The organism is Methylocella sp. (assembly GCF_041905455.1).
Taxonomy (GTDB): Bacteria; Pseudomonadota; Alphaproteobacteria; order Rhizobiales; family Beijerinckiaceae; genus Methylocapsa.
In genome coordinates this window covers 110,309-199,229 of sequence record NZ_JAYRLA010000002.1, presented here as the reverse complement: position 1 = coordinate 199,229, position 88,921 = coordinate 110,309, and the positions used below count along the sequence as shown (strand labels likewise).

Below are 88,921 nucleotides of genomic sequence, written 5' to 3'. Positions count from 1 at the left end.
TGATTTCCGGCGCTTGGGGGGGGGCGCCCCCCGCGCCGGGTGGCGTGCGGCCCCCCCCCCCCCCCCCCCCCCCCCCCCCCCCCCCCCCCCCCCCCCGACAAGATGGCGGCGACTGTCGCGTTCCGACATGTCGCCGCGATGACTTTCAGGATATGCGCCCGCCCTCCGTCAGGCGGCGAGCAGGGCCGCCTCGACCGGCGCGAAGGCGCCGGTCGGGCGCACGAGGCCGCGCGCCCCGGCGAGCGCGCCGCCGACGAGCTCGAGGCCGAGGAAACGCTCGTCCTCCACAGGTCCCGGCATCTGAAGGCCGAGCGTCGCGCGGCGCGAGAAGCCGAAGGGCGCATAGAAGGGCGCGTCGCCGACGAGGATCACCGCGCCATGGCCGAGCTCGCGCGCGCGCTCGAGCGCCTCGGCCATCAGCCGCGCGCCGAGCCCCTGCGAGCGCCAGGCGCGGTCGACGGCGAGCGGCCCGAGCATCAGCGCGGGAACGCCGCCGGCCTCGACATGCCACAGGCGCACGGTGCCGACCAGCCGGCCTCCGTCCTTCATGGCGAGCGCGAGGCCGTCGGCCGGCAGGCGCCCCTCGCGCAGCCGCTCGCAGGTCTTGAGGAAGCGCGCCGGACCGAAGGCCGCGTCGAGCAGGGCTTCGCGCGCGTCCTCGTCCGCCAAGGTCTCCTCGAAGACGGCGGGTCCGGACTGGGCGGCGAAGGCGGAAAGGGCCGAGGCGGGCGCGTGAAACATCGAAACCAAGGTCATCAGGCCCTCCGAAGGCGCTATGTCGGATGCGCGACAACCCTCGCGCCGCGCCGGCCCCCGCGAGGCCGGCCGGCCGTACGGGACAAAAGCAGGGGGGAGCGTCGTCCGGCGCCCGCGGACGCGGGCGCCGGTCAGGTTTCAGCCGTTCGCCGTCAGATCACGTAGGACTTCAGCGGCGGGAAGCCGTTGAAGCCGACGCAGGAATAGGTCGTCGTATAGGCGCCCGTTCCCTCGATCAGCACCTTGGCTCCGATCTCGAGGCTCACGGGAAGGGCGTAGAGCTCCTTCTCGTAGAGCACGTCGACCGAATCGCACGACGGTCCGGCGAGCACGCATGGCTCGGTCTCGTCGCCGTCGAACGGCGTGCGGATCGGATAGCGGATCATTTCGTCCATGGTCTCGGCGAGCCCGTTGAACTTGCCGATGTCGAGATAGACCCACTTCACCTTGTCGTCGTCCGACTTCTTCGAGATGAGCACGACCTCCGCCTCGATGACGCCGGCGTTGCCGACCATGCCGCGGCCCGGCTCGATGATCGTCTCCGGGATCTTGTTGCCGAAGTGCGAGCGCAGGCTGTCCATGATCGTCTGGGCGTAGGCGCGCACCCCCGGCACCGCCTTGAGGTAGCGGGTCGGGAAGCCGCCGCCGAGATTGACCATCTGCAGGACGATTCCGCGCTCGGCGAGGTCCCTGAAGATGGTCGAGGCGGCCTTCAGCGCGCCGTCCCACATCTTCGGATCGCGCTGCTGCGAGCCGACATGGAAGGACAGCCCGTAGGCGACGAGGCCGAGGCGATGGGCGTGCTCGAGCACGCGCGGCGCCATTTCGGGGTCGCAGCCGAACTTGCGCGACAGCGGCCATTCGGCGCCCGAGCCGTCGCAGAGCAGGCGGCAGAACACCCTGGAGCCGGGCGCGGCGCGCGCGACCTTCTCCACCTCGGCCTCGCAGTCGACCGCATAGAGGCGCACGCCAAGCTCGTAGGCGCGGCGGATGTCGCGCTCCTTCTTGATCGTGTTGCCGAAGCTGATGCGGTCGGCGGTCGCGCCGGCGGCGAGCGCCTGCTGGATCTCGACGACGGAGGCCGTGTCGAAGCAGGAGCCGAGGCCGGCGAGCAGCTCGAGGACCGCCGGGTCGGGATTGGCCTTGACGGCGTAGAACACGCGCGTGTCGGGCATCGCCCTGGCGAAGGCGAGGTAATTGTCGCGCACCACCTCGAGGTCGACCACGAGGCACGGCCCGTCTTCGCGACGGTTGCGGAGGAACTCAAGGATACGATCGGTCATCGCGGCATCCCTTCGAAGGGCGCGCCTTCGCGCGCCAGAACGAACAAGCTTCGGGGTGATGGCGATGCTGAGGGTTCCGCGACGCTGTGGAGACGCCGGGGAGTTCAGTTGACCCGCCAATCGCGAGCGACCACGTTTCCACGAAGCGGAAGCTTCGTGGAGCGGAGCGCTCTGATGCTGCGCCGTAGGCTGTTCGCGCCGCAAGACGAGCGCAAGCGCGCGCGTCAGCGACGAGAAAAGCCATCGATTGGAGGGGAAAGACCTCTCCGCACGCCCGGCAAGAAAGACAAGCCTCTTCGGTAAGTCAGCTGTGGAGGCTGACAGAGACCAAAAAAGCCCGGTCCGTCGTTGCTTTAAGTCGCGTCCCCCGTTTGGGCGGGGTTCGCCGGTTCGCCTCCGGCTGTCGGTCCTAATGGCGGTTGACCGGCCTCTTGTCCGGATCCCCGCCAACCGACACGCGACCACAGGCACGTGCGATTTGGGCAAAGTGAGAAATAGGCGCTTCCCTGCCGATTGCAAGAGCTTTTTGATGAATTTTCGCGCGTGCCGGCGCCGTCATGGCGGCTGTCGCGTCAAAGCCACAGCGACGCCTCCGGAACGAGAGAAAATCCGAATGGCGCGCCGCCGCGGCCTTGCGGCGCCCGAAAATCGCCGGTAACCGAAGCTGCGCCGGCCGCGATTTCGCTTGAATATCCACGCAGGCTCGCCTTCCCCTCGTCCTCTCCCGCAGGCCATGATGACGTTAACCCGCCGCACCCTCGTTCATGGTCTGCTCGTCGGCGGGGCGCTCGCGCCGCGCCTCGCCCGGGCGGAGGCGCCCGCCGCGGCCGCGCCGCCCGCCCAGTTCGATTTCGACGACGTCGTGCGCCGCGCGCGCGACCTCGCCTCCGCCCCCTTCGACGCCGCCGTCCCGACGCTGCCGGACGCCTTCGCCAAGCTCGATTTCGACGCCTGGCGGGACATCCGCTTCAAGCCCGACAAGGCTTTCCTGAACCAGCCGGGCAGCCAGTTCCGCCTGCAGCTCTTCCACCTCGGCCATCTCTACAAGCGCCCGGTGACGATCAACCTGCTGCGCGACGGCGTGCCAACGCCGATTCCCTTCACGACGGGGCTGTTCGACTACGGCCGCGCGAAGCCGGACAAGCCGGCGCCGGTCAACCTCGGCTTCGCGGGCTTCCGCCTGCACTATCCGCTCAATTCGCCGAAGGTCTTCGACGAGGTCGTCGCCTTCCTCGGCGCGAGCTATTTCCGCTTCCTCGGACGCGGCCAGCATTACGGGCTCTCGGCGCGCGCCCTCGCCGTCGGCTCGGGGACAGACGACGAGGAGTTTCCCTTCTTCCGCGAATTCTGGATCGAGACGCCGGCGGACGGGGCGAGCCGCATCGCCATCTTCGGCCTGCTCGACAGCCCCTCGACGACCGGCGCCTATCGCTTCGATCTCTATCCCGGCGTCGAATCGGCGATGGAGATCTCGACGACGCTGTTTCCGCGCAAGGCCGGCGTCCGCTTCGGCCTCGCCCCGCTCACCTCGATGTTCTTCCTCGGCGAGAACGACCATCGCTTCAACGAGGACTTCCGGCCCGAGCTCCATGATTCGGACGGGCTGCTCATCCACGCGGCGACCGGCGAATGGATGTGGCGCCCGCTGCGCAACCCGACGCGGCCGTCGACCTCATCCTTCCTCGCCAACGACGTCAAGGGCTTCGGCCTGATGCAGCGCGACCGCGCGTTCGACCACTACCAGGACCTCGACCTCAACTACGAGCGCCGCCCGAGCTATTTCGTCGAGCCGCGCGGCTCCTGGGGCGAGGGCCACGTCGACCTTGTCGAGCTGCCGACCGAACACGAAGCCAACGACAACGTCGTCGCCTTCTTCTCCCCCGCGGCCTCGCTCGAGCCGAACAAGCCGTTCGCCTACGCCTACCGCCTCGGCGCGACCCTTGATCCCGCGCGGCTCTCGCCCAACGGACGCGTCCTCAACACCTATCAGACGACGGCGGCGGCGCTCGGCGCGACGGAGGCGCCGGCGCCCGGCACGCGGCGCTTCATCATCGACTTCGGCGGCGGCGAGCTGCCCTTCTACGCCGACGATCCGCAGCTCGTCGAGGTCGTGCCCTCGACGAGCCAGGGAAAGATCGTGCGCTCTTTCCTCGTGCCCAATTCGCATGTGAACGGCTTCCGCGCGGCGATCGACGTGCAGCTCGATCCCGGCCAGTCGACCGACCTGCGCGCCTTCCTGCGGCGCGGCTCGCAGGCGCTGACCGAGACCTGGACCTATCCCTGGCGGGCGGACTAGCGGCGGGGTCAATGCTCTGCGGCGCCCAGAAGACGCGCCTCGCGCGCGCCGACGACCTTCTCGAGATCGAGCGGATCGAGAACGCCGTTTTCGACGGCGACCGGCTGTCGCGGCGCAGCCTGCGCCGGCTCCTCGTCTCGCCCGCCTCGCTCATGCTGGCGCTGACCGCGCAGGGAAAGGACGGCGAGACGATCGCCGGCTATAGCCTCGTCGGCTTCCGCAAGCGCTCGTCGAAGGCGCGCCTTTATTCCATCGCCCTCGATCCCGTCGCGCAGGCGCGCGGGCTCGGGCGCTTCCTGCTCGGGGCGAGCGAGCGGGCGGCGAGGGCGCGCGGCGCCTCGCTTCTGCGGCTCGAAGTGCGCGCCGACAACGCCCGCGCGATCGCGCTCTACGAGAACGCCGGCTACGTCGCCTTCGGCCGCCACGAAGATTACTACGAGGACGGCGCGAGCGCGATCCGCTTCGAGAAGCCGCTCGCCGACTGAGCGGGCGTCAGTCGAACGGCTCCGGGTCGAGCGGCCCCTTGCGCAGCCGCGCGAGGTCGAAGCCCTCGACGTCCTGCAGGAACTCGACGAACGCGGTCGCGCCATAGTCGGCGCAGGCCTCGCCCTTGCGCGCGGTCGCCTCATCCGCGCGGCCCATCGCCCCGCTTTGCGAAAGATCCTGGCTCATCCAGCCGAAGCCCGTCGGGCGCCCGGCGCGCAGCCAGTTGAACTCGGCCTCGAAAGCGAGGCTCTCGGGCGGGAAATTCTCCGCCTCGTCCATACGCGCGAGGTCAGGCCGAAAGCTCAGCATCAGCGAGGTCTCGACGTCGCCGGCGTGGACGCCATGCAGCTTCTCCTCCTCGTCGAACAGGCCGTCCGGCGCGCCGAAGCGGCTCCACGAGGCCATGGCGACGAACATGCGAAGGCGCGCGCGAAGGTCGTGGGCGATGAGGGTGAGGAGCGCCGAGTTGCCGCCGTGCGAATTGAGCAGGACGAGCTTGCGGCAGCCCGACCGATGCACGCATTCGCCGAGCTCCGTCCAGGCGCGCAGCGCCGCCGGGGCGGAAAGGCTCAGCGCGCCGGGAAAGGACATGTGCTCGACGGAGCAGCCGCACGTCTGCGTCGGCAGGAACAGGACGGGGAGCTCGGGCGGCAGGCGTTGGCGCACGCGCTCGAGATAGCCCTCCATGATAAAGGCGTCGACGCCGACCGGCAGATGCGGCCCGTGCTGCTCGACCGCCGCGAGCGGCAGAACGGCGATGACCTGCGACATGTCGGCGGCCTGAAAGTCGGTCCAGCGCATTTCGGACCAGAGGCGCGTGGGAAGCATGGCGGCGATTCGGTGCTGCGTGGGACGACGCGGCGAGCATAGCTCCGTTCGCGCCGGCCGGCGACAAGCCCGCGACATGGGCGCGCCCATGTTTACTCTCGCGCCGCTTGAGCTAGTTTGGCGCCCTCTTTCCTCCGCTCCCGCAAAAAGATCGACATGACCAAGGACGCCCTCCGCCACGACGTCGTCGGCATCGGCAATGCGATCGTCGACGTGATCGCCCGCGCCGACGACGACTTTCTCCTGAAGCACGGCCTGCGCAAGGGCGGCATGACGCTGATCGACGAGGCGCGCGCCCATGAGCTCTACGCGGCGATGGGGCAGACGACCGTCGTATCGGGCGGCTCGGCGGCCAACACCATCATCGGCCTCGCCGGGCTCGGCGCGCGCGCCGCCTTCATCGGCAAGGTCAGGGCGGACGAGCTCGGCGGCATGTTCGCCCATGACATCCGCGCCGCCGGCGTCGGCTTCGCGACGGCGTCCGCGCCAGACGGAGCGGCCAGCGCGCGCTGCCTCATCGTCGTGACGCCTGACGGGCAGCGCACCATGAGCACGTTTCTGGGCGCCTGCCAGAATCTGACGTCGGACGACGTCGACGAGGAGACCGTCGCCGGCGCCGCCGTGACCTATCTCGAAGGCTATCTGTGGGACCCGCCGGCGGCCAAGGACGCCTTCCGCAAGGCCGCCGCGATCTCGCGCGCCGCCGGGCGCCAGACGGCGCTCTCCCTCTCCGACGCCTTCTGCGTCGACCGCTACCGCGGCGAATTCCTTGAGCTGATCCGTTCAGGCGCCGTCCACATCCTGTTCGCCAACGAGAGCGAGCTGCATTCGCTCTACGAGACGGCGGATTTCGCTACGGCGCTGGCGGCGCTCGAGGCCGAGAACATCCTCAGCGTCGTCACGCGCTCGGAGAAGGGCTGCGTCGTCGTCGGCGGCGGAAACGTCGTCGAAGTTCCGGCCTTTTCGGTCGAAGACGTCGTCGACACGACGGGCGCGGGCGACCTGTTCGCCGCCGGATTTCTGGCCGGCCATGTGCGCGGGCGCCCGGCCGGCGAATGCGCGAAGCTCGGCGCGCTGGCGGCGGCCGAGGTCATCCAGCACCTCGGCGCGCGTCCGCAGACGGACCTGCGCCAGCTTGCGCAGCAGAACGGGATCGCGATCTAAGCGCCGCGGCCGCGCCGCAGGCGGGCGGCGGCTACTCCGCCGCCTTCTTGAAGAACTCCGGGAAGGTGCACTGCGCGTCGGCCGCCGCGCGCTCTTCATAGGCGTAGCCGCCATGCGCGTGAGCGTGCTCCGCATGCTCGGGGCGGCGGAACTCGACGACTTTCGGCGTCTCGACGAAGGGCAGCCCCAGCGTCGACCAGACGTCGACCATCGCCTCGACGAGCTCGGCGACATGGGCGTCCGAATGCATCGGGCTCGGGGTGATGCGCAGACGCTCCGTGCCGCGCGCGACGGTCGGATAGTTGATCGGCTGGATATAGATCGAATGGCGGTCGAGCAGCAGGTCGGTCGCGGCCTTGCACAGCTCGGCGTCGCCGACGAGCACCGGCACGATATGCGAGGGGTTCGGCATCACCGGCAGGCCGGCCGCCGACAGGGCGTGCTTGGTCAGCGTCGACTGGCGCTGATGGCGGGCGCGCAGCTCGACGCCCTCGGCCTGCTTGAGGAGGCTCACCGCCGTGCGCGCGGCGGTCGCCACCGCCGGCGGCAGCGAGGTCGTGAAGATGAAGGCCGGCGCGTAGGAGCGCACGGCGTCGATGAGCGGGGCGTCGCCCGTGATGTAGCCGCCGAGCGTGCCGAAGCCCTTGGCCAGGGTGCCCTCGATGACGTCGATGCGGGCCATCGCGTTCTCGCGCTCGGCGACGCCGCCGCCGCGCGCGCCATAAAGGCCGACGGCGTGCACCTCGTCCATGTAGGTCATGGCGTTGTAGCGCTCGGCGAGGTCGGCGATGGCGTTGATCGGCGCGATGTCGCCGTTCATCGAGTAGAGGCTCTCGAACACGATCAGCTTGGCGCGGGATTCGCCGGCCTCGGCGAGCAGCTGCTCGAGATGGGCGAGGTCGTTGTGCCGGAAAACCTTCCGCTCGGCTTTCGAGCGCCGCACGCCCTCGATCATCGAGTTGTGGTTGAGCTGGTCGGAGAGGATCAGACAGTCGGGCAGAAGGTCGCCGATGGTCGAGATGGCGGCGAGGTTGGAGATCCAGCCCGAGGTGAAGACGAGCCCGGCCTCCTTGCCGTGCAGGTCGGCGAGCTCGGCCTCGAGCTCGACGATCGGATGATTGTTGCCGGAGATGTTGCGCGTGCCGCCGGCGCCGACGCCGTGCGAGGCCGCGGCCTCCCGCATGGCCTCGATCACCCTGGGGTGGCGGCCCATGCACAGATAATCGTTGGAGCACCAGACGGTGACGTCGGTCTGGGGAAGGCCGTCGCGGCGCCACACGGCGCGCGGATAGGTTTCGGCGTCGCGCGCGAGATCGGCGAACACGCGGTAGCGCCGCTCGCCTTTCAACTTCGAGATCGCGTCGTCGAAGAAGCGCCGATACTCCATTGGCTCCGTTCCCTTCTGATCCGGACCTTGGCCCCGAATGTCCGGACGAATCCGCTCGAAGCTCATGATGTCAGACGCCGGTTGCGCCTTTTGTAACCTTTCCAGAGAGCCTACCGCAAGCTGAGGCTTCCTTATTGACGCCGGTCAAACGCCCGTTCGACGGCGCCTGTCGGGAAAAACCTGGCGCGCCCGTCGGAAAGACGGCCAAAAGCTTGGCGATGAAGCGGAAAATATGCGAGTGAGCTTCAGATGGCGTCGCGGGCTGGTTTAGGCCCGTTCCAGTCCACGGTCAATTTCCCGGATTTTCCCAAGTTGTCGCAGATGCGCGTCCTCGTCACCGGCAGCGCCGGATTCATCGGCTTTCACATGTGCTTGAGGCTGCTCGCCGACGGCCATGAGGTCGCGGGGCTCGACGGCTTCACGCCCTATTACGACCCGCAGCTCAAGCGACGGCGCGACGAGATCCTGCGCCGCAATCCGCGCTTCTCGAGCCATCGCCTCCAGCTCGAGGACATGGACGGGCTGAAACGCCTCTATGGCGCGGGCTTCGACGCGGTCTATCATTTCGCCGCGCAGGCCGGCGTGCGCTACAGCCTCGAGAACCCGCGCGCCTATCTCGACGCCAATCTCGCCGGGACCTTCAATCTCCTCGAGGCGATGCGCGCCGCCCCGCCGCGCCACGCGCTGATGGCCTCGACCTCCTCCGTCTATGGCGCGAACGCGAAGATTCCGTTTCACGAGACCGACCGCGCCGACCATCCGCTGACGCTCTACGCCGCGACGAAGAAGGCCAACGAGGAGATGGCCCATTCCTACGCCCATCTCTTCGCAATTCCCGTCACCATGCTGCGCTTCTTCACGGTCTACGGGCCGTGGGGGCGCCCCGACATGGCGCTGTTCAAGTTCGTCGACGCGATGACGCAGGGGCGACCGATCGACGTCTACAACCACGGGAACATGAAGCGCGACTTCACCTATGTCGGCGACCTCGTCGAGGCGATGGCCCGCCTGCTGCCGTGCGTCCCGTCGGCGCCTGACGCGCGTGAGGGCGCCCCGCCGCCGTTCGACAGCCTGTCGCCGGTCGCGCCCTGGCGCGTCGTCAACATCGGCGCCGAGCGGCCGATCGGGCTGCTCGACTTCATCGCCGCGGTCGAGGCCGCGACCGGGCTCAAGGCCGAGCGCAACATGCTCGACATGCAGCAGGGCGACGTGCCGCTGACCTACGCCTCGACGAAGCTGCTGCAGGAGCTGACCGGCTATCGTCCGGCGACGTCCGTCGAGGAGGGCGTGAAAGCCTTCGTCGAATGGCGGCGCGCCTATGCGGTGGGCGCCGCCTGATCGCGGGCGCAGATTTGAGCGCGATCAAGGACCGCGCGCGCCGAGTTCCCCAAGCATCCCCTGCCCCGCCGCGCCGCGCATCTGCGCGACGCTTCGCTCCCTCGCCGCCTCGCCGCGCGTTCGGCCCGCCCGACGCGCGCCATCCGGAGTTCTCCATGCTGCATATCGACCTGCCGACCCGCGCCGAGATCGAGAAGCTCGCCGCCTGGCGCGGCTCGCCGGCCGTCTCGATCTATCTGCGCGCCACGCCGCTGACCCAGGACGCCAAGGCCGACCGGATCGAGCTGAAAAACCTGCTGAAGTCCGCTGTGGCCGAGATGGAGCAGGCGGGGATCGACAAGCGCTCGATCTGGCCGATCGAGGAGAGCGTCGGCGCGCTGATCGAGGACGACGACTTCTGGGCCTATCAGGCGAACAGCCTCGCGATCTTCGTCACTCCCGAGCGCATCCGCACCTTCCGGCTCGCCAACAAGCTCTCGAACGTCGCCGAGGTGGCCGACCGCTTCCTGCTGAAGCCGCTGATCCGCGCCGTGACCTTCCCGCACGACGCCTATGTGCTGGCGATCAGCGTCGGCGCGACGCGCCTCGTCGAGGTCTCCGCCGACCTGCCGCCGCACGAGGCGAAGGTTCCCGGCATGCCGAAGGACGCCGCCGCCGCGATCGGCCGGCGCAGCCACCTTGAGCGCTCGGGCGACATGCGCAGCGGCGAGGGCACGAGCGAGCACGCCCTGCTCACGCGCTATTCGCGCGCCGTCGACGAGGCGCTGCGCCCGGTGCTCGCCGGCCATGAGCGCCCGCTGATCGTCGCGGCCAGCGAGCCGCTCGCCTCGATCTTCCGCAGCGTCTGCTCCTATCCGCACGTCGCCGCCGAGGTCATTCCCGGCAGCGCCGACCATGCGCCCGACCATGAGCTCGCAAGCGCCGCGCGGCCGATCCTCGATCAGGTCTACGCCGGCGAGATCAAGGCGCTCGCCGACCTCTACGCCGAGCGCGCGGCGCATGGACGGGCCACCGGCGACGTCGCGCAGGCGGCGAAGGCGGCGACCTTCGGCGCGATCGACACGCTGATCGTCGACATGGACGCCGTCATTCCCGGAACGGTCGACGAGACGACCGGCGAAGCGAGCTTCGCGCCGGCGGCGGACGCGGTGAACTACGGCGTCGTCGACGAGATCGCCAGGCGCGCGCTGGAGAGCGGCGCGAAGGTGCTCGCCGGACGGCGCGCCGACATTCCGGGCGGCGGCGACCTCGCGGCGATTCTGCGTTACGCTTTCTGACGGACGGACGCCGGGCGCGTCGCCCATGCAGGGAGGATTTCCGTATGGACGACGTCGACCAGGCGCGGAGAAACCTCGGCCGGCTCGCCGCAGGCGGCGCCGTCGCGGCGCTCGCGCTTTCGGCGCAGCCGGCGCGCGCCTGTCAGGGCAATATGGAGCGGGCGATGGGCTCGCTCTACGAGGCGCTCGCCTCGCTACGCGAGGCGACGCCGAACAAGGGCGGCCGCCGCGAGCGGGCGATGGAGCTGATCCGGCAGGCGCCGCCGCAGGTTCAGGCCGGGATCGAATGGGCCGACGAGCACGGCGGCGGGGGGCAGTAGACGTTCTTATCAGGCAGGCTCGTCGCGACGCACATGGCGCAGAGCCGCCATGCTTGCGCGGGCGGTCGAGTCAAAGAATTCTCGCGCGCTGTGCTCTTAAGCGCGGCACGTGTGCGGATTCCTGATCTGCGTCGTGAAGAATTCAAAGAAGTGGCAGGAGACGCGCTCGCCGGCGGTGGCAATAAGGGCGGGTATGAGATCGGCGACGATGGGAGGGAGTTGTTTATGGAGCAGCTTCATCCATTTTGCGCCGCTCAAGCGCATCAAAAACCAATCCGAAAAGTTGATCTACTCGGTCCGTGACACCAAGCGAATAGGGTGGTGTACCGGCCGCCTTTGGAAAATTCGCCGAGTAAAATATTATTGGCGGCATATCGTCGCCAAACTTTTCATAGATGGTCTTCGTCATTGCGCATCCTGCCCCAGCAGGCTGCGGAGCAGCGAAACAAGGATTATTGTTGGTAGGCTCATTAGGGCGGCTGATATCAGAAATTACAGCGTCGTAATGCGCCCGATCCAACCATTTTACGGCTTCGTCTGTTGACGAGGCTAAATCAAATTTGATACCGAAGCTTTCGAGAGCACGCCGTTCCTGTACGTTCTGAGACGGATTATTATCATCAACCCAAAGTACATACGACCCTGTCAATTTTTCTTGAATATTTTTCGCACGATCGGCAATTGGCTTAAACTCGGCTGCAGTTTTCGGAATACCTGCTCCTGCTTTGATGTTCGCTAGCGCCTCTTGGGCTATGTCAACTTCGACGATTCCAACGCCAACCTTGGTAATTCGGCCTTCGTTGAGCAGTCTTAGGGCAGGCTTAGCGAATACAAGCAAAGCAGCGAGCGCCAAACCGAACCATAATAAGGACGGAACCAGCTTGACCATCTCCACCCATGGCGGGGATGCGTCTTTCTTCTCGTTCTGAGCACTAGCCGGCTGACTGCCCACCGCTTCCTCCCAAGCATCAGATAAATTATATTATCAAATATAAAATTAATAATTTTATCTAAGTAGTATATCATACGTGAGCAGCGCATAAAAAATCAATTATCTCAGCGTCTCAATACGCCTCCTCCACCCACTTGTACGGATAGTCGGGCTCCTTGTAGCCCTCCGCCTTCTGGCGCTCGGGCAGCGTCACCTTGCGGCGCTTGACCGGTTCGTAGGGGATGCGGCTCAAGAGGTGGCGAATGATGTTGAGGCGCGCGCGCTTCTTGTCGTCGGAGCGGACGACGAACCAGGGCGCCCAGGGCGTGTCGGTCGCAAGAAACATGTCGTCGCGGGCGCGCGAATAGTCATACCAGCGGCTGTAGGACTTCAGATCCATGTCCGACAGCTTCCAGATCTTGCGGCCGTCGTCGATGCGCTGCTGCAGCCGCCGCGTCTGCTCGTCCGGCGACACTTCGAGCCAGTATTTGAGAAGGATGACGCCCGACTGGACGATCGACTTCTCCATCGCCGGCGCGCCTTCGAGAAACTGCTTCGCCTGATCCTGCGTGCAAAACCCCATCACCCGCTCGACGCCGGCGCGATTGTACCAGCTGCGGTCGAAGATCATCACCTCGCCGGCCGCCGGCAGATGCGGGATATAGCGCTGCAGATACATCTGCGAGCGCTCGCGCTCGGTCGGCGCCGGCAGCGCCACGACCTGAAACACGCGCGGGCTGACGCGCTCGGTGATGGCCTTGATGACGCCGCCCTTGCCGGCGCCGTCGCGGCCCTCGAACACGACGCAGACTTTCCGGCCTTCGCGCCGCACCCATTCCTGCAGCTCGACGAGCTCGACCTGCAGCTTTTCGAGCTCCGGCTCATAGACCTTGCGCTTCATGCGCCCGTCGGACGGCGCGTCGGCTTTCTCCTGCGGCGCCTCGTCCTGCGCCCGCTCGCGCGATTCGTCTTTCGCTTTATGTTCTTTATGTTCTTTATGTTCTTTGCTCATCGGATGCTCTTTGCTTATCGGCGTCCGTCCAGCCGCGCTGGCGGCTCTAAATCCTATTTCCAGGTGGCGAACATGCCGACGCCGCCCGGAACGCCGTTCGGCCACTCGACGATCATCGCCTCGAGCCCGTAGCCGAGCGGCTGCAGATGCTCCTTCCGGCATTCGTAGAGCTGGCGCGGCTGGCCGACGAGCGCGCCGGGCCAGTCCGTCTCGGTCACGTTGACGGCGCGGCCGTGGTCCGGGCACATCTGCGAGAGGAAGCGGATGATGATGAGCTCGTGCTCGCCGCGCATCGCGGCGTCGCGCAGGCGGCTCTTGAACGTCTCGAGCTTCGCGTGGTCGAGCTCGATCGGCTGCGTCAGCCTGTCGATCAGCTCGCGCCGCGCCTTGGCGACCTCCTCCTCGACCTCATGCTCCTGCGCCTCCTTGGCCGCCTCGACCCTCGAGACACAGGCCTTGAGGTCGGCGACCGACATCAGGGATTCGTCGCCGAGGGGGGTCTTGTCGTTGCTCATCCGCGCCTCCGGCCTTCGCCCCGTCCTGGCGACGCGGGCGGATCAATGCGTCTTGCTGGGGTCGTCCGCCGGATTGACGTAATTGAGCCCGAACGGCCCCGTGCCCGTCACCTGCAATTCGACCGGCTCGTCCTCCGTCCACACCGAATGCGGCATGTTCGCCGGCAGGTAGACGAAGCCCCCGGCGCCGACCTTCTCGCCTGCGGCCATATCGAGCTTTTCGCCCATTTCATGCCGCAGCACGCCTGAAAAGATCGTGAGCGTCTCGTCCGCCGAATGGGTGTGCGGGGCGACCACGGTATGTGGCGGGAACTTGATGCGCAGCGCGAAGGGACCGGGTTTCGACGGATCGCCCTGGATCGTGGCGAGCAGCGTGCCCTTCGGCAGGCTCGCCGGCGCCGGAGCGTATTTCGCGGCGGCGCCGTCGGGCAGACGCACCATTTCGACGGCGAGCGCCGGTGACGTGCACAAGGCGCAAAGGGTGACGAAAGCAGCGGCGCGAATCATGGGCGATCCTCCCTGCGGGCGCGCCTTGCCGGGCGCCTCGAGCCGAGGAGACGCGCAGCAGCCGGCGCCTGTCAAGGAGGGCGATCAACCGCCCATCTTCAGCGCGGCGACGAAGGCCTCCTGCGCGATCTTGGCGTTGCCCAACCGGCGCATCGTCTCTTCGTCGCGCCTGCCCTGCTCGAACCGGCGGCCGGAACTATGTTCTTTCTTTGTTCTAGACATGCGCAAGCTTCGCCGCTTATGCTTTTGGCGAATGCCCGCCCCCGATTTCCCAAATGAAAGCAATATCTGTGTCCGCGAATACACAAATAGGCGCAGATCAAGCGATCCAGATTTTCTCCGGTATTTACGGGCAGTTCGTCTGGTTCGTTCGCTGCGAGGCCTTTGGCGTCCTGAGGCTCAATTCGGCGACCCTCATCTACACGTTCAAGCGCCCATGACCAGTCGACGAAAATCTCCAGACGGGTCCGCCTTCATGACGCGCGTGGCGCAGCCGGAGGGACAATGGCGTCTTTTTGTCGAAGGCGGCGATTGGCGCGTTGAAGCCAATGGATATTCCTGCGCCAGGACCGACGAATCGCCGTTGGAGCGGCGGCCTTCTCTTATCTCGACGGGCAGAAGCCGACCTCGGTCGCCTACGCCGGCGCCAGCGGCGAATGGCTGTTCGATTTCGAGTTCGGCGGCCGGCTCCCGATCAAAGCGGCGCCGCCGGACCCCGAGCCCGATCTCCTTTCACAATGGATCCTGTTCTTCGAGGCGGGCGGATGTCTTTATTGCGGCGCGAGCGAGCGGCTGTTTCTCGGCGAGCGAGCGTCACCCGTCCATCTTCAGCGCGGCGATGAACGCCTCCTGCGGGATCTCGACCTTGCCGAACTGGCGCATCTTCTTCTTGCCGGCCTTCTGCTTCTCCAGAAGCTTGCGCTTGCGGGTGGCGTCGCCGCCGTAGCACTTCGCCGTCACGTCCTTGCGCAGCGCGCGCACCGTCTCTCTCGCGATGATCTTGCCGCCGATCGCCGCCTGGATCGGGATCTGGAACATATGCGGCGGGATCAGCTCCTTCAGCTTCTCGACCATCGCCCTGCCGCGCAGGTCGGCGCGGTCGCGATGCACCAGCATGGAGAGCGCGTCGACCGGCTCGGCGTTGACGAGGATCGACATCTTCACGAGGTCGCCGGGGCGATAGTCGGTGATCGCGTAGTCGAAGCTGGCGTAGCCCTTCGAGATCGACTTCAGCCGGTCGTAGAAGTCGAACACCACTTCGTTGAGCGGCAGGTCGTAGACGGCCATGGCGCGTTTGCCGACGTAATTGAGATCGACCTGAATCCCGCGCCGCTCCTGGCAGAGCTTCAGCACCGCGCCGAGATAGTCGTCGGGGGTGAGGATCGTCGCCCGGATCCACGGCTCCTCGATCGTCTCGATCTTCGTCGGGTCCGGCATGTCGGCCGGATTGTGCAGTTCGATCGTCGTCCCGTCACGCTGGACGATGCGGTAGACGACGCTGGGCGCGGTGGCGATGAGGTCGAGGTTGAACTCGCGCTCCAGCCGCTCCTGGATGATCTCGAGGTGCAGAAGGCCGAGGAAGCCGCAGCGGAAGCCGAAGCCGAGCGCGGCCGAGCTCTCCATTTCGTAGCTGAAGCTCGCGTCGTTGAGGCGCAGCTTGCCCATCGCCGCGCGCAGGTCGTCGAAATCGGCGGCGTCGACCGGAAAGAGGCCGCAGAACACCACGGGCTGGGCCGGCTTGAATCCCGGCAGCGGCGCGGCGCAGGGGCGGCGCTCGTCGGTCACCGTGTCGCCTACTCTGGTGTCGGCGACCTGCTTGATCTGCGCGGTGATGAAGCCGACCTCGCCGGGGCCGAGCTGCGCGACGTCCTGCATCTTGGGGCGGAACACGCCCAAGCGGTCGACCTCGTAATGGGCGCCCGTCCCCATCATCTCGATGCGCTGACCCTTGCGCAGCGCGCCGTCGACGACGCGCACCATGACCACGACGCCGAGATAGGGATCGTACCAGGAATCGACGAGCAGCGCCTTGAGCGGCGCCGCCTCGTCGCCCTTTGGCGGCGGCAGGCGCGTGACGATGGCCTCGAGCACGTCGCCGATCCCGAGCCCCGTCTTGGCCGAGATCAGCACAGCGTTCGAGGCGTCGAGGCCGATCACGTCCTCGATCTGCTGCTTGATCCGCTCGGGCTCGGCGGCCGGCAGGTCGATCTTGTTCAGCACCGGCACGATCTCGTGGCCGGCGTCGAGCGCGTGATAGACGTTGGCGAGCGTCTGCGCCTCGACCCCCTGGCTCGCGTCGACGACGAGCAGCGAGCCCTCGCAGGCGGCGAGCGAGCGCGAGACCTCATAGGCGAAGTCGACGTGGCCGGGCGTGTCCATCAGGTTCAGGACATAGGCCTTCCCGTCCTGCGCCCGGTATTCGAGGCGCACCGTCTGCGCCTTGATGGTGATGCCGCGCTCGCGCTCGATGTCCATCGAATCGAGCACCTGCTCGACCATTTCGCGCTCGGCGAGCGTTCCGGTCTCCTGGATCAGGCGGTCGGCGAGGGTCGACTTGCCATGGTCGATATGCGCGACGATGGAGAAGTTGCGGATGTTTGCGATCGGGTGCTCGGCCATCCGCGGCAGATAGCAGGAGGGGCGGGGTTTTGGAAGCGCCGGCCGCCCCTTCCCCCTTAGGTGCTCGGCGATCCGGGGCACACGACGGCGTAGTCCCACGCGGTGCCAGGATCGGTGCCGTAGACGATCACGTCGATCGACTGCGCCTTGCCGTCGTTGGCGAGCGCCGCCGTCAGCGTTCCGCCGCCCGACACCGGGCCGCCGGTCGTCGCGACGCGCTCGCCGCGGTAGAACACGTCCATCGCGTCGGGGATCGAATACATCTGGTACTGGATCGAGACGCTCTTGACGCCGAAGCCGAGCTGGTAGGTCGACTGCTGGCCGCTGGGTCCGGTGTAGCCGCCAGACGCCTGGCCGAGCGAGATCGCCGTCGTCGGCGTCGCCGCCGCCTTCTGCGCCGCCTTGACGCCCTGCACGATCTTCGCCCGCGCGCGCAGGTTGACGAGATAGGAGTCGACGAACAGGTGGCGGTAAAGCGCGTCATAGGGCGCGCCGACGCCGGTCAGCGTCGGCCCCAGAATCCGCGTGCGCAGCGCGCGCGCCGCGTTGACCACCTTGTCGTCGTCGCGCGTCGCGCTGGAGGCGAGGCCGAGCTTGCCGGCGCCCGCGACATGGTCGTCGGTCGAGGCGACGGCGGCGATCCCGACATAGGGCGTCGCGGCGGAGGAAAGCTGCTCCACCGCGTCGTCGGCGAGGATATTGCCCTGCGAATGCGCCACGACCAGCGCGCGGTAGCCCGCCGCGACGTCGGTCGAAAGGATCGAGGCGATGTTGGAGCTCGCCCCGGAGTCGGCGAGGATCGCGCCGCGCGCGTACTGGTCGACGGCGTAGGCGGCGACCGCGGCCGGCAGCTTGGCGACGTCGAGCAGCGCGGCGAAGGCGCGCACCCTGAACTGCGTCACGTCCTCGGCGTCGAGCTTGTAGGTGTTGAGGAGGGCGCTCGACACGCCGCCGATCTTGGTCGGGTTGGGATTGGCGACGGCCTTGACGTTGAGGCTGCCGGACGGCAGGCCGAGCCCCGTCTCGAAGGCCGAGCGCATGGCGTCGACCTGCTGCTTGGCGTCGACCGGCGCCGCGCCGAGGCCCGCCACATAGACATATTCGTCACGCGTGCAGGACTTGTTGGAGCCGAAGGTCGTCAGCGGGACGGTCGCGCCCGGCGCCTGCGCGGCCGGGGCGGCGGCGCGCTGCGCGTCCCTGCTCGCGCGGGCCAGCGCCTGCTCGCCCAAAGCCTGCGCGGGCGTCGCCGTTCTGGCCGCCGTCGCCTTGGCGGCGGTGAAATAGCGTCCGAGCCCCTGAATGAACTGCGAGCACTGGTTGGGGGCGGACGCGCTGACGTCCTGCTCGCCGATCGCCGAGGTGCCGAGCTGGCCGAGCAGATTGAGGAAGACGGCGCCCCTCGACAGGCTGCTGAAGACGACGCGGTCGAGCGCCGCCTCGGCCGGCCCGAACGCGATCGGCGTCAGGTCGCGCACGCATTGATAGGCGACGAGGTCGCGCGTCGTCGCCGCGACGGCGTCGGACTGGGCCGGGCTCGACTTGCCGAGATAGTCGAGATAGGCGGCGGCGCGCTCGCGCAGGGCGCCACGCAGGCGCATCGAGCCCGCGCCGTCGATCGCGGCGATCGCCTTCGCCGTCGCGGCGGGAATGGAATAGGCGCTCCTGTCCGGGACGGGATTGGCGGTCGAGACGTTCTCGAAATCGTCGCGCGCGTAGGCGGCCTTGCCGGCCGCGACGCTCGTCACGGTGATCTTCGTCAGCCCGTCGGTCGTCGCGACGCGGGACTTGGGCAGGATCGCGACGCTTCCCGTCGCGGCCGAGCCGGACGCGAGGGTCAGCACCTTGGTCGAGGCGCCCTGGTTCTCGACGAAGGCGAGGCCGCCCGAAGCGGCGGCGTACCAGCCCGTCTCGGGGCCGGCCGGGTCGATCGGCGCGGCGAGGCCCTGCGAGACGAACTCGTCGCGGACCAGGGCGTAGGTCTTGCCCTTGAAGACGAGCGAGCCGGTCGAGGCGTCCGAGAAGCTGAGCGCGAAGGTCTCGCCGCCGGGCTGCGGGCCGGGCGTCGTGTACGGGGGCTTGCCGTTGAGCGAAAAGCCGTTGCCGGACATGTCGGCGTTGGTCCTGACCGTCGTCGCGACGGAGGCGCCCGAGCCCTGGAGCACCGCGATCCGATAGGTGTTGAACTGGCGCTCGACGGCCACGGCGATCGTCTTGTCGGCGCTCGCCTTCCAGTAGCCGGTGACGTCGAGGACGGCGGCCTGCGCGCCCGCGCTCCATGCGCCGACAAGGCTGGCCAGAGCGAATTTGACTGTCGAACGCATGGTCACATGCCCCTGATGGAAAACGTTTAATTTAAATTGTCATTGCGGCGCCGCGCGAGGCGCGTTCGCGCATGCTGCGCCGCAGGGGAATAGCTCCGCGCCCGCTTGTCAAGGTCCGCTTGGGTCATGACGCAGGGGCGCGCCGGTTTGCGCCCGTTCGCGTCATGTGCGCAGGCGCGCCGCAGTCCGGCGGCGTCCGGCGAGAATGGAGCTGAAGGAGGCGCCCGATGACGACGTTCATCGTGTTCTACGACGTCAACGACGAGGACGTGGCGGCGATGGGCCAGCGCCGCGCGAGGGAGCTCAACGCCCAGGCGATCGGGATCCGGGACGCGCCACACCTCAAGAGCGAGCTCGAACGCCTCAAGAAGGAAGGCGCGAAGGCCGACCGGTTCCTGTTCTACGCCCATGGCGACCCGGGCGGCGTGCATTTCGGGTCGAGCGTCCTGACCGCCGGGCGGATCGCCTCGGAGTTTTCGGGCCAGGGCTTCGAGACCGTGTTCCTGCCGGGCGCGCGCGTTTTCTTTCCGAGCTGCGACCTCGGCGCGGTCAAGGCCGGCTGCGAGAGCGTGGCGCAGGCCTGCTATCTCACCGACAACGGCCTCGTGTTCCTGATCAAGTTCGCCGAGGTGTTCCTTTCGCGCGGCGGGCGCGTCGGCGCGACCGACACGACGGGATTCGGCTTCTTCCCAAGCCTGTTCGGCTCGACGGTCTATCATCTCAACTATGCGAGCGAGACGACCTATGCGCTCGCCTCGCCCGGCGGGCGCGTGCGCCTCGCCTCCGGCGCCGAGATCGACGATATCGGCGGCACGTCATGGAAGGTCGACGTCGGCGCGACGAGCCGGACCTATGAGTTCAGGACGGACGGCTCGGTCGCGCGCTTCGACGAATCCGATTCTTCGGCGTGGAGCTGGGCCCCTCCTTCGCAGGAGGGTCCGGGCGGGCGCTGGCGGCTCGAGCGCGATTCGCTTGAAATCTCATGGCCGGACGGGAGCGCGGAAAGCTGGGAGCGGCCGCTCTATACCGGCTTCCAGACCGGCGCGGCGCGGGCGCGCGGGCAGACGCGCAGCCTCTATGCGTCGAAGCGGCCCGGCGCCGCCGTCTGGTAGCGCTCCGCGCCGTCAGCTCGCGCGCGGATGCGCCGCGCGATAGGCCTCGACAAGGCGCGCGCCGTCGACCGCGGCGTAGATCTGCGTCGTCGACAGCGAGGCGTGGCCGAGCAGCTCCTGGATCGCGCGCAGGTCGCCGCCGCGCGAAAGCAGATGGGTGGCGAAGGAATGACGCAGCGCATGCGGCGTCGCCGACGCCGGCAGGCCGAGCGCGCCGCGCAGCCGCTCGACCGTGAGCTGCAGAATTCGCGGCGACAGCGGTCCGCCGCGCGCGCCGACGAACAACGGCCCGTCGGGCGGGAGCGAATAGGGGCAGAGCGCGAGATAGGCTTCGATCCCGCGCCGCACCGGCGCGATCACCGGCGTCTCGCGCGTCTTGCCGCCCTTGCCGACGACGCGCAGCATGTCGCGCTCGCCGACGGGCGCGTCGGCGCGGCGAACGCCCAGCGCCTCGGAGATGCGCAGCCCGGCGCCGTAGAGAAGGCCGAGCGCGGCGGCGTCGCGCGCGCCGATCCACGGCTCGCGGGCGTCGTCATGCATCTGCGAACGGGTCACGGCGCAGGCGGCGTCCTCCGGCAACGCCCGCGGCAGCGGGCGCGGAGCCTTCGGCGCGCGCACGGCGACGAGCGCCGCGCTTTGCGGAAAGCCGCGCCGCTGCAGGAATTTCGCGAAGGAGCGCAGCCCGGCGAGCTGGCGCAGGAGGCTGCGCCCGCCGGTCCCCGCCTCGCGCCGCGCGGCCATGAAGGCGCGAAGATCGACGGGCGTCAGCGCGCCGAAGGCGGAAAGCCCCGCCGGCTCGCCGAAATGGACGGCGGCGAAGGCGAGGAACTGACGCAGGTCGCGGGCGTAGGCCTCGAGCGTGAGGGGCGCCGCGCGTCGCTCGGCGCGCAGGTGGACGATCCAGTCCTGCGCCTGCCGCGCGAGATCGGGCGCGGCGTGCGCGAAGGCCGGCGCGTCGAGGCGAACGCCGTCAGGGGGAGAAGCGGGCCGCGGGGCGGACATGCGCGCATGCTGCCCCGCCGGCGATTAAGAAGGCGTTGCGACGCCCTGCGCCTCGTCAGCCGCCCGTCTTGAGCGCGGCCACGGCGCGGGCCAGCAGTTCGTCCGCCTTGGCGCGCAGCTGATGGTCCGAGAGCGGCGCGCCGGCCTTCTCGAGATCGGCCTTGACGGCGGCGAGGGCGCGCTCGGGGCCTCCTTCTATCTCGCGCTGCACGACCTCCTCGGCGTAGCGCTCGGCCTCCGCGCCGCTCTTGCCGAGCTTGCCGGCGATCCACAAGCCGAACTCGCGGTTGCGCCGGGCGATCGCCCTGAAGCGAATCTCCTCATCATGCGCGAGCTTCGATTCGAAGCCCTGCTCCCTTTTGTCGAAAGTCGTCATAGCGCTCCGTCCGATGGCGGTCCGTCCCGGATCGCGCGGCTGCGCCGCGCTTCCCCGGCGAATGTAGCAGCCATCGCTCAAAACGCCATCGCGCGCGCCGCCGCCGCACCGGATTTTGTCTGTATCCGACGTGCGATGTCTGCTAGAAAAAAAAGACCGATGGGCTTCGAGGAGGATTCGTCCCCGCGCGTTCGAACTGATCATCTCGGATTTGGCATCGGACCGTGCGCATCGCGCCGGTCGACGGCGGTTGCTTGCCTGACTTGTTTCCGGGAGGCGAAAGCGTGTATGACGCGCTTAGAACGCGGCTTTGCGTTGCGCCTCGTCTCGCCCTGGCGGTTTCGGATGAAACGCGCGCCGCGTCGTTCCCCGAATCGCGGACAGGGACGTTCAAATGGAGCCACGCCGCCAATGGATCCTCTCAAGCCACGGTTAATCCCAATGAATCGCCGCCGGCGCATCTATGAAGGCAAGGCTAAGGTGCTCTATGAAGGGCCGGAGCCGGGCACGCTCATCCAGCATTTCAAGGACGATGCGACCGCCTTCGACGCCCGCAAGAACGAGGTGATCGACGGGAAAGGCGTCCTCAACAACCGGATCTCCGAGTTCCTTTTCCAGAATCTCAACGACATCGGGGTGCCGACGCATTTCATCCGTCGCCTCAACATGCGCGAGCAGCTGATCCGCGAGGTCGAGATCATCCCGCTCGAGATCGTCGTGCGCAACGTCGCCGCCGGCTCGCTCGCCTCCCGCCTCGGCGTCGAGGAAGGCACGCAGCTGCCGCGCTCGATCATCGAGTTCTACTTCAAGAACGACGAGCTGCACGATCCGATGGTCTCGGAGGAGCACATCACCGCCTTCGGCTGGGCGAGCCCGCAGGAGATCGACGACATCATGGCCCTCGCCATCAGGGTCAACGATTTCCTGACCGGCCTCTTCCTCGGCGTCGGCATCCGCCTCGTCGACTTCAAGATGGAGTGCGGCCGCCTCTGGGAAGGCGACATGATGCGCATCGCCGTCGCCGACGAGATCTCCCCCGACTCCTGCCGGCTGTGGGACATCAAGTCGAGCGACAAGCTCGACAAGGACCGCTTCCGCCGCGACCTCAACAGCGTCGTCGAGGCCTATAGCGAGGTCGCCCGTCGCCTCGGCATCCTGCAGGAGAACGAGCAGCCGCGCGCCGGCGCGCCCAAGCTCGTGCGCTGAGGCGTCCGGAGTCTCGCGCTAAAACGCGAAAGCCGCGACGAAGGAGCAAGCCGCCGGCCCGCCGGCGGCGCGACGCGGCGAGGGGGAGGCTTCGGCCTCCGTTTTCTTTTCAACGCCCACGGCGAGCAGCGAGATCTCCATGAAAGCCCGCGTCTTCGTGACCCTGCGCAACGGCGTCCTCGATCCGCAGGGCAAGGCCATCGAAGGCGCGCTCAGGTCGCAGGGCGTTGCGGGAATCGAGAGCGTGCGCCAGGGCAAGCTGTTCGACGTCGAGCTCGCCGCAGGCGACCGCGCGGAGGCCGAGGCGACGCTGAGACGGGCCTGCGAAAAGCTGCTCGCCAATCAGGTCGTCGAGGATTTCTCGATCGAGCTGTCCTGACCGCTCCGCCCCCGCCCGTCCCAGCCAAGGAGCGTCCCGGCCCGTGAAAGCCGCCGTCATCCTGTTCCCCGGCTCGAACCGCGAGAAGGACGCCGTCCGCGCGCTCGCTCCGCACGGCGAGGCGCGCGTCGTCTGGCACGCCGAGACCGAGCTTCCCGCCGGCACCGACCTCGTCGTGCTGCCCGGCGGCTTCTCCTACGGCGACTATCTGCGCTGCGGGGCCATCGCCGCCCATGCGCCGGTCATGGCCGCGGTGCGCGCCCACGCCGAGCGCGGCGGGCTCGTGCTCGGGGTTTGCAACGGCTTCCAGATTCTCGTCGAGTTCGGCTTGCTGCCGGGCGTCCTGATGCGCAACGCCGGGCTGCATTTCATCTGCCGCATGCAGCATCTGCGCGTCGAGCGGACGGACACGCCCTTCGCCGGCGCCTACGCGCCCGGCCAGACGATCGAGGTCGCGATCGCCCATGGCGAGGGCAATTACGAGGCGGACGCGCAAACCCTGCTGCGCCTCGAAGGCGAGGGGCTGGTCGCCTTCCGCTATTGCGACGGCGCCGGGAACGTCGCCGACGAGGCCAACCCCAACGGCTCGGCCAACAACATCGCCGGGATCTATTCCGAGCGCTTCAACGTGCTCGGCATGATGCCGCATCCCGAGAACCTGATCGATCCGCTCGTCGGCGGAACCGACGGGCGCGGCCTGTTTTCGAGCATGGACACATGGTTCAAGGCGGCTTGACCTGTCGACGTCCTTTTTGCCCCTCGTCTCCCACGTCATGGAGCTGAAAAGCCGGTTTTGACGAAAAATTTCAAACCAGGCCGCTGGTTCTGGGCGTTTCTGAAACGATATCTTCTCTTCACCCTCGCCGTCATCGGCGCGACGCGCGCCTATTCCTGGCTTTTCGGCTATGATGCCGAAGTCATGCGCTGGACGGTGACGCACCGGCCGCTCACAGCGGTCATATTGACATGTTCGGCCGTGCTTTACGCCGCTTACGATCTCCTGCAGGAGGAAGACAGATAATGCCGCTTCCTGTCCTTCTGGCGTGCGTCATGCTGCTTGGCTGGCCGCTTCTGAAGCTCGTCGCAACACTCATTAGCCAGCCGCTCTGGCGACGCGCGAAAATTCTGGCGGCGCAGATCAAGGCGGACGAAAGCTATGGCGCGGCCGAGCGCGCGAGGGTCGACCGCACGATGGCGCACGCGAAAGGCGAGCCGCTGCAAATTCTCATGCCCGTGTTCGTGCTGGCCGGCGGCGTCGCTTTCGCGTTCACGCATCCTTTCGACGTCGTCTCGATGTTAAACGGCGGCCAAAGTCTTGCTGCGGAAAATGCGAGGCAAGAACTGCTGTTGCAGCAGGAATATCGAGAATTTGAAGCGAGCTTAGTTGAGCTTGACGCGGAGGCGTCATTTGCGCCCAAGCTTCCGGACGGCTCGCTCCTGTGGAGCGACGATCGATTCGAACGTCTTTGCGATCTCGCGTTCAGCCTCGCTGCGCTGAGATATCCTGTCTCCTCTCTGCTCACGGCGCTCGCGGCGCTCGTCGTGGCTCCGCTCATCTTCGTCGGCGCGGGCCTGCGCGCGTCGGCATGGCTGGTCTTGCGCCGGCTCGTCCTTTCCTCCGCTTACTCCAGCCGGATTTTCGCCCGGTCGGTCGGGGTCATTTCGTGACAAGCACTGTTGAAAACCGCGATGCGCATGCGACCGCCGAACCCGAAGTCACTCCCGAACTCGCCGTCGCGCATGGGCTGAAGCCGGACGAATACGAGCGCATCCTCGCCCTCATCGGCCGCGTCCCGAGCTTCACCGAGCTCGGGATCTTCTCGGCGATGTGGAACGAGCACTGCTCGTACAAATCCTCGCGTCTGCACCTGCGCAAGCTGCCGACCAAGGCGCCCTGGGTGATTCAAGGCCCGGGCGAGAACGCCGGCGTCATCGACGTCGGCGACGGCGAGGCCTGCGTCTTCAAGATGGAGAGCCACAACCATCCCTCCTACATCGAGCCCTTCCAGGGCGCGGCGACGGGGGTCGGCGGCATATTGCGCGACGTGTTCACCATGGGCGCGCGGCCCGTGGCGTGCCTCAATCTCCTGCGCTTCGGCGCGCCGGAGCATCCGAAGACGCGCCATCTCGTCTCGGGCGTCGTCGCCGGCATAGGCTCCTACGGCAACAGCTTCGGCGTGCCGACCGTCGGCGGCTCGACCTGCTTCGATCCGGGCTATGACGGCAACATCCTCGTCAACGCCATGGCGGTCGGCGTGGCGCGGGCCGACGAGATCTTCTACGCCAAGGCGACGGGCGTCGGAAATCCGATCGTCTATCTCGGCTCGAAGACCGGGCGCGACGGCATCCATGGCGCGACCATGGCCTCGGCGTCCTTCGAGGCCGACGCAGAGGAGAAGCGCCCGACCGTGCAGGTCGGCGATCCTTTCACTGAAAAACTGCTGCTCGAAGCCTGCCTCGAGCTGATGGCGACGGGCGCGGTCATCGCCATCCAGGACATGGGCGCGGCCGGCCTCACCTCCTCGGCCGTCGAGATGGGCGCCAAGGGCGACCTCGGGATCGAGCTCGACCTCGACGCCACGCCCTGCCGCGAACCCGGCATGAGCGCCTATGAGATGCTGCTCTCGGAAAGCCAGGAGCGCATGCTGATGGTGCTCGACCCCGGCAAGGCGGAGGCCGCCAAGGCCGCCTTCGTCAAATGGGGGCTCGACTTCGCGGTGATCGGGCGCACCACCGACACGCTGCGCTTCGTCGTCAAGCACAGGGGCGAGGTCAAGGCCGACCTGCCGATCAAGGAGCTCGGCGACGCCGCCCCGCTCTACGACCGTCCGCACGTTCCAACGCCGAAGCCCGCCGTCGTCGATCCCGCAGGAGTCGCCCCACCCTGCCCCGACGACGCGGCGCTGGTCCGGCTGCTCGCGACCCCCGACCTCTGCTCGAAGCGCTGGATCCATGAGCAGTACGACCATCTCATTCTGGGCAATACGGTCATCCGCCCCGGCGCGGACGCGGCGCTCGTGCGGCTCGGCGACGGGCCGAAGGGGCTGGCGCTGACCACCGACGTCACCGCGCGCTATTGCGCCGCCGATCCGGTCGAGGGCGGCAAGCAGGCCGTGGCGGAAGCCTGGCGCAACATCACCGCCGTCGGCGCCCAGCCGCGCGCCGTGACCGACAACCTCAATTTCGGCAATCCCGAGCGGCCGGAGACGATGGGTCAGTTCGTCGGCTGCCTCGACGGGATCGGGCAGGCCTGCCGGGCGCTCGACTTCCCGATCGTCTCCGGCAACGTCTCGCTCTACAACGAGAGCGCCGGCAAGGGCATTCCGCCGACCCCGGCGATCGGCGGCGTCGGCGTGATCGACGACGTGTCGAAGGCCGCGACGCCCGGCTTCAAGGCGCACGGCGACGTCATCCTCGTCATCGGCGAGACGAAGGGCTGGCTCGGCCAGTCCGTCTATCTGCGCGACCTCTGCAAGCGCGCCGAAGGCGCGCCGCCGCCGGTCGACCTCGCGGCGGAAAGGCGCAACGGCGACTTCGTCCGCGGCCTCGTCCTGTCGGGGACGGCGCGCGCGGCGCATGACGTCTCGGACGGCGGCCTCGCCGTGGCGCTCGCCGAGATGGCGCTCGCCGGCGGGATCGGCGCGCGCGTTTCGCCTGGTCCGGGCCTTCCCTCGCACGCCTTCTGGTTCGGCGAGGACCAGGCGCGCTATGTCGTCGCAGTCGCCGCCTCCGCGGCCAGCCGCGTCGAGAAGGAGGCGCGCGCCGCCGGCGTCCCCGTTCTGCGGCTCGGCGAGACCGGCGGGACGGCGTTGACCCTCGGCGACGGCTGTTCGATAGTCCTCGAAGACCTCAGGGCGGCGTTCGAGGGCTGGCTGCCGTCCTATATGGCCGGGACGATCTGAGCCGCGCCTTCGGCCGCCGCCGACGGCTATGGATTCATTCGCGCCGCGCGACGCGGCGAACGTCAGGACCTTATCGCCATGCCCATGGAAGCCGAGGACATCGAGAAGCTCATCAAGACCGGCATTCCCGACGCCGTGGTCGAGCTCGCCGACCTCGTCGGCGACAAGGACCATTGGTCCGCGCGGATCACCTCCGCCGAGTTCGTCGGCAAGTCGAAGGTCCAGCAGCACCAGATCGTCTACAAGGCGCTCGGAGCCTATCTCGGCGGCCCCCTCCACGCATTGCAGCTGACGACGCAGGCGCCCAAATAGGCGCCTGAGAGCAAACGCCGTCAAACTCGAAAGGAAAAAGGCCCATGGCCATCAAGGACGAGCTTCAGTCGATCGTCGATTCGAACGACGTCGTTCTCTTCATGAAAGGGACGCCGAACTTCCCGCAATGCGGCTTCTCCGGCCAGGTCGTCCAGATTCTGTCCTATCTCGAGGCTCCCTATAAGGCGGTGAACTGCCTCGAGAGCGACGCGGTGCGCCAGGGAATCAAGGAGTTCTCCAACTGGCCGACCTTCCCGCAGCTCTACGTCAAGGGCGAGTTCGTCGGCGGCTGCGACATCGTCCGCGAGATGTTCCAGTCGGGCGAGCTGGCGTCGCTGCTGGCGAGCAAGGGCGTCCCGGTCAAGGCTCCGGCCAAGGCCTGACCGATGCGGATGGCCGAGCGGCGGCTTCGCCGCGTCCTGACGTCGGGAAAGCGCCACGCCCGTGTCGCAAGCCGAACGTCCGGCGCGGTTCCGGCCGCCGGCGCTCCCGCCGGCCCCTGGGGGCCGCGGCCGTCCCGCGACGCCGACGTCTCGCCCACGACGGCTTCGCGCGGCGCGGGCGAGTTTTTGCGAATCCTGCTGCGGCTTCTGCGCCGCCTCGCCTTGTTGCGGCTTATTTTCGCGCGGCGCTGACCACGGCGAGCGCGTCGGCCGAATCCCATTCGGCGGCGCCGGCCAGAACGGCGAGGCCGCAGCCCTCGCGGTCGATCAGCAGCGTCGTCGGCAGGCCAAGGCCCAGCCCTTCCGCCTTCAGGACCTGCAGCGCGTCGGCGCTCGGGTCCGCGTAAAAGGCCAGATTCTTCACGCCGATCTCGGCGAGGAAAGCCTTCGGACGCTCGAGCCGCGCGGTGTCGACGTTGACCGCGACAACGGCGAAATCCTCAGCCCCCGCCTTCCCCTGCAGCCGGTCGAGCGCCGGCATCTCGCGCCGGCAGGGCACGCACCAGGTCGCCCAGAAATTGACCAGCGTCGCCTTGCCCTTGAAGCTCGCGAGGGTCACGGGCGCGCCGTCCGCACTCTTGAAGGCGATCTCCGGCGCGGGGCGCGGCCAGGGCGCGACGGAGAGCGCGGCCATCTCGCCATGCGCCAGCGGCTGCAGCGCCAGCGCGCGCTCGCGCGAGCCGGGACAGGCGGCGGACGGCCCATTGCCGTGACGCGGCGCCATCGCGTAGACAAGAGCCGCTGCGGCGGCGAGGATCGCCGCGCCGGCGAAGGCGAGACGCCGGCGCGCCGCCGCGCGCGAAAGGTTCGGATCGCCCGCCGGCATGATCTTCGCCACTCGCTTCACCCTCCGGTCCGGGCGCGGCCTTTCCGCGCCTCCTCGGCCGTCCTTCTAAAGAGCGCCCGGAAATGAGCAACAAGATGTGGGGCGGCCGCTTCGAAAGCGCGCCCGACGCGATCATGGAGGAGATCAACGCCTCCATCGGCTTCGACTACAAGCTCGCGGCGCAGGACATCGCCGGCTCGAAGGCCCATGTCGCCATGCTGGCGCAGACCGGGATCGTGACGCAGGAGGACGCGGCGGCGATCGCGCGCGGCCTCGACGAGATCCGCGCCGAGATCGAAAGCGGCGAATTCGCCTTCTCGCGCGCGCTCGAAGACATCCACATGAACGTCGAATCGCGCCTCGCCGCCCTGATCGGGCCGACGGCCGGGCGCCTCCACACCGCGCGCTCGCGCAACGACCAGGTGGCGCTCGACTTCCGTCTTTGGGTGCGCGACGCGCTCGATTCGCTCGACGCCCAGCTCGCCGCTTTCCAGCTCGCCCTCGCCCGCAAGGCGGCGGACCACGCCGACGCGGTGATGCCCGGCTTCACCCACATGCAGTCGGCGCAGCCCGTCACCTTCGGCCATCATCTGCTCGCCTGTGTCGAGATGGCCGCGCGCGACCGCTCGCGCTTCTCCGACGCGAGGCGCAGGCTCAACGAATGCCCGCTCGGCGCGGCGGCGCTCGCCGGCACGTCCTTTCCGATCGACCGCGCGACGACGGCCGGGGCGCTCGGCTTCGACAGGCCGACGGCGAATTCGCTCGACAGCGTGTCGGACCGCGACTTCGTGCTCGAATCGCTCGCCGCGGCGGCGATCTGCGCTACGCATCTGTCGCGCTTCGCCGAGGAGATCGTGCTGTGGTCGACGCCGCAGTTCGGCTTCGTGCGGCTTTCGGACAAATTCTCGACCGGCTCCTCGATCATGCCGCAGAAGCGCAACCCCGACGCGGCCGAGCTGGTGCGCGGCAAGACCGGGCGCGTCGTCGGCGCGCTGGTCGGCCTGCTGACCGTGATGAAAGGCCTGCCGCTCGCCTATTCCAAAGACATGCAGGAGGACAAGGAGGGCGCCTTCGACGCCCTGCAGACGCTCTCGCTCTGCCTCGCCGCCATGACCGGCATGGTCGCCGACATGACGCCCGACGTCGCGCGGATGAAGGCCGCGGCGGGCGCGGGCTACGCCACCGCGACCGACCTCGCCGACTGGCTGGTCAAGCGCCTCGGCCTGCCCTTCCGCGAGGCGCATCACGTGACCGGGCGCCTCGTCGCCGTCGCGGCGGGCAAGGGCGTCGGCCTCGAGGACTTGTCTCTTGGCGAGATGCGGGCCGTCGAGCCGCGCATCTCGCAGGAGGTGTTCGACGTGCTCGGCGTCGACAATTCGGTGAGGAGCCGCACGAGCTTCGGCGGAACGGCTCCGGCCAATGTCGCGGCGCAGGCGAAGGCCTGGCTTGAAAGGCTTCGGCCGCCGTCGCCTCGCCCGTGAGCGCCGCGCCGGCGCTTTCCGGGCCGATCCTGCCGCCGGCCGCGGGCGGAGCGCCGAGGCGGCTCGTCGCGCTGCTGCACGGGGTGCGCGCGAGGGGCGAGGACATGATCGCCCGCGCCGGCGCCCTGCGCGCGGCGCTGCCGGACGCCGCGATCTTCGCGCCCGACGCGCCCTTCCCCTGCGACGACGCGCCCGGGACGCGCGAATGGTTCAGCCTCGCCGACCGCGCGCCCGCCGTCCTGCTCGCCGGCGCGCAGGCGGCGGCCGGGCGCCTCGACGCGGCGCTCGACGAACGCCTGCGCGCGCTCGGGCTGGGCGATGGCGCGCTCGCCCTCGTCGGCTTCTCGCAAGGAGCGGCGATGGCGCTGCACGCCGGGCTTCGGCGCAAGAGGCCGGCGACGGGGATCGTCGCCTTCAGCGGCGCCTTCATGGGCGCGCGCGGCGGCGAGATCGCCTCGCGCCCGCCGGTCCTGCTGGTTCACGGCGAGGACGACGCGGTCGTCCCCTTCGCGGCGATGGCGCGCTCGGCGGCGGCGCTGCGCGCGCTCGGCGTTCCCGTCGAGACCCTGGCGCGCCGGGGCCTTGGCCATGACGTCGACGCGGCCGGGCTCGACGCCGCCGCGCGCTTCCTCGCCGCGCCTTTCGGCGCAGGCCTGGCCTGACGGCGATCTTCCAGGCTCCCGCCGCAAATGCTCCGGGCTATTTCACCGGCAGGGCGATCTTGGGCAGGAAGCCGCGCCCGTCGGACAGGATGAAGTCCCACATCGCGCGCGCGGCCGGCGAGGGCTCGCGCGCGGCGGGGCGCACGACGTGCCACTCGCGCATGACCGGCATGCCGATCACGTCGAGTATGGCGATTCGTCCATCCTCCACTTCGGCCTCGATGGTGTGGGCGGAGATGAGGGTGATCCCGAGCCCGGCCATCACCGCCTGCTTGACCGTCTCGTTCGAGCCGATCTCGATGTGCACGCGCGCCGGCTGCATGGCGAGGCCCTCGAAGAAGGCGTCGAAGTTGCGGCGCGTGCCCGAGCCCCCCTCGCGCACGATGAAGGGCTCGAAGCGCAGCTCGTCGCGGGCGAGGCCGACGCGCTTGGTCATCGGGTGGCCGGGCGGCGCGGCGATGACCTGCGGATGCGGGCCGAACACCTCGCTGCGGCACGCGACCTCGGCCGGCGGGAAGCCCATGAGGGCGAGGTCGACCGACTGGTCGCGCAGCGCCGCGACGATGGTCGCGCGGTTGCCGACCGTCACCGCGATCTCGGTGCGCGGATGGCCGCGCGCGAAGGAGGCGATGAGGCGGGGAGCGAAATATTTGGCGGTCGAGGCGACGCCGATGGTGACGCGGCCGGAGTTCTTGTCCTTGTGCGCGGACAGCGTCGCCTTGAGCTCGGCCATGAGACGGTCTATGCGCGTCGCGATGTTGACCACCTCCTGCCCTGCGGCAGTCAGCCGCAGGCGACCGCCCGCGCGGTCGAACAGCGCGACGCCGACGTCGTCCTCGAGCAATTTTATGCGCGACGTCAGCGCCGCGGCGGTCACGTTGAGCACGTCGGCGGCGGCGGCGATGGTGCCGTTCTCGGCGACTGCGACGACGGTCTCGAGATGCTTGATGGTGATCCGGCGCATAGTCCATTTGTAGGAGTTTAGCGGCGCGCCCTCAATGCAAATGGCTTTTCAATCCGCCGCCTTTCGGCGATAAAGCCGCGGGTCGAGAGGGAAAAGGGACGACATGTCGAGAATTTCCGGCGCGGAAGAGCTGAACGCATATCTTCGGCGCGTCGCCGGCGGGAGCGCGCTGATCGAAGCCGCGGCGGAGACGCTCGCCGAAATCGCCGCGACCGGCGCCAAGATGTCGGATCTGATCGGCCTCGGACAGCTCTACGGCAGGCTCGGCGCCGCGCGCGGGACGGAGAATTCCGACGGCGACGCGCAGAAGGAGCTCGACGTCCTCGCCAACGAGATGTTCGTCGAGGCGCTGCGCCGCTCTCCGGTGCGCGCCGTGGTCTCCGAAGAGATGAAGGACGTCGAGGTCCTCGACGAGACGGCGCCTGTCGTCGTCGCCATGGATCCGCTCGACGGCTCATCGAACATCGACGCCAACGTCTCGATCGGGACGATTTTCTCGGTGCTGCCGGCGCTTGCGGAGGCCGCCTCGCCCGAGGCCCATTTCCGGCAGCCGGGCCACGCCCAGATCGCCGCCGGCTTCGTCATCTACGGGCCGCAGACCTCGATCGTCTTCGCGATAGGCGACGGGCCGGTCGAGATCTTCACCCTCGACCGCGCCGACGGGCGCTTCTACCACGCCGCCACCGCCGGGCCGATCCCGGCGCAGACCTCCGAATACGCCGTCAACGCGTCGAACTACCGCCACTGGGAGCCGACCGTGCGCGCCTTCGTCGAGGACTGCGCGCTCGGCGCCGACGGCCCGATGAAGCGCAACTTCAACATGCGCTGGGTCGCCTCGCTCGTCGCCGAGGCCTATCGCATCCTGCTGCGCGGCGGCATCTTTCTGTATCCGGGCGACAACAGGCCGGGCTACGCCGACGGGCGCCTGCGCCTGCTCTACGAAGGCGCTCCGATCGCGTTCCTGATCGAGCGCGCGGGCGGCATGGCGACCGAGGGCGTCGCGCCGCTGCTCGACGTCACGGCCGGGTCCATCCATCAGCGCACACCTTTGGTGTTCGGCTCGGCCGACCCGACACGGCTCGCCGCCGCCTACCGCTCCGACACCAGGGGCTCGGCCGAGCGCGCGCCGCTGTTCGGCGGACGCGGCCTGATGCGCGAGTGAGGCCCCCGCGCGCCGTCGCCGCAGCCTGACGGCGTCCGTCAGACTTCACACGCGGCTATCCAATCGACGCGCCTGACGGTAAGGTGCGGGCCGCGGCCCGACGCGAGGCGCAGCTACAATTCGGGAGCGGAAGCCCGAAACCATGTCGGTCAGATATCCGATCATCTCGGTCACCGGCTCGTCCGGCGCGGGAACGACCTCGGTCAAACGCACCTTCGAGCAGATCTTTCGCCGCGAGGGCGTCAACGCCTGCTACATCGAGGGCGACGCCTTCCATCGCTACGACCGCGAGGAGATGCGCGGGGTCATGGAGCGCGAGGCCGCGGCGGGCAATCCCCACTTCAGCCATTTCGGCCCGCAGGCCAATCTGCTCGAGGAGCTCGAGGAGGTCTTCCGCACCTATAGCGCGCGCGGCGTCGCCCGCTCCCGCCATTACGTGCACGACATGGCCGAGGCGGCGCTGTTCGGCCAGCCGCCCGGCACCTTCACGGAATGGAAATCTCTTCAGGCGCACAGCGACCTTCTGTTCTACGAGGGCCTGCATGGCGCAGTCGTCACCGAGAAGGTCAATATCGCGCGCCACGCCGACCTGAAGATCGGCGTCGTTCCGGTGATCAACCTCGAATGGATTCAGAAAATCCATCGCGACCGCGGCGACCGCGGCTATACGATGGACGCCGTAGTGGACACCATACTGCGGCGGATGCCAGACTATACGCGTTACATCTGTCCGCAGTTCACGGAGACCGACATCAATTTCCAGCGCGTGCCGACGGTGGACACGTCCAATCCTTTCACGGCCCGCTGGATTCCGACGGCCGACGAATCCATGGTGATCATCCGCTTCGCCAAGCCCGGGGGCATCGACTTCCCCTATCTGCTGTCGATGATCCACGACAGCTTCATGTCGCGGGCGAACTCCATCGTCATTCCGGGCGCCAAGCTCGACATCGCCATGCAGCTGATTCTCACGCCCTTCATCCTTCAGATCGTCGAGCGCCGCAAACGCCTCACGCAGGGACGCAAATTCGATGAACGCGCTCACGAAACCTTCTAAGGCGTCGCACGCGGAGCTCGCCGCCGCCATCCGCGTTTTGTCGATGGACGCCGTCGAGAGGGCGAACTCCGGCCATCCCGGCATGCCGATGGGCATGGCCGACGCGGCGACCGTGCTGTTCACGCGCTTCATGAAGTTCGACGCCGCCGACCCGGCCTGGCCCGACCGCGACCGTTTCGTGCTGTCCGCCGGCCACGGCTCGATGCTGCTCTATTCGCTGCTCTTCCTGCTCGGCTACCCCGGCGTCGCGCTCGACGAGCTGAAGCGCTTCCGCCAGCTCGGCTCGAAGACGCCGGGCCATCCCGAATACGGCCACACCGCTGGCGTCGAGACGACCACCGGGCCGCTCGGCCAGGGCCTCGCCGCTGCGGTCGGCATGGCGATCGCCGAGAAGCTGCTCGCCGCGCGCTACGGCGCGGCGCTCGTCGACCACCGCACCTATGTCGTCGCCGGCGACGGCTGCCTGATGGAGGGCGTGAGCCAGGAGGCGATCACCCTCGCCGGCCATCTGAAGCTCGGCAAGCTGATCGTGCTGTGGGACGACAACGGCATCACCATCGACGGCGCCGTCTCGCTCGCCGATTCGAGCGACCAGCTCGCGCGCTTCGAAGCCGCCGGCTGGGCGGCCTCGCGCGTCGACGGGCACGATCCCGAGGCGGTCGCCGCCGCGCTTCAGGCGGCGCAGGGCTCCGACCGTCCCGTCCTCATCGCCTGCCGCACGACCATCGGCTTCGGCGCGCCGACCAAGGCCGGCAGCCACGCCTCGCATGGCGCGGCGCTCGGCGAGAAGGAGATCGCCGGCGCGCGCGCGGCCTACGGCTGGCCGCACGCGCCCTTCGTCATCCCCGACCCCGTCCTCGAGGGCTGGCGCGGGGCGGCGGCGAACGCCGCGAAGGCGCGCGCCGCCTGGGACGAGCGCCTGCGCGCCGCTCCGGCGCCGACGCGCGACAGCTTCCTCGCCGACCTGTCGGGCGCGGCGCGGCCCGAGGTCGGCGCCGCCGTCGAGGCCTTCAAGAAGGCGGCGAGCGAGGCCAACACGCCGCAGGCGACGCGCGTCTCCTCGCAGAAGACGCTCGAGAAGCTCGCGCCGGCGCAGCCGAACCTCATCGGCGGCTCGGCCGACCTCACCGGCTCGAACAACACCAAGGTTCCCGGCCTCGAAGCGGTGACGCCGCTCGATTTCTCCGGCCGCTACCTGCATTACGGCGTCCGCGAATTCGGCATGGCCGCGGCGATGAACGGGATCGCCGTCCATGGCGGCTTCATCCCCTACGGCGGCACCTTCCTCGCCTTCGCCGACTACAGCCGCCCGGCGATCCGCCTCGCCGCGCTGATGGGGATCAGGGTCATCCACGTGCTGACCCACGACTCCATCGGCCTCGGCGAGGACGGCCCGACGCACCAGCCGGTCGAGCATCTCGCCGCGCTGCGCGCCATTCCCAACCTCTTCGTCTTCCGCCCGGCCGACGCCGTCGAGACGGCCGAGGCGTGGCAGCTCGCGCTCGAGCGCGCCGGCGCGCCCTCGGCGCTCGTGCTGACGCGCCAGAACCTGCCGATCGCGCGGCGCGCGCATACCGCCGAGAATCTGAGCGCAAAGGGCGGCTATGTCCTGCGCGAGCCCGCGGCGGCGCGCCAGGCGACGATCGTCGCCACCGGCTCGGAGGTCATGCTCGCGCTGGAGGCGGCGGAAACGCTCGCCGGCGCGGGAATAGCCGTCGCCGTCGTCTCGCTGCCCTGCTTCGAGCTCTTCGCCGCGCAGGGCGAGGCTTACCGCGAAGCGACGCTGGGCGAGGCGCCGCGCGTCGGCGTCGAGGCGGCGCTACGGCAGGGCTGGGACCTTGCGCTTCGGCCGCAGGACGGCTTCGTCGGCCTGACCGGCTACGGCGCCAGCGCGCCGGCGACCGAGCTTTTCAGGAAATTCGGCGTCACCACAGAAGCCGTCGTCGCGGCCGTCAAGGCGCGGCTGTAACGGCGCGGCGCGCGCCGCGTTAAAAAGAAATTTGCAATCGACGGAGACACTTATGGCCCGCATCACCCTTCGCCAGCTGCTCGACCACGCGGCGGAGCACGACTATGGCGTGCCCGCCTTCAACATCAACAACATGGAGCAGGGCCTCGCCATCGTCGAGGCGGCGGCCTCGGTCGACGCGCCGGTGATCATCCAGGCGAGCCGCGGCGCGAGGGCCTACGCCAACGACATCATGCTCGCGCGCATGATCGACGCGCTCATCGAGATGTATCCCGACATCCCGATCTGCATGCATCAGGACCACGGCAACGGCGAGGCCACCTGCTTCTCGGCGATCCAGCACGGCTTCTCTTCGGTGATGATGGACGGCTCGCTCGAGGCCGACGCCAAGACGCCCGCGTCCTATGACTACAACGTCGCAGTCACCGCCCGCGTCGCCGAGGTCGCCCATCTCGTAGGCGCCTCCGTCGAAGGCGAGCTCGGCGTGCTCGGCTCGCTCGAGCACGGGACCGGCGAGCAGGAGGACGGCCACGGCGCCGAGGGCGTGCTCTCGCGCGAGCAGCTTTTGACCGATCCCGACCAGGCGGTCGACTTCGTGAGCCGCACCAAGGTCGATGCGCTCGCCATCGCCATGGGCACCTCGCACGGCGCCTATAAATTCTCGCGCAAGCCCGACGGCGACATCCTCTCGATGAAGGTGATCGAGGAGATCCACCGGAAGCTGCCGAACACCCATCTCGTCATGCACGGCTCGTCGTCGGTGCCGCAGGACCTGCAGGACGTCTTCAACGAATATGGCGGGCAGATGCGCCAGACCTTCGGCGTGCCGGTCGAGGAGATCGTGCGCGGCATCAGGCATGGCGTGCGCAAGGTCAACATCGACACCGATTGCCGCCTCGCCATCACCGGCCAGATCCGTCGCGTGCTGACCGAGCACAAGGACGAGTTCGACCCGCGCAAGTACCTCAAGCCCGCCATGGAGGCGATGCGCAAGGTGTGCAAGCTGCGCCTCGAGCAGTTCGGCACGGCCGGCTGGGCCTCGAAGATCAAGGTCGTCCCGATGGCCGCCATGGCCAAGCGCTACGCCGCGGGCGAGCTCGATCCGCGCGTCTCGGTGCGGCGCTCGGCGGCGGAATAGGCGCAAGGCGGGACGCCCCGCGCGTCGGCGGCGTGCGTCCCTGCACGGCGAACGCCGCGGCTCCGGATAGGATCGCTGGAACACGCCCGAAGGGGGCGGCGCGATCATGTTCCGGGGGCCTTCCATGCAGTTCGAACAATTTGACAGCGGGGACGCAGGTCCGACGGCGTCGTCGAAAGACCACGCCCAGAAATTTCCCAACTGCGGAAATTATCTCAAGAATTCCATGAACCCGCAGAAGCTGAAGAAGGACAAGCCGAAAATCTGGGCCGCCTTCGTCAAATGGTGCGGCGACGAAGTCTGGGCGACGACCGCCTGCACCTGGGGCAAAGGGCCGATGGTGCAGATCAACAGCGCCAAGGTGCGCCGCGCCAACGGGCGCACCACGGGCGACGACGCCGAGCATGTCATGTGCTTCATCCACGGCAAGGTCGCCAACAAATACGAACAGGGCAATGTCGCGATCGTCTGGGAATCGACGGTCCTGCATGAGCTCGTGCACTGGACGCGCTGGAAGCAGAAGCTGGTCGATCCGAAGGGGCAGGACGGCGCGGAGATCGAAGTCGGCAAGGCTTTCGAAAAGGAAGCCTATGGCGACGACGTCTCGCTGCAGACCCCCGATTCTCCGAAGCAGTGAAGCCGTCGGCCGGACGAGGCCGGCGGCGCGCCTTAAAACCCCTGCCCATTTTCGGACGGATGATCTACGCTCCGCATCCACTCCGCTCCTGAAAAGGCCGAGCGCATGCCGCCCATCCTGATCGCCCCCTCGATCCTCTCCGCCGACTTTTCAAAACTCGGAGAGGAGACGCGGGCGATCGCCGCGGCGGGCGCCGACTGGATCCATGTCGACGTGATGGACGGCCATTTCGTGCCGAACATCACCATCGGGCCGGCGGTGGTCGCGGCGCTGCGCCCGCACACGCGCCTGCCCTTCGACGTGCATCTGATGATTTCGCCCTGCGACCCTTATCTTTCCGCCTTCGCCGAGGCCGGGGCCGACCTCATCTCCGTCCATGTCGAGGCCGGGCCGCATCTGCACCGCTCGCTGCAGGCGATCCGCGCGCTGGGCAGAAAGGCCGGCGTTGCGCTGAACCCGGCGACGCCGGCCGCGAGCGTCGCCCATGTGCTCGACCTCGTCGACCTCGTCCTCGTCATGTCGGTCAATCCGGGCTTCGGCGGACAGGCCTTCATCGCCTCGCAGCTCGAAAAGATCGCGCAGCTGCGCGCGATGATCGGCGAGCGGGCGATCAGGCTCGAGGTCGACGGCGGGATCACGCCGGAGACGGCGCGCCGCGTCGTCGCCGCTGGGGCCGACACGCTGGTCGCGGGCTCCGCCGCCTTCAGGGGCGGCCCATCCTGCTACGGCGCCAATATCGCGGCGCTGCGCGCGGGCGCTCAGGCGGGCCTTTCCCGCGACGCGGCCTGAAGCGGCCGCCGTCGTCGAAAACAAGCTTGAGAAATTGACTTGGCGCTGGAGCCGCCCTTATAAGTCCGGCTCCGCGCCGGACGCGAGCCGCGCCCGCGCTCTTTTTTCGCGCGCCTGCGCCGGCTTCCGGCGCGACGTCATAGTGAACGTCGACCGCCGGCGGCCCTCGGGCAGGCGGCGCAACCCAAAGGAAATTTGCGGTGAAGCGGACATATCAACCGAGCAAGCTCGTTCGTAAGCGCCGGCATGGCTTCAGGGCCCGCATGGCGACCGTCGGCGGGCGTCGGGTCATCGCCGCCCGCCGGGCGCGCGGCCGCAAGAAGCTGTCGGCCTGACCGCTTCGCCCGCGCCGGGTTCTCCTCGCCCGTCCGCTCCGGCGCGCCTCAAGAAGCGCGCCGACTTTCTGCGCGCGGCGAAAGGCGGGCGCCAGCACGCCAGGGCCTTCACGCTGCAGGCGGCCGACCGCGACGAGACGGATACGCCGCCGCGCTTCGGCCTGACGGTGACGAAGAAGACCGGCGGCGCCGTCAAGCGCAACCGCATCCGCCGCAGGCTGAGGGAGGCGCTGCGCCTCGGCGCGCCCCTTCCCGCGCGGCCAGGGCGCGACTATGTCATCATCGCCCGGATCGAGGCGCTGACGCAAAGCTTTCCCTCGCTCCAGGCCGACCTCGCGCGCGCGATCGGCAGGATCGCGGGCGAGGGACGCGCAGACGAAAAGCGTCCACGCAAGGGCGCGCCGCGCAGGTGACGGCGGGGCGCGGGGCGCGCCCTTCGTCCGACCGCATTCCCTGACGCGCGGGCCCCTCGGGCTCGCCGTCGCATCGCCCAAGGCGGCTCAAGAATATGTCGAGCGAATCGCGCAATCTCTATCTGGCGATCGGCCTGTCGATCCTCGTCATTTTCGGCTGGACCTATTTCTTCGCGCCCGCCCCGCGCCCGCCGGCGCAGCGCCCGGCCGAGACGCAGGCGAGCCAGCAAGCGGCGACGGGCGCGGCGCAAAGCCCCGCGCTCGGGCGCATGCAGGCGCCGGACGCCGCGCCGCGCACGCGCGCGCAGGCCCTCGCCGCGACGCCGCGCGTGAAGATCGACACGCCGGCGATCTTCGGCTCGCTGTCGCTCGTCGGCGCGCGCATCGACGACGTGGCGCTGAAGGGCTATCGCGAGACGGTCGACCCCAACAGTCCCAACATCGTGCTGCTGTCGCCGCCCGGCGCGCCCGACGCCTATTACGCGGAGTCGGGCTTCCTTTCGGCCGGCGGCGAGCCGCTGGCGACGCCGCGCTTCGACACGCTGTGGAGCGCCGACCATGACGCGCTGACGCCCGAGGCGCCGGTCACGCTGTCGTGGGACAACGGCCAGGGTCTCGTGTTCCGGCGCAAGATCTCGATCGACGACCGCTTCATGTTCACGGTCGACGACACGGTCGAGAACAAGTCCGGCAAGGAGGTCGCGCTCGCCCCCTACTCCGTCGTCGCGCGCCACGGCCAGCCGAAGACCGCCGGCTATTACGTGCTGCACGAGGGCTTCGTCGGCGTGATCGGCGACGCCGGCCTGCAGGAGTTCCATTACGACAAGATCGCCAAGGAGGAAGGGGGGCAGAAGACCTTCTCGGGCGCCGGCGGCTGGCTCGGCATCACCGACAAATACTGGGCGGCGACGGTCATTCCCGACCAGGCCGAGACGGTCGAGGCGCGCTTCTCGGCCAATCCGGGCCCGACCGGAAACGTCTACCGCGCCGATTTCGTCGGCCCGACGCGCACGATCGCGCCCGGCGCGTCGGCCGAGGTCAAGAGCCGCCTGTTCGCCGGCGCCAAGGAGGTGGCGACGCTCGACGCCTACGAAACCAATCTCGGCATCAAGAAATTCGATCTCCTGATCGACTGGGGCTGGTTCTATTTCATCACCCGGCCGATGTTCCGGCTGCTGCATTTCCTGCATTCGCTCACCGGCAATTTCGGCGTCGCCATCCTGCTCGCGACCGTGATCCTGAAGGGGGCGTTCTTCCCGCTCGCCAACAAGAGCTATCTGTCGATGGCCAAGATGAAGGCCGTCGCGCCGCAGATCGCCGCGCTCCGGGATAAATATCCCGACGACAAGATGAAGCAGCAGCAGGAGACGATGGCGCTCTACAAGCGCGAGAAGATCAATCCGGTGTCCGGCTGCCTGCCGATGCTGGTGCAGATCCCGGTCTTCTTCGCGCTCTATAAAGTGCTGTTCGTCACCATCGAGATGCGCCACGCGCCGTTCTTCGGCTGGGTGCGCGACCTCTCGGCGCCGGACCCGACCAACATCTTCAACCTGTTCGGGCTGCTGCCGTTCGATCCGACGCATGCGCCGGTCATCGGCCACTTCCTGTGGCTCGGCGTCTGGCCGCTCCTGATGGGCGTGTCGATGTTCGTCCAGATGAAGGCGAACCCCGAGCCGGCCGACCCGATGCAGAAGCAGATCTTCACCTGGATGCCGCTGATCTTCACCTTCACGCTCGGCTCCTTCCCGGTCGGCCTCGTCATCTACTGGACATGGAACAACATCCTCTCCGTCACGCAGCAGACGCTCATCATGAAGCGCGCCGGGGTCAAGATCGAGCTGTTCGACAATATTCTCGGCATGTTCCGCAAGAAGGCGACGAGTTGAGCGAGGCGGCCGAGGGCGCGCAGGCGCGCGGCGACGACTACGCGGAGGCGGGGCGCAAGCTGTTCGCCGAGTCCTGCGACTTCCTCTGGGCCGCCGCCTCGCCCGACGGCCTGCCGCCTGCGGGCGCGCCGGAGATCGCCTTCGCCGGCCGCTCCAACGTCGGCAAAAGCTCGCTGCTCAACGCGCTCACCAACCGCAAGAGCCTCGCGCGCGCCTCGCATACGCCGGGACGCACGCGCGAGCTGAATTTTTTCGGCCTCGGCGGCGGGATCAAGGACGCCAAGCTCCGGCTCGTCGACATGCCCGGCTACGGCTACGCCGCCGCCTCCAAGGAGCAGATCGCCTCCTGGACCCGGCTGATGCATGATTTTTTGCGCGGCAGGGCGCCCCTGCTGCGCTGCTTCGTGCTGGTCGACGGGCGACACGGGCTGAAGGCGCCCGACCATGAGATGATGGACCTGCTCGACCGCTGCGCGCTCTCCTACCAGGTGGTGCTGACCAAGCGCGACGAGGTGAAGGAGGCGGAGGCGCGGCTCCGGCTGGAGGAGACGGAGCGGGCGATCTCGACGCGGCCGGCCGCTTTCCCGCAGGTTCTGTTCGTCTCGGCGCACGGCGGCGAGGGGATCGCCGGGCTGCGCGCGGCGGTCGCGCGGCTCCTCGCCGAGCAGCGGGTCTAAGGCCGTGCGGCCGACCGCGGGTTTCGTTGACTTGTCGTCTCGCCGGTCTATGCAGACCGTTGCGACAAATTCCTGAACGGGCTGACCATGAACGAGGCGGCGAGCGAGCGCAAGAAGGCGCAGGAGCAGGCGGCGATCCTGATGCAGGCGCTGCCGCACATGCTGCGCTACGACGACGCCACGGTCGTCGTGAAATACGGCGGGCACGCGATGGGCGACGAGACGGTCGCCCGCGCCTTCGCCCGCGACATGGTGCTGCTCGAGCAGTCCGGCCTCAATCCGGTGGTGGTGCACGGCGGCGGGCCGCAGATCGGCGCCATGCTCAAGAAGCTCGGCATCAAGTCGGAGTTCTCCGACGGGCTGCGCGTCACCGACAAGACGACGATGGACATCGTCGAGATGGTGCTCGCCGGCTCCATCAACAAGCAGATCGTCGGCTTCATCAACGCCGAGGGCGGCCGCGCCGTGGGCCTGTGCGGCAAGGACGGCAACATGGTCATCGCCCGCAAGGCGGCGCCGACCAGCGAAGCCGTCGACCTCGGCTTCGTCGGCGAGCCCGACAGGGTCGACGCCACCGTGCTCGAGCAGATCCTCGGCCGCGAACTGATCCCGGTGCTCGCCCCCGTCGCGCTCGGGCCGAACGGGGAGACCTACAACGTCAACGCCGACACCTTCGCGGGCGCCATCGCCGGCGCGCTCGGCGCGAAGCGTCTGCTCTTCCTGACCGACGTGCCGGGCGTGCTCGACCGCGACAAGAACCTCATCAAGGAGCTGCGCGTCGACGAGATCCACGCGCTGATCGCGGACGGCGTGATCACCGGCGGGATGATCCCCAAGGTCGAGACCTGCATCTACGCCATCGAACAGGGCGTCGAGGGCGTCGTCATCCTCGACGGCAAGTCGCCCCACGCCGTGCTGGTCGAGCTCCTGACCGACCATGGCGCGGGCACGCTGATCACAAGGTGAGCGCCGGCCGCCGCCATACCCCTCCCTCCGGCGCCGGCGCGGCCGGCCCGGGCCCCAAAGCCTCGGGCCCGAACGCCTTCGCGCGCAAGGACATATGGGTCTTCGACCTCGACAACACGCTTTATCCCGCGGACTCCGACCTCTGGCCGAAGATCGACGCGCGCATCACGCTGTTCATGGCGCATCTGTTCGGCCTCGACGGCATGTCCTCGCGCGCGCTTCAGAAATATTACTATGAGCGCTACGGGACGACGCTGCGCGGCCTGATGGAGGAGCACCGCGTCAGCGCGCAGGAGTTCCTCGCCTTCGCGCATGACATCGACCGGTCCGGCCTCGTCCCGAACCATTCGCTCGCGACCGCCATCGCCGCCCTGCCCGGCCGCAAGCTGATCCTCACCAACGGCTCGCGCGAGCACGCGCTGCGCACGGCGCAGGCGCTCGGGCTCGACGAGATGTTCGAGGACATCTTCGACATCGTCGCCGCCGACTTCACGCCGAAGCCGGAGCCCGCCGCCTATGAGCGCTTCTTCGCGCGGCACGACGTCGATCCGACGCGCGCGGTGATGTTCGAAGACCTGCCGCGCAACCTCGTCGTGCCGCATGCGCGCGGCATGACGACCACCCTCGTCGTCCCGAAGGCCGGCAAGATGGTCCAGCGCGAGGCCTTCGAGATGGTCAGCGAAGCGCTGCCCCCGCACATCGACTTCGTCACCACCGACCTCGAGAGCTTCCTCGCCGCCATCATCGCGCGCGAAGACGGCGCGTAGCTCGCGGCGCGCCGCGTCCGGCGCGCTCCGGCCGCCGTTGACGCCTCGTCGGCGCGCCGATAATGTTACGTTATAACATAACGTAACAGAGGTCCACGATGGTCCAGAGCGCTCCCGACGCGCGCCTGCCGGTCACCGTCCTTTCCGGCTTCCTCGGCGCCGGCAAGACGACGCTCCTCAATCACGTGCTCAACAATCGCGAAGGGCGCCGCGTCGCCGTCATCGTCAACGACATGAGCGAGGTCAACATCGACGCCGACCTCGTCCGCGACGGCGGCGCGAACCTGTCGCGCGCCGACGAGAAGCTCGTCGAGATGAGCAACGGCTGCATCTGCTGCACGCTGCGCGACGACCTGCTCGCCGAGGTCCGGCGGCTCAGCGAGGAAGGCCGCTTCGACTATCTGCTGATCGAGGGGACGGGCGTCGCCGAGCCTCTGCCCGTGGCGAGCACGTTCTCCTTCCGCGACGAGGACGGCCGCAGCCTCTCCGACGTCGCGCGCCTCGACACGATGGTGACGGTCGTCGACGCGGTCAACCTGCTCGCCGACTACGGCTCGAACGATTTTCTGCGCGACCGCGGCGAGAGCGCGGGCGAGGACGACGAACGCGCGCTCGTCGACCTTCTCGTCGAGCAGATCGAATTCGCCGACGTCGTCGTCGTCAACAAGGCCTCGGACGCGCCGCCGCACAAGCTCGACCTCGTGCGCAAGGTCGTGCGCTCGCTCAACGCCGACGCCCGCGTCGTCGAGACCGACTTCGGCCGCGCGGCGCTCTCCGACATCCTCGACACCCGCCTGTTCGACGAGGAGAGAGCGAGCCGCCATCCGCTCTGGTTCAGGGAGCTGTACGACTACAAGGACCACACGCCGGAGACGGAGGAGTACGGAATCCGCAGCTTCGTCTATCGCGCGCGGCCGCCGTTCGACCCGACGAAATTCGACGCCTTCGTCAAACGCGCGTGGCCCGGGCTGATCCGGGCGAAAGGGCATTTCTGGCTCGCGACGCGTCCGGGATGGGTCGGCGAATTCTCGCTCGCCGGCGCGATCGCCCGCGTCACGCCCCTCGGCTACTGGTGGGCGGCGGTTCCAAAGCGCGCGCTCGCCGAGCGCGGCGTCAGCGACGCGGCCTCGAACCCTCACTGGCGCGAGCCGTGGGGAGACCGCCGGCAGGAGCTCGTCTTCATCGGCTCGGACATGGACGAGCCGGCGATCCGCAAGGCGCTCGACGAATGCCTGATCGACGAGGCGGCGTCGCGCAGGGGCGATTTCGACGCCTATCGCGCGCTTCCCGACCCGTTCCCGGCCTGGGGCCGCGACCGCTCCGTCTGAACGCTCCCGCGCCGTCCGGCGAACAGCGGCGCGGCCCGGCCGCGTCCATCGACGCGCGCCGACGTTGATCGGCGCGCGCGAATTAGGTAACGCCTTGGCGCCTGCCTCGAACAAGAGAACGCCGCCATGACGCACACCGCCCTCGAAACCATCATCGAAGCCGCCTTCGAGGACCGCGCCAGCGTCAACGCCTCGACGCAGGGCGACGTGCGCAAGGCGGTCGAGGCCGCGCTGCACCTCCTCGACGAGGGCAAGCTGCGCGTCGCCGAAAAGATTCCGGGCGCGACCGGCAAGGACTCCTGGAAGGTCAACCAGTGGCTGAAGAAGGCGGTGCTGCTGTCCTTCCGCCTCAACGACATGGCCGAGATCGACGGCGGCCCCGGCGGCTCGTCGTGGTGGGACAAGGTGCCGTCGAAATTCGCCGGCTGGGGCGCCAAGGACCACGCGGCGGCGGGCTTCCGCTCCGTGCCCAACTGCATCGTGCGCCGCTCGGCCTATATCGCGCCGGGCGTCGTGCTGATGCCCTCCTTCGTCAACCTCGGCGCCCATGTCGATTCGGGCACGATGGTCGACACCTGGGTCACCGTCGGCTCCTGCGCGCAGATCGGTAAGAACGTGCATTTGTCCGGCGGGGTGGGCGTCGGCGGCGTGCTCGAGCCGCTGCAGGCGAGCCCGACCATCATCGAGGACGACTGCTTCATCGGCGCGCGCTCGGAGATCGTCGAGGGCGTCGTCATCGGACAGGGCTCGGTAGTGTCGATGGGCGTGTTCATCAGCGCCTCGACCAAGATCGTCGACCGCGCCACGGGCGCGACGCACGTCGGCTACGTGCCGCCCTACTCCGTCGTGGTCTCGGGCGGCCTGCCCGGCAAGCCGCTGCCGAACGGCGAGCCCGGCCCCTCGCTCTACTGCGCGGTGATCGTCAAGACCGTCGACGCCAAAACCCGCGCCAAGACGGCGATCAACGAGCTTCTGAGGGATTGATGCCGACGCCGCTCGCGGGTTTTCTGTCGGACGTCGGCTTCCGCACGCAGGAGGGCGTGCTCGACGCCTGGACATGGCGCAGGGGCGCGGCGTTCCTCGCCGTCGTCCTCGTCTTTCTGACGGCGCTGTGGCGGCTCGTCGAGCCTTACGCCTATCGCGTGATGACGCCGACGACGCCGCTGTTCGACTGGCGCGTCTTCGCGGCCTACGTCTATCTCATCTTTTACGCGCTGGCCGTGCTGCTGATCGGGATCAGCCTCTACAACATCTCGGCCAAGCGCCTGCGCGCCCGCGGTCTGCCGACCGGCCTCGCCGGCCTCGTGCCGCTGGCGACGCTGTTCTGGGGCGCCGCGCGCTGGCTGCAGCCGCGCGTCGCCGAGCAGATGTCGCCCTGGTGGGTCACGGGCTGCGCCGCCCTGCTTGTCGGCGCGGTCGTCTGGACGGCGCTGGAGCTGGGGTTCAGGGAGCCGCGCGGGCTGGGGCGCATTTGAAATCCGCGCTTCACATGGCTTAAGAGAAGCGTTTGCGTTAAGACATCGCATCGCCGCTCCGAGTCCGCCGCGCTAGCGAGCCCGCAATGACCCATCCCGCCCGCCTCGAGACGCTCGCGGACCTTCGCGTCGAGATCGACTGCATCGACTCGCAGATGCACCGGCTGCTCATCGCGCGCGGCGAGATCATCGACCGGCTGATCGAGGCCAAGGCGCGGCAGACCGGCGCGGTCGAGGGCGCCTCCGCTTTCCGGCCCGGCCGCGAGGCCGACATGATGCGCGCCCTCGTCTCGCGCCACACGGGCCATCTGCCGCTCGACACCGTCGAGAGCATCTGGCGCATCATCATCTCGACCTTCACCTACGTGCAGTCGCCCTACGCCGTGCACGCCGACGTCAGCGCCGGGGACGCGCAGATGCGCGACTGCTGCCGCTTTCACTTCGGCTTCACCGTGCCTTATGTCCCCGAGACGGACGCCGCGGCGGTGATCGCCGCCGTCGCCGCCTCGCGCGGCGACCTCGGCCTCATTCCGGTCGGCGCCCGCGACGGAGGCTGGCGGGCGCTGCGCGCCTCCGACGCGCCGAAAATCATCGCCCGCCTGCCCTTCGTCGAACGGCCCGACCATCCCGCCGGCCTGCCGCTCTTCGTCGTCGCCCGCCCGCTCAAGGAGGCGGCCGTGCGCGACAACGTCGTCTATGACGTCGACTGCGCCGGCGCCGAGGCGCCCGACGCCGCCCGCGCGAAGGCGGCCGGCGCCGAGATTCTGGCGCGCGGCGAGGACGGCGCGCTTCTCGTCTGCGCGCCCGGCGCCCTCGACAAGTCGGCCCTCGCCCGCGCGCTCGGCGTTCCTCAAGGCGCGCTCGCCGAGATCGGCGGCCACGCCGCGCGCTGCGAGGCGGCGCAGGCGCAGCGCGATCCCGCGCCCTTCGTCTCCGCGGCGCAATAGAGTTCCGGAGCCCATTGAAAGCCATGACCAAGCCCGAGGCCGCCGCGCGGCCGATCCCGAACCCTTCCGTCTTCGCCATCGACCCTTACGTGCCGGGCAAGAGCTCGGCGCCCGGCGTCGCGAAGATCCACAAGCTCTCCTCGAACGAGACGCCGCTCGGCCCGTCTCCCAAAGCGAAAGAGGCGTTCCGCGCGGCGGGCGACGCGCTCGAGGCCTATCCCGACGGCGCGGCGAACGCGCTGCGCGAGGCGATTGCCCGCAAGCATGGGCTCGATCCGGCGCGCGTCGTCTGCGGCTCGGGCTCGGATGAAATCCTGCACCTTCTCGCCGCCGCCTATCTGCGTCCGGGCGACGAGGGGCTGTTCACCGAGCATGGCTTCCTCGTCTACAAGATCGCCATCCTCGCCGCCGGCGCGACGCCCGTCGTCGCGCCTGAAAAGAACCTGACGGCCGACGTCGACGCGATTCTCGCGCGCGTTTCGCCGCGCACGAAGATCGTCTTCCTCGCCAACCCCAACAATCCGACCGGCTCCTATCTGCCGAAGCGCGAGGTCGAACGCCTCGCCGACGCGCTGCCGCCGCGAACCCTGTTCGTGATCGACGCGGCCTACGCCGAATACGCCACGCAGACGGATTACGACGACGGCCTCGCCCTCGCCGGCGCGCGCGAGAACGTCGTCGTGACCCGCACCTTCTCGAAGATCCACGGACTCGCGGCGCTGCGGCTCGGCTGGTGCTACGCGCCCGGACACGTCTGCGATGCGCTGAACCGCATCCGGCCGCCCTTCAACGTCAACGGCGCGGCGCTCGCCGCCGGCGTCGCCTCCCTGGAGGACGAAGCGCATATCGCCGCCGCCGTCGCCCACAACGACCTGTGGCGCGCGCGGCTTGCGGGCGAGATCGCCGCGCTCGGCTTCGACGTGGCGCCTTCGGCCGGAAATTTCCTGCTGATCGGCTTTTCCTCGCCGCAGGAGGCCGCGGACGCCGACGCCTTCCTGACCGCGCGCGGGCTCATCCTGCGCGCCGTCGGCGCCTACGGCCTGCCGCGCAGCCTGCGCCTCACCGTCGGCTCGGCCGAGGCCAACGAGCTCGTCGTCACGGCGCTGCGCGATTTCTCGAAGCTGCGCGCGAAGGCCTGAGACATGCCGGACGGTCTGGGGGCGGCGCTCGAGGAGCCGATCTTCGAGCGGGCGGCGATCATCGGCGTCGGGCTGATCGGCTCCTCGCTCGCGCATGTCATGCGCCGCAAGGGGCTCGCGCGCGCCGTCGTCGCCTATGACGCGAGCGCGGACGTGCGAACGCGGGCGCGCGAGATCGGGCTCGCCGACGTCGTTCCCGAAAGCCTCGCCGAGGCGGTCGAGGGCGCCGACCTCGTCATGCTTTGCGCGCCGGTCGGGGCGATGGCGAAGATCGCGGCCGAAATGGCGCCGCATCTGAAGCCGGGAGCGATCGTCTCCGACGTCGGCTCGGTGAAGGCCTCGGTCGCCGCCGATCTCGGCGAGGCGCTGCCGGCGCATGTCCATGTCGTGCCCGGACATCCGGTGGCGGGCACCGAGCAGTCCGGCCCGGACGCGGGCTTCGCCACGCTCTTTCGCAACCGCTGGACGATCCTGACTCCGCCCGAGGGCGCGGACGCGCAGGCGGTGGCGCGGATGACGCGGTTCTGGGAGGGCGCGGGCGCGCATGTCGAGACCATGGCGCCCGCCCATCATGACCTGGTGCTGGCGATCACCAGCCACGTGCCGCATCTCATCGCCTACAACATCGTCGGCACGGCGTCCGACCTCGAGGACTCAGCCCGCGCGGAGGTCATCAAGTTCTCGGCCGGCGGCTTCCGCGACTTCACCCGCATCGCCGCCTCCGATCCGGTGATGTGGCGAGACATCTTCCTCGCCAACAAGGACGCCGTGCTGGAGATGCTCGGGCGCTTCACCGAGGACCTGACCGCGCTGCAGCGGATGATCAGGCGCGGCGACGGCGAGGGGCTCGAGACGCTGTTCACGCGCACGCGGGCGATCAGGCGCGGCATCATCGACCTCGGTCAGGAGACGGCGGCGCCCGATTTCGGCCGGCGCGCCAAGGAAGATTAACGGAATTTATTTCGCGCCGGGCGGCGAAACATGCTCTAAGGCCGGCTCGGCGGGCCCGCCCGCTCCAAACCTTGAAGAAAAGTTCCGGAACGCCCCATGCGCCTTGCTTCGACGCTTTCCCTTCTCGCCATCCTCGTCGCAGCGCCCTGCCTCGCCGAGGAAGCCGCGTCCGACCCCTCCGCCGTCCCCGCCGCGCGCACGCAGCTCGGCGACTGGGTGGCGATCTGCAACGCCGCGCCGTCCGCGGAGAGGCAACAATGCGAGGCCGACATCAGCCTCTCCGTCGACGCCCAGCCCGAGCCCGTCGCGCGCGTCGCCTTCTACGCCGAAGGCAAGGGCCAGCCGGTGCGGCTCGTCGCCATCGTCAAGGCCAACCTCACGCTAGCGCCCGGCGTCGAGATCGCCGCCGACGGCGGCAAGACGTCCTTCACCCTTCCGTTCAAGTCTTGCCTCAACTCCGCCTGCCTGTCCGACCTCGACCTTACGTCGGAGCAGGTGGAGACGTTCCGCGCCTCGCGCGAATCGGCCAGGCTCACCATCACCAACGCCGGCGGCGAGAAGCTTTCGACGCAGATTTCGCCGAAGGGGCTGAAAGAGGCGCTAGACATGGTCACCGGACCCGCTCCAGCGAAATAGGGCGCGAACCGCGAGCGGCGCGAACCCGAAGGGCTGGACGCCGCTCGCCTGGAAGCAGTCATCCGCCGCGCGCCGGGAGTTCGTCGTCGAGACCGCGCGGCGACGGTAAGCCGTGGCGCCTCCTTTGACCGCCGGCGCCTCGCGCCCGGCCGCTGGAATTATGCGCGCCGCCGCCCCAAGATGCTAGGATGCCTCAAGGCTCCGGGAGCGGAAGAAGATCGGTCTCATGGCTGTCAGCTCGCCTGATCTGAAAGCATTCCTGATCGCCACGCCTTTCTTCGGCGGCCTGTCGGACGCAAGCCTCGATCTCCTGATCTCGATGCTGGTCGAGCGCCGGTTCGACGCCGGCGCCGCCGTCGTATCGGAAGGAGAGCCGGGACGCTCGATGTATATCGTTCATTCCGGCGAGCTTGCGGTGGGCAAGCTGGGGCATTCCGGGCGCGTCGTTCGCATGGCGGGTCTCGGCCCCGGCGATTTTTTCGGCGAAATGACGCTCATCGAAATGCAGAACAGGTCGGCCGCCGTCGTCGCGGAAAGCCCGACCGTGCTGTACGAGCTCACGGCCCGAAACCTCTACGCGTATTACAAGGCGGACGTTCACGCCTATGTGATGGTGCTGCTGAACATCAACCGGGAGCTCTGCCGACGCCTCCGTCACGCCGACGATCTCATCGCCGAATTGACAGACGCTTCGCGCGCGTAAGTCGGCGAGGCGCGCCGGCGACGCGCCGCCTGACCGCGCCTGGCGTTCATTTCTACCCGCGCAGCGCGATCACCTCCATGCAGGCGCGGTAGCGCTCGCTGACGGCGTAGTCGACGGGCGTAAAGCCATGCTCGCGCAGGAGCGCGTAAAGACGCTCGCGCGAAAAATTATGGTAGTGCTCGATCTCGCCCCAATAGGGATTGACGCCGTTGGCGTGCAGCAGGCGCCAGAGCATGCTGTCCATGTTGGGCATCGAGGCGAACAGCGCGCCGCCCGGCCGCAGCAGTTTTCGCGCGGCGTCGAGCCCCTTGCGCGGAAACGGCATGTGCTCGAGCACGTCGGCCATGCTGACGACGTCGAACGTCGCCTCGCCCTCCAGTTCCTCGATCAGGGCGCGGCGCGATTCGATCCCGAGCGAGGCGAGCGTTTCGACATTTTTCGCCCGCAGGTCGATTCCGACCGGGACGAAGCCCCATTCCTGCGCCGTGAACAGCAGCGAGCCCGAGCCGAAGCCGACGTCGAGCCAGCGCCCGGAGGCGACGCGGCGCGCGACGCGTTCGACCATGCGCGCGGAAACGAGGCGCTGGCGCTCCATGTCGTAGCCGACCGTCTGGCCCGGATGGATCTTCGAGAAGATCATCTCGCAGGCCGCCGCGTCGAACCAGCCATCGGTGAAGACGTGGCCGCAGCCGGCGCACTCGCGCCATTCCATGATCGGCGGCAGCGCCGGCTGATAGAGGGCGTGGCGCGTGCAGTCGGCGCCCAGAACCTGCGGCGCGTCGGAGCAGCCGCACAGCGGGCAGGCGTCGTAGGGGACGCGCTTCAGCCGCGCGGGCGCAGGCGCGGGGTCTGACGCGTCAGTGACTGCGAGCGCGCGCGGCGGCTCCCCGGCGGCGTGAACCTCCCACATGGCGAGGAGGGCGCTCTCGAAGGCGCGGGCGTAGCGCGGCGCGTCGAACAGCGGCGCGCGAAGCCGCGCGGCGGCGAGCTTTTCGCGGATCGCGCGCAGTTCGCCGCCCTCCCCGGCGGAGAGCTCGAGCGCCCGACGCTCGTAGTCGGCGAGCGAGGACGCGACCATCTCCGGCAGGCCGACGGCGTAGACGAGGCTCGCCGCCGCGCGGCCGGCGAAGGTCTCGCCAAGGCAGGTCAGCACCGGCAGGCCGGCCCACAGCGCGTCGCTCGCGGTGGTGTGCGCGCCATAGGGCAGCGTGTCGAGAAACAGGTCGGCGAGCCGGTGGCGGGCGAGATGTTCGGACGAGGCGAGCTTTTGCGCGAAGACGAGGCGTTCCGGCGCGACGCCGCGCCTTTGCGCCTGCCCGCGCAGATTGTCGCGCGCCCGCGCGTTCGACTCGACGAGCCACAGCACGCTGTCGGGCCGCGCCTTGAGCAGGCGCATCCAGATGTCGAAGAACGCCGGCGTCAGCTTGTAGCTGTTGTTGAAGCAGCAGAACACGAAGCCGCGCTCGGGCAGGCCGCACTCGGCGCGCGTCGGCGCGGCCTCGGCGATCGGGCGCGTCGCGTCGTTCGGCTGGTAGCAATGCGGCAGGTGAACGAGCTTCTCGCTGAAGTCGTCAGCCCGCGCGCGCGGCGCGACGACGGCGTCGGCGACGGCGTAGTCGATGAAATCGGCGCCCGTCGTTCCCGGAAATCCAAGGAAGCTGGCCTGCGCCGGAGCGGGGCGCGTCGCCAGAATGGCGAGCCGCGCGCCATTGGTGTGGCCCTTGAGGTCGATGAGGATTTCGATCCCGTCGGCGTGGACGCGCCGCGCCGCGTCCTCGTCGCTGAGGTCGCAGATGTCGACGAACGCGTCGAAGGCGGCGCGCAGCCGCGCGCTCATGGCGCTGCGGTCGTCCCGCCCATGCGAATAGGCGAAAAGCTCGAAGCGCGAGCGGTCGATCAGCTCGAAGAGCTGCGCGGCGAGAAGCGCGGTGGCGTGACGGCCGAAATCATTGGAGAGGAAGCCGACGCGCAGCTTGCCGGCGGGATGCGGCGCGGGGCGCGGCCCGAAGTCGATCTTGCGTGATTTGATCGCCTTTGATGCGGCCTTCGCCGCGCGCAGCTGCTGCGCCGGGCTCGTCGCCATGCTGAGCAAGGCGAAGGGATCGGCCTCGACGCCCGGCGCGTCGATGAGACGAAGCAACTCGGCCTCTTCAGCTTCGATCCCGCTCCAGTCGCACAGGATGCGGCGCTTGTGATGCAGCCAGATTTTCACGCGCAAAAACGAAGGGTCGAGATCAATCGCGCGGGCGTAGCAGGCCATCGCCTCGTCGAGGCGGCCGAGCTGCTCCAGCGCCGCGCCGAGATTGGCGTGCGCGTCGGCGAGGCCAGGCGCGACGACGAGCGCGGCGCGATAGGCCGCAGCGGCATCCTCACAGGCGCCGCGCGCCTGCAGCGCGTTGCCGAGAGCGACGCGCGCCTCGACGAAGTCCGGGCGCAGGGCGAGCGCGCGGCGGAAGGCTTCGATCGCGTCGTCGAGGCGACCGAGGTCCTTCAGCGCGCGGCCCTGCGCGTAATGCGGCTCGGCCGCGTCGGGCCGCGCGCTCGCGGCCTGCGCGCAGACCGCGAGCGCCTCCTCGAGGCGGCCGAGCTTGCGCAGCGCGTTGGCGGCGTTGGCGAAGGCCTCGACGAAACCGGGATTGAGCGCGCCGGCGCAGCGGTAGGCGGCGAGCGCGTCTTCGAGCCGCCCCATGTCCTCGAGCGCCGCGCCTTGGTTCGAGTGCGCCTGCGCGAAGCCCGGGTCGATCGCCAGCGCCCGCCCGGCGGCCTTGAGCGCGTCATCCGGACGCTTCAGGGCGCGAAAGACGGCGGCGAGATTGGACAGCGCCTCGACATAGGCGGGACGCCCGGCGATCGCGCGGGCGATGAACCCGGCGGCGTCCTCGTGCGCGCCGCGTCGATGCGCGATCAATCCGAGATGATGCAGCGCCTGCGGATGGCCGGGAACGCGCGCCAGAAGGCGCATATAGGCGTCCTGCGCGTCCGCGAGCCGGCCGGCCCGCAGGAGCTCCTGCGCCAGCGTGAGAGCCGCGTCCTCCGCCCCGGCGCCGTCGGCGCCTTCCGCCTCCTGCGCCGCCGCGCCCGCGTCCCATCCGTCCATGCCGCCGCCTCCGTCCACCTTACGACGGCGTAGCGGACGAAGCTTGCGCGGGCCCGCCTCGCGGCTGGCGAGGCTAGAACGGCAGGTTGAAGACGCGGCCCGGCACCAGCTCGCCGCGCTCCACCGCGCCGACGGCGATGACCACCCCGCCGCAGGCGGCGTAGGCCGAGCCCTCGGCCGGCGCGTCGGCGCCGCGCAGCAGGATCGACTGGCCGCGCCGCAGGCGCGCCGCCGCGTCGCGGTCGACGCTCACCCGCGGCAGCTCCATGAGCCCCGCCTCGACGCGGCGCATCGCCTGCGCGGCGTCCTCCTCGAGCGAGGCGAGCGTCACGGCGTCGGCCTCGGAGAAGGGGCCGACGCGCGTGCGGCGCAGCGCGCAGACATGGCCGAAGCAGCCGATGAGGCGCCCGAGGTCGCGGGCGATGGCGCGCACATAGGTGCCCTTGCCGCAGCGCGTCTCGAAGGTCGCCTCCGCGCCCGAAAAGCTCACGAGCTCAAGGGCGTGGATCGTCACCAGGCGCGCGGCGAGCTCGACCGTCTCGCCGTCGCGGGCGATGTCGTACGCGCGCTCGCCGTTGATCTTGATCGCCGAATAGGCCGGCGGCGTCTGCTCGATCACGCCGACGAAATTCGGCAGGAAGCGCAGCACGTCCTCGCGCGCGGGCTGCGCGTCGGAGCGGGCGACGACGCGCCCGTCCGAATCGTCCGTATCGGTCTCGGCGCCGAAGCGCACAGTGAAGCGATAGGCTTTCTCGCCGTCCTGCACGAACGGGACGGTCTTGGTCGCCTCGCCGAAGGCGACCGGCAGCACGCCGGAGGCGAGCGGGTCGAGCGTGCCGGCGTGGCCGGCCTTCCTGGCGTTGAAGAGGCGCTTCAGGCGCGAGACGGCGTGGGTCGAGGTCATGCCCACCGGCTTGTCGAGCACCACCCAGCCGTCGATGTCGCGCCGGTTCGAACGTGGCGCGCTCATGCGCGCCCATCCGCCTTGGAGCCGTCGAAGCCGTCGGCGTCGTCCGCCTCCTCTTCGTCATGCGTCGACTCGAGATCGCGGCGCACGGCGGGCGAATTGAGCAGCGCGTCGATCCTGCCGCCGTACTCGAAGCTGCGGTCCGGCTTGAAGCGCACGTCGGGGGAAAAGCGCAGATGCACGCGCTGGGCGATCTCGCCGCGCAGGAACTTCTTGTGGCGCTCCAGCGCGGCCAGCACCTCGTCGACGCGCTCGCCGCCGAGCGGCATGACGTAGACGGTGGCGAGCTTGAGGTCCGGGCTCATGCGCACGTCGGGCACGGTGACGACGCGGCCCTCAAGGGCGGGATCGTCGATCTCGCCGCGGGTCAAAAGCTCGGACATGGCGTGGCGCACGAGTTCGCCGACGCGCAGCATTCTCTGCGAGGGCGCTCCGCCCTGCTGATGATGGACTCTGGACACTTTTCAAGAACTCCGGCGCTGCTTCAGCGCTCCTCTTCGGGCGGTTCTCCGCCTTCAAACTCAATCGGGCGGCAGATCGCGCCGACCGCCGCTCTTCGGGCCTTGCTTCGGCCTCGCGCCGCAGGACGCCCTATCCCGTCCTGCGCCCTTTTTCTTTCAACTGGCGACAGAGCGTCTTGTTTCCCAGATCGTCCGCACGAATTCTTCGGGCTTCTCCGATGTCCGCCCGGCGGGAACCGCCGACGCAGGTCGCGTCCGCGAAGGGCGGCTCCACGCGGCGAGGGCGGAGGGAAGACCCAAAGCCGCGCCTTTCCCCGCCTCCCGCGAAGCCATATCCGCCTCCGGCGCCCGCCTCACAGCGTGCGCTGGATCTCCTCGACGCGGTAGCACTCGATCACGTCGCCGGCGCGCATGTCCTGGTAGCTCTCGAAGGCCATGCCGCACTCCTGTCCGGCGACGACCTCCTTGACCTCGTCCTTGAAGCGCTTGAGCGTCGAGAGCTTGCCCTCGTGCACCACCACGTTGTCGCGGATGAGCCGGACATTGGCGCCGCGCTCGACGCGGCCGTCGGTGACGCGGCAGCCCGCCACCTTGCCGACCTTCGAGATGTGGAAGATCTCGAGGATCTCGGCGTTGCCGAGCATCTCCTCGCGCAGCGTCGGCGAAAGCATGCCCGACAGCGCCGCCTTCACGTCGTCCACGAGATTGTAGATGATGTTGTAGTAGCGGATCTCGACGCCGGCCTGCTCGGCCGCGTTGCGCGCCTCCTTGTGCGCGCGCACGTTGAAGCCGATCAGCGCCGCGCCCGAGGCCGTCGCCAGCGTGACGTCGGATTCGGTGATGCCGCCGACGCCCGCATGGATGATGCGGGCCGCCACCTCGTCGGTGTTGAGCTTCTCGAGCGTCGCCACGATCGCCTCGACCGAGCCCTGCACGTCGCCCTTGACGACGATCGGGAACTCCTTGCGGCCGGCGCTCTTGAGCTGGCTCATCATGTCGACGAGCGAGCTGCGCGCGAGGTTGCCGCGCGCGGCGGCCGCCTCCTTCTTCTGGCGGTCGCGGTACGCGGCGATCTCGCGCGCCCGCGCCTCGCTCTCGACGACGCCGACGCGGTCGCCCGCCTCCGGCGAGCCGGAGAAGCCGAGCACCTCGACCGGCGTCGAAGGGCCGGCCTCGTGCACGGCCGCGCCCTTGTCGTCGATCAGCGCGCGCACCTTGCCCCACTGCGAGCCGCCGACGATGAGGTCGCCGACCTTCAGCGCGCCGCGCTGCACGAGCACGGTGGCGACCGGGCCGCGGCCCCTGTCGAGGCGCGCCTCGATCACCGTGCCTTCGGCCGGGCGGTCGGGATTGGACTTGAGGTCGAGAAGCTCGGCCTGCAGGGCGATGAGGTCGATCAGCTTGTCGAGGTTGATCTTCTTCGTCGCCGACACCTCGACCTCGAGGGTCTCGCCGCCGAGCGATTCGACCTGAACCTCGTATTGCAGCAGTTCGCTGCGCACGCGCTCGGGCTTGGAGTCCGGCTTGTCGATCTTGTTGATCGCCACGATGATCGGCACGCCCGCCGCCTTGGCGTGGGCGATCGCCTCGGCCGTCTGCGGCATCACGCCGTCGTCGGCGGCGACGACGAGGACGACGATGTCGGTCACCTTGGCGCCGCGCGCGCGCATCGCCGTGAAGGCGGCGTGGCCGGGGGTGTCGATGAAGGTGATTGGCAGGCCGTTGCTCGCGACGATCTGGTAGGCGCCGATGTGCTGGGTGATGCCGCCCGCCTCGCCGGAGACGACGTTGGCGTGGCGCAGCGCGTCGAGCAGCGAGGTCTTGCCGTGGTCGACGTGGCCCATGATGGTCACGACCGGCGGGCGCGGAACGAGATGCTCCTCGGAGTCGGGCTGGTCGAACAGGCCCTCCTCGACATCCGACTCGGCGACGCGCTTGACCGTGTGGCCGAGCTCCTCGGCGATGAGCTGGGCGGTGTCGGCGTCGATCACGTCGGTGATCTTGGCCATCTGACCCTGCTTCATCATGAGCTTGATCACGTCGACGGCCCGCTCCGACATGCGGTTGGCGAGCTCCTGGATGGTGATCGTCTCGGGCAGCACGACTTCGCGCGAAAGCCTCTCCTTCGTCTCGCTGACATGACCCTTGAGCCGCTGCGTGCGGCGGCGGAAGGCGGCGATCGAGCGCGTGCGCTCCTCATTGTCGCCGGTCGCGCTGGCCACGGTGAGGCGGCCGCGGTTCTTCTGCTCGGCGCCCTTGACCGGGCGCGCGACGACGACCTTCGGCGGCGGAGCGGCCGGACGGCGGGGGACGCTTCTATGCTCTTCCGCCGCGGGACGCGCCGCGACGGGGGCGCCAGCCTGCGGCGTCGGCGCCGCGGAGGCGCCGGCGGGGACGCGGCGGGCGGAGGCGGCGGGGGCCGGGGCGGGCTCGCCGCCGGCGAGGCGACGCTGCGCCTCCTGCTCGGAGCGGCGCTTCGATTCGGCCTCGGCGAGGCGGCGCGCCTCCTCCTCCTTCTTGCGGGCCTCGGCGGCGGCGCGCTCCTCGCGCTCGCGCGCCTCGCGCTCCTCGCGCGCCCTGGCTTCGGCCTCGGCGCGGCGGCGCGCTTCGACCTCGCGCTCATGCGCGCCCTCGAGGGCGCGCGAGCGGGCCTCGCGCTCCTCCTCGGTCAGGGAGCGCAGGATGACGCCGGAGGCGGCGCGCTGCGGCGCGCCGGAGCGGGACGCCGGCGCCGCAGGCGCGCGCGCGGGCGCCGGAGCGCGGGCGGCGGGCCTTGGCGCGGCGGCCTGCGTCTGCGCCGGCGCGGCGGTCTCGGCGGCCGCCGGCTCGCGCGGCGCATGGGGCGCCGGATGCGGCGCATGCGGCTCGCCGACGGCGCGGCGCTTCACCTTTTCGACGACGACGGCCTTGCTGCGCCCATGCGAAAAACTCTGACGCACGACGCCAGCCTCGACCGGCCTCTTGAGCGAGAGGGTCTTCGTCGGAGCAACGCTCAGCGTGTGGTCGCCAGGATTTTTCGTTTCACTCATAAGTCTTGCGTTCCCGGAGGCTTTCGCCCGTTCCAGATCCATTCCAACCGGCGACGAACGCCGGCGCCGAAACCATCGCGGGACGGTTGCGGCAGCTGCGTGTGCGGCTCCCCTCGCAGCTCTCTAAAGGCATGCGTCGTGAGGATCAGCCGCGTCCTGCGTGATGAGTAGACGTCAGCCCGGCCGCGGCAGAACGGCGCCGGCCAGGCGAATCAAAAAACGCTCCCGATGCGCGGCCGCCGGTTTCGGACCGGGCGAGCCGCCATGGATTTCGCGGAAGGCGGCGCAGGTCAAGCGCTCCCTCCGATCTGATCTTCAGGCTCCATGTGCGGCCGCCCTTCCGGCGCGCCGTCTGGAGCCCCGCCTTCGCGCGAGGCGCCTGCGCGAAAAGCCTCAAGCCGGCGGAGCCGGTCGAGGCAGGCCGCGCCGGCGGAACCGGTCAGCACGGCGGCATGTATCACATTAGACCGCCCGAGCGCCAAATCCAATTCCCCAGATAGGAAGAGTTCAAGCGGACTTCGCACTTTTTCGTCTCGCGCGCTTCGTCTCAGGACCTGTCCGAGCTTGCGCGCTCCGTCAGCGGCGCCGTCGCGCGCATGAAGCACGCCGAGCGCCGTCCCGCCCTCCACCGCTTCGGCGACCTTGCCGAAGCCGGACGCCACCTGCCCCGCCTTGTTGGCGAGCGACAGGAACTGCAGCGCGTCGCGCGCGAGCAGCGCGTCGACCTCCTCGGCGAGCGCCGGCGAGGCGGTCGCCTTGCGGCGGAAGCCCCGCGCGAAAAGCTGGCGGCGCGCCGCCTCGGCGACCGCCGACGCCCTGGCGCTCACCCACACCCCGCGGCCGGGCAGCTTGCGCCGCAGGTCAGGCACGACGACGTCGCCCGGCCCGAGGACGAAGCGGATCATCTCCTCGGGGCGTCCCTTGCGGCGGGTCACGACGCAGGTGCGCTCGGGTCCGGTCTCGGGCTCGTCGTAGACGTCCTCGTGCAGCGCGCGCCTCCGTTCCGCCCGCGGCTTCGCCGCGGCCCTTGCGCCTTTAGCCCTGCGCCGCGTCTTCGGCGGCGGCCTCCTCGACGGGCGCCGGCTGCGGCAGCTCGTCGATCCAGCCGGCGTGCAGCCGCGCCGTCATGATCATCGTCTCGGCCTCCTCGCGCGTCAGCTCGAAGCCGTCGAGATAGCCCGGATGGCGGATCGTCTCCCCCTCCTTGCGCTCCGTCCAGCCGACGAGGTCGTCGGTGGCGCAGCCGGCGAGATCCTCGACGGTCTTGACCTCGTTCTCGCCGAACTTGACGAGCATCGCCGTGGTGACTCCGGCGACCTCGCGCAATTCGTCCTCGACGCCGAGCTCGCGGCGGCGCTCGTCCTGCTCGGCCTCGATGCGGGCGAGATAGTCGTTGGCGCGCGCCTGAATCTCGGCGGCGGTGTCTTCGTCGAAGCCCTCGATCGAGGCGAGCTCGGCGGGCTCGACGAAGGCGAGCTCCTCGACCGAGCGGAAGCCCTCCGAGGCGAGCAGCTGGCCGACCACCTCGTCGACGTCGAGCGCCGCCATGAAGGCGTTGGTGCGCTCGACGAACTCCTTCTGCCGGCGCTCGGACTCCTCGGCCTCGGTCAGGATGTCGATGTCCCAGCCGGTGAGCTGCGAGGCGAGGCGCACGTTCTGGCCGCGCCGCCCGATCGCAAGCGAGAGCTGGTCGTCCGGCACGACGACTTCAATGCGCGCGGAGTCCTCGTCGAGCACGACCTTGACCACTTCGGCCGGCTGCAGCGCGTTGACGATGAAGGTCGCGGCGTCGGCCGACCAGGGAATGATGTCGATCTTCTCGCCCTGCAGCTCGTTGACCACCGCCTGCACGCGCGAGCCGCGCATGCCGACGCAGGCGCCGACCGGATCGATCGAGCTGTCGCGCGAGACGACGGCGATTTTCGCGCGGGATCCGGGGTCGCGGGCGACCGCCTTCACCGTGATGATGTTGTCGTAGATCTCCGGCACTTCCTGCTGGAACAGCTTGGCCATGAATTGCGGATGGGTGCGCGACAGGAAGATCTGCGGCCCGCGCTGCTCGCGCCGCACGTCGTAGACATAGGCCCGCGCGCGGTCGCCCGGACGGAAGGTTTCGCGCGGAATCATCTCGTCGCGGCGGATGGTCGCCTCGCCGCGGCCGAGGTCGATGATGACGTTGCCGTATTCGACGCGCTTGACGACGCCGTTGACGATGTCGCCGATGCGGTCCTTGTATTCCTCGTACTGGCGGTCGCGCTCGGCCTCGCGCACCTTTTGCACGATCACCTGCTTCGCCGACTGCGCCGCGATGCGGCCGAAGTCGAAGGGCGGCAGCGTCTCGGCGATCCAGTCGCCGACCTGCGCGGCCGGGTTCTTCTTGCGCGCCTCATCGAGCGTGATGTGGACGGCGTCGTTCTCGATCTCGTCGACGACGAGCAACAGGCGCGAGAAGCGGATCTCGCCGGTGCGCGGGTTGATCTCGGCGCGCACCTCGGTCTCCTGGCCGTAGCGCGAGCGCGCGGCCTTCTGGATCGCGTCCTCCATCGAGGACAGGACGATCTGCCGGTCGATCGATTTCTCGCGCGCGACCGCGTCGGCGATCTGCAGAAGCTCGAGCCTGTTGGCGCTGACGGCCATGTCCTTAACTCTCCTGTTTGGGCGCGGGCCTTGCGGCGGGCGGCCCGGACGGCCGGCCCTGTTTGGTCTGCTTGAACTGCGTCCTCACTCCCGCCGGCAGCGCCGGCTTGGGTTTTTGCGCGGACGCCTGCTTGCGCGCGTTGCGGGCGGCGAAGCGGCCGGGGCCGCGCGCGGGCGCCGCGCTCTCCTGCCCCTCGCCCGCCGGCGGCGCGCCGTCGCCCTCCTCCTGCGCCTTGGCGGCGCGCAGCGCGGCGCGGATGAGCGTCTCGGTCAGGACGAGCTTGGCCTCGGCGAGATCGTCGAGCGGCAGGCGCGGATGGGGATCCTCGTCCGGCCCCGCGTCCTCGCGCGCCACGACGACGGCCGCCTCGCGGCCTTCGCCTTCGACCGCTTCGAGGCGGCCGCGGAAGCGCTTGCGTCCGCCAAGGCCCTGGCGCAGCTCGACGCGCGCCTCCTGCCCGAGGGCGCGCCGGAAGTCGGAGACGCGCACCAGCGGCCGGTCGACGCCGGGCGAGGACACCTCGAGCCGATAGGCCTGGCGCACCACGTCCTCGACGTCGAGCGCCGGCGACAGCGCCGCGCTCGCCGCCTCGCAATCGTCGATGGTCATCGAGCCGTCGGGCCGCTCGGCCATGATCTGCACCGTCATGCCGTCCTGGCCGGAGATCTTCACCCGCACCAGCCGGTAGCCGAGATCGGCGAGGACGGGCGCGGCGACATGGCCGACGCGCGCCGCCGTCCCCGTCTCGACGACGAGGCGCGGCTCGTCGAGGCCGTCGAGCGCACCCGACGCGGCGAGATCGAGACCCGGCTCCTGCGACACTGCGGCCTTTCCGCCCTGAGCGGGCAATAAAAAAGAGCGGGTCCGGATGGGCCCACTCTCGATACGACGCTCATCCGTCAGGATAGGAACGTTATGAGAATATTACGATGGCGAATATAGACCTGCGCCCCCCTCCGCGCAAGGGCGCGCCGCGCCGGCTTTTGCGCCGCCGCGTCAGTATTGCAGATATTGCTCGCTGATGGTCGAGCCGAGGCGATCGTTGTCCTGCACGAAGGAGGTCAGGAATTCGTGCAGGCCGATCTTGAAGATCTCGGCCGTCGTCGCGCCCTCGAGCCGCTGCATGATGGCGTGCGCCTGCTTCTGGGCCGGGCCGATCTTGCCGTAGGCCTTGGCGATGGCGTCGAGGAAATAGACGATGTTGTCGTAGCAGGCGATCAGCGAGCGCGGCATCTCGAGCTTCAGGATGAGCAGGTCGGCGATCAGCCACGGCTTCACGTTGTCGCGGTAGACCCAGTGATAGGCGGTGAGCGCCGACACCGCGCGCAGGATCGCCGTCCACTGGAAATAGTCGAGCGAGCCGCCGACCGATTCGTCCTCGGGCAGCAGCACGTGATATTTCACGTCGAGAATGCGCGCCGTGTTGTCGGCGCGCTCGACGTAGAGGCCGAGGCGCGAGAACCAGAAGCCGTCGCTGCGCAGCATGGTGCGATAGGACGAGCCGTCGTAGTCGAGCGAGGTCTTCTTGACGAATTCGAGGAAGCGCGAAAGTTCGCGCCGGTCGTAGAAGCCGCGCGTCGCGTGGTTCGCCTCGAACCGCTTGAGCTCGATCCAGGCGCCGTTGATCGCGTCCCACATCTCGACCGTGAGCGCCGTGCGCACCGCGCGCGCGTTGGTGCGCGCGAGCTCGATGCAGTTCCTGATCGAGGACGGATTGTCGGCGGCGAAGGTCAGATATTCGACGACGCTCTGCTCCTCGGCCGCGCCGCGCGTCTCGCGGAAGCCGGCTGCGGCGCCCGAGGACTCGAGCGCGCTCTCCCACTCGGTGCCGGTGCCCGAGTAGCTGGTCGGCAAGGCGGAGAGGCGCTGCGTCGCCTCGACGATGCGGGCGAGGAAATCGGCGCGCTCGACGTAGCGGGCGAGCCAGTAGAGATGGTCGGCGGTGCGGGAAAGCATGGGCTGGCCTGAGGCCTCCGTGGAGGTCCGGCGCCTGCGCGGCGCCGGCGTTGAGGCGGACGTTCGTCGGGGCGGGAGCCGGCCTGCGGTCAGGCCTGGCTTTGGCTCTGGCTCTGGCTTTGCGAGCCGTTGGACTGCGACTGGGTCTGGCTCTGGAACGAGCGGGAGGGGTCGAACGGCGCGTCGTCGATGACCCAGGTGTCCTTGGTGCCGCCGCCCTGGCTCGAATTGACGACGAGGGAGTTCTCGATCATCGCGACGCGGGTGAGGCCGCCCGGCACCACCTTGACGCCGTTGGTTCCGGTCAGCACGAAGGGCCGCAGGTCGACATGGCGCGGCGCGACGCCGGTGTCGAAGAAGGTCGGCGTCGTCGACAGGGCGAGCGTCGGCTGGGCGATGAAGTTCTGCGGCGTCCTGGCGAGCTTGGCGGCGAAGGCCTCGACCTGCGCCTTCGTCGCGCGCGGGCCGACCAGCATGCCGTAGCCGCCCGAGCCGTTGACCTCCTTGACGACGAGCTCGGGCAGATGCTCGAGCACGTGGCGCAGCGCGTCGGGCTCGCGGCAGCGCCAGGTCGGCACGTTCTTCAGAAGGGCCTTTTCGCCGAGGTAGAATTCGACGATCTCCGGCATGTAGGTGTAGATCGCCTTGTCGTCGGCGACGCCGGTGCCGACCGCGTTGGCGAGCGTCACATTGCCCGCATGATAGGCGCGCATCAGGCCCGGCACGCCGAGCACCGATTCGGGGTTGAACGCCTCCGGGTCGAGAAAATTGTCGTCGATGCGGCGATAGAGCACGTCGATCCGCTTCGGCCCCTGCGTCGTGCGCATGTACAGCGCGTCGGCGTCGACGAACAGGTCGCGGCCCTCGACGAGCTCGACGCCGAGCTTGTCGGCGAGGAAGGAGTGCTCGTAATAGGCGGAGTTGAAGCGGCCGGGGGTGAGCAGCGCGACCGTCGGCTGCCCGCCGGCGCTCTCGGGCGCGACGGAGCGCAGCGCGGCGAGCAGAACGTCGGGATAGTTCTCGACCGGAGCGACGCGGTGCTCGGCGAAGAGGTCCGGCATCAGCCGCACCATCACCTCGCGGTTCTCCAGCATGTAGGACACGCCGGACGGCGTGCGGACGTTGTCCTCGAGGACGTAGAAATCCTCCTCGCCGGTGCGCACGACGTCGATGCCGGCGATATGCACGTAGATGTCGTATGGCACCGGCCGTCCGACCATCTGCGGACGGAACTCGGGATTCTCGAGCACGATGTCGCGCGGGATCTTGCCCGCCCTGAGGATCTCCTGCCCGCCGTAGATGTCGCGGAGGAAGGCGTTGAGCGCCTTGACGCGCTGCAGGAGCCCCGCCTCGAGGCGCGTCCATTCCAGGCGCGTCATCACCCGGGGAATGATGTCGAAGGGAATGAGCCGCTCGCCGGCGTCCTTCTCGCCATAGACGGCGAAGGTGATGCCGATGCGGCGGAACAGAAGCTCCGCCTGGGCGCGCCGCGCGGCCAGCTGCTCGACGGGCGTCGAGTCGAGCCATCGCGCGATCTTTGCGTAGACGGCGCGCACGTCGCCGCCCGCCACGGTCATTTCATCGAAACAGCCGTCCGCCAATGTCGCGCTCCCGCTGAGATCATGCCTGCGCGGACGTCGCGCGGCGCGCTTCGCCAAGCATTTCACATACCATGAGCTCGGCGGGCTCCTCCATCCTAGACCACGCCCCGGCCTCCGCAACCGCCGGACGACCGAGGCGGGCCCTGTCGGAACGAGCCGTTTCGCCGCCCGACGAGATGCGCTTTCCACGCTGAAAACGCCGCCGCGCGAGGTTCGATCCGCCGATTTGCGCCGGCCGCGCCGGCGCATGGTTAACAGGATGTAAACTTTAATCGTCGAGTCTTGTCGCGCCCGTCACGCCAACGAGGAGCTCCGCCGATGTCGATCGACCCCTTGCGCTTTCTCGCCCCCCGCTCGTCTTCGCTCGCTTTCCTCTCCAGCGCCCGGCGCGGCGCCGCCGGCGTCTCGCCCGGCCAGGCCGCCCGGCTCGGCGCGATCGCCCTCCTCGCGGGCGTCGTCGTCGCGGCGGCGGCCTCGCGCGGCGCGGCGCCGGAGACGGCGCGGCCCGCCGTCCTCGCCGCGCGCTGAAGGCCCGTGCAGAAGATGAGGCCGCTGGCCGTTCTTGCGCTCGCCGTTCTTGCGCTCGCCGCGCCGGCTCCCGCGGCGCGCGCGCAGGAAACGCCAAAGCAGGAAGCGCCGAAGCAGGAGACGCCGGCGCAGGAGACGCCGGCGCCCGCGCCCGTCCCGGAGAAGTTCGAGCTTTCGCTCGAGGCCGGCGGCGGCGTCATGACCGCCTCGCGGACGATTCCGGAAAATCTCGCCGGCGCGAAGGATCTGACCAGGATCGCCGCCCTGCTCGGAAGCGCGAGCCTCGCCGAGACGCTCGCCGCGCCGGGCCCCTACACCCTGTTCGCGCCGACCGACCGCGCCTTCGACGGCGCCCCCAAGGAGGTCGCGCGGCTCCTCGGCGAGGCCGCCTTCGATCCGCAGACGCCGCAGGCCGCGCGCAGGATCGCCGCCTACCATGTGGCGCCGGGACGGCTCACCGCGCAGAAGCTCTACGAAGCCGTCAAGGCCGGAGGCGGCGAGGCGCGGCTCAGGACGCTCGACGGCGAGGAGCTGAGCGTGCGCTGGACCGGCGTGCGCCTCGAGCTCGTCGACGCGCGCGGCGCCCGCGCGCGCGTCATAACGTCGGACGCGATCCAGAAAAATGGCGTCATCCACGTCATAGACGCGGCGCTGTCGCCGAAAAGTTGAGCAATGCGGCCGCGCGACGCCTTCCAAACAGGCGCCGCGCCCGCGCGCCATTGCATTCCGCGCCGGGGTTTGTTTTCCCTGTCGTCGGCGCGGGGCTTGCGCCCGCAGGGGCGCGGACGCAGGCGAGATGGACGAGGTGAGCCGTGATCGAACAGGCGATGGCCTTCGCCCTCGGCGTCGCGCTCGCGGGGCTTGTCGCGCTCGCGGTCGCGCCGGCGTTCTGGCGGCGCGCCCTGCGCCTGTCGCGGCGCCGGCTCGAGCTGACGACGCCCCTGTCGATGGAGGAGATCTCCGCCGGCCGCGACGCGTTGCGCGCCCGCTTCGCGGTCGAGCGCCGCGCGCTCGAACAGGCGGCGGACCGGCTGACGGCGCGCCGCGGCGCCGACATGATCGAGCTCGGACGTCGCGCCATGGAGCTCGCGGCCCTGCGCGAATCCTGCGCCCGGCTGGAGGGCGAGGGCGCGGCGCGCGAGGCGACGATCGCCGAGCTGCGCCGCCTCCTCGCCGAGACGCAGGCCGAGCGCGCCGGCGCCCATCTCGCGCTGCATGGCGCCGACGAGCTCGCGCAGGCTCGCGGTCGCGAGCTGGCGGACGCGCGCGCGGAGCTCGCAGCCCTTCGCGCGCAGGCCGCCCGCCTCGCGCAGGGCGGGCAGGCGCGCGGGACGGCCGAGCGCGAGGAGAACGAGGTCCTGCGCCAGGCGCTGAAGGAGTTCGGAGCCGCCGTCGCGCGCGCGACGCAGGACGGCGCGCCCGCGGGGACGCCAACGCCCTGACGGCGCCTATCGATCCGGCATGCCGACGTGCAACGCCTTGTTGCGCGCCGTGATCTCCTGGCGCATCTCCTTGCGCATCTTGCCGGCGTCGAACAGGCGCCGCTCCGTCTCGCTCTCGAGCTGCAGCGGCGGCGCGGCGGCCGGCTTGCCGTCCTTCCCGAGCGAAACCATGGTGAAGTAGCAGGACACGACGTGACGCTTGGCGCCGTCGGCGATGTGCTCCGCCGTCACCTTGACGCCGACCTCCATGGAGCTCTTGCCGACGTAATTGACGTTGGCGCTGAAGGTCACGAGCTCGCCGACCTTGATCGGCTCGCGGAAGATCACCTGATCGAGCGATACGGTCACGACATAGGTCTTGCAGTAGCGCGCGGCGCAGGCGTAGGCGACCTGGTCGAGCAGCTTGAGGACGGCGCCGCCGTGCACATGGCCGGAGAAATTGGCGAGATCCGGCGTCATCAGCACGGTCATGTAGAGAGATTTTTCCTGTCGGGTCATGAGCCTTTGGTCAACTCCCGCGCCGGGGCGACCGCCGCCCCGATCGTATGACTTTGGCATCACGCTCCGTTCTTGCAAAGCGGCGTTCGGGCGGCGCCGACGTTGCGGGGCGAGAAGAACTGGGGCACTTCTCGTCCCATGACCGAAGACGAAAAACCGAAAGACGGCGAAACGCGTCCGGCGCTGCGCCAGGACCTCGACGCCGCGCTCGCCGCGCCGCTCGGCGAGATCGACCCTTTCGCGCTGGCGCGCCGGGACCTCGCCAAATCGCTGCCGCGCCGCTTCTATAAGGCGGCCGGCGCGCAGGCCTGCGCCGAAGGCTTCGAGCTCGCGCTCGACGGGCGGCCCGCGCGCACCCCGGCGCGCAACAGGATCGCGCTGCCGACGCTGGCGGCGGCGCAGGCGCTTGCGGCGGAATGGGAGCGCCAGAGCGAGATCGTCGATCCGGCGCAGATGCCGCTGACGCGCATCGTCAACTCGGCGATCGACGGCGTCGCGCGCGAGATCGAGGCGGTCGCCGCGGAGATCGCCCGCTACGGCGCCTCCGACCTCATCTGCTACCGCGCGGCGGGGCCCGAGGCGCTCGAGCGCGCCGAGGCCGCGGCCTGGGACGTCGCGCTCGATTTCGCCGCGCGCGAGCTCGGCGCGGAGCTCGTCGTCGCCCGCGGGATCGCTTTCGTGGAGCAGCCGGAGGCGGCGCGCGCGGCCCTCGTCGAGGCGGCGCGCGCCGCCGCGCGCCCGGAGGCCGGCGGCGCCTTCTCGCTCGCCGCGTTGCACGTCATGACGACGCTCACCGGGTCGGCCGTGCTCGCCTTCGCCGTCGAGCGGGGCACGATGAGCGCGGCGGACGCCTGGACCGCCGCCCATGTCGACGAGGATTTCGAGATGGCGCGCTGGGGCGCCGACGACGAGGCGCTCGCGGCGCGGGCGCGGCGCTGGCGCGAGATGGAGGCGGCGGCGGACCTCATCGCCGCCTTGCGCGCGCCCTGAACGCGTGGTTCGCTCGCGCCGCACAGACAGCCGGAGCTCCGTTCATGATGTTCAAGACCCGTTTCGCCGCCGCTCTCATCGCCGGCTTCGCGGCGCTTTCGCCCGCGCTCGCCCATGAGCTGAAGCAGGGCGCGATCGCGATCGAGCATCCTTGGGCGCGCGCGACGCCGGCCGGGGCGCGCGTGACGGCGGGATACATGACCCTCAACAATGCCGGCGAGACGCCCGACCGGCTCGTCTCCGTCAGCTCGGAGATCGCCGATCACGTGTCGCTGCACCAGTCCGTCGAGGAGGCGGGCGTGCGGAAGATGCGTCTCGTCCCCGACGGGCTCGCCGTCCCGGCGAAGGGCGGGGCGACGCTGCAGCCCGGCGGCTATCACGTGATGTTCGAGGGGCTGAAGCGGCCGCTCAAGGAAGGCGAGAGCTTTCCCGCGACCCTCGCCTTCGAGAAGGCCGGCGCCGTCGTCGTGAACTTCATGGTCGAGCCGATCTCCGCCGCGCAGCAGGAGGCGGCGCGCCGCCACGACGGCATGCGCGACATGCGCGATATGCACGACATGCATTGACCAAGCGCCGCTCCGCGGGCGCGGCGGCGAATGCGGCTTGCGCGATTTCGCGAGCCGCGCCAGATTGGCGCCTTCCCGGCTGCGACATAATGTCGCCGCCGCCGCTCCGCCCGAACGGAAGCCGTCATGATCATCGAATATGATTTCGGCAAGAAGGAGCGCGTGGCGCCCTCGCGCGCCGCGCCGCCTCCAGCGCAGGGCCGCCAGCCCGCCCCGGAGGCCGAAAGGAGCCGCGCCGCCGCGGCGGAAATGCCGCTCGAGCGCGCGCGGGCGCGCGCGGTCCGGCTCGAAGCGGCCCTGCGCGCGGCCAAGGCGGCCTGCGAGTCGCGGCGCACGGGCCGCGCGTCGAAAATTCTGGTCGACGCCGACGAATACGCCCGCCTGCTGCGCTGCAAGGAGCTGGTCGTCTCCGCGCTCGAGGTCTGAGCCTCGCCCCTCAGGCCGGGGTCTGCGCCAGCCGCGCCGCGTAGCGGGCCATCAGGTCGACCTCGAAGTTGAGCGGGTCGCCCTCCTTCCGCTCGCCCCAGGTCGTGACCTCGAGCGTGTGCGGGATGAGCAGGACGGAAAAAGCCTCGCCGTCGACGTCGTTGACCGTGAGCGAGGTTCCGTCCAGCGCGACCGAGCCCTTCGGCGCGACGAAGCGGGCGAATTCGCGCGGGACGCGGATCGAGAAGCGGCTCATGCCGTCGAACGGCTCGACCTTCTCGATGCGCGCCACCGCGTCGACATGGCCGGTGACGATGTGGCCGCCAAGCTCGTCGCCGATCTTCAGCGCCCGCTCGAGGTTGAGCCGCGTCCCTTCGCGCCATGCGCCGGCGCTGGTCTTGTCGAGCGTCTCGGCGCCGACGTCGACCTCGAACCAGGCGCCCTCTCCTTCCGGTCCGCGCGCGACCACCGTCAGGCAGGGGCCGGAGCAGGCGATCGAGGCGCCGAGCGCGATCGTGTCCGGCGCGTAGGCGCAGGCGACGCGCATGCGCCGCAGCGCGCCGCGCTCCTCGACGCTCAGGACGCGCCCGACGTCGGTGACGATGCCTGTGAACATGGGGCTACAGAATCCTCGAATAGCGGATCAGCTGATCGTCGCCGACCCGCGCCGCGTCCGTCTTCTCACAGACGGCTCCCGCGTCAAGCGCCGCCAGCCGTTCGGGGCGAAGGGCCAAAAGCCCCGGCGCGTCGAGCCGGCGCGGGCTTTTCAGCAGGACGAGCTCGTCGACGACGTCGGCGGCGAGCAGGGATTCGGCGAGCGCCGGGCCGCCCTCGCAGAACAGCCGCGTCACGCCGCGCGCAGCCAGGAGCGCCAGCGCGTCGCGCGGATCGACGCGCCCTTCGCCGTCGGCCGGCGCGCAGGCGACCTCGACTCCCAGCGCCTCTAGCCGCGCCGCGGACTCATGGCTCGCATCCTCGCCGGCGATGACCAGCACGGGCGCGGCGCGGGCGTCCTGCGCCAGCCGCGAGGCCGGCGAAAGGGTCAGGCGCGGATCGAGGACGACGCGCAGCGGGCGGCGGCCCTCGAGTCCCGGCAGGCGCACGGTGAGCAGGGGATCGTCGGCGCGCGCGGTCCCGGCGCCGATCAGGATCGCGTCGTGCAGCGCGCGCATCATGTGCGCGGCGCGGTTAGCCTCGTCGCCCGTGATCATCAGCCGCGGCCCCCCGCGCGCCGCGGCGAAGCCGTCGGCGGTCATGGCGAGCTTCAGCGTGACCATCGGGCGGTTCCGCGTCACGCGCAGCACATGGCCGAGATTGGCGCGCAGCGCCTGCGTCTCGCAGACGCCTTCGCGCGTCTCCAGCCCGGCGGCGCGCAGCATGGCGAAGCCGCGCCCGCCGACGCGCGGGTCGGGGTCGCGCAGCGCCGCGACCACGCGCGAGACGCCGGCCTCGATCACCGCCTGCGCGCAGGGCGGCGTGCGGCCATGGTGGCTGCAGGGCTCGAGCGTGACATAGAGCGTCGCTCCGCGCGCCTCGTCGGCCCGGTCGGCTTCGGAAAGGCGGGCGAGCGCCTCCGTCTCGGCGTGCGGGCGCCCGCCCGGCTGGGTCCAGCCGCGCGCGAGAATGACGCCGTCCCTGACGATGAGCGCGCCGACCGCCGGATTGGGAGCGCAGACGCCGAGCCCGCGGCGCGCGAGCGCGATCGCCGCGCTCATGAAGCGCGCGTCGGCGTCGGCCTCGTCCTGCGTCGCGGCGCCTTGCGTCACGGCTTCTTCGGCGGGCTCGCCGACGCCTGCCCCGCCTCGTCGTCGCCGCCGACGCCAAGCTCGTCGACGACGGCGCTGAAGTCGCGCGCCTCGCGGAAGTCGCGGTAGACCGAGGCGAAGCGGACGTAGGCGACGTCGTCGAGGCCGCGCAGCCCCTCCATCGCCAGCTCGCCGATCTGATGGCTCGGAATTTCAGCTTCGCCCTGGCTTTCGAGCTGGCGCACGATGCCGTTGACCATGCGCTCCACGCGCTCGGGATCGACCGGCCGCTTGCGCAGCGCGACCTCGATCGAGCGCATCAGCTTGTCGCGGTCGAACGGAGCGCGCCGACCCGATTTCTTGACGACGGCGAGCTCGCGCAACTGCACGCGCTCGAAGGTCGTGAAACGGCCGCCGCAGTCGGGACAGATGCGCCGCCGCCTTATGGCGGCGGCGTCGTCGACCGGACGCGAGTCCTTGACCTGGGTGTCGAGGCCCCCGCAGTAAGGGCATCGCATCCGGCTGGTCTCAGTAGATCGGGAAGCGGCCCGTCAGCTCGAGGACGGCTTCCTTGACCTTGCCCTCGACCTCGCCATTGCCCTGGTCGCCGTTGACCGAGAGGCCGTCGAGCGTCTGCGCGATCAGTTCGCCGACCTTCTTGAACTCGGCGACGCCGAAGCCGCGCGAGGTGGCCGCCGGCGCGCCGAGGCGGATGCCGGAGGTGACCATCGGGCTCGCCGTGTCGAAGGGCACGCCGTTCTTGTTGCAGGTGATGTTGGCGCGCCCGAGGGCCGCCTCCGCCGCCTTGCCGGTGACGTTCTTCGGCCGCAGGTCGACGAGCATCAGATGGTTGTCGGTGCCGCCGGAGGCGAGGGCGAAGCCCGCGCCCTTGAGCGTCTCGGCGAGCGCCCGCGCGTTCTCGACCACCTGGCGGGCGTAGACCTTGAACTCGGGCTGCAGCGCCTCGCCGAAGGCCACCGCCTTGCCGGCGATGACATGCATCAGCGGGCCGCCCTGCAGGCCCGGGAACACCGCCGAATTGATCTTCTTGGCGATGTCCGGATCGTTTGTCAGCACGAGGCCGCCGCGCGGGCCGCGCAGGGTCTTGTGCGTCGTCGAGGTCACGACATGGGCGTGCGGGAACGGCGAGGGATGCACGCCGCCGGCGACGAGGCCGGCGAAATGGGCCATGTCCACGAAGAAATAGGCGCCGATCGAATCGGCGATCTTGCGGAAGCCCTCGAAATCCCAGTGGCGCGGATAGCCCGAGCCGCCGGCGATGATGAGCTTCGGCTTGTGCTCCGCGGCGAGCTTGGCCACCTGCTCCATGTCGATGCGATGGTCGTCGCGGCGCACGCCATACGGGATCGGCTTGAACCACTTGCCGGACAGGTTGACGGGCGAGCCATGGGTGAGATGGCCGCCGGCGGCGAGGTCGAGGCCCATGAAGGCGTCGCCCGGCTGCAGGAGCGCGAGGAAGACGGCCTGGTTGGCCTGGCTGCCGGAGTTCGGCTGGACGTTGGCGAACTTGCAGTCGAACAGGCGCGTGACGCGCTCGATGGCCAGCGACTCGGCGATGTCGACATACTGGCAGCCGCCGTAATAGCGCCGGCCCGGATAGCCTTCGGCGTATTTGTTGGTGAGGATCGAGCCCTGAGCCTCGAGGACCGCGCGCGAGACGATGTTCTCCGAAGCGATCAGCTCGATCTCATGCCGCTGACGCCCGAGCTCCAGTTCGATCGCGTTGGCGATTTCCGGATCGGAATCCTTGAGATGCGCGGCGAAGAAAGAATTGGAAGCGCTTGAGCGCGCTTCGGCGCCAGCCTGGGTCATCTGCGATCTCCTCCTGCACTCGAAATTAGTCGTTCGACGTAAATCCGCCGGGCGCCTGCTTGACCGCCGTCCGCCGAATCAGGTTCGGAGATGGCAATATCATGCGCCTCATTGCGAAGGAAGAAGAGGCCGCCGTAGAATAATTTGCGAAAGACAAAAAGATTTTTGGCCCTTGCTGCGACGCGGCAAAATTGACAAGCGCCCAGCTTGGGGCTTCACTCCGCGGCCGGTCCGCCGCCGACGACGGAACGACAGACGCGGTGCCGCCGGACGTTCAAAGGAGCTGCGAGAATGGCGGGACTTCAGGATATTGTTGCGGACCTAGACCAGAGCCTTTCGATCGGACCTGCGGCCGGCTCGCTGGTCAAGGAGCTGCTCCAGCTCATCTTCTCGCGTTCGGACGGTTTCAAGGGCTTCCTCGACAGCTTCGACGCCGCGGGCCTTGGCGCCGTCGTCAACTCGTGGATCGGCAAGGCGGACGCGCCGGCGACGGCGCCGCATGGCGTGATCCAGGCGTTCGGCGGACCGGCCATCGCCGCCCTCGCGCAGAAGGTCGGGCTCGACCCGGGCGTGGCGACCGCGGCTCTCGCCTTCGTCGTGCCGAAGCTGGTCGGCTTCCTCACGCCCGGCGGCGCCATTCCCTCCTCGACTCCGCCGGCGGTCGCGGCCTTTCTCTCCGCTCCGGCCGCCGCGACGCCGGCCGCCGCCGCGCCAGCCGTCGCGCCCGTCTCCGCCCATGGCGCGACGACGGCTCCCGCCGCCGCGCCGAGAGCCGGCCGGGGCGAGGACACCGCCGGCGTCAATCGCTTCATCTTTCCCGGGATCGCCGCCGTGCTCGCAGCGGCCTTCCTCTATCATTTCCTGACGACCGACAGGACCCCGCCGGCGCCAGCGCCCGGCCCCGCGGCGACGACGGCTCCGCCCGCCGCCGAGCCCCCGGCGTACGCCCACACGCCGGCCGCGCCTGAACCTGCTCCCGTCCCTGCGCCCGCGCCGACAGCCGAGGCCCCCGCGACGCCCGCCGCCCCCGCGGAGACTCCCGTCCACGCGCCGACGCCGACGACGCCCGCGGCGAGCGGAACGTCGCACATCGCGCTCTCGCATGACGCGCATGGCGGCGTCGCCGTCTCCGGCGTCGTGCCCGACGAGGCGACCCATGCGTCGATCGTCTCCGCCCTCAAGAGCGCCTTCGGCGGCTCCGTCCTGGACGGCGTCAGCGTCGACGCCACAGCGGCGACGGCTCCCTGGCTCGCCAGACTCTCCGACGCCTTCGCGTTCCTGAAGGCGCCGAACCTCCACGCCGTCTTCGACGGCGACAAGGTCTCGGTCGCCGCGCCCGAGGACGAGCTGCAGGCGATTCTCGCGAAACTGAAGGATCTGTTCGGCGGCTCCGTCGCGGTCGCGCCGCTGCCGCCCGAGCAGATCGCGGCTTTCGACGTGGAGACCCTGACGAGCGAGGCCACCGAAGCAAACCTCGCGACGGCGCTCAATCAGGCGACGATCAACTTCGAGACGAACAGCGCGGTGATCGACGACGGCGGCAAGCTGATCCTGCTGCGCGCCGCCGAGCTCATCAAGAAGCTGCCGGACGGCACGCTCGTCCAGATCGACGGCTTCACCGACCAGACGGGCGATCCCGGCCACAACCTCGCCCTGTCGCAGCGCCGCGCCGACGCCGTGCGCCAGTTCCTGATCGACGCCGGCGTTTCAGGCGACGGCCTCGCCGCCAAGGGCCACGGCAGCGCCGCCTCCACGACTTCGGGCGCCAGCCGGACCGACCGGCGCATCGAGTTCTCGTTCACCCATCGCTGAGGTTGCGCGGGAGCGGCCTCGCCGCTCCCGCGCGAACGACGCGCGCGAAGCAGCCCAAAGAAAAAAGCCGCCGGGATCGCTCCCTGCGGCTTTTCAGTTGGGCAGGCGCCGGAGCTATTGCTCGTCGTCGCTCATAGGCGCGAGGCCGCGGGCGCTGACGTTGACGGGGCGCGCCGCGCCCGGCGCGATCGCCTCCTGCAGGGTCGGGCCGGCCGCGCTCGCCGTCTGTGCGGCGCCGTCGCGCTGATAGATGTCGTCGCGGAACTGGATGACCCCGTCCGGGCTCGCCCAGGCGGTGATGTAGACCCAATAGACCGGCACGGGCGCGGCGAGCCTGGCGTCGATGCGCTGGCCCGAGCGGATCGCTTCGTCGATCTGCGGCCGGCCCCAGCCGGGCGTGTCCTTCAGGAGCCAGGCGACGTAGTCGCGCACGTTCTGGACGCGGATGCAGCCCGAAGAGACGAAACGGAAATCGTCGCCGAACACGCCCTTCTCGGGCGTGTCATGCATATAGACGCCATAAGGATTGGAGATGTTGATGCGCACCACGCCAAGCGAGTTGATGTCGCCGCCCGGGTCCTGCCGGTAGCGATAGTTGGTCGCCTGATTGGTGTTCCAGTCGATCTGGCTCGGCTGAACTTCCTGGTTGTCCTTGTCGAAGATGCGGATCTTGTGCTCGGTCAGGTAGTTCGGGTTCTTCAGCATCTTCGGGATCAAGTCTTTCTTGATCAGCGAAGGCGGCACGGTCCAGTAGGGATTGAAGTTGATGTCGGTCGCCTTGGTCATCATGACCGGCGACTGGCGGTCGATCTTGCCGACGCCCGCCGCGTGATGCGTCGCGACGACGCCGTTCTCGACGGTTTCGACCGCCATGGCCGGGATGTTGGCCATGACGAAGCGCTCGCCGAGATTGCCCGAATAGGAGCGCAGACGGACGAGATTGATCTCGAGCTGGTGCAGGCGGAAGTCGGCCGGCGCGTTGAGGGCGCTGAGCGTCTCCTTGTTGACGATTCCCGTCTCCAGCAGGCCGTGGCGCGCCTGGAAGCGCTTGACGCCCGCCTCGACGAAGGAGTCGAACACGGGAGACGCGTTGACCGCGGCGTCGATCAGGTCGCCGGAGGCGGCGAGGCGCTTGCGCAGCGCGACGACCGCAGATCCATTGCCGCCGAGCCGCAGCGTCGCGCCGCCCGGAACCGTGTTCCAGCCGCCGTTCGCGACGATCTTGCGGTAGGTTTCGATCGCCTGCGCGGTCGCGTCGAGGGTCGACTGCGACAGGACGGGCGTGTTGGAGCGCGCGACGGAAAGCCGCGGCGCGGCGTCGTAGACCTGCGCCCATTCGGCCTGATCGCCGTAGCCGGCGGCGGACGCCGGAACGCCGGAGGCCGCCAGAACGGAGGCGAAGCACAGGCTGGAGACGGCCGCCGCGCGGCGCGCCGCGGCGCGCTCGAATTCGCCAGACCTTCCGCTGGCCTTGCCCTTGCCCAATCGCACGATCTCTTCCCTTCCGCTCTGGACGTCCGCGCCCGGCTTCGGCGCAGGACAGCGCCGCGCGCACGGACGAGCCGCGCCGCTCCGCTCTCGCCCGGCGTCAAGCGCGCGGACGAGGCGCGAGACGGCGCCCGCCGCCTCACAGGATCAAGGCTAGCATCCTGACGGTTAAGAAGGCGCAAATAGGGCGAAGGGGCGCCGGCGCCGCCGGCGTTCCGGGAGTCTGGGCGCGAGCCTAGAGACGATAGCGGATCTGGTCGGTCCAGAAGCGCTCCAGCCGCACCAGGGCGATATTGAGGCGCTTGAACTCCTCGCAGCTGACGCCGCCGATCTGCTCGACCGTCAGGACGTGCTTGTCGTAAAGCGCGCTCACGACATTATGCACGTCGCGTCCCTTCTCGGTGAGGCTGATGCGCACGGCGCGGCGGTCGATGCGCGAGCGGGCATGGTGAAGATAGCCGGTCTCGACCAGCTTCTTCACATTGTACGAGACGTTGGAGCCGAGATAGTAGCCGCGCGTGCGCAATTCGCCCGCGGTGAGCTCCTTGTCCGCGATGTTGAACAGGAGCAGCGCCTGCACGGCGTTGACGTCGCTGCGGCCGCGCCGGTCGAATTCGTCCTTGATGACGTCGAGCAGGCGCCTATGCAGCCGCTCCACCAGATTGAGCGCTTCGAGGTAGCTCGGCCGCACATGGGCGCCGGGCCTCGCTCCCGCGTCCGCCACGATCCGCGCAGCCGGCTCGGCGCGCCCGTACGCCGCTTCACTCTTCAAGGCATTCCTCATGAGATCAGCCTCCCGCTCGACTGGCGCGACGCCGCGCGCGATCGTCCCCGCCTTTGCGCGCCGGCGCCGCGACGCCGTTGCGGCGTCGCTTTTCGCGCGATCCTTCGCCGCTTCATTACGAACATAGAATTCGACCGTGAAACCAGCCTTAAATAAAAGCTAAAATCTCGCGCAACCCGCCGCTATTCAAGATAATTTTCGTAAAATTTCTCAAATATGCTTCGATATTTACAGAAAAAGATCAATTATGTTCATTTTTAAACTCCAACCTTCGCCCTGACCAGCCTCTTTTCGCGCGTCAACCTTGCTTCGGCCTGACGCGCGCCCGCGCATAAACGAACGCCCGCCACAGGGTGGCGGGCGCGACGGCGCGACCTTGCGGAAAGAGGCCCCGCCCCCTTGGGAGAGGCGGAGGCGGCGGCCTACATGCCGTCGGGCCGCCCGGCGACCGCGACGAGCAGCTCGCCGTCGCCGAACAGCCGTCGCGCGGCGCGGCGCGCGTCGTCCATCGTCACCGCGGCGATGATCGCGTTGCGCGCGTCGAGATGCTCGACGCCGAAGCCGTCGGTCTGCAGGGCGAGCAGCTGGGCGGCGATCTTGGTCGAGGTGTCGAAACGCAGCGCGTAGGAGCCGATGAGGTATTTCTTCGCCTTCTCGAGCTCCTCCTCGGAAGGGCCGTCCGCGGCGAGGCTCGCGATCTCCTCCTTGATCACCGCCATGGATTCGGCCGCCCGCTCGTTCTTCGTCGAGGTGCCGCCGTAGACCATGGCGCCATGGTCATAGGTCAGGATCTGCGAATAGACCGAATAGGCGAGGCCGCGCTTCTCGCGCACCTCTCGGAACAGGCGCGCCGAGAACACGCCGCCGCCGAGAACATGGTTGACCACCATCGCGGCGAAGAAATCGGGGTCGGCCCGTTCGAGGCCAGGCCGGCCGAAGCGGATCGTCGACTGCGGCACGTCGACCTCGGCGACGATCCGCTCGCCGACGCCCTTGAACACGGCCGCAGGCGTCGGCGCGATCAGCGAGGCGCGCGGCAGCGCGCCGAACGCCTCGTCGAGCCGCGCGGCCAGCGCCGGCGCGTCGATCGCGCCGACGACGGCGATCTTCAGGCTTTCGCGCGCCAGGACCTTTCCGCGCAGGTCGAGGAGATCGTCGCGATCGAGAGCGTGCAGCGTGTCGAGGTCGCCGCGCGCTGGCAGGCCGTAAGGGTGGCCGGCGTAGGAGATCTCGCGGAACACGCGCGAGGCGACATGGTCCGGCTCGTTCGCCTCGCGCCTGAGGCCCGCCGATATCTGCGCGCGCACCCGGTCGAACGGCTCGGCGTCGAGCCGCGCCTCGTTGACCGCAAGGCGCAGAAGCTCGAAGGCGCGCGGGACGTTGCGCGAAAGGGTCTGCATCCGCCCGTGGAAATTGTCGCGATGGGCGGAGAACGAGATTTCGATGGCGTCCTCGTCGAGGGCGCGATGGAAGCCTTCCGAATCATAGGGCCCCGCGCCCTCGTCGAGCAGGCCGGCGAGAAGGTTGGCCGCGCCCGCCTTGCCGGGCGGGTCCTGCGAGGCGCCGCCCTTGACGGCGAATTCGACCGCGACGAGCGGCACGGCGTAATCCTCGACGAGCCAGGCCTCGATCCCGCCGGGCGAGACGACTTTCCGCACCTTCTCGGCGCGGGAGCTTTTGGGGGCGGCCTCAGAGCTCTTCAGCGCGACGGTCATGGCGTGTCATCCGCAGGGCGTGCGCCCTCAAAGAGAAATCCGCGTCGGGCCGGGCGGACGCCCGGGCGACCGCCGGCCGGCGAGAAGGCTAGAGCGTGATCGCGTCGGCGAGGGCGTCCTCGTCGGCGCCAATCCCTTCCCCACGCGCGGGCTGCGCCGGCGACAGGAAGCCGGTGACGCTGCGCCGCTTGTCGAGCAGGGCGGCCGCCCGCCGCACGTCGTCCACGGTCACGGCGTCGATGCGACTCGGCCATTGCGCGACGTCCTCGACGTCGAGGCCGGTGGCGAGCGCCGCCCCGTACCAGCGCGCGAGCGTCGCCTGATTGTCCTGGGCGTAGACCGCGTCGGCGATGAGGCGCGTCTTGGCGCGGCGGAAATCGGCCTCGTCGACGCCCTCCGCGGCGACGCGCGCGACGATCGCGTCGATCTCGCGCTCGAGCCGTTCGAGCGGCACGCCTTCGGCCGGCACCGAATAGACGAAGAAGCGCGTGTCGTCGACGGAGGAGCCGACATAGTGCGCGCCAGCCGCGACGGCGAGCTTGCGCTCGATCACGAGGGCGCGGAACAGCAGGCTGGTGTGCCCGGCGCCGAGCAGATGCGCCAGCACCTCGAGCGCCTCGGCGACGCCGCGCCCGGCCGTGGAATAGGACGGCACGATGTAGACGCCCTGATGCGAGGGCTGCTCCACCTTCTCGTCGGAGAGGCGCACCAGGCGATGCGCGCGCTGCTCGGGCTCGCGCGGGCGCAAGCGCCGCGGCGGCTCGCCGCGCGCCGCGATCGGCCCGTAGATCTTCTCGGCGAGGCTCACGACCTCCTCGAGCGTGACGTCGCCGGCGACGACGAGAATGGCGTTTTCCGGCGTATAGAAGCGGTCGTAATAGGCGAGCGCGTCCTCGCGCCCCAGCCCCTCGATCTCATGCGCCCAGCCGATGATCGGACGCCCGTAGGGGTGCTGGGTGAACAGCGCCGCCTGCACCGCCTCGTTGAGCTGGTCGGCGGGGTCTGAGTCGGTGCGCATGCGGCGCTCCTCGAGCACGACCTCGCGCTCGGGCGCGACGATCTCGTCGGTCAGGACGAGATTCTTCATGCGGTCCGCCTCATATTCCATGCACATGGCGAGCTCGCCGCTGGGCGCGCGCTGGAAATAGGCGGTGTAGTCGTTGGAGGTGAAGGCGTTCTCCTGGCCGCCGGCGTCGGCGACGAACTGCGAGAACTCGCCCTGCGGATGCGCCGCCGTGCCCTTGAACATCAGATGCTCGAGGAAATGGGCGATGCCCGATTTGGCGATCGGATCGTCGGCCGAGCCGTTGCGATACCAGACCATGTGGGTGACGACCGGCGCGCGATGGTCGGGGATGACGACGATCTCGAGCCCGTTGGCGAGCTTCGCCTGGCCGATCGCCGGGCCGGCGGGAGGGGCGGCCTGCGGCGCGGCCGGAGCCGGAGTGAGCGCGGCGCCGGCGAGAGGCGCGCAAGACGTCGGCGCTGAAAATGTCGGCATGGTCGCTTTCCGCCGCTGGCGCGGCCCTGTCGCTTGTCGCCGCCGGCCGGAGCCGCTGGCTGAGACGTCGGAAGCCGTGCGGGCGATCGCGCGGGGCTCCGCGCGCCCGCGCAGGCGCAAGCTCCAAATTTAGAAAGCGCGGCCCGCTTTAGCAAGGATCAGGCGACGGCGGGGATTGACGGCGCCCCCTGGCGGCCGGACGCGAAAAAGGCGCGGGCCGAACCCGCGCCTTCGCGCCTCATGCGGAATGTTTCAGGCCTCGGGCTTGCGCCGTCAATCCGCGACCGACGAGTGGTGCGCCTGCTGGCGCTGGTAGACGCGCGGATCCGAGGCGTCCGGAGCCTCGTTCGGGGCCTCGCTGGTGAGCTTCGCCGCGGCGGTGGCCTTGCGGTAGCCGCTCGGCGGCTCCGTCAGGTAGCGGCGGTCGGGCTCGACGCCCGGATCGGCGGCGGCCTGCTGGCTTGAGCCGCCGAACATGCCGGTCAGCGCCTTCCAGGGCGCGTAGAGGCAGATCGGCGTTCCGGCGCCCGCCTGGCAATCGTCGGGCGGCCCGCCCTGCGGCATGTCCTTGGTGCGGCCGGCGTCGAGCTCGGCCTGCGACATCTCCACCCTCGTGTTCGGGGTGATCTGCGGCGCCGGGCGGCGCGCTTCGAGCGCCTGCTGGCGGCGCGCGTTGATGTCGGGATCCTTGGGCCAGGACGGGTCGCGGGTCGCCGTCTTCGGCGCCGGCAGGTTGACGCTCGGCGGCACGACCAGCGGCGCGCGGGCGCGGTAGTCGATCGCCTGATCCTCCTTGTCGAACTGCAGTCCGACGAAGCCGAGCACCGAGTTCAGAGGGTTGGTGTCCTCGTTCGGCGCCTGCGCGCGGGCGGGCGCGGCGGCCAGGCCGCAGAAAAGGAAAGCCGCGGCGCACGCGCCGACCCTGTCGAGCCTCATGACCTTCATTCCCCGATCCCCGTCGACGTCCCTGCCGCGGCGCTCAAGCCGGCGTGAGCCGCCACCATCGGGCGCCATCAAGGCGATTTAGGGGCGCAAAAAGATTAAAGTCGCCTGAATCCCGCGCGCGCCGAAACGCCGCTCAGGGCGCCTGCGCGCCGCGCTCCCGCGACGTCTTCTCCGTCCGGTCGCCGCGCAGCGCGTCGAGGAGCAGCAGGGCGACGCCGACGACGATGGCGACGTCGGCGAGGTTGAACACATACCAGCGGAAATCGCCGACATGGAAGAAGTAGAAGTCGGCGACGAAGCCGTAGGCCGCGCGGTCGACGGCGTTGCCGAGCGCGCCGCCGATGATGAGGCCGAGCGCGGCGCCGACGAGCCGGCTTTTCGCGTGGGCGAGCAGCGCGAGGAGAAAGGCCGTCGCCGCCAGCGCCACGAGGAGCAGAATCACGCGCGCCCCCGCGCCTCCGCCGCTGAACAGCGAATAGGAGACGCCGGTGTTGCGCGCGAAGACGACGTCGAAGAACGGCGCGAGCCGCACCGGCTGGCGCGCCTCGATGTCGAAGACGAACATCAGCCAGAGCTTGTTCGCCTGGTCGAGGAGCAGCGTCGCCGCCGCGAAGAGGACGCCGAGGCGCGCCGGCGGGCGCAGATTCAGGCCCAGGTTCAGGCTCAAGTTCACGCCCACATGCCGAGCGCGCGCAATTCGCGCAGGGCCTCGGCGTCGCGCGGCGTCACGTCGGGGAATTCCGGGTCCGAGCCGACAAGCTCCGAGATGCGCCAGGAGCGCGCGCATTTGCGCCCGCGCGCGCGCTCCGGGACGACGGCGACGCCGGGCGCCTCGGCGAGCCTGAAGGCGTCCTGCGGCCCCTCCCCCGCCTCGACGGCGACGTCGGAGACGATGCACACGTCGGCGAAATCGACGCCGTGGAGCGCCGCGCGCAGCGCCGGGTCGCTCAAAAAGACGCGCGGCGCGGCTTCGAGCGAAGCGCCGATGCGCTTTTGCGCCCGTTCGATCTCGAGCGCGCCGGTGACGACGGCGCGCACGCGCCGCACGCCTTCCCATTTGGCCGCGAGCGTCTCGTCGAGCCATTCGCCCGGAATCTCGGGGAAGGTTTCGAGATGGACCGAGACGGCGTCGGGATAGCGCGCGAGCCACGCCTCTTCGGCGGTGAAGACGAGGATCGGCGCGAGCCAGGCCGTCACGGCGCGGAAGATCGCCTCGATCACGGTCAGCGCGGCGAGCCGGCGCGCGCTTGTGGGCGCGTCGCAATAGAGCGCGTCCTTGCGGATGTCGAAATAGAAAGCCGACAGGTCGGTGTTGAGGAAGGCGGAGAGACGCGCGGCGACGCGCTTCAGGTCGAAGCGCGCATAGGCCTCGCGGACGTCGCCGTCGAGCTCGGCGAGGCGATGCAGCATCAGCCGCTCGAGCTCGCCCATCTCGCTAAAGGGGACGGCGCGCTGCGGCTCGTAATGCGCGAGCGTGCCGAGCATCCAGCGAATCGTGTTGCGCAGCTTGCGATAGATCTCGACGAAGGTTTTGAGGATTTCCGGGCCGATGCGCAGGTCGTCGGAATAGTCGGAGGCCGCGACCCACAGGCGCAGGATGTCGGCGCCCGAATCGCCGACCACCTTCTCGGGCGCGACGACGTTGCCGAGGCTCTTCGACATCTTCCGCCCCGCCTCGTCGAGCACGAAGCCGTGCGTCAGCACGAGGTCGAACGGGGCGCGCCCGCGCGTGCCGCAGGATTCGAGCAATGAGGAGTGGAACCAGCCGCGATGCTGGTCGGAGCCTTCGAGATACATCACCTCGTCGGCGCCGCCGTCGCGCCGGCGCTTCAGCCCGGCGAGCGAGGGGAAGGCTTTCTCGTCCTCCAGCGTGAAGGCGTGCGTCGAGCCCGAGTCGAACCAGACGTCGAGCACGTCGTCGACCTTCTCATAGGCGGCGGACTCGCGGTCCGGCCCGAGGAAGCGCGCGGCGGCGCCCTCGGCGAACCAGGCGTCGGCGCCCTCGGCCGCGAAGGCGTCGGCGATGCGCGCGTTCACCTGCGCGTCGCGTAAAATTTCGCCGCTCTCCTTATGGACGAAGATGGCGATCGGCACGCCCCAGGCGCGCTGGCGCGAGACCACCCAGTCGGGCCGGTTGGCGATCATGCCGGTGATGCGGTTCTCGCCGGCGGCCGGAAACCATTGGGTTCTGGCGATCTCGTCGAGGGCCAGCGCGCGCAGGCTCTGGCCGCCGTTCGACGCCGCGGCGCCTTCGTCGGTCGACGAAAACGGCCGGTCGAGCGCGATGAACCATTGCGGCGTGTTGCGGAAGATGAGCGGCTTCTTCGAGCGCCACGAATGCGGGTACTGATGCTTCAGCCGTCCGCGCGCGAGAAGATTGCCCGCCTCGATCAGCGCCTTGATCACCGCCTCGTTGGCGTCGCCCTTCTCGCCCTTCTCGGTCAGCACGCGGCGGCCGACGAAGCCGGGCGCGTCCCTGGTGAACGCGCCGTCGGCGTCGACGGCGAAGGGAATGCGCGTCTCGATCCCGCGCTCCTCGAGCGCGGCCTTGCTGGCCGTCCAGATGTCATAGTCGTCGCGGCCGTGGCCTGGCGCTGTGTGGACGAAGCCCGTTCCGGCGTCGTCGGTCACATGGTCGCCGTCGAGGAGCGGCACGGCGAACTCATAGCCCTGAACGGCGTGCGCGAGCGGATGACGCGCGACGAGGCCTTTCAGCGTCGCGGCCGGAGCGTCGGCGACGCGCTCGAAGCCGTCGACCTTCGCCGCCTTGAACGCATCCGCCGCGAGCGCGTCGGCGAGGAGATAAAGATCGCCCGCCTTCGCCCAATTGCCCTCGGGCGCCGCGCTCACACGGTAGAGGCCATAGGCGATCTTCGACGAAAAGCTGATCGCGCGGTTGGCCGGCAGCGTCCAGGGCGTCGTCGTCCAGATGACGACCTTCGCGCCTTCGAGCTCGCGCGGCGGCGCCTCGACCGGAAAGGCGACGAACACCCAGTCCGAGACATGGTCCTCGTACTCGACCTCCGCCTCGGCGAGCGCGGTCTTCTCGACGACGCTCCACATCACCGGCTTCGAGCCGCGGTAGAGCAGCCCGTTCCCGGCGAATTTCATGATCTCGCGGGCGATCTGCGCCTCCGCCGCGTAAGTCATGGTGAGATAAGGATCGTCCCAGTCGCCGTTGACGCCGAGCCGCTTGAACTCCTCGCGCTGCACGCCGACCCAATGCTCGGCGAAGGCGCGACACTCGCGGCGGAACTCGACGACCGGCACCTCGTCCTTGTTGCGGCCCCTGGCGCGATAGCGCTCCTCGATCTTCCATTCGATCGGCAGGCCGTGGCAGTCCCAGCCCGGCACGTAGTCGGACGCCTTGCCGAGCATCTGCTGCGAGCGGGAGATGAGGTCCTTCAAAATCTTGTTCAGCGCATGGCCGATGTGGATGTCGCCGTTCGCGTAGGGCGGTCCGTCGTGCAGCACGAAGCGCGGACGCCCGGCGCCGGCCGCGCGCAGCTTCCCGTGAAGGCCGATCTCGCGCCAGCGCGCGAGAAGCTCCGGCTCCTTCTTCGGCAGGCCGGCGCGCATGGGGAAATCGGTCTGCGGCAGGAACAGCGTGGCGGAGTAGTCCGGTCCCGCGTCCGCGCTCTTCTGCGCGCGGGCGGACCGCCTGGTCTGTGGCTCGTTCATGTGAAATTCCGCTGTCGGGCGTTCAGGGCGCGCGGCGACGCGCGCGAGGCGAATGATCCCGGTCCGCCGGCTCAGAGGCGGGCCGGGCGGATAATTCGCGCAAGCGGATGGGCTGGACAGCGAAAGGCCATGGGCTCTTCTAGCAATCGTCGCGGCGGTGCGAAAGTGGCGAGGCGAAGGGCCCCGCCCTACCCCTGCAGCAGCTTCAGCGCCTGTTCGTGCAGCGCCTCGCAGCCGCTGGCGAGAACGTCGCCGCCCTCGACCGCCGAGCCGCCGCTCCATGAAGTGACGAGTCCGCCTGCGCCCTCGATAATCGGGATCAGCGGCGCGATGTCGTAGAGCTTCAGCCCCGATTCGATCACGCAGTCGACATGGCCGGCCGCGAGCGCGGCGAAGGCGTAGCAGTCGCCGCCGTAGCGCGACAGCCTGACCTCGCTCTCGACGCGGCGGAAGGCCTCCAGCCTGTCGGGCGCGTAGAGGAGCGGTGAGGTGGTGAGAAGCGTCGCGCCCGAAAGCTCGTCGCAGCGGCGCGTCGAAAGCCTGCGCTCGACCCGTTCGTCGTTGAGGCCGAGGCCGCGCCAGCTCGCCGCCGCGCCGTCGCCGAAGAAGCGCTCGCGCGTGAAGGGCTGGACGAGCACGCCGTAGATCGGGACGCCCCGATGCAGGAGGCCGATCAGGCTGCCCCAGGTGGGAAGGCCGGAGATGAAGCTCTTGGTGCCGTCGATCGGATCGAGGACCCAGACATATTCGGCGTCGGGACGAATCGAGCCGAACTCCTCGCCGATGACGCCATGGCCGGGGAAGGTCTGCAAGATCAGGCGGCGCAGCGCCGCCTCGGCGGCGTGGTCGGCCTCGGTCACCGGATCGAAGGCGCCGCCGGCGTTTTTGTCCGTCGTCCCGAGCGCCGTGCGGAAGAAGGGCAGGATCGTCTCGCTGGCGACGTCCGAAAGGGTTTCGATGAAGGCTGCGAAATCGACGGCGGTCATGGGAAGGTTCCGGAGGGCGGACGTGGCGAGGGCGGATGTGGCGAGGGCGAACTTGGCGAGGGCGGCTTGAGGGGGGCTTCGTCGTTCGCAAGCTCGCAGATTTCGCGTCGAAGCGCCAACGCCGAAGCCGGCCGACAAGGTCAGGCCCGCGCAAGCCGAACTTACGGCCACGGCTGCGGCGCCGTCGTCATTCTATTTTGGAATTCAAATAGTTATATTAATTTGACGCATGCGTCACATTGTACGTTCGCGCTGCTTGCTATTTGTGCGGCGCAGGAGCATATTATTGCGACGCGGCGATGTTCTCGCCGCCGATGCCCTCCTTGGGCGTTTCCTCCCTAGACTTGGGCCGCTTGCGTTCTCGCGAGCGGCCTCTTTATTTTTGGCGGTCCGCGACGCCGCTTTCCCCGCCATTCGACGTTTTCAGCGCGCCGGACCGCCGCCCGTCCGCCCGCAACAAAATTGTCTTTGCGCTAAAATAAATTTGGCGGCGGGGACCCCGAAAAAAAAGCTTGCTTTTGTGCAGCGCACGCGCATATTATTGCGATGCGGCAACGATGTTGCCGCTTAGCCCTCCTTGGGCGTTTCCTCCCTAGACTTGGGCCGCTTGCGTTCTCGCGAGCGGCCTCTTTATTTTGGACGCGCGCCCGGCGAGACGTCTACGGACCGGACGGGGCGCGGACAGGCAAAAAATAAAAGGCCGCTCGCGCAGCCTTTCAGAGGGTTCTCCAGCGAATGCGCGCGCAACCCCGCGGACCATCGCGGGCCCCTGCGGGTCTTTAAAGCGCGCAGCATCTGGATTTTCAGGATTATTCACGACGCCTTGAAGCCGGCGCCTGAAAAGACGTAACCCTGCGCTCAAGACGCAAGGCTCTGGCGACTCCCTAGACTTGGACCGCATGGCTTACGCGGCGGTTCCTGACGCCGCCCGGACGGGCGAATCGGCAAGGCCGCAGGCAGGGTCTTTACGCCCTTCTGTTCCCGCGACAAGTCTTACACTAGTCGAAGTTTTCGTGATTGAAAAGGGCCAGTCCGACAAATTAGACCATATTTTAGCGGGAAACCTTCGCTCATGACGTGAAAAGGCGCCGTCCCGGGAATTAAAATTCTCCGCCGCGTCATGCTCCAGGGGCGGCGACGCCGCGCCGGACGCGCTCTTCAAGTTCTCCAACCAGTCCGGCTTCGCGCCGACGCCCGCGCGGAGTCGCCATGTCTTTCCTCTGGATAGGCGCCACCCTCGTCGCCGCGGCGGCGCAGACGGCGCGCAACGCCGCGCAGCGCCGCCTGATCAAGACGGTCGGCGCGCGCGGCGCCGCCTATGCGCGCTTCCTGTTCGGCGCGCCCTTCGCCCTCCTGTTTCTGGCGGCCTGGTGCGCGGCGACGGGCGCGCTCCCGCCGCATCCGGGTCTTGACGGCTCGCTCTGGCTGCTGCTCGCAGGCGCGGCGCAGATCGTCGCCACCGCTCTGATGCTCTCCCTGATGCAGACGCGCTCCTTCTTCGCCGCGATCTCGCTCACCAAGACGGAGCCGGCGCTCGTCGCGCTGTTCGGCTTTCTCGCGCTCGGCGAGCGGCTGAGCGCGAGCGAGGCCGCCGGCGTCGCCCTCGCCACCTTCGGCGTCGCGCTCGCGAGCGCGCCGACGCGCCGGGCGTTCGAGCCGCAGGGGACGCGCGCTTCGACGCGCTCCCTCGTCCTCGGCCTCGGCTCGGCCGGGCTCTTCGCGCTGTCGTCGATCGCCTTCCGCGCCGCGCTTCTCGATTTTTCCGACGGCTCCGCCTTCCTGCGCGCGGCGACGGCGCTCGCCATGGCCCTCGCCTTGCAGAGCGCGCTGATCCTTGGCGCGCTCGCCGCGTTCGAGCGGCCCGTGCTCCGCGCGCTCGCGCGCGATTGGCGCGGCGGGCTGGCGCCGGGCTTCATAGGCGCCTTCGCCTCGCTGTTCTGGTTCCTCGCCTTCGCCCTGCAGTCCGCCGCGCTCGTGCGCGCGCTCGGGCTCGTCGAGACGCCGTTCGCCCGCCTCGTGTCCCGCCACATGTTCGGCGAAACCCTGGCGCCGGCCGAAACCGTCGGCGCCGCGCTGATCGTCGCGGGCGCCCTGATCTTGCTCCTCGCCTGACGGGCCAAGGCGAAGCCGCGCCGTCGCGCAACCTTCATCTTGGCGCGGCGGGCGCGCAACTTGACGGCGATGCCGCAATGCAGCGCAACCTTGCCCGTTGATCTGCCTCCACGAGGCCGAAGACTTGCGCGCGGCGACAATTCAAGTAGAGCATCTCGCCAATAAAATAAGCAAATATCTCTAGTCTTAATAATAAATGCAAATTACATCGCCCGTTTTTCACCACATATTGCCTCCACAGTCCGAGCAACCGAAGGGCTCGCCCCAGAGGATATATGGTAAATGGAGCGTTAATATTGAAGAATGTGGTTTTCGCCGCCGCCGCGTTGCTCGCCCTCTCCGCCTCCGCCCACGCCGAAAGCTGGAAGGGCAAGGCTTCCTACTACGGCGCGCGCGGCAAGATGACCTGCGCCCATCGCACGCTTCCGTTCGGCACCAAGGTCCGCGTCACCAATCTCTCCAACAGCAGGTCCGTGGTGCTGACGGTCAACGACCGCGGCCCCTTCATCCGCGGCCGCATCGTCGACGTCTCGACGAGCGCCGCCGACGCGCTCGGCTTCCGCCGCCAGGGCGTGGTGCAAGTGGCGCTGCAGGTCGAACCCGGCGCCTCTCGCGTCATGCGCTGAGCGCGAATTTGACTTGACGGCGGCGGATTTTCGCGCTCCGCGCGCAGCCGCCGCACATGCGTCGCGAAAGCCGCCGCCTGCCGAAATCTCGGGGCTCGCACACGCCAGGGCCCGAGATATGGGCGAACAAAGCATGATTTCGGCTGCGGCGCCGATTCGGGCGCAGTTTGTTCGCCTGACGTTCGATCGGCGCCGGAAGGCGACATCGCCGGCCGGCTCGCCTATATGAAAAGGCGAGCCGGCCCGCGGACGCAAGCGCCGCCGGGCCGCGAGTCCGAAACGCTCCCGCGGGCGAGGCGCGATGAACCTGTCCTATCCCGCGCCCGCCCCCGACAGATCGTCGCGGGCGGAAGGCGTGGCCGCCGTCCTCGGCCCGACCAACACCGGCAAGACCCATTACGCCATCGAGCGCATGCTCAGCCACCGCAGCGGCGTGATCGGCCTGCCGCTGCGCCTGCTCGCGCGCGAGGTCTACAACCGCGTCGTCGAGAAGGTCGGGAGCGAGGCGGCCGCCCTCATCACCGGCGAGGAGAAGATCAAGCCGAAAGGCGCGCGCTATTTCGTCTCGACGGTCGAGGCCATGCCGCGCGACCTGCGGCTCGATTTCGTCGCCGTCGACGAGATCCAGCTCTGCGCCGACCTCGACCGCGGCCATGTCTTCACCGACCGCCTGCTCAACCAGCGCGGCCGCGTCGAGACGCTGCTGATCGGCGCCGCGACGATGGAGCGCCCGATCCGCGCGCTTCTGCCCGGCGCGCGCGTCCTCGAGCGTCCGCGCCTCTCGACGCTGACCTTCGCCGGCGAGCGCAAGCTC

84 protein-coding genes (1 of these 84 only partly in view) are annotated in these 88,921 nt (G+C 69.2%); 47 read left to right on the top strand and 37 right to left on the bottom strand.

All coding sequences use genetic code 11. From position 1 onward, the window contains the following. Positions 1–168: 168 nt before the first annotated feature. Together ACE3OG_RS03105 and ACE3OG_RS03100 are read right to left on the bottom strand one after the other, a co-directional pair. Entirely contained in the window at positions 169–756 is a 588-nt protein-coding gene (locus ACE3OG_RS03105; RefSeq protein WP_374305990.1) for a GNAT family N-acetyltransferase, read from the bottom strand. 152 nt (positions 757–908) lie between these two features. Continuing rightward, entirely contained in the window at positions 909–2,039 is a 1,131-nt protein-coding gene (locus ACE3OG_RS03100; protein ID WP_374305989.1) for a type III PLP-dependent enzyme, read from the bottom strand. Between the two features lie 733 nt (positions 2,040–2,772). On the opposite strand from ACE3OG_RS03100, the gene ACE3OG_RS03095 reads away from it, so the two are divergent. Together ACE3OG_RS03095 and ACE3OG_RS03090 are read left to right on the top strand one after the other, a co-directional pair. Further along, positions 2,773–4,335 carry a glucan biosynthesis protein gene (locus tag ACE3OG_RS03095; RefSeq protein ID WP_374305987.1) on the top strand — a complete coding sequence of 521 codons (1,563 nt, stop codon included), beginning with the start codon at positions 2,773–2,775 and terminating at the stop codon, positions 4,333–4,335. An 11-nt stretch (positions 4,336–4,346) separates the two neighbouring features. Next, on the top strand, positions 4,347–4,820 hold the full coding sequence (locus ACE3OG_RS03090) for a GNAT family N-acetyltransferase (protein ID WP_374305986.1): 474 nt from the start codon (positions 4,347–4,349) through the stop codon (positions 4,818–4,820). 7 nt (positions 4,821–4,827) lie between these two features. Here the strand turns inward: ACE3OG_RS03090 and ACE3OG_RS03085 are convergent, their stop codons facing one another. Then, complete coding sequence (locus tag ACE3OG_RS03085; protein ID WP_374305985.1) at positions 4,828–5,649, bottom strand: creatininase family protein; 822 nt, start codon at positions 5,647–5,649, stop codon at positions 4,828–4,830. 156 nt (positions 5,650–5,805) lie between these two features. Here ACE3OG_RS03085 and ACE3OG_RS03080 point away from each other — a divergent pair, with 156 nt between their 5' ends. After that, a complete protein-coding gene (locus tag ACE3OG_RS03080; RefSeq protein ID WP_374305984.1) occupies positions 5,806–6,813 on the top strand; it encodes an adenosine kinase in 1,008 nt (335 codons plus the stop codon). Positions 6,814–6,844: 31 nt separating this feature from the next. Here ACE3OG_RS03080 and hemA read toward each other — a convergent pair whose 3' ends face one another. Continuing rightward, positions 6,845–8,200 carry a 5-aminolevulinate synthase gene (hemA, locus tag ACE3OG_RS03075; RefSeq protein ID WP_374305982.1) on the bottom strand — a complete coding sequence of 452 codons (1,356 nt, stop codon included), beginning with the start codon at positions 8,198–8,200 and terminating at the stop codon, positions 6,845–6,847. A gap of 321 nt (positions 8,201–8,521) precedes the next feature. On the opposite strand from hemA, the gene ACE3OG_RS03070 reads away from it, so the two are divergent. From ACE3OG_RS03070 to ACE3OG_RS03060, 3 genes are all read left to right on the top strand, one after another. Further along, positions 8,522–9,538 carry an NAD-dependent epimerase/dehydratase family protein gene (locus tag ACE3OG_RS03070; RefSeq protein WP_374306083.1) on the top strand — a complete coding sequence of 339 codons (1,017 nt, stop codon included), beginning with the start codon at positions 8,522–8,524 and terminating at the stop codon, positions 9,536–9,538. 155 nt (positions 9,539–9,693) lie between these two features. Beyond that, complete coding sequence (locus ACE3OG_RS03065; protein WP_374305981.1) at positions 9,694–10,815, top strand: hypothetical protein; 1,122 nt, start codon at positions 9,694–9,696, stop codon at positions 10,813–10,815. A 44-nt stretch (positions 10,816–10,859) separates the two neighbouring features. Next, positions 10,860–11,135 (top strand): hypothetical protein, encoded by a 276-nt coding sequence (locus tag ACE3OG_RS03060; protein WP_374305980.1) that lies wholly within the window; start codon positions 10,860–10,862, stop codon positions 11,133–11,135. Positions 11,136–11,358: 223 nt separating this feature from the next. Here ACE3OG_RS03060 and ACE3OG_RS03055 read toward each other — a convergent pair whose 3' ends face one another. From ACE3OG_RS03055 to ACE3OG_RS03025, 7 genes are all read right to left on the bottom strand, one after another. Next, complete coding sequence (locus tag ACE3OG_RS03055; RefSeq protein WP_374305979.1) at positions 11,359–12,024, bottom strand: hypothetical protein; 666 nt, start codon at positions 12,022–12,024, stop codon at positions 11,359–11,361. Between the two features lie 175 nt (positions 12,025–12,199). Further along, positions 12,200–13,078, bottom strand: coding sequence for a polyphosphate kinase 2 (gene ppk2 / locus ACE3OG_RS03050; protein ID WP_374305978.1), 879 nt, complete (start codon positions 13,076–13,078; stop codon positions 12,200–12,202). 53 nt (positions 13,079–13,131) lie between these two features. Further along, on the bottom strand, positions 13,132–13,593 hold the full coding sequence (locus ACE3OG_RS03045) for a hypothetical protein (protein ID WP_374305977.1): 462 nt from the start codon (positions 13,591–13,593) through the stop codon (positions 13,132–13,134). 42 nt (positions 13,594–13,635) lie between these two features. Further along, entirely contained in the window at positions 13,636–14,100 is a 465-nt protein-coding gene (locus ACE3OG_RS03040) for a cupin domain-containing protein (RefSeq protein WP_374305976.1), read from the bottom strand. An 84-nt stretch (positions 14,101–14,184) separates the two neighbouring features. Next, positions 14,185–14,322: a hypothetical protein gene (locus tag ACE3OG_RS03035; RefSeq protein ID WP_374305975.1), complete on the bottom strand. Its 138-nt coding sequence runs from the start codon at positions 14,320–14,322 to the stop codon at positions 14,185–14,187. A 591-nt stretch (positions 14,323–14,913) separates the two neighbouring features. Then, positions 14,914–16,719, bottom strand: a complete 1,806-nt coding sequence (gene lepA / locus ACE3OG_RS03030) for a translation elongation factor 4 (protein ID WP_374305974.1) — start codon at positions 16,717–16,719, stop codon at positions 14,914–14,916. Between the two features lie 56 nt (positions 16,720–16,775). Beyond that, positions 16,776–19,040 (bottom strand): hypothetical protein, encoded by a 2,265-nt coding sequence (locus ACE3OG_RS03025; protein ID WP_374305973.1) that lies wholly within the window; start codon positions 19,038–19,040, stop codon positions 16,776–16,778. 227 nt (positions 19,041–19,267) lie between these two features. Between ACE3OG_RS03025 and ACE3OG_RS03020 the strand changes: the two genes are divergently transcribed. After that, positions 19,268–20,152 (top strand): hypothetical protein, encoded by an 885-nt coding sequence (locus ACE3OG_RS03020; protein ID WP_374305972.1) that lies wholly within the window; start codon positions 19,268–19,270, stop codon positions 20,150–20,152. A gap of 12 nt (positions 20,153–20,164) precedes the next feature. Here ACE3OG_RS03020 and ACE3OG_RS03015 read toward each other — a convergent pair whose 3' ends face one another. Beyond that, entirely contained in the window at positions 20,165–21,154 is a 990-nt protein-coding gene (locus tag ACE3OG_RS03015; RefSeq protein WP_374305971.1) for a tyrosine recombinase XerC, read from the bottom strand. A 55-nt stretch (positions 21,155–21,209) separates the two neighbouring features. Next, on the bottom strand, positions 21,210–21,530 hold the full coding sequence (locus ACE3OG_RS03010; RefSeq protein ID WP_374305970.1) for a DUF1476 domain-containing protein: 321 nt from the start codon (positions 21,528–21,530) through the stop codon (positions 21,210–21,212). Between the two features lie 411 nt (positions 21,531–21,941). Here ACE3OG_RS03010 and purC point away from each other — a divergent pair, with 411 nt between their 5' ends. The 8 genes from purC to grxD all read left to right on the top strand — a co-directional run bounded on the left by purC (position 21,942) and on the right by grxD (position 27,712). Then, on the top strand, positions 21,942–22,736 hold the full coding sequence (gene purC, locus ACE3OG_RS03005) for a phosphoribosylaminoimidazolesuccinocarboxamide synthase (protein WP_374305969.1): 795 nt from the start codon (positions 21,942–21,944) through the stop codon (positions 22,734–22,736). A 139-nt stretch (positions 22,737–22,875) separates the two neighbouring features. Beyond that, positions 22,876–23,115 carry a phosphoribosylformylglycinamidine synthase subunit PurS gene (gene purS / locus ACE3OG_RS03000; protein ID WP_374305967.1) on the top strand — a complete coding sequence of 80 codons (240 nt, stop codon included), beginning with the start codon at positions 22,876–22,878 and terminating at the stop codon, positions 23,113–23,115. Between the two features lie 43 nt (positions 23,116–23,158). Next, the gene (gene purQ / locus ACE3OG_RS02995; protein WP_374305965.1) at positions 23,159–23,851 is read left to right on the top strand and encodes a phosphoribosylformylglycinamidine synthase subunit PurQ; all 693 of its coding nucleotides are present in this window, start codon (positions 23,159–23,161) and stop codon (positions 23,849–23,851) included. Positions 23,852–23,908: 57 nt separating this feature from the next. Next, on the top strand, positions 23,909–24,136 hold the full coding sequence (locus ACE3OG_RS02990) for a hypothetical protein (protein ID WP_374305964.1): 228 nt from the start codon (positions 23,909–23,911) through the stop codon (positions 24,134–24,136). 29 nt (positions 24,137–24,165) lie between these two features. After that, positions 24,166–24,783, top strand: coding sequence for a hypothetical protein (locus ACE3OG_RS02985; RefSeq protein ID WP_374305963.1), 618 nt, complete (start codon positions 24,166–24,168; stop codon positions 24,781–24,783). Then, entirely contained in the window at positions 24,780–27,017 is a 2,238-nt protein-coding gene (purL, locus tag ACE3OG_RS02980; RefSeq protein ID WP_374305962.1) for a phosphoribosylformylglycinamidine synthase subunit PurL, read from the top strand. Before ACE3OG_RS02985 ends, purL begins: the two co-directional genes overlap by 4 nt. Positions 27,018–27,095: 78 nt before the next feature. Beyond that, positions 27,096–27,329, top strand: a complete 234-nt coding sequence (locus tag ACE3OG_RS02975; RefSeq protein ID WP_374305961.1) for a BolA/IbaG family iron-sulfur metabolism protein — start codon at positions 27,096–27,098, stop codon at positions 27,327–27,329. A gap of 44 nt (positions 27,330–27,373) precedes the next feature. Continuing rightward, positions 27,374–27,712, top strand: a complete 339-nt coding sequence (grxD, locus tag ACE3OG_RS02970; protein WP_374305960.1) for a Grx4 family monothiol glutaredoxin — start codon at positions 27,374–27,376, stop codon at positions 27,710–27,712. A 232-nt stretch (positions 27,713–27,944) separates the two neighbouring features. Here the strand turns inward: grxD and ACE3OG_RS02965 are convergent, their stop codons facing one another. Beyond that, positions 27,945–28,610: a TlpA disulfide reductase family protein gene (locus tag ACE3OG_RS02965; RefSeq protein ID WP_374305959.1), complete on the bottom strand. Its 666-nt coding sequence runs from the start codon at positions 28,608–28,610 to the stop codon at positions 27,945–27,947. A 71-nt stretch (positions 28,611–28,681) separates the two neighbouring features. Between ACE3OG_RS02965 and argH the strand changes: the two genes are divergently transcribed. Further along, positions 28,682–30,079 (top strand): argininosuccinate lyase, encoded by a 1,398-nt coding sequence (gene argH, locus ACE3OG_RS02960; RefSeq protein ID WP_374305957.1) that lies wholly within the window; start codon positions 28,682–28,684, stop codon positions 30,077–30,079. Beyond that, a complete protein-coding gene (locus ACE3OG_RS02955) occupies positions 30,076–30,741 on the top strand; it encodes an alpha/beta hydrolase (RefSeq protein WP_374305956.1) in 666 nt (221 codons plus the stop codon). Before argH ends, ACE3OG_RS02955 begins: the two co-directional genes overlap by 4 nt. 37 nt (positions 30,742–30,778) lie before the next feature. Here the strand turns inward: ACE3OG_RS02955 and ACE3OG_RS02950 are convergent, their stop codons facing one another. Further along, the gene (locus ACE3OG_RS02950) at positions 30,779–31,705 is read right to left on the bottom strand and encodes a LysR family transcriptional regulator (protein WP_374305955.1); all 927 of its coding nucleotides are present in this window, start codon (positions 31,703–31,705) and stop codon (positions 30,779–30,781) included. Positions 31,706–31,808: 103 nt separating this feature from the next. Between ACE3OG_RS02950 and ACE3OG_RS02945 the strand changes: the two genes are divergently transcribed. The 20 genes from ACE3OG_RS02945 (at position 31,809) to ACE3OG_RS02850 (ending at position 50,680) form a co-directional block, all read left to right on the top strand. Next, the gene (locus ACE3OG_RS02945; RefSeq protein WP_374305954.1) at positions 31,809–32,867 is read left to right on the top strand and encodes a class 1 fructose-bisphosphatase; all 1,059 of its coding nucleotides are present in this window, start codon (positions 31,809–31,811) and stop codon (positions 32,865–32,867) included. 142 nt (positions 32,868–33,009) lie between these two features. Next, a complete protein-coding gene (locus ACE3OG_RS02940; protein ID WP_374305953.1) occupies positions 33,010–33,924 on the top strand; it encodes a phosphoribulokinase in 915 nt (304 codons plus the stop codon). Next, entirely contained in the window at positions 33,899–35,893 is a 1,995-nt protein-coding gene (gene tkt / locus ACE3OG_RS02935) for a transketolase (RefSeq protein ID WP_374305952.1), read from the top strand. Before ACE3OG_RS02940 ends, tkt begins: the two co-directional genes overlap by 26 nt. Before the next feature lie 52 nt (positions 35,894–35,945). Beyond that, complete coding sequence (gene fba, locus ACE3OG_RS02930) at positions 35,946–37,031, top strand: class II fructose-bisphosphate aldolase (RefSeq protein ID WP_374305950.1); 1,086 nt, start codon at positions 35,946–35,948, stop codon at positions 37,029–37,031. Between the two features lie 106 nt (positions 37,032–37,137). Next, on the top strand, positions 37,138–37,668 hold the full coding sequence (locus ACE3OG_RS02925) for a hypothetical protein (protein ID WP_374305949.1): 531 nt from the start codon (positions 37,138–37,140) through the stop codon (positions 37,666–37,668). Between the two features lie 105 nt (positions 37,669–37,773). After that, positions 37,774–38,457, top strand: a complete 684-nt coding sequence (gene rpe / locus ACE3OG_RS02920; protein WP_374305947.1) for a ribulose-phosphate 3-epimerase — start codon at positions 37,774–37,776, stop codon at positions 38,455–38,457. 200 nt (positions 38,458–38,657) lie between these two features. After that, positions 38,658–38,792: a 50S ribosomal protein L34 gene (rpmH, locus tag ACE3OG_RS02915; protein WP_374305945.1), complete on the top strand. Its 135-nt coding sequence runs from the start codon at positions 38,658–38,660 to the stop codon at positions 38,790–38,792. After that, entirely contained in the window at positions 38,789–39,205 is a 417-nt protein-coding gene (gene rnpA / locus ACE3OG_RS02910; protein WP_374306082.1) for a ribonuclease P protein component, read from the top strand. Before rpmH ends, rnpA begins: the two co-directional genes overlap by 4 nt. Before the next feature lie 95 nt (positions 39,206–39,300). Then, entirely contained in the window at positions 39,301–41,091 is a 1,791-nt protein-coding gene (yidC, locus tag ACE3OG_RS02905) for a membrane protein insertase YidC (protein ID WP_374305944.1), read from the top strand. Next, the gene (gene yihA, locus ACE3OG_RS02900) at positions 41,088–41,768 is read left to right on the top strand and encodes a ribosome biogenesis GTP-binding protein YihA/YsxC (RefSeq protein WP_374305943.1); all 681 of its coding nucleotides are present in this window, start codon (positions 41,088–41,090) and stop codon (positions 41,766–41,768) included. Before yidC ends, yihA begins: the two co-directional genes overlap by 4 nt. Before the next feature lie 87 nt (positions 41,769–41,855). Then, a complete protein-coding gene (gene argB / locus ACE3OG_RS02895; protein WP_374305942.1) occupies positions 41,856–42,734 on the top strand; it encodes an acetylglutamate kinase in 879 nt (292 codons plus the stop codon). 92 nt (positions 42,735–42,826) lie between these two features. Further along, positions 42,827–43,501: a pyrimidine 5'-nucleotidase gene (locus ACE3OG_RS02890; protein WP_374306081.1), complete on the top strand. Its 675-nt coding sequence runs from the start codon at positions 42,827–42,829 to the stop codon at positions 43,499–43,501. A 98-nt stretch (positions 43,502–43,599) separates the two neighbouring features. Further along, positions 43,600–44,829, top strand: coding sequence for a GTP-binding protein (locus ACE3OG_RS02885; protein WP_374305940.1), 1,230 nt, complete (start codon positions 43,600–43,602; stop codon positions 44,827–44,829). Positions 44,830–44,955: 126 nt separating this feature from the next. Continuing rightward, positions 44,956–45,813, top strand: a complete 858-nt coding sequence (gene dapD, locus ACE3OG_RS02880; protein WP_374305939.1) for a 2,3,4,5-tetrahydropyridine-2,6-dicarboxylate N-succinyltransferase — start codon at positions 44,956–44,958, stop codon at positions 45,811–45,813. Beyond that, entirely contained in the window at positions 45,813–46,304 is a 492-nt protein-coding gene (locus ACE3OG_RS02875; protein WP_374305937.1) for a hypothetical protein, read from the top strand. The genes dapD and ACE3OG_RS02875 overlap by 1 nt, the downstream gene beginning before the upstream one ends. An 86-nt stretch (positions 46,305–46,390) precedes the next feature. Continuing rightward, positions 46,391–47,251, top strand: a complete 861-nt coding sequence (locus tag ACE3OG_RS02870) for a chorismate mutase (protein WP_374305936.1) — start codon at positions 46,391–46,393, stop codon at positions 47,249–47,251. A 23-nt stretch (positions 47,252–47,274) separates the two neighbouring features. Continuing rightward, positions 47,275–48,390 carry a histidinol-phosphate transaminase gene (gene hisC, locus ACE3OG_RS02865; RefSeq protein ID WP_374305934.1) on the top strand — a complete coding sequence of 372 codons (1,116 nt, stop codon included), beginning with the start codon at positions 47,275–47,277 and terminating at the stop codon, positions 48,388–48,390. A 3-nt stretch (positions 48,391–48,393) separates the two neighbouring features. Beyond that, complete coding sequence (locus ACE3OG_RS02860) at positions 48,394–49,341, top strand: prephenate/arogenate dehydrogenase family protein (protein WP_374305933.1); 948 nt, start codon at positions 48,394–48,396, stop codon at positions 49,339–49,341. Positions 49,342–49,437: 96 nt separating this feature from the next. After that, positions 49,438–49,977 carry an invasion associated locus B family protein gene (locus ACE3OG_RS02855; protein ID WP_374305932.1) on the top strand — a complete coding sequence of 180 codons (540 nt, stop codon included), beginning with the start codon at positions 49,438–49,440 and terminating at the stop codon, positions 49,975–49,977. A gap of 226 nt (positions 49,978–50,203) precedes the next feature. Continuing rightward, a complete protein-coding gene (locus tag ACE3OG_RS02850) occupies positions 50,204–50,680 on the top strand; it encodes a Crp/Fnr family transcriptional regulator (protein WP_374305930.1) in 477 nt (158 codons plus the stop codon). A gap of 52 nt (positions 50,681–50,732) precedes the next feature. On the opposite strand, the gene ACE3OG_RS02845 is transcribed toward ACE3OG_RS02850, so the two are convergent. The 9 genes from ACE3OG_RS02845 to ACE3OG_RS02805 all read right to left on the bottom strand — a co-directional run bounded on the left by ACE3OG_RS02845 (position 50,733) and on the right by ACE3OG_RS02805 (position 64,405). Beyond that, positions 50,733–53,777 carry a tetratricopeptide repeat protein gene (locus ACE3OG_RS02845; protein ID WP_374305928.1) on the bottom strand — a complete coding sequence of 1,015 codons (3,045 nt, stop codon included), beginning with the start codon at positions 53,775–53,777 and terminating at the stop codon, positions 50,733–50,735. Between the two features lie 73 nt (positions 53,778–53,850). Continuing rightward, positions 53,851–54,747 carry a tRNA pseudouridine(55) synthase TruB gene (truB, locus tag ACE3OG_RS02840; protein ID WP_374305926.1) on the bottom strand — a complete coding sequence of 299 codons (897 nt, stop codon included), beginning with the start codon at positions 54,745–54,747 and terminating at the stop codon, positions 53,851–53,853. Continuing rightward, positions 54,744–55,160, bottom strand: coding sequence for a 30S ribosome-binding factor RbfA (gene rbfA, locus ACE3OG_RS02835; protein WP_374306079.1), 417 nt, complete (start codon positions 55,158–55,160; stop codon positions 54,744–54,746). The genes truB and rbfA overlap by 4 nt, the downstream gene beginning before the upstream one ends. 398 nt (positions 55,161–55,558) lie before the next feature. Next, positions 55,559–58,234, bottom strand: a complete 2,676-nt coding sequence (gene infB / locus ACE3OG_RS02830; RefSeq protein WP_374305925.1) for a translation initiation factor IF-2 — start codon at positions 58,232–58,234, stop codon at positions 55,559–55,561. 290 nt (positions 58,235–58,524) lie between these two features. Beyond that, on the bottom strand, positions 58,525–59,223 hold the full coding sequence (locus ACE3OG_RS02825; protein WP_374306078.1) for an RNA-binding protein: 699 nt from the start codon (positions 59,221–59,223) through the stop codon (positions 58,525–58,527). 46 nt (positions 59,224–59,269) lie between these two features. Continuing rightward, complete coding sequence (nusA, locus tag ACE3OG_RS02820; protein ID WP_374305923.1) at positions 59,270–60,871, bottom strand: transcription termination factor NusA; 1,602 nt, start codon at positions 60,869–60,871, stop codon at positions 59,270–59,272. Between the two features lie 4 nt (positions 60,872–60,875). After that, entirely contained in the window at positions 60,876–61,694 is an 819-nt protein-coding gene (gene rimP, locus ACE3OG_RS02815; protein WP_374305921.1) for a ribosome maturation factor RimP, read from the bottom strand. A gap of 174 nt (positions 61,695–61,868) precedes the next feature. After that, complete coding sequence (locus tag ACE3OG_RS02810) at positions 61,869–62,828, bottom strand: alpha-E domain-containing protein (protein WP_374305918.1); 960 nt, start codon at positions 62,826–62,828, stop codon at positions 61,869–61,871. Positions 62,829–62,917: 89 nt separating this feature from the next. Further along, a complete protein-coding gene (locus ACE3OG_RS02805; protein WP_374306076.1) occupies positions 62,918–64,405 on the bottom strand; it encodes a circularly permuted type 2 ATP-grasp protein in 1,488 nt (495 codons plus the stop codon). A gap of 342 nt (positions 64,406–64,747) precedes the next feature. Between ACE3OG_RS02805 and ACE3OG_RS02800 the strand changes: the two genes are divergently transcribed. The 3 genes from ACE3OG_RS02800 to ACE3OG_RS02790 all read left to right on the top strand — a co-directional run bounded on the left by ACE3OG_RS02800 (position 64,748) and on the right by ACE3OG_RS02790 (position 66,399). Then, a complete protein-coding gene (locus tag ACE3OG_RS02800) occupies positions 64,748–64,957 on the top strand; it encodes a hypothetical protein (protein WP_374305916.1) in 210 nt (69 codons plus the stop codon). 15 nt (positions 64,958–64,972) lie between these two features. Further along, positions 64,973–65,626 (top strand): fasciclin domain-containing protein, encoded by a 654-nt coding sequence (locus tag ACE3OG_RS02795; RefSeq protein WP_374305915.1) that lies wholly within the window; start codon positions 64,973–64,975, stop codon positions 65,624–65,626. 143 nt (positions 65,627–65,769) lie between these two features. After that, on the top strand, positions 65,770–66,399 hold the full coding sequence (locus tag ACE3OG_RS02790; RefSeq protein WP_374305914.1) for a hypothetical protein: 630 nt from the start codon (positions 65,770–65,772) through the stop codon (positions 66,397–66,399). A gap of 6 nt (positions 66,400–66,405) precedes the next feature. Here the strand turns inward: ACE3OG_RS02790 and ACE3OG_RS02785 are convergent, their stop codons facing one another. Next, positions 66,406–66,897, bottom strand: a complete 492-nt coding sequence (locus ACE3OG_RS02785) for an acyl-CoA thioesterase (protein ID WP_374305912.1) — start codon at positions 66,895–66,897, stop codon at positions 66,406–66,408. A gap of 138 nt (positions 66,898–67,035) precedes the next feature. Between ACE3OG_RS02785 and ACE3OG_RS02780 the strand changes: the two genes are divergently transcribed. From ACE3OG_RS02780 to ACE3OG_RS02770, 3 genes are all read left to right on the top strand, one after another. Further along, positions 67,036–67,887, top strand: a complete 852-nt coding sequence (locus ACE3OG_RS02780; protein WP_374305911.1) for an ATP12 family protein — start codon at positions 67,036–67,038, stop codon at positions 67,885–67,887. 44 nt (positions 67,888–67,931) lie between these two features. Next, a complete protein-coding gene (locus ACE3OG_RS02775) occupies positions 67,932–68,453 on the top strand; it encodes a copper chaperone PCu(A)C (protein ID WP_374305909.1) in 522 nt (173 codons plus the stop codon). A gap of 126 nt (positions 68,454–68,579) precedes the next feature. Then, a complete protein-coding gene (locus ACE3OG_RS02770) occupies positions 68,580–68,879 on the top strand; it encodes a hypothetical protein (protein WP_374305907.1) in 300 nt (99 codons plus the stop codon). Between the two features lie 10 nt (positions 68,880–68,889). Here the strand turns inward: ACE3OG_RS02770 and ACE3OG_RS02765 are convergent, their stop codons facing one another. Genes ACE3OG_RS02765 through glyA form a run of 4 tightly spaced genes read right to left on the bottom strand, consistent with a single transcriptional unit; the run spans position 68,890 to position 72,457 of the window. Next, entirely contained in the window at positions 68,890–69,495 is a 606-nt protein-coding gene (locus tag ACE3OG_RS02765) for a riboflavin synthase (protein ID WP_374305905.1), read from the bottom strand. 4 nt (positions 69,496–69,499) lie between these two features. After that, positions 69,500–70,594, bottom strand: coding sequence for a bifunctional diaminohydroxyphosphoribosylaminopyrimidine deaminase/5-amino-6-(5-phosphoribosylamino)uracil reductase RibD (ribD, locus tag ACE3OG_RS02760; protein WP_374306074.1), 1,095 nt, complete (start codon positions 70,592–70,594; stop codon positions 69,500–69,502). 47 nt (positions 70,595–70,641) lie between these two features. Beyond that, positions 70,642–71,142 (bottom strand): transcriptional regulator NrdR, encoded by a 501-nt coding sequence (gene nrdR, locus ACE3OG_RS02755; protein WP_374305902.1) that lies wholly within the window; start codon positions 71,140–71,142, stop codon positions 70,642–70,644. A 10-nt stretch (positions 71,143–71,152) separates the two neighbouring features. Continuing rightward, the gene (glyA, locus tag ACE3OG_RS02750; protein WP_374305899.1) at positions 71,153–72,457 is read right to left on the bottom strand and encodes a serine hydroxymethyltransferase; all 1,305 of its coding nucleotides are present in this window, start codon (positions 72,455–72,457) and stop codon (positions 71,153–71,155) included. A gap of 291 nt (positions 72,458–72,748) precedes the next feature. On the opposite strand from glyA, the gene ACE3OG_RS02745 reads away from it, so the two are divergent. Continuing rightward, a complete protein-coding gene (locus ACE3OG_RS02745; protein ID WP_374305897.1) occupies positions 72,749–74,269 on the top strand; it encodes an OmpA family protein in 1,521 nt (506 codons plus the stop codon). Positions 74,270–74,383: 114 nt separating this feature from the next. On the opposite strand, the gene ACE3OG_RS02740 is transcribed toward ACE3OG_RS02745, so the two are convergent. From ACE3OG_RS02740 to hisN, 8 genes are all read right to left on the bottom strand, one after another. Continuing rightward, positions 74,384–75,676, bottom strand: a complete 1,293-nt coding sequence (locus ACE3OG_RS02740; protein WP_374306073.1) for a murein L,D-transpeptidase — start codon at positions 75,674–75,676, stop codon at positions 74,384–74,386. 316 nt (positions 75,677–75,992) lie between these two features. Next, a complete protein-coding gene (gene ldtR / locus ACE3OG_RS02735; RefSeq protein ID WP_374305895.1) occupies positions 75,993–76,541 on the bottom strand; it encodes a transcriptional regulator LdtR in 549 nt (182 codons plus the stop codon). Between the two features lie 422 nt (positions 76,542–76,963). Beyond that, positions 76,964–78,256, bottom strand: a complete 1,293-nt coding sequence (locus ACE3OG_RS02730; protein WP_374305893.1) for a M16 family metallopeptidase — start codon at positions 78,254–78,256, stop codon at positions 76,964–76,966. Positions 78,257–78,344: 88 nt separating this feature from the next. Then, the gene (locus ACE3OG_RS02725; protein ID WP_374305891.1) at positions 78,345–79,757 is read right to left on the bottom strand and encodes a M16 family metallopeptidase; all 1,413 of its coding nucleotides are present in this window, start codon (positions 79,755–79,757) and stop codon (positions 78,345–78,347) included. A gap of 273 nt (positions 79,758–80,030) precedes the next feature. Further along, entirely contained in the window at positions 80,031–80,702 is a 672-nt protein-coding gene (locus ACE3OG_RS02720) for a hypothetical protein (protein ID WP_374305888.1), read from the bottom strand. Positions 80,703–80,835: 133 nt separating this feature from the next. Beyond that, entirely contained in the window at positions 80,836–81,369 is a 534-nt protein-coding gene (gene lspA, locus ACE3OG_RS02715; RefSeq protein WP_374305886.1) for a signal peptidase II, read from the bottom strand. 2 nt (positions 81,370–81,371) lie between these two features. Continuing rightward, the gene (gene ileS, locus ACE3OG_RS02710) at positions 81,372–84,383 is read right to left on the bottom strand and encodes an isoleucine--tRNA ligase (RefSeq protein ID WP_374305883.1); all 3,012 of its coding nucleotides are present in this window, start codon (positions 84,381–84,383) and stop codon (positions 81,372–81,374) included. Between the two features lie 188 nt (positions 84,384–84,571). Then, positions 84,572–85,369 carry a histidinol-phosphatase gene (gene hisN, locus ACE3OG_RS02705; protein WP_374305881.1) on the bottom strand — a complete coding sequence of 266 codons (798 nt, stop codon included), beginning with the start codon at positions 85,367–85,369 and terminating at the stop codon, positions 84,572–84,574. Positions 85,370–86,578: 1,209 nt separating this feature from the next. Between hisN and ACE3OG_RS02700 the strand changes: the two genes are divergently transcribed. From ACE3OG_RS02700 to ACE3OG_RS02690, 3 genes are all read left to right on the top strand, one after another. After that, on the top strand, positions 86,579–87,481 hold the full coding sequence (locus tag ACE3OG_RS02700) for an EamA family transporter (RefSeq protein WP_374305879.1): 903 nt from the start codon (positions 86,579–86,581) through the stop codon (positions 87,479–87,481). A 296-nt stretch (positions 87,482–87,777) separates the two neighbouring features. Beyond that, a complete protein-coding gene (locus tag ACE3OG_RS02695; RefSeq protein WP_374305877.1) occupies positions 87,778–88,107 on the top strand; it encodes a septal ring lytic transglycosylase RlpA family protein in 330 nt (109 codons plus the stop codon). Between the two features lie 301 nt (positions 88,108–88,408). Continuing rightward, positions 88,409–88,921: the start of a helicase-related protein gene (locus tag ACE3OG_RS02690; RefSeq protein ID WP_374305875.1), read on the top strand. The gene runs 2,847 nt beyond the window's last position; only the first 513 of its 3,360 coding nucleotides appear in the window; its start codon is at positions 88,409–88,411; the stop codon falls past the right edge of the window.

Excerpts from the sequence above, each read along its gene's own strand:
- ACE3OG_RS03105 (WP_374305990.1), bottom strand. The coding sequence starts at position 756 with ATGACCTTGGTTTCGATGTTTCACGCGCCCGCCTCGGCCCTTTCCGCC.
- ACE3OG_RS03100 (WP_374305989.1), bottom strand. The coding sequence starts at position 2,039 with ATGACCGATCGTATCCTTGAGTTCCTCCGCAACCGTCGCGAAGACGGG.
- ACE3OG_RS03095 (WP_374305987.1), top strand. The coding sequence starts at position 2,773 with ATGATGACGTTAACCCGCCGCACCCTCGTTCATGGTCTGCTCGTCGGC.
- ACE3OG_RS03090 (WP_374305986.1), top strand. The coding sequence starts at position 4,347 with ATGCTCTGCGGCGCCCAGAAGACGCGCCTCGCGCGCGCCGACGACCTT.
- ACE3OG_RS03085 (WP_374305985.1), bottom strand. The coding sequence starts at position 5,649 with ATGCTTCCCACGCGCCTCTGGTCCGAAATGCGCTGGACCGACTTTCAG.
- ACE3OG_RS03080 (WP_374305984.1), top strand. The coding sequence starts at position 5,806 with ATGACCAAGGACGCCCTCCGCCACGACGTCGTCGGCATCGGCAATGCG.
- hemA (WP_374305982.1), bottom strand. The coding sequence starts at position 8,200 with ATGGAGTATCGGCGCTTCTTCGACGACGCGATCTCGAAGTTGAAAGGC.
- ACE3OG_RS03070 (WP_374306083.1), top strand. The coding sequence starts at position 8,522 with ATGCGCGTCCTCGTCACCGGCAGCGCCGGATTCATCGGCTTTCACATG.
- ACE3OG_RS03065 (WP_374305981.1), top strand. The coding sequence starts at position 9,694 with ATGCTGCATATCGACCTGCCGACCCGCGCCGAGATCGAGAAGCTCGCC.
- ACE3OG_RS03060 (WP_374305980.1), top strand. The coding sequence starts at position 10,860 with ATGGACGACGTCGACCAGGCGCGGAGAAACCTCGGCCGGCTCGCCGCA.
- ACE3OG_RS03055 (WP_374305979.1), bottom strand. The coding sequence starts at position 12,024 with ATGGTCAAGCTGGTTCCGTCCTTATTATGGTTCGGTTTGGCGCTCGCT.
- ppk2 (WP_374305978.1), bottom strand. The coding sequence starts at position 13,078 with ATGAGCAAAGAACATAAAGAACATAAAGAACATAAAGCGAAAGACGAA.
- ACE3OG_RS03045 (WP_374305977.1), bottom strand. The coding sequence starts at position 13,593 with ATGAGCAACGACAAGACCCCCCTCGGCGACGAATCCCTGATGTCGGTC.
- ACE3OG_RS03040 (WP_374305976.1), bottom strand. The coding sequence starts at position 14,100 with ATGATTCGCGCCGCTGCTTTCGTCACCCTTTGCGCCTTGTGCACGTCA.
- ACE3OG_RS03035 (WP_374305975.1), bottom strand. The coding sequence starts at position 14,322 with ATGTCTAGAACAAAGAAAGAACATAGTTCCGGCCGCCGGTTCGAGCAG.
- lepA (WP_374305974.1), bottom strand. The coding sequence starts at position 16,719 with ATGGCCGAGCACCCGATCGCAAACATCCGCAACTTCTCCATCGTCGCG.
- ACE3OG_RS03025 (WP_374305973.1), bottom strand. The coding sequence starts at position 19,040 with ATGCGTTCGACAGTCAAATTCGCTCTGGCCAGCCTTGTCGGCGCATGG.
- ACE3OG_RS03020 (WP_374305972.1), top strand. The coding sequence starts at position 19,268 with ATGACGACGTTCATCGTGTTCTACGACGTCAACGACGAGGACGTGGCG.
- ACE3OG_RS03015 (WP_374305971.1), bottom strand. The coding sequence starts at position 21,154 with ATGTCCGCCCCGCGGCCCGCTTCTCCCCCTGACGGCGTTCGCCTCGAC.
- ACE3OG_RS03010 (WP_374305970.1), bottom strand. The coding sequence starts at position 21,530 with ATGACGACTTTCGACAAAAGGGAGCAGGGCTTCGAATCGAAGCTCGCG.
- purC (WP_374305969.1), top strand. The coding sequence starts at position 21,942 with ATGGATCCTCTCAAGCCACGGTTAATCCCAATGAATCGCCGCCGGCGC.
- purS (WP_374305967.1), top strand. The coding sequence starts at position 22,876 with ATGAAAGCCCGCGTCTTCGTGACCCTGCGCAACGGCGTCCTCGATCCG.
- ACE3OG_RS02985 (WP_374305963.1), top strand. The coding sequence starts at position 24,166 with ATGCTGCTTGGCTGGCCGCTTCTGAAGCTCGTCGCAACACTCATTAGC.
- ACE3OG_RS02975 (WP_374305961.1), top strand. The coding sequence starts at position 27,096 with ATGCCCATGGAAGCCGAGGACATCGAGAAGCTCATCAAGACCGGCATT.
- grxD (WP_374305960.1), top strand. The coding sequence starts at position 27,374 with ATGGCCATCAAGGACGAGCTTCAGTCGATCGTCGATTCGAACGACGTC.
- argH (WP_374305957.1), top strand. The coding sequence starts at position 28,682 with ATGAGCAACAAGATGTGGGGCGGCCGCTTCGAAAGCGCGCCCGACGCG.
- ACE3OG_RS02950 (WP_374305955.1), bottom strand. The coding sequence starts at position 31,705 with ATGCGCCGGATCACCATCAAGCATCTCGAGACCGTCGTCGCAGTCGCC.
- ACE3OG_RS02945 (WP_374305954.1), top strand. The coding sequence starts at position 31,809 with ATGTCGAGAATTTCCGGCGCGGAAGAGCTGAACGCATATCTTCGGCGC.
- ACE3OG_RS02940 (WP_374305953.1), top strand. The coding sequence starts at position 33,010 with ATGTCGGTCAGATATCCGATCATCTCGGTCACCGGCTCGTCCGGCGCG.
- tkt (WP_374305952.1), top strand. The coding sequence starts at position 33,899 with ATGAACGCGCTCACGAAACCTTCTAAGGCGTCGCACGCGGAGCTCGCC.
- fba (WP_374305950.1), top strand. The coding sequence starts at position 35,946 with ATGGCCCGCATCACCCTTCGCCAGCTGCTCGACCACGCGGCGGAGCAC.
- ACE3OG_RS02925 (WP_374305949.1), top strand. The coding sequence starts at position 37,138 with ATGTTCCGGGGGCCTTCCATGCAGTTCGAACAATTTGACAGCGGGGAC.
- rpe (WP_374305947.1), top strand. The coding sequence starts at position 37,774 with ATGCCGCCCATCCTGATCGCCCCCTCGATCCTCTCCGCCGACTTTTCA.
- yidC (WP_374305944.1), top strand. The coding sequence starts at position 39,301 with ATGTCGAGCGAATCGCGCAATCTCTATCTGGCGATCGGCCTGTCGATC.
- argB (WP_374305942.1), top strand. The coding sequence starts at position 41,856 with ATGAACGAGGCGGCGAGCGAGCGCAAGAAGGCGCAGGAGCAGGCGGCG.
- ACE3OG_RS02885 (WP_374305940.1), top strand. The coding sequence starts at position 43,600 with ATGGTCCAGAGCGCTCCCGACGCGCGCCTGCCGGTCACCGTCCTTTCC.
- dapD (WP_374305939.1), top strand. The coding sequence starts at position 44,956 with ATGACGCACACCGCCCTCGAAACCATCATCGAAGCCGCCTTCGAGGAC.
- ACE3OG_RS02875 (WP_374305937.1), top strand. The coding sequence starts at position 45,813 with ATGCCGACGCCGCTCGCGGGTTTTCTGTCGGACGTCGGCTTCCGCACG.
- ACE3OG_RS02870 (WP_374305936.1), top strand. The coding sequence starts at position 46,391 with ATGACCCATCCCGCCCGCCTCGAGACGCTCGCGGACCTTCGCGTCGAG.
- hisC (WP_374305934.1), top strand. The coding sequence starts at position 47,275 with ATGACCAAGCCCGAGGCCGCCGCGCGGCCGATCCCGAACCCTTCCGTC.
- ACE3OG_RS02860 (WP_374305933.1), top strand. The coding sequence starts at position 48,394 with ATGCCGGACGGTCTGGGGGCGGCGCTCGAGGAGCCGATCTTCGAGCGG.
- ACE3OG_RS02855 (WP_374305932.1), top strand. The coding sequence starts at position 49,438 with ATGCGCCTTGCTTCGACGCTTTCCCTTCTCGCCATCCTCGTCGCAGCG.
- ACE3OG_RS02850 (WP_374305930.1), top strand. The coding sequence starts at position 50,204 with ATGGCTGTCAGCTCGCCTGATCTGAAAGCATTCCTGATCGCCACGCCT.
- ACE3OG_RS02845 (WP_374305928.1), bottom strand. The coding sequence starts at position 53,777 with ATGGACGGATGGGACGCGGGCGCGGCGGCGCAGGAGGCGGAAGGCGCC.
- truB (WP_374305926.1), bottom strand. The coding sequence starts at position 54,747 with ATGAGCGCGCCACGTTCGAACCGGCGCGACATCGACGGCTGGGTGGTG.
- rbfA (WP_374306079.1), bottom strand. The coding sequence starts at position 55,160 with ATGCTGCGCGTCGGCGAACTCGTGCGCCACGCCATGTCCGAGCTTTTG.
- infB (WP_374305925.1), bottom strand. The coding sequence starts at position 58,234 with ATGAGTGAAACGAAAAATCCTGGCGACCACACGCTGAGCGTTGCTCCG.
- nusA (WP_374305923.1), bottom strand. The coding sequence starts at position 60,871 with ATGGCCGTCAGCGCCAACAGGCTCGAGCTTCTGCAGATCGCCGACGCG.
- ACE3OG_RS02810 (WP_374305918.1), bottom strand. The coding sequence starts at position 62,828 with ATGCTTTCCCGCACCGCCGACCATCTCTACTGGCTCGCCCGCTACGTC.
- ACE3OG_RS02805 (WP_374306076.1), bottom strand. The coding sequence starts at position 64,405 with ATGACCGTGGCGGGCGGCGACGTGCGCGCCGTCTACGCAAAGATCGCG.
- ACE3OG_RS02800 (WP_374305916.1), top strand. The coding sequence starts at position 64,748 with ATGTCGATCGACCCCTTGCGCTTTCTCGCCCCCCGCTCGTCTTCGCTC.
- ACE3OG_RS02795 (WP_374305915.1), top strand. The coding sequence starts at position 64,973 with ATGAGGCCGCTGGCCGTTCTTGCGCTCGCCGTTCTTGCGCTCGCCGCG.
- ACE3OG_RS02785 (WP_374305912.1), bottom strand. The coding sequence starts at position 66,897 with ATGACCCGACAGGAAAAATCTCTCTACATGACCGTGCTGATGACGCCG.
- ACE3OG_RS02780 (WP_374305911.1), top strand. The coding sequence starts at position 67,036 with ATGACCGAAGACGAAAAACCGAAAGACGGCGAAACGCGTCCGGCGCTG.
- ACE3OG_RS02775 (WP_374305909.1), top strand. The coding sequence starts at position 67,932 with ATGATGTTCAAGACCCGTTTCGCCGCCGCTCTCATCGCCGGCTTCGCG.
- ACE3OG_RS02770 (WP_374305907.1), top strand. The coding sequence starts at position 68,580 with ATGATCATCGAATATGATTTCGGCAAGAAGGAGCGCGTGGCGCCCTCG.
- ACE3OG_RS02765 (WP_374305905.1), bottom strand. The coding sequence starts at position 69,495 with ATGTTCACAGGCATCGTCACCGACGTCGGGCGCGTCCTGAGCGTCGAG.
- ribD (WP_374306074.1), bottom strand. The coding sequence starts at position 70,594 with ATGAGCGCGGCGATCGCGCTCGCGCGCCGCGGGCTCGGCGTCTGCGCT.
- nrdR (WP_374305902.1), bottom strand. The coding sequence starts at position 71,142 with ATGCGATGCCCTTACTGCGGGGGCCTCGACACCCAGGTCAAGGACTCG.
- glyA (WP_374305899.1), bottom strand. The coding sequence starts at position 72,457 with ATGACCCAGGCTGGCGCCGAAGCGCGCTCAAGCGCTTCCAATTCTTTC.
- ACE3OG_RS02745 (WP_374305897.1), top strand. The coding sequence starts at position 72,749 with ATGGCGGGACTTCAGGATATTGTTGCGGACCTAGACCAGAGCCTTTCG.
- ldtR (WP_374305895.1), bottom strand. The coding sequence starts at position 76,541 with ATGAGGAATGCCTTGAAGAGTGAAGCGGCGTACGGGCGCGCCGAGCCG.
- ACE3OG_RS02730 (WP_374305893.1), bottom strand. The coding sequence starts at position 78,256 with ATGACCGTCGCGCTGAAGAGCTCTGAGGCCGCCCCCAAAAGCTCCCGC.
- ACE3OG_RS02725 (WP_374305891.1), bottom strand. The coding sequence starts at position 79,757 with ATGCCGACATTTTCAGCGCCGACGTCTTGCGCGCCTCTCGCCGGCGCC.
- ACE3OG_RS02720 (WP_374305888.1), bottom strand. The coding sequence starts at position 80,702 with ATGAAGGTCATGAGGCTCGACAGGGTCGGCGCGTGCGCCGCGGCTTTC.
- ileS (WP_374305883.1), bottom strand. The coding sequence starts at position 84,383 with ATGAACGAGCCACAGACCAGGCGGTCCGCCCGCGCGCAGAAGAGCGCG.
- hisN (WP_374305881.1), bottom strand. The coding sequence starts at position 85,369 with ATGACCGCCGTCGATTTCGCAGCCTTCATCGAAACCCTTTCGGACGTC.
- ACE3OG_RS02700 (WP_374305879.1), top strand. The coding sequence starts at position 86,579 with ATGTCTTTCCTCTGGATAGGCGCCACCCTCGTCGCCGCGGCGGCGCAG.